This window comes from Micromonospora rubida (genome assembly GCF_009908295.1).
Taxonomy (GTDB): Bacteria; Actinomycetota; Actinomycetes; order Mycobacteriales; family Micromonosporaceae; genus Micromonospora; species Micromonospora rubida.
Genome location: NZ_JAAALO010000003.1, coordinates 623148 through 737531 on the forward strand (window position 1 = coordinate 623148; position 114384 = coordinate 737531).

Below are 114384 nucleotides of genomic sequence, written 5' to 3' on the forward strand. Positions count from 1 at the left end.
ACGACGTGCCGTTCCAGGCTGACCTGCGACTGGCCGGTCCCGCCGACGGTGATGTCGTCGTACGCCTGGAGCAGCTTGTCCTTGTCGAGGTAGAGCACCGTCATCGACAGCGGGGTGGGCTTCTCGCCCTCCAGGCCGCGCAGCCCGGCCCCGCCGGTGGACCCCTCCACCATGAGCTGGGTGGGCATCTGGCCCGGCACCTGCGGCAGCTTGGAGACCTGCCGGGCGTGGCTGTGGCCGGCGAGGACCAGCGGGCAGGTGCCCGACAGCGGCCCGGCCGACGCCGGGTCGTGCACCAGGGCGATGTTCACCGGCGTGGGCGAGTTCCGGACGGTGGTGGCGAGCTGGTCGCCGGCCCCGATCACCTGGTCGGCGACCTGCTTGGTCAGGCCGCTGCCGGCGGGCGAGGTCTCCTTGTCCGGGGTGAACCGGGGGTCGCCGATGCCGGCGATGGTCAGCCCGGCGACGGTGGTGGTCGAGTTGTTCAGCACGATCGCGTTCGGCTGCTGGGCCACCGCGGCCGCCGTCTTCCCCGAGTCGTGGTTGCCCCGGATGTACACGTACGGCTTCTTGAGCAGCCCGATCGATGCGACGTAGGACGCCTCCGGCTCGCTGCCCCAGTCGGTGAGGTCCCCGGTGTCGATCACCACGTCGATGCCGAACTGCTCGACGACGGTGCGGATGAGCTGCCAGCCGGTCGGGTTGAGGTGCATGTCGGAGACGTGCAGGATCCGGGTGGTGCCGGGTGCCGGCTCGTACACCGGCAGGGCGGACACGGTGGTGTAGAGCTGGCTGACGTTGCCGACGAGGCGTTGGAGCTGCTCGGCGTACTTGGTGTAGTCGTTGGCGATCTTCCGGGCGTCACCGACGATCGCCGGGGCGTTGACCAGCAGCCCCTCGTACCGGGGCTCCTCGATGGCCTGCGGGCGGAGGGTGGACGCGGCCAGGCCGAGGCTGCCGGTGGTGACCGCCAGGGCCAGCCCTCCGGCCCAGGCGGTGCGCCGGGTGTCCCGGAAGACCAGGGCGGCCAGCAGCAGGGTGACCAGCAGCGTCGCGCCGACGGTACGCAGGCCGAGGCGCATCACCCCGGTGCGGACGTCGGTGACGGCGGACTGGCTGGCCCGGCTGATGCTCGCCGGGTCGCCGATCAGCGCCTCGGTGCGTCGCTGGTCCAGCGCCCCCAGCCCCACGGTCAGGTGGGTCGGCCCGTCGTGGCTGTCCAGTTTGAGGGCACCCAGCGGCGGGATGTCGACGGTGGTGCCGCCCGTGAGGGCGGGCGTGAGGGTCAGCTCGGCCCGGAACGGGCCGATGTCGGTCTGCACCCGCCCGCCGGCGAAGGTGCCGATCACCACCCCGGCCAGGGCGATCGCCACGACGGCGAGCGCCACGCCCACCCGGCGGGCCAGGGCCAGGCCCCGGCCGGGCGAAGCGTCCCCGCCTCGGCGCCGGAGGGCCCAGCGCCGGCCGCGACCGGTCGCCGGGGTGTCGGCGTCCCCGGTCTTTCGCTGTTCGTGCTCCTGGCCGTCCATGTTGAGATTCTGACCTGCCCAATGAAGGATCTTGGCAAACCCTGGATTCCGCCGCGCCGCGCGGGCCGGGTGCTACGGCCGCTACGCGTCGCGGCTAGCCACGCCCCGCGCCGCCGTCGGAGAAGACCAGGCGCAGGATGCGGTCGTCCTCGGGGGCCGGCTCGCCCCGCCCGTCGTGGTTGGAGGTGGTGACCCAGATCGACCCGTCGGGCGCGACGACCGTCGCCCGCAGCCGACCGTACTTGCGGGTGAGCAGCTCCCGGGGCTGGCCGAGCATGGTGCCGGTGTCGGTCAGCTCGGCCAGCCAGAGCCGCTGCCCGCGCAGGCAGGCGGTGACCAGCAGCCGGTCGGTCGCCGCCAGGCCCGAGCAGGACGCGTCGGAGGTCTTCCACTGCACCAGCGGGTCGGTGTACCGCTTGTCGCCGGCCTTCCCCTCGACCAGGGGCCAGCCGTAGTTGCCGCCCTTGGTGATCTGGTTGATCTCGTCCCAGGTGTTCTGGCCGAACTCGACCGCGTACATCCGCTTGCCGGCGTCCCAGGCGACACCCTGCACGTTGCGGTGCCCCAGTGACCAGACCGGGGACGCCGGGTAGGGGTTGCCCGGGGCCGGCTTGCCGTCCGGGGTGATCCGCAGGATCTTGCCGCCGAGACTCTTCCGGTCCTGCGCGGACTCCCGGTTGCCGGCGTCGCCGGTGCTGGCGTACAGGTAGCCGTCCGGGCCGAAGGCGAGCCCGCCGCCGTTGTGGGTCCCGGACCGGGGGATGCCCGTCAGGACCGGCGTCGGCCGACCGCCCAGCTCCAGCTTGACGATCCGGTTGTCCCGCTCGGTGGTGTGGTAGACGAAGACCGTCCGGTCCGTCGCATAGCGGGGGGACACGGCGATGCCGAGCAGGCCGCCCTCCCCGCCGGCCGCGACGTCGGGCACGGTCTGCACGGCGGTGACGGTCAGCCCGTCCCGCCCTGACCCGGGCCCGACCTGGAGGATCCGGCCGCTGTCCCGCTCGGTGACCAGCGCGCCGCCGTCGGGCAGGAACGCGATCCCCCACGGCACCCGCAGGCCCTTGGCCAGCACGGTGGCGACCGCCTGCTGGCCGGTGCCGCCGCCGGGGGCGGAGGCGGACGGGGTGGGCAGGTTCGGCGGCTCGCCGGCCGGGTCCGGGTCCGGCTCGCCGAAGCTGCATCCGGCGGCGGCCAGCAGCAGCGCCGCGCACGACGCCGCGGCCACCGCGCGCACAGAGGTCTTCCGGGGGTACGGGCGACGGGGGCTCACCCTGCCCAGCCTAGCCGCCCGGAGGGGTCCTGCGCGGGGGCCGCGCGGTGGCCCCGCCCCACCTCCCAGGCCCCGCCCCACCTCCCAGGCCCCGCCACCGGGTGGTCCGGCCCGTCACCGCCCTCCGGGCCCCGCCATCGGGTGGTCCGGCCCGTCACCGCCCTCCGGGCCCCGCCATCGGGTGGTTCGGCCCGCACCGGCGGGGGACGGGCATCGCCGGGCGGCTATCGTCCACGGGCGTGAAGGTATGGATTCCGCACCCGGCCGGTCGCGGCCTGCTCGGTGACGTGCCGCCCGGGGTCACCGTCGAGGTGGCCGAGTCGCCGTCCCGCCTCCCGTCCGACGCGGCCGACGTGCGGTTCTGGGTGCCCCCGTTCCTGTCCGGCGGGGACGCCGCCGCCCTGCTCGGCGAGCTGCCCGACCTGCGGGTGGTGCAGCTCCTCTCCGCCGGGGCCGACGCCTGGGTCGGCCGGGTCCCGGCCGGGGTGACGCTCTGCGACGCGCGCGGGGTGCACGACTCCGGCACCGCCGAGTGGGTGGCCACCGCCGTCCTCTCCCAGCTGCGCGGCTTCCCCGCCTTCGCCGTGGCCCAGTCCCGCCGCGAGTGGGCGTACGACGAGGTCTGCCCGACCGACGAGCTGGCCGGCAAGCGGGTGCTGATCGTCGGGGCGGGCTCGATCGGGGCGGCGGTGCGCGCCCGGCTGACGCCGTTCGAGGTGACCTTCACCCTGGTCGCCCGGACGGCCCGCCCCGCCGAGGGGGTGCACGGGGTCGGCGAGCTGCCGGCGCTGCTGCCCGAGGCCGACGTGGTGGTGCTGCTGGTGCCGCTCACCGAGGCGACCCGGGGCCTGGTCGACGAGGAGTTCCTCGCCGCGATGCCCGACGGCGCGCTGCTGGTCAACGCCGCGCGCGGCCCGGTGGCCCGGACGGACGCGCTGGTCGCCGAGCTGGCCTCCGGCCGGCTGCGGGCCGCGCTGGACGTCACCGACCCCGAGCCGCTGCCCGCCGACCACCCGCTGTGGGGGCTGCCCAACGTGCTGCTCACCCCGCACGTCGCCGGCTCGGTGCGCGGCCTGCTGCCCCGGGCGTACCGGCTGGTGGGGGAGCAGGTGCGGCGGTTCGCCGCCGGCCAGCCGCTGATCAACGCGGTCTCGGACGGCTACTGACCCGTCCCCGGGCCGGTCCATGCCGCTATCCCCTGTCTCGATCAGCCGGTCTGAGTCGCGGATTCTGGTTGTCGCATCCTCGATGATCAGCGCGGTTCAACGACCTCGAGCAGAATTCTCAACAGGTCCTTCGGCGCGTCCCGCATGAGGTTGTGCCCGCTGTCCAGTGCGTGCGTCGTCCACGAAGGATCCTCACGCAGCCGAAGGTAGAAGGGGCTGAACGGGGACTCGCCGGGCCACCCTGCGGCGTACACGTAGACCCTGCGCCGGATCTTGGTGAGGTCGCTGGTCAGCTGTAGCGGCTGGAGCAGCGAGGCGAGCGGATGAGGTGTCGCCCGCGCGTCGAAGAACGGCAGCGGCCGTACCGCGTAGCCGTTGTCCACCACGTCCAGGTACCACTGCCGCTCCCTGTCGGAGACCAGGTCGAAGCAGGAGTCGCCGTTCGCCGGCACCACGGCGTCCAGGTACACCAGGGAATCCACCGCTTCGGGCATGCGGTCGGCGACAGCGGTGATCACCATTCCCCCGTAGCTGTGGCCGACCAGCACCGCATCCTGGATGTTCTCGGCCGCGAGCACGCCGATCACGTCCTGGATGTGCGTTTCGAGGTTCACTCCGGCGTGCAGCAGGTGGCTGCGTTCGCTGACCCCGGTCAAGGTCAGCGGGTGGACGCGGTGCCCTTGGGCGCGGAGCTGTTCGGTGAGCTCAGCGAAAGTCCAGCCGCCATGACACATGCCGGGGATGAGGACGAACGTTGCCACGATCCTGCTCCTTGTCGTTGTTGAACTGTGTGTCTCGTACGCGGCCGAGGTGCCGCTGGCCGCAGGGGATCTGGATGCGAAATCACGGGACCCGGACCTCAGGCGGCTGCCTCGGTGACGCCGGGTCGCGCTCCGTGGTGGTCGTGGGGGTGCGGAAACGGCCTGCGGTGGCGGCGATCCCGGCTGCCACGGCGCACAGGACCGCGGTCCACGCCACGGTGGCGTCGGTCGAGGTGTGATCGGCGACGATCCCGGCGATCCAGGGGCCGGCGGTCTGACCGACGGCGAACAGCATGGTGAAGGCCGCCAGTGTGGCGGTCCAGTCGGTGGGCGGGGTGTTGGCCCGGATGAGCGCGGTGACGGCGGCGGGTACGCCCATGAACGTCGCCCCGTAGACGATCGCGGAGGCGAGGATGACCGGCGGCGTGGGCGCCACCAGCGCCAGTGCCGCGCCACCAGCCAGGACGCCGAGCAGTGTGGCCAGGGCCCGGGTGCCGGACCAGTGGGTGGTCGGGCGGCTCCACAGGGCGGGCGCCGCGACGACGGCCAGACCCAGCGCCGTCCAGGTGAGCACCACCTGCGCGATCGGGGCGTGCCGGTCGGCGAGGTAGGCCGACAGGAAGGTGATGTAGGTGATGTAACCCGTCGCGAACAGGAGGTAGGCCAGGGCGATTCCCCACAGCGGGCGTACCCGTGCCCGTCCTGCGGTGCGGGCTGGCGCGTCCTGCTTCGTACCCGCGGCGGCCCAGCTGACCAGCGTCGCCGCCCCGGCGGCGACACCCAGGGCGACCCAGGCGAGGCGCCAGTGGTCCCCTAGCGCCGGGATCGTCGCGCCGCTGAGGACGATGCCCAACCCGGTGCCCGCGAAGTACACGGTGATGGGCACGCTGGAGGCGACGCGGGCGGCGATGCGCGATGCGATCACACCACCGGTGACGAACACCACCGCCCCCGCCGCCCCGGCCGCCGCTCGCGCCAGGACCAGGGTCAGGAAGTCATCGCCGATCGCGGTCGCGGCCAGCGCCACGGCAGTGAGTGCCATCCCCCAACGGAAGGCGGCGGTGCCCACGCGGCGTACGACGGGGGCGGTCACCAGCGCGCCGACGAGGTAGCCGACTCCGTTGGCGGTGCTCATCGCCCCGGCTTCGGCCAGACTCCAGTGCAGGTCGTCACGCATGGCCGGCAGCAGCAGCCCGTAAGCGAAGCGCGCGAGCCCGAGGGCCGCGGCGGTGCCCAGAGCCAGTCGCGCCGCCTGCCATACCCCCTGGCGCAGGACCGGTGACCTCATCGCTCCTGCGCCAGTGAGGTCGACCGGCCGCCGCGGGACGGGATCGGCCGGGCAGCCGAAGCGACCCGATCGCTCCGGGGACCGGTGACGAGAAGGTCTGGCATGGCAGCTCCAAAGATCGAACCGATCGGTACGATCTCAGATGCTAGCAGCTGGCCGAACCGATCGGTACCATCTGTGCCATGCCAGTCGCCAAGGGCTCGACGATCGATCCGGAGCGCACCCGCGCGACCATCCTCGAAGCGGCCACCCCTGTGCTGTACGAGCGTGGGCTCGACGGCATCGGGGTCGCCGAGCTATGCGCTCGGATCGGGGTGTCCAAGGAGACGCTGTACCGGCACTTCGGCACCAAGGATGCGCTGGTGGAGGCCGTGCTGGAGGTGCGTAGCGACCGGGTGGTGAGCTGGCTGGCCAGTGCCGTCGCGGCGGCCGGGGAAGAACCCGCCGACCAGCTCGGCGCGGTGTTCGACGTCCTGCAGAAGTGGTACGACGAGCCCGTCTTCCGCGGCTGCGCGATGCTGAACGCCGCCGCCCAGCACCATGTCGAGGCGGTACGTGCCATCACCGCGCGTCACCTGGGCCGCTACCTCGAACTTCTTACCGGAATCGCCAGCCGCGCCGGAGCCGCCGATCCGCATGTTCTGGGGCGGCAGTTGCTCATGCTGGTAGAGGGTGCGACCGTCGTCGCCGCACATCAGGACGCAGTCGGCGCGGGCGAGCACGCTCGCCGTGCCGCACTTACGCTGCTGTCCGCCGTCCGAACCAGCCTTGAAGCTTGACGCATCGCATCGGTTGGTCGACGACCGCTCGGTGACGGCCCGTCAGCGCCAAGTGCCAGCTACGGGGTTCGCCGGCGAAGCTAAAGGGTCTGGCCGGTGACGGCGACGAGCCGGGGCAGCTCGGTGCCGCGTACCGCGGGCAGGACCAGCCACTCGCCGTCGTCGAGCCGGACGACGGCCCGGCCCCGGGCGTCGGCGGTCAGCTCGACGATCCGTTCCCAGCCGATCCGGCGCTGCCCGGTCAGCGCCCGCAGGCGCAGCTCCCGGGCGTCCGCCTCCGTGCCGGAGCGCCAGGCCCAGACGGCGGCGGCGAGCGGGACGAGCAGCACCGGCAGGAAGTACCACCCGGCGGCGGCCAACGGCAGCGCGCTGATGAAGGCGATCACCGCCGCGACCAGGATCGCCTGGTTGGGGCGGAAGCGGACGGTCTCGGCGCTGCTCACCCCCTGATGGTCCCACCTGGGCGGGGCCGGGCCCCGGGCGGGCGGGGCGCAGGTGATCGGCGCCATGGAAGTGACCTGAATCACTCATGTTCACGGCCTGGTGGCCGTTTCCTGTGGTGACGATGGGTCGTTTCACCATGTTGGGCCGGCTAACCAGTCGCGCCCACGCCCGGACCGCCACTCCGGGCGACGCCGCCGACCGCAACCCGCACCGTCGTACCGCACCGCCCGTGCCCCCTCACGAAGGCGATCGCCGTGTCCGTCGCGTATCCCCCCGGCGCCTCCCACAGCCTCCCGCGTCCCGCCGACCTGCTGGTGCTGGCGACGGCGGCGCTGCTCGCCCTCGCCGGCCTGGCCGGCGCGATCCCGCCGCTGGCCGCGGTGGCCCTCGCCGGCGCCGCCGGCAGCGTCCTGGCCGGCGTCCGGCTGTCCCTGCTGGCCGTGCCCGCCCGGTACGCCGGGCCGCCCGGCGGCGGCCCCGACCAGGCCGGCCGCCGCGCCATCCGCTGCCGCTCGGCAGCGGGGCTGCTCGACGCGGCGGTGGCCACGGTCGGGCTGACCGTCGCGGTGCTCCCCCTCGTCGGCACCGGCCTGCGGGTGACCGTCGGCGCGGCCGGTCTCGGGGTCGCCGCCCTGCTGCACGCCGGCGGGCTGCTCCTGCTGCCCGGCCGTAGCCGGCTGCCGAACCGGGCCCGGGTCCGCCGCGTGGTCGACATCGTCAGCCTGGGCCTGAGTCTGATCTTCGCCGCCTGGGTGCTGCTGCCGCCGGGGGATACCCCGCCGGCAGCCCGGGTAGCGGTGGTGACCGGCGGGTTCGGCCTCGCGGCCATCGGCGTCGCGGTGTTGGCCGACTGGCGGCGTCGGCCGGGCTCGGCGATCTGCCTGCTCGGCGCCGGGGCGGCCCAGTTCGGCCTGCTCGCGCTGATCGTGCTGCTCGCCTACGACGCCCCGGACCGGGCCCTGCTGGCCACCGTCGGGCCGCTGGTGGTCGGGGCGCTGCTCACCGCCGACGGGGTCCGCCGGGTGGCCGCCGGAGACCCGCGCCGCCCGGGTGGCCCGACGCCCGTCTGGCCCCGGGTCAGCGCGCCGGCCGCGATCGCCGCCCTGGCCGCCGGCGGGCACCTCTACGCGCACGGCGACTTCACGCCGGGGGCGATCCTGCTCGGGCTGGCGGTGACCCCGCCGCTGGTGGTCCGGGAGTTGATGACCGCCACCGACAACCGCCGGTTCGCCGCCCGCCTCGCCGCCCAGGAGGCGTACTTCCGGGCCCTGGTCTCGGGCGGCGACGACCTGATCCTGCTGTTGGACGACGCGCTGCGGGTGTGCTGGCAGTCGCCGGCCGCGACCCGGCTGTTCGGGCTGACTGATGCCGACGTGCTCGGCCGGCCCTTCGCCGACCTGCTGCACCCCGCCGACGTCCCGCGCGCCGCGCTGCTGCTCGACGGGGTGCGCGCCGGCACCCGGCCGACGCTGCTGGCCGCCCGGATGCGCGACGGGCGCGGGGTGTGGCGGGAGACCGAGTCCACGATCAGCGACCAGCGCGAGGTGCCCGAGGTGCACGCGCTGGCGTTGTACGTGCGTGACGTCGGCGAGCGTCGCCGGCTGGAGCGCGCGGTGCACCAGCTCGCCGCGACCGACCAGCTCACCGGGCTGGCCAACCGGCGCGAGCTGCTGCGCGAGCTGGCCGCCCGGCGGGCCGGGGCGGGGGCGCTGCTGGTGGTGGACCTGCACGGCCTGGGCGCGGTCAACGACGGTCGCGGCCACGCGGTCGGCGACGTGGTCGTGGTGGAGGTGGCCCGCCGGCTGCGCGCGGCGGTCGGCCCGGACGACCTGGTGGCCCGGCTGGTCGGCGACGAGTTCGGCGTGGTCACCACCGTCGGCCCGGTGCTGGCGTACGCGCTGGGCACCCGGCTGCTGGAGGCGCTCGGCGAGCCGTACCGGGTGGCGGGCGACGAGGTCCGGTTGCAGGCCAGCATCGGCCTGGCCGAGATCCCCGGCGCGGCTGCCGACGACGTGCTGCGCCAGGCGGACCTGGCCCGACGGCGGGCCGCCCAGCTCGGCCGGGACCGGATCGAGTGGTACGACGCGTACCTGGAGGAGCAGCTCGTCCGCCGGCTCGACCTGGAGCGGGAGCTGCCCGGCGCGGTGGCGCGGGGCGAGCTGGACCTGGTCTACCAGCCGGTGCTCGGGCTGGCCGACCGGCTGCCGGTGGGCACCGAGGCGCTGCTGCGCTGGCGCAGCCCGGTGCTGGGCACCGTGCTCCCGGCCGAGCTGCTGCCCGTCGCCGAGGACCTGGACCTCGTCGGCGAGGTGGGCCGCTGGGTGCTGGACCGGGCCTGCCGCCAACTGGCCGACTGGTCAACGGGGGGCTGGCAGCTCTGGATGTCGGTGAACGTCACCCCTCGGGAGTTGGCCGCGCCGGACTTCCTCCAGCGTGCCGCGGCGGTGCTGGCCACCCACGGGCTGTCGCCGGAGCGGCTGGTGATCGAGGTGGCCGAGCCGCGCATCGGCGCGGAGCTGTCGACGACGGTGGCCCGGCTCGCCGGGCTGCGCTCGCTCGGCGTGCGCACCGCGCTGGACGACTTCCGGGCGGCGCACGCCTCGCTGGCCCAGCTCCGCCGGCTCCCCATCGACCTGCTCAAGCTGGCCCCGCACCGGGCCGGCGGGGCCGACCAACTGGTCGACGTGGTGGTCAGCCTCGGCGACCGGCTCGGCCTGGAGATCGTCGCCGCGCAGTTGGAGACGCCGGCCCAGGCGGACGCCGCCGGCCGGGCCGGCTGCCGCTACGGGCAGGGCTTCGCGCTGGCCCGCCCGGCGACGGCCGAGCGGGTGGAGGCGTACTTCGAGGAGTTCCCGTCCGCGTCCCGGTGAGGGGTCGGTGCCGGCGAGCGATGCTGAACCGGTTCACCTGACCCGGGGCGGCGCGGTGCTGCCCCGGGGCGTGAGGTGGGCGGTCTCGTCCTGGAGCTCGCCGGTCGGCTCGCCGGCGATCACCCGGAGCAGTTGCCGGGCGGCGTGCGCGCCGTACGCGGGGATGTCCCGGCCGAGGGCGGTCAGCGGCGGGTGCACGAGCTGGCACAGCGGGGAGTCGTCCCAGGCGACGATCGACAGGTCGCCCGGGACCTGAAGGCCCATCTCCTGGGCCACGGACAGCCCCGCTATCGCCATCACGTCGTTGTCGTAGATGACGGCGGTGGGCCGGTTCGGCGAGCTGAGCAGCCGCCGGGTGGCCCGGGCCCCCTCCTCGCCGGTGTAGTCCGACCAGACGGTGACCGACTCGTCGAGCCCGAGCCGCCCGCACACCTCGGTGAACGCGTCGCTGCGGATCTCGGTGTGCAGCAGCGCGGGCAGGCCGCCGACCCGGGCGATCCGGCGGTGACCCAGGGCGACCAGGTACTCCACCGTCTCGGCCAGCGCCGCGGCCTCGTCGGACCAGACGCTGGCCAGCGAGCCGGTGTGCCCGGGGCCGCCGATCACCACGGCCGGCAGTTGCAGCTCCTCCAGCGCCGGCACCCGCCGGTCGTCGGTGCGCAGGTCGCAGACGAAGACCCCGTCCACCCGGCGCTCGGCCCACCAGCGCCGGTAGACCGCGATCTCCGCGTCCTGGTCGGCGACCACCTGGAGGGTCAGCGCGTACGACCGGGCCGACAGTTCGGCCTCGACGCCGCTGATCAGCTCCATGAAGAACGGCTCGATGCCGAGGATCCGGGCCGGGCGGCACAGGGCCAGGCCGACCGCCTTGGCGGTGGCGCCGGAGAGCGCCCGCGCGGCGCTGCTCGGGCTGAACCCGATCTCGGCGGCGATGGCCAGGATGCGCTGTCGGGTCGCCTCGGAGACGCCGCGTTGCCCGTTCAGCGCGTACGAGACCGCGCCCTTGGACACCCCGGCCCGCCGCGCGACGTCGGCGATGGTCGGCCGCTTCACCGGCGTGTCTCCTCCACTTGCTGGGCCCGCCCCGGGCGGGTGTCACGGCGCCGGGTGACCGGCGGCCCTCACGCTACTGCAACCGGCCCGGCGGGTGACCGGGCCGGAGCCGCCTCGCCGCGCGACCGAACGGATTGCTTGCCCGGTTAAGGATACGGGTCGTCGGCCGGGCGCGGGTGACGCTGTCGCCGATCGGGATGCTGCGGAGCGGTCAACCACGAGTGGTCGCGCTCCCATGCGGCCGGAAGTTACGGAACGTCCCCGGGCTTAACCGTTCGTTGACACCGCGGAGACGGGATCGTACGGTGGCTTCACTTATCCGGTTCAGTCGACGTCTCTCGATGTCGGGAGCGTTCCCATCTTGCTCGGAGGATGACATGAAACGGTCCTGGACCCACTGGGCCCGCGCGGTCGCCGTGGGCGCGGTCAGCCTGGCCGTGGTGGCCGCGTGCAGCGGAAAGAGCGCCAGCGGCGGCGACGAGGCGGGTGGCGGCGCGGTCACCCTGAAGATCAACTTCTGGGGCGACTTCGGGCTCCAGGACCTGAAGACCAGGTACGAGGCCGCACACCCGAACGTCAAGATCCAGCTCAACTCGGGCGAGTACAACGCGCAGCACGAGGACCTGCAGAAGAAGCTGGTCGCCGGCTCGGGCGCGGCGGACATCGCCGCCATCGACGAGGGCTTCATGGTCCAGTTCCGCAGCCAGTCCGACAAGTTCGTCAACCTGCTGGACAAGGGCGCCGGGCAGTACGAGAGCAAGTACCTGCCGTGGAAGTGGAAGCAGTCGCTGTCCGCCGACGGCAAGACCCAGATCGGCCTCGGCACCGACGTCGGCGGCCTGGCCATGTGCTACCGCACCGACCTGTTCAAGGCCGCCGGCCTGCCCACCGAGCGGGACCAGGTCTCCGCGCTCTGGCCCACCTGGGACCGGTTCATCGAGGTCGGCCAGCAGTACACCGCCAAGACGAACAAGAAGTTCCTCGACGCCGGGACCAACCTGTTCAACCCGGTCCTCGGCCAGCAGCAGACCGGCTTCTACAGCGAGCAGGAGCAGCTCCAGATGGAGGGCGGCCCGAAGGTCGCCTTCGACTACACGGTCAAGGCCCTCCAGGCCGACATCTCGGCCAACCTGACCAGCTTCCAGGCCGACTGGGACAAGGGCTTCACCAGCGGCGCCTTCGCCGTCCTCGCCTGCCCGGCGTGGATGCTGGGCCACATCAAGGACACCGCCCCCGGCACCAAGGGCAAGTGGGACATCGCGGCGGTGCCCGGCGGCGGTGGCAACTGGGGCGGGTCGTTCCTGACCGTCCCCAAGCAGAGCAAGCACGCCGACGAGGCGTACAAGCTGCTGGAGTGGCTGGTCCAGCCGGAGCAGCAGATCGAGGTCTTCAAGAAGGTCGGCAACCTGCCGTCGCAGCCGGCCCTGTACTCCGACCCGGCCATCGCCGAGTTCAAGAACCCGTTCTTCAACGACGCGCCCGTCGGGCAGATCTTCCCGAAGATGGCGCAGGGCCTCACCCCGCAGTACCTGGGCAAGAAGAACGGCCCGACCCGCGTCGCGGTGGAGAACGTCATCAAGCGGGTGGAGAACAAGACCCTCAAGCCGGACGCCGCCTGGGCGGAGGCGGTCAAGGAGGCCGAGAAGGCCGGCAGGTCCTGACGATCCGATGACCGGCGGCGGGGCCGCCCCGCCCCGCCGCCCTGCCGCCACCGCCCGGCGTCCCGCCCCGGAGACAGTCCACCTCGGCCCAGGAGCGTCCCATGTCCTCCACCCGTGCCGCGCCCGCCCCGCCGGGCCGTCGTACCCCGCGCAAGCGCGGCGCCGACGGCTCCGGGGCCGACCAGCGGCGGCTCACCTGGCGCAACCGGCTGTACCGCTTCGACATGCGCTACATGCCGTACCTGCTGATCGCCCCGTTCTTCCTGATCTTCGGAGTCTTCGGGCTCTTTCCGCTGATCTTCAACGGGGTCGTCTCGCTGCGGAACTACCGGCTCGACGACCCGACCCTGCCGCCGTGGGCGGGCTTCGACAACTTCGCGAAGCTGCTCGGCGACGAGGACTTCTGGAACGCGCTCTACAACACCTTCGGCATCTTCCTGCTCTCCTCGGTGCCGCAGCTCCTGCTCGCCCTGGTGGTCGCCTCGCTGCTGAACCGCAAGCTGCGCGCGCAGACCTGGTGGCGGGTCGGCATCCTGCTGCCGTACGTCACCCCGCTGGTCGCCTCGACCATGGTGTTCAGCGTCTTCTTCTCCCGCGACTTCGGCATGGCCAACTGGCTGCTCGGCCTCGTGGGCCTCGGCGGCGACGCCCCGGCCGACTGGCGGGCCGACAAGTTCCACTCCTGGATCGCCATCGCCACCATGGTCAACTGGAAGTGGATCGGCTACAACGCGCTGCTCTACCTGGCCGCGATGCAGTCCATCCCGCGCGACGTCTACGAGGCGTCGGCCATCGACGGCGCCGGCCCGTGGCGGCAGCTCTGGCGGATCACCGTGCCGATGATCCAGCCGGTCGTCGTCTTCACCGTGGTGCTCTCCACCATCGGCGGGCTCCAGCTCTTCACCGAGCCGATGCTGTTCGACCTGAACGCGCAGGCGGCCACCGGCGGCCCGAACGGCGAGTGGCAGACCATCGCCCAGCTCATCTACAAGGTCGGCTGGAAGGACCTCGACCTCGGGTACGCCGCCGCGATGTCCTGGGCCCTGTTCCTGATCATCCTCGTCGTCGCCGGCATCAACACTCTGCTGACGAACCGCCTGTCCGGAGGTCGCCAATGAGCGCCGTCGACACCGTGCGCCGGGCGGCCGACGCCGGGCCGCCCGGGCGCAACCGGGCGCGGCTGACGGGCCGGGCCCCGCAGGACACCGCCGCCGGCGTCTGGACGTACCTGCTGCTGGCGACGACGATCCTGCTCTCCGCGTTCCCGCTGTACTGGATGTTCGTCATCGCCACCAGCAACGACGAGGCGCTCGCGAAGATCCCGCCGGCGGTGGTCCCGGGCGACCGGTTCATGACGAACCTGGACGAGGTCTTCTCCCTCCAGGACGTCTACTTCGCCGCCGGCCTGGTCAACAGCGCCCTCGTCTCCACGGCGGTCACCGCCTCGGTGCTGTTCTTCTGCTCGCTGGCCGGGTTCGCCTTCGCGAAGCTGCGGTTCAAAGGCAGCAGGTGGCTGATGCTCTTCGTGGTGCTCACCCTCACCGTGCCCAACCAGCTCGGCATCGTCGCCCTCTACATCGTGATGGGCAAGCTCGGCTGGAACGGCACCCTGCTCGCGGTCATCGCCCCCGGCCTGGTCACCGCGTTCGGGGTGTTCTACATGCGGCAGTTCATCCTCAACACCGTGCCCGATGAGCTGGTCGAGTCGGCCCGGATGGACGGCGCGACCACGATGCGCGTCTACTGGAACATCGTGCTGCCGGCGATCCGACCGGCGCTGGCCGTGCTCGGCCTGCTCACCTTCGTCGGCACCTGGAACGACTTCCAGTGGCCGCTGATCACGCTGAGCGGCACCGATTTTCCCACCTCGATGGTGGCCATCTCCGACCTGGCCAGCGGCAACTACGTGATCTACCGGCGGGTGCTCGCGGGGGCGTTCGTCGCCACCGTGCCCCTGCTGATCATGCTGGTCGTCGGTGGCCGCCAGATCGTCCGCGGAATCATGGAAGGTGCGGTGAAGTCGTGACCCGGCAATCGTTGTCCGAGGGGTGGGTGTTGCGGGCCGTCCCCGGCCCGCAGGTGCCGCCGGAGATCGTCGACCGGGCGGTCCCGGCGACCGTGCCCGGCTGCGTGCACACCGACCTGCTCGCCGCCGGCCTGATCCCCGACCCGTATCTGGACGACAACGAGGCGGCGCTGGCCTGGATCGGGCGCACCGACTGGGTGTACGAGAACACCTTCGACGCGCCGCCGGGCGACGCCGACCGGGTCGACCTGGCCTGCGCCGGCCTCGACACGGTCGCCACCGTCACCCTCAACGGGGTCGAGGTCGGCCGCGCCGAGAACATGCACCGTGGCCACCGGTTCGACGTCACCTCCGCGCTGCGGCCGGGGGCCAACACGCTGACCGTCCGGTTCGACTCCGCCTACCGCTACGCCGAGGCGCACCGGGACCGGCTCGGCGACCGGCCCAACGCGTACCCGGAGCCCTTCAACTTCATCCGGAAGACGGCCTGCAACTTCGGCTGGGACTGGGGGCCGACGGTGGTCACCGCCGGCATCTGGCAGGACATCGCCCTGGACGCCTGGTCCACGGCCCGGCTGGCGGCCGTCCGCCCGCTGGTCACCGTCGCCGACGGCGTCGGCCGGGTCGAGCTGCGCGTCGAGGTCGAGCGCGCCGCCGACGCCCCGGTCACCGTCCGCGCCGAGGTGGCGGGCGTCGCCGCCGAGGCCGTCGTGGCGGCCGGACAGCGCACGGCCGCGCTGGCCGTCGAGGTCCGCGACCCCGCGCTGTGGTGGCCCCGGGGGTACGGCGACCAGCCGCTGCACCCCCTCACGGTGACCCTGCACGCCGTCGACGGGCGGAAGCTGGACGCCTGGTCCCGGCGGATCGGCTTCCGCACGGTCCGCCTGGACGCCGCCCCGGACGAGCACGGCTCCGCGTTCGCCCTGCACGTCAACGACGTGCCGGTGTTCGTGCGCGGCGTCAACTGGATCCCCGACGACGCGTTCCCCAACCGGGTCACCCGGGAGCGGCTGGCCGAGCGGTTCGACCAGGCGGCCGGGGCGAACATCAACCTGCTGCGGGTCTGGGGCGGCGGCCGGTACGAGTCGGAGGACTTCTACGAGCTGGCCGACGCCGCCGGGCTGCTCGTCCAGCAGGACTTCCTGTTCGCCTGCGCGGCGTACCCGGAGGAGGAGCCGTTCCGCTCCGAGGTCGAGGCCGAGGCGCGCGAGCAGGTCACCCGGCTGGCCGCCCACCCGTCGCTGGTGCTGTGGACCGGCAACAACGAGAACATCTGGGGCTGGCACGACTGGGACTGGCAGGAGCCCCTCGCGGGCCGCACCTGGGGCCGGGGCTACTACCTCGACCTGCTGCCCCGGATCGTCGCCGAGCTGGACCCGACCCGCCCGTACTGGCCGGGCAGCCCCTGGTCGGGCGGGTCGGACGGGTCGGGCAGCGACGAGATCCACCCGAACGACCCGGCGCACGGCACCACCCACATCTGGGACGTGTGGAACACCGACGACTACACCAGATACCGCGAGTACGTCCCCCGGTTCGTCGCCGAGTTCGGCTACCAGGCGCCCCCGGCGTACGCGACCCTGCGCCGGGCGATCTCCGACGACCCCCTCGCGCCCGACTCGCCCGGCATGGCCCACCACCAGAAGGCCGCCGACGGCGACGCGAAGCTCCAGCGCGGCCTGGACGCGCACCTGCCGCCGCCGGCCGACTTCGACGAGTGGCACTACTTCACCCAGCTCAACCAGGCCCGGGCCATCCAGCTCGGGGTGGAGCACTTCCGCTCGCACCGGCCGGTCTGTATGGGCACCATCGTCTGGCAGCTCAACGACTGCTGGCCGGTGACCTCCTGGTCGGCGATCGACGGCGACGGCCGCCGCAAACCCCTGTGGTACGCGCTGCGCCGGGCGTACGCCGACCGGCTGCTCACCGTCCAGCCCCGCGACGGCGGGCTGGCCCTGGTGGCGGTCAACGAGACCGGCCGGCCGTGGCGGGCCCCCGCAACGGTCACCCGGCTCACCCTGGCCGGCGAGCCGAGGGCGAAGACGACGTACGACCTCGACGTGTCGGCGTACGGGACGGTGGAGCTGGCGCTGCCGGCGGACCTGGCCCGGCCGGAGGAGGCCCGGCGGGAGCTGCTGGTGGCCGAGGCGGGGGAGAGCGCCGAACGGGCGTTCTGGTTCTTCGCCGAGGACAGGGACATCCCCTGGCCGGCGGCCGACTACGACGCCACGGCCGAATTGTTCGACGGTGGTGTGCGGGTTCGGGTTATCGCCCGCACGATCCTGCGCGACCTGACCCTGTTCCCGGACCGGCTCGACCCGGCCACCGAGGTCGACGACGCGCTGGTCACGCTGCTGCCGGGCGAGTCGACGACGTTCACTGTCCGCTCGCCGCACCAGTTCGACGTGAACGCCCTGACTACTCGGCCCGTTCTGCGAACGGTCAATTGAAGGGAGCGGGCCGGCGCACCATCCACGATCAGGCGTGATCGTGGATGGTGCGCCAGCCCGCGCGGAGAGCGGCAAGTGGGCCTGTGGTCGACCGGGCCTTCCGCCGGCCGGGCGTTATGCCGCCTTGAACACCTCGTCAAGGTGCCATTCCAGGAACTCCCGGTGTGGCCGTTCCCGGACGGCCGCTGGTACTTCGATCTGCGTCCCAGCCCGGGAGTAGAACTGCTCTCCGTTGCCGAACTCGGCCCTGAGCCGTGGACTGACCAGGAGCCGGTGTTTCGGGTCGACCGCCAGGTACCCCTGGTCGTAGAGCGTGTGGACGTCGGACCGCAGAAGCATGCCATTGTCGATGCGATGCTCACCGCCAGCCGGCAAGGGTTTCACATGTGCGGCCTGGAGTACCGGTTGGATGCGGTCACCGGTTATCGCGCACCGCCGTCCGTACGCGTTCAGCACGACGGCCTTGAACGCCTGCTGCCCCAGCCGGTGTGGCGAGAGGCGGGGGTCGCCATACGTCGGGCCCGGCCGGTGCCACGGCTGGCTGAAGTCGACATCCACTGGAGCGCCGAGAAGGCGACCGATTAATACCTCGAAGTAACCGGCCGAGTTGCGAGCCGCGAGGTCGTACCCCTTGCCCTGAACGATGTTCGAGGCGAATTCGGGAGGTGGTTCGGATGGCCGGTCAGCGGGGAAGAAGACGGTGTCCCGGAGGAGGACGCAGCCGATCACCGGGTCGTCGGCGGCGGCTATGGGTTCCCGTCGGTACCGTCCGACGATCCGTCGCATCTCAGCAAGGCTCGGCACGCCGTTGCCGTCGCCGAAGAGACTCCACGCCTCCGAGATGCGCAGTTGGGCGAAGCCGCTGAAGAAACCCCCGCCGATCACCCTGTTGTGCGGGTGGTGCGTCTTGAAGATAAAGGGTTCGCCTGCTGACAGCGCGCGGAAGGCCCGGGAACCGGCAGGGCGCCAGAAGTTGACTTCTGTCAGGCCGGGGCGGGCGGCCAGAAAGCGATACCAGTCTCCATCGGTCACTCCGACATAGGCCTTCACGGCCACCATCCTGCACTCTGAGGGGTAGGCCGACAATCCCGAAGAAGGCCGGAGAGCCGAGGGTAAGGACGACGTATGGCTTGGACATGGGCCGCATACGGGAAGGTGGACGGACCAGCGTTCAGCGAAGCGCCGCGATGATCTGCCCCACGGCGGTGGAGGGGTTGCCCTTGGGGGGCGGGTCGAGCTGAGTCGCCCGCCGGAGGGCATCCTCGATCCGGTCGCGGAACCTGTCGAAGTTGAGCGCGGTCTTGTCCCAGTGGGGCTCGTGCTCCCGCAGCAGGTCGCGGGCCTTCTTGGCGTTTTCGACGAACCGGGTGCAGTTGTCGTAGTGGAGCAGCAGCCACACCTCGAAGCAGGGATTGGACCAGGCCAGCTTCACATCGGAGGCGACGGCCTCGACCGACGCCGGCTGGGTCGGGTACTCATCGATGTCGCAGACGGCCCACGCCTCGTCGAAGTCGTCGCGCTGTCGGCGGCGCCCGGCACCCCGCACCAGATCGACCGGCGAGCCGCGTTGCACCACGACGACGACCCGGGGACGTACCCAGGATTCCTGCTTGAGCCCGTTGAAGTAGGCCCGCTCCGTGGACTCGCCGTTGGTGGCGATCAGCACGGTCTTCCGCTGTTCCCTGGTCTCTGTTCGCCGCCGAAGGTCGGTCTCACGACCCCGCCCGGAACGTGCCGCGTCGGGCACGCGCCGGTCACCCTACCTCGGCATCCGTACCTCCGCGGGTGGCGAGCGCCTGCTCGAAGAGGTGGGTGGAGAGATCGGGTACGGCACCGTAGTTGCCGTTGAGGTAGCGCCGCTGCCGGTTCTCGCCCTCCTTGCGGGGCTTGAAGTCGGTCAGGGGATACAGCGATGAGGCGCCCTCGTCGTCCTTCTCCACGAACCAAATTTCATCACGGCGCAGGATCTCCTCCGCGTCGAGAGTGCCGAGCAGCGCGGCGTCGTGACTGGTGAAGATGAGCTGACTGCCCAGGGGGTTGGCCTTCGTGCTGCGGAACAGGCTGATCAGCTTCGCGGTGAGGATTGGATGCAGGCTGGCGTCGATCTCGTCGATCAGCATCGTGGCTCCAGTCCTGAGTACCTCGGCAGCGTGCAGACCGAGGGTGAGAAGTTGGCGGGTGCCGGTTGACTGGTCATGAAGGTCGAGCAGGGCGGTGCCGTGCGGGCCTTGGTGGGCGAATTGGATCCGGCGCGGTGGTAGCGCTGGGGACATAGCGGCATTTATTCGATCCCGCATACCTCGGCGTTGTAGGTGCCAGGAAACGTCGTCGTCGCCTCGATCGGGGGGGAGCACGACGCCGACGATGCCCACGTCGGCAGCCCGCAACAGATCGACCACGAGGTGCCGCACCTGCTCGACATCCGCTCTGCCGCCTTCAAGCAGGGCGGACAGCCCAGAGGTGGCGTCGGCTCGAGGGCTGGTCAGGTAGAACCATCGGTAGATGCCGTGCAGCGGCTGTGGATCCGTCGGATTCAATTCCGAACGGCTGTGGCCGAAGCGAGCGACCGTGCTGAGGAAAAGGGCAGTCGGCGCGGTGATCCCGGCGATCTGCCCCAGGTCGCTGCGGCGACCAGTCTCCTCGCCCCAGGTGAAGTCATCCCCGTCGCGTTCGAAGACGCGCCGCCGGCGTCCCAGCGGATAGTGGAAGAGCCACTCCTCCAGCACCCGCTCGTCGTCGATCGTGAACCCGTACGTGTGGCGTATCCCGCCGAGCCGAAGATCGACGACGTACCGCGATGGCCGCGCGACACCATCGGCATCCAGCCGGAACGGCTCTCGGGACAGCCCTTCACCGGGCTCGACGGCCCGGTCCGACCCCACGACCATCTGCCGCATGAACGCCAGCGCGCCCAGGCAGTTGGACTTGCCCGAGGCATTGGCCCCGAAGACGCCGACGACCTGGACCGCCTGTGGAGCCGATTCGCTCGCCTCGACGCCATCACCGTAGACGGGAACGAGGTTGAGCTGGTGCTCGTCTCGGAACGAGCGATGGTTGGTGAAGCGGAAACTCAGCAGCATCGACCGTTCACCCCTCAAGGACGGGCGGCTACAAGCTCATCCCTGCGAGTAAACCACGAGGAGGTGGCCCAAAGCCCACCGGAAGCAGGCAGCGCCCCCGGCGGGTTCGTCGGGGCCCTGTGCGGCTGGGGTACGTCAGCGGGGAACTGCCCGACGTCGAGGTGGCTGCCGCCGAGGCTCAGCACCGTCGCCACAGTGTGCCGCTGGTCGGCGAGGCTTGCGCTGGTCGGCCGGCGATGTCGGTCTGGCAACGACCAGCTGCGCCGAACCAGGCGGCGGGAGTCGACATGGACCGGCCGGTCATGGGCGGGGCGCCGAATTGCCGGTCGGGCCCGCGCCGACGGGTGGTAGTCGCAGACCAGCAGGTGCCGGACCTGCCGGCCACAGATCAGCAGCGACATGCGTGTGCGCCTCGTTCAGCTTGGACAGATCCACCACGCCTCCTTTGAACTTGGCGCCGTTCAGGGAAATGCCGCCCCCGGGAAATCGGGCGCCGTCGAAGGAGACCGTTCCGGCAGCGAATGCGCAACGGTCGAATGACAGCCGACAGGCTATTGTGGCGTCGGCGAAGGTGACGGTGCCGCCTCCGCTGAAGGTCGCACCAGTGAAGTCGCCGCCGTCGAAGAAAGCACCGGAGAAGTCGAAGTCGTGGCCGCGCCAACTGCGCGAGTCGTCTTCAGGCGTATGCAGGTTGTCGCGGATTATCCGAATGATCGTGAGCCGGACCTGCCGTTCCTGCCTTGGGTCCCGGAGGGCTGGCCAGGGGTCCGGTGTGATTTGCGCGGACACAGCCAGGTTCGACGACACCATCTCACCACGGGTGTCGCTACTCGATGGCGGGTTGTAGGGCTGGCGCAGGTAAGTGCAGAGAACATCGATGCATCCCTGACGAGCCTCGGGCGCGTCGTTGGCCAGGGCGGCATACGCATACACTCCGGCGACACGCACGGAAGCATCAGGTGAACCCAGCAGCTCTGCCGCCTGACAGAAGCGTTCGAGTAGCAACTTGGTGTCTTCGCGATGAGCCTCTACCTCGTTCAGGCGCTGCCGCCGATAGGCCACGGTCAACGCCACGACGGCCCCGATGCCCGCCACGATTGTCAGCACGGTCTTGATCGCTTCGAGTGCTTCCTGCGTGCTCCACACCGACGGCGCTGGCGAGGCGGCCGGTGCTGATCCCGGGTTGGTGCCAATGGTCGGCTGTCCCAGCACCTGCCACAGCAGGGCTCCTGCGGCCACAGCGACGACGAAGGTCAGGGCCAGCAACAGCGCCACCTGCAATAGGAGTGGCATTCTCGGCGTGCGGGGCCGACGACCCAGGGCCATGGCCACTTTCTGGTGCCGGCCGGCCGCTGCTGTCGCGGCGAGCACCAACAGCACCACCGGCAGCCAGAATCGGCTCGCCCAATGACCAACTGAGACAGCGAAATCCGACCACCACTGCGGTGACAGCGAGACTACGGCGGCAGTTGCCAGGGCCACGGCCAGGGCTGTTCGCCAGCGGGACCTACGCGGAAGGCCCAGTGCCGCACGACTCACCTGCAACGGCTCGCTCATAGCTTCACATCTTCTTCGATGCGCGCCAGCGACGTGGTGGCGGGCGACTGGCCGCCGGCAACCGGACGCGACGCTCCGGCATCGTCTGACCGTCGCCGCCGGCCTACTTCTCGAAGACGGCGAGGACGTTGAGCCCCGGCCCTGACTTCAGCGTGCCGACGATGCGCAGCCCGTGCTGGTTGCCGCGGCGGATCATGGAGTACGCGAAAATTCCTGTTTCGAACTTGCCGCGGCCTCGAAGGGAGAGTTGAAGGGCCCTGTCCTCGATGTGAACCCGGTAGTCCACCCAGCGAGCCAGACCGCCGTCACCTATGCCGCGTTCGAGCACGTTCATCGCTGAAATTGGATTGTAGTTGTCTGAGAACCAGCGCCAGTATTCGCGTTTCGTCTCAGGCTCCTCGGCCGCCCCATAGATCGGCGTTCTCTGGTCCCGATGCGGGCCCCCAGCTTTCCGTTGGTGCTGGTCCTCGAAAGATGGATGTCTCTCGTGGATATTGAGATCTTGCCGGCCTCGTGTTCCGGCATGACCACTGCGTCGTAGAAGGCCGACACCTGTTCACCGTCGATGAACAGCGGGGCGTCGGCAAGCCAGGAAAGCGGAATTTCCAGCCCGGAGTCTCTCGGTTGATCGTCCATCTCTCCCCGTCGGAAGTCGGTGGTCCTGTTACGTTCCACGCCTTGCCGGCCCTGCCGCACCGTCCAAGGTAGAACAATGTTCTTGCTTGGGGTACCCGTGCGACAGGTCGCCGCTACCCGACTCCAGGCCATCGGCGGCCCTGCTCGTGAGGTCGCGGGGGGCGGAATAGGCTTCAACCATGAGTGGTGTGCTCAGTCGTGGCCAAGGCGCGATGAATCCCCTGCGCCAGCTCTCACTGGACCAGCTCCGGCAGCGGACGAGCATCAAGTGGCGGGCGTACCCGGACGACGTGCTGCCGCTCTGGGTGGCGGAGATGGACGTCCCGCTGGCCGAGCCCGTCGCCCGGGCCATCACCGATGCCGTCGCACGCGGCGACACCGGCTACACCGCCGGCACGGCGTACCCGCAGGCACTTGCGGAGTTCGCCCGGCGGCGGTGGGGTTGGGACGGGCTGGCCGTGGAGCGCACCGCGCTGGTGCCCGACGTGATGCAGGGCGTCGTCGAGGTGCTGCGGGTGGTCACCGAGCCGGGGGACGCGGTGGTCGTCAACTGCCCGGTCTACCCGCCGTTCTACAACTTCGTGGCGCATGCAGGCCGCCGGATTGTGGAGGCCCCTCTCGGCGAGGACCTGCGGATCGATCTCGGCACGTTGGAGGACGCATTCCGGGAGGCGCGGGCCGGTGGGCGGCCGGCGGCGTACCTGCTGTGCAGCCCGCACAACCCGACCGGCGTCGTACACACCGCAGACGAGTTGGCCGCCGTCGCCGGCCTGGCCGAGCGGCACGGGGTGCGGGTGGTCGCCGACGAGATCCACGCCCCGGTGGTGGCCGGGGGCACGCGGTTCGTGCCGTACCTCTCGGTTCCCGGCGCGGAGAACGCCCTCTCGCTGATGTCCGCCTCCAAGGGGTGGAACCTCGCCGGCCTGCGCGGTGCGCTACTCGTCGCCGGCCCGGCCGCGGCCGGGGACCTCGCCCGCGTTCCGGTCGAGGTCAGCGCCAGCACCAGCCACCTCGGCGTGATCGCCCACACCGCCGCCTTCCGCGATGGCGGCGAGTGGCTCGACGCCCTGCTGATCGGCCTGGACGACAACCGTCGACTCCTCGCGGCGCTGCTAGCCGAGCACCTGCCAGAAATCCGTCACCACCCTGGTCAGGCCACCTATCTCGCCTGGCTCGACTGCCGTGCCCTGGGCCTCGGCGACGACCCCGCCGCCGTGTTCCTCGATCGTGGCCGGGTGGCGCTCAACTCCGGCCCGGCCTTCGGCACCGGCGGCGCCGGCCACGTCCGGCTGAACCTGGGCACCGGACCGGAGTTGATCACCGAGGCGGTACGCCGGATGGCCACCGCCGTCGCCTGAGAAGCGGCCTCGGCCGCTGCCGACCGCCGATGTTTGCGGGTGTCTCGGGTACGGAGTCAGCGGCGAGTCGCGTCGACGAACGTGCTCCAAGCGGCGGGGCAGAAGATGAGCGTCGGGCCGCCTGGGTTCTTGCTGTCGCGTACGGCGACGACGCCGGGCAGGTTGTCGGCGACCTCGACGCAGTCGCCGCCGTTGCTGCCGCTGCGGGTGCTTTTGCGCCAACGGGCGCCGGTCAGGTTGACCATGATTGACCTCCTTGATGGTTGTGTCGTAGTCGCATCAAGTCGGGCACCTTGCGGCCTCGCCGGGGCCGGGGTGTCGCTGTGCTGCGTCGTCAGCCGTGCATTGCGCTGGTGAAGACCGTCCATGCTGCGGGGGAGAAGGTCAGGACCGGCCCGTCCGGGTTCTTGCTGTCGCGTACGGCGACGACGCCGGGCAGGTTGTCAGCGACCTCGACACACTCGCCGCCGTTGCTGCCGCTGCGGGTGCTCTTGCGCCAGTGGGCGTTGCTCAGATCAACCATGGTGGACCTCCCCAATGATCTTGTTGATTAGATTCCTAGATTGTCCTTTATCGAGGGCGAGCTGATCCAGGCTTTCCCACACCTTCTCGTAGGCAGCGAACTCTTCCGGTCGGTCGAGATAGAGAGCGCCTGTCCACGACTCGCTGTAGACCACTGGTGGCTCGGGGGTGGCGCGGTTGCCCAGCGGAAAGTTGAGCATTACGAAGGACCCAGCCTCGACGCCACGGTGCAGGCCGGCGGCGAGAGGCAGGATTCGGATCGAGTTGGTCGCTATGTCCGCCAATACCAGCAGGTGGCGAAGCTGGTCCGCCATCGTTTCGGGGTCGCCGACTGTGCGCAGCAAGGCCGCCTCGGAGAGGAGCACGTCCAGCCTCGGAGGCGGAGGTAGGCGGCGTTTGAGTAGAGCTTGGCGTTGCAGCCGGACCTGTACCAGGCGCTCGCGCTCTTCGTCACTCACCTCCGTGCGGTGCTGGTATACCCCGAGCGCGTAGCCATGACGTTGTAGCAATCCCGGCACCATCGCTTCGTTGAAGAAGCGTAGGTGGCAGGCGGCGGATTCGAGGCCGACGTACAGCTCGAACCACTCTGGGATGGCATCGCCGTAGGCATGCCACCAGCCCTTCGCCCTCGTCTCGCCGGCCAGGGCGAGGAGCGCGCGGGTCAGCTCGGCCTTCGCCCGGTACAGCTCGCACATGGCCCGGACGTCCACGCTGCGCGCCGAACCGAGCCCGCTCTCGATCCGCCACACCTTCTGCCTGCTGCACTCCAGCGCCTCGGCGGCGGCGTCGAGGGTTATCCCCGCCTCGTTACGCAGGTCACGCAGCGCCCTGCCGAGCCTGCGTCGGGGCACCGTCGATCCCATGTCCTCGGCCATCGGGCCTCCTTTCCGGTTGCGTTCTGCAACATCTCGACGCCCGTCCTGAAACACCGGAATGTTGCAGACAATTGGCTGAACAGTGTGAGGGAACCTTCGTTGTGATAGCGCTTCCGACCTTACAAGATAGCTCTGACAAAGGCGATGACCGTGGAATTTCCACCTTTCATCAATTGCCAATCTGGTCAGCCGTCCGAGAGGAAGTGGGTCTGTCGTGCGCGCGTTTTCTCGTCAACCGTGTTCGGTTGGGTCGGTGAATTCGGCGGTCGATCGGTGAGCCCGTGTTGGGTGGCGCACCTGCCGTTCACCGCCGCCGATTTGCCCGCCGCCCGCCGGTTCGCCGGGGCGCTGGCCCGGTCGGTGACCTTCCTGCCCGACGTGGACGCCGGGGAGACGACTGTCTCCGCCGAGGACGCTCAGGGCGTACGACATCGGGTCTTCTGCGACCTGCCGCTGCCGGACCGTACCCGCTGCGTGCGCCGCACCGACCACGACGGGCCCTGCACGGGTCGGCGGCCCCGGTGACCGGCGCACCCACCGTCGCCTGCCCCGACTGCGACGGCGTGACCTTCCGCCTCGACCCCTGCCGCTGCACCCGCTACGGCGACCGGCTCCTGGCCGACGACGGCCCACCCGGCGACGCGGAGCCGCGCCGGGAGCCGTACCGGAAATGCGAACTGTGCCGGGGCGTCGGGACCGTCGCAGTCGCCTGCCCGGGCTGCGGCCGGCGCGGTCGCCGCCGCGCGCAGCTCGTGCTGACCGTGGCCAACCTGGACACGGGCGCGGTCGCGTCCCACCTGGTCGCGCCCGGCACCCTCGACCCCCGACCGGACCCGGCGGGTGACTGGGTGGCCGACCTGACTTCCCGGGTACGCGAGCTGGCCGCCGCGACCGGCGTCGCCGCCACCGTCGACCCGCTGACCGTACGGCTGCCGCCGGCCTGGCGGCCCGACCTGCCGGCGGACGAGCGGCACGAGTTGGAGGGTCGGGCCGTCGCCGAGGCCGCCCGGCCGGCGTGGCGGGTGCTGGTGGGCCGGTCGACCGCGCCGCCCCCGCTCGACCTGGCCGCCCGGTTGGCCCAACTCTGTGCGCTGGCCGACCTGCTCCTGCTCGACCTGGTCGTCGAGGCCCGCCGGCACGGCGATGCCGTCCGCTGGAACGTCCGGTACGAGGTTCCCGGCTCGCCCGTGCCCGCTGCACCGACGGAGCCCCGCGCGGACCTGTCGGCGGCCCTGGCCCGCACTGAGGTGGCCGATGCGCTGGCCGGGCTCGGCGAGCGCGGCCCGGCCGCCCCCGCGCGGATGCTCCGCCCCGACCTACCCCGCCCGCTGGCCGCGCCAGCCGTCGACGTTGACGAGGTCGAGCGGCGGATACGCGCCGACTGTGCCGGCCTGACCGACGGGGAGGAACCGCCCGGCGCGCAGGCCGTGTGGCGGGACGGGCACTGGTGGCACACCGGCCTGGGTCCCAGCCAACCGGTCGAGACCCTGGTCGAGCAGCCCACCGGCCAGGTGGTCCGCCGGGTCCGGGTGCCGCTGCGCCGGCTCGCGGAGCCGCCCGATCCGCCCTGGCTCGGCGAGCCGGTGCCGTGGAGGCCCTGCCCGGACTGCCGCCCGGGTGAACCGCTGCGCGCCTGCCGGTGCCGGGCCGGTGGCCGTCCGGCCGACGACGGCTGCACCGCCTGCGGCGGCCTCGGTCTGCGTCCGTCCGCGCTGGCCTGCGCCACCTGCGGCGGCACCCGCCGCCTGCACCGGGCGGCGCTGGTGACCCTGACCGACCTGAGGCACCGGGTGGTGCACCTGACCTGGCAGGCCGGTGCCCCGGAGGCCGCAACGCCGGCCGGGAACGGGCCCGGCGGCCGGCCGGTGGTGCGGCTGCCCGGCCGCTACCGGCTGGGTGCCTGGGCGACCGTGTTCGGCGTACGCCCGGAGGACCTCGCCGAGGCCGACGGCGGCCACGAAATCCCACCCGATGTGCGCGATGGCTACGTCACCCTGCCCTGGGCGGGTGCCGACCCGGTGGGGGAGCTGGTGGCCGCCGTCGGCCCCGCGCTCCCCGCCGCGCGCCTGTTGGTGATCGCCGTACGTCCCGACGCCCCGCCGCTGGCCGAGCTGCTCCGGCTCGCCCTCGGCCTCGACCTGGCGCTGGTGGTGAGCGCGCTCGACCTGCGGGGTCATCCGGCCGACCCGATGCGGGCGCACGGGCTGCTCTGGTCGGTCGACCTGCGCTCGCCGGCCGACCCGGTGCGCCCCGACGACCTGCCGTGCCGACCCAGCCTGGAGGCGGCCGTGGCGCACTGCCTGGAGTGCCTCGACGTCGCCCTCACCGAGACCGTCCCGGCCGACCCGGAGAAGTCGATTCCGGTGCCACAGTCGACGCCCCGAGCGTTACCCTCCGACCCGCTACCCGGCCTGCTTCGACTGGCCGCCCGGCATGCCGGCCGGACAGTCACCGTCCGGTTCGCCTGGTCGGGCTGCACCGTCCATTGCCACGACGAAGACGGGCCGCTTCATCTCGCCGAAGGCTCCGACCTTGGATTTTGCGGTTGAAGTGACACTTTGGGGAACATGTGTTCGAGGTGTGGGGGAGATCCGGGACATGCCATCACTGGCCAGAGGGCAGGCCCGGGATGGGATACTCCAACTCGCTGCGGATCTCCACGAACTCGCCGTCCGGAAGGCCCAGACGCCTCTCCGGACTGAGGAAGGTGACCATCCCGACGCTGATCTGATCGGCCCAGGCGCACATCGTGACGTAGTACTGGGCGTTGCGGCCGTTACCGCAGCGGGCTATGCCGCCCAAAGGGCCAGGGTCCACCGCTCGGACCTCACGTATCCGCGGAAACAATCTGAAGACCTTGTCCAGCGTTGCTTCCTCGTCCCTCACGGTGCCGGCCGTAGCGCTGACCAGTACCGCGTAGTCGCCGTCGGTTTCACCGTTGTAAACCTGCCCGGCTATCTCCTTCCGGTCGTCCACCAGCCGACCCAGTTGTTCGGCGCTCTCAATCACAGGGGACAGCAGCGGCCGATGAAAGAACCGCGAGCGATTGCCCAGCCGCATCGGCAGCTCAAGGCGTGCCCGCATACCGGACGGGCTCGCGGAGGGCTGCACCGACGCAGAGGGTGGAGGCACCGCCGCCTGTGGGCCGGACTGGGGCGAGCAGCCGAATACCGTACCTCCGACCAACACAGCCAACACCCCCCGAGCGACCCCCCAGGCGAACGTCCCCGTGATGGCCTTGCCCATGCGACTCCCTCAAGGATCAACAGTTCGGGCGGGACGATACATCAGCTGTGGCCGCCCCCGAACGAGCCGGCCGCGGTGAAGCCTCTGTACCTGCTGACCCGGTCCGGTTCGGCTGATGCACCCCGAGCAGCTCGTGTCCGTCCCCGATGCCCGCCCGGCACCGATCGTCGGCAAGGATCTACCAAGATCAGGTGGGCCGCCGCGCCGGGAGACCGATCCGGGGACGGCACCGCCAACGCCGCACCACCGAGGGGGAGCCATGATCGCGGAGCACGTGCGGGACGCGTCGGCCACAGCAGTCGTGTTCGGCTTCTTCGCGTCGAGCTGGTTCGGCTGGGCCCAGGAAGCGCCGCCCAAAAGTTGGCGTCCAGTGCTCGGCGTCGGATCGGTGCTCTCGCTGCTCACCCTCGTCGCCGGTGGAATTCTCACCTGGCGTCGCTGGTCCGAGCCGACGGCCTTCGACGCCGACACCAGCCGCACCTTCGGCCTGATCGTCGGCATCGAGTTCGGCGTCGCGGCCCTCGGTGCCGGGCTGCTCGCCCTGCGGGGCCGCCGGGAGCTGATCCCCGCCTGGGTCGCGCTCGTGGTGGGGGTGCACCTGTTCCCGGTCGCGGCACTGCTCGACTATCCGTTGATCCACGTGGTCGCCGCCCTGGTGACGGCGGCGGCGCTGGCGGCGGTTCCGGTGGCCAGGGCCCGCGCCGTGCCGGTGAGCGCGGTGGTCGGAGTCGGCGCGGGCGGGGTGCTGCTCGCCGCCGCGGTGTCGTCGCTCGTCATCGCCCTGGTCGGGTACTGAGCGTCGCTTGTGAGCAGGGCCCTGCCGGCCGCGAGGCGACGGCAGGGCCCGAGCGCCTACTCCGGCACCCGGCGGTAGGCGCCGTCGCTCGCCGAGGTGGCCATCGAGGCGTACGCGCGTAGCGCCGCCGACACCGGCCGCTGCCGGTCGATCGGCGTGTACGGCTTGTCGCGCTTCTCCTGCGCGACGCGGCGGGCCTCCAGCACGTCGTCCGGCACGTTCAGCTCGATCGACCGGGCCGGGATGTCGATGACGATCTCGTCGCCGGGCTCGACCAGGGCGATCAGGCCGCCCGAGGCCGCCTCGGGGGAGGCGTGCCCGATGGACAGCCCCGAGGTGCCGCCGGAGAACCGGCCGTCGGTGAGCAGCGCACACGATCGGCCCAGCCCTCGGCCCTTGAGGAACGAGGTGGGGTAGAGCATCTCCTGCATGCCGGGGCCGCCCCTGGGGCCCTCGTACCGGATCACCAGCACGTCGCCGGCCGCGATCTCCTTCGCCAGGATCGCCGTCACCGCGTCGTCCTGGGACTCGTACACCTTCGCCGGGCCGCGGAAGGTCAGGCACTCCTCGGGCACCCCGGCGGTCTTCACCACGCAGCCGTCCGGGGCGAGGTTGCCGTGCAGGATGGCCAGCCCGCCGTCGGCGCTGTAGGCGTGGGCGAGGTCGCGCACGCAGCCGCCCGCCGCGTCGGTGTCCAGCGTGGACCAGCGGTTGGTGGTGGAGAACGGCTCGGTGGTGCGCACCCCGCCGGGGGCGGCGTGGAACAGCTCGACCGCCTCGGGGGTGGCCGAGCCGCCCCGCACGTCCCAGTCGGCGAGCCACCGCGCGAGGCTGGGGGAGTGCACGGCGTGCACGTCCCGGTGCAGCAGGCCGGCGCGGTCCAGCTCACCGAGGATGGCCGGGATTCCGCCGGCCCGGTGCACGTCCTCCATGTGGTACTGGGGCGAGTTCGGGGCGACCTTGGCCAGGCACGGCACCCGGCGGGAGATCGCGTCGATGTCGGCGACCGAGAAGTCCATCTCGGCCTCCCGGGCGGCGGCGAGCAGGTGCAGGATCGTGTTGGTCGACCCGCCCATCGCCACGTCCATGGCGACCGCGTTCTCGAACGCGGCCCGGTCGGCGACCTGCCGGGGCAGCACCGAGGCGTCGTCGCCGTCGTACCAGCGCTTGGAGATCTCCACGATGGTCCGGCCGGCCTCGACGAAGAGCGACCGGCGCGCGGCGTGGGTGGCCAGCGTCGAGCCGTTGCCGGGCAGGGCCAGGCCGATCGCCTCGGTGAGGCAGTTCATCGAGTTCGCGGTGAACATGCCGGAGCAGGAGCCGCAGGTCGGGCAGGCCGACCGCTCGATCTCGCCGAGCTGGTCGTCGGTGACCGCGTCGTTGGAGGAGGCGACCATCGCGTCGATCAGGTCGATCTTGGAGTGCACGATCCCCTCGATCGCCGTCGTCTTGCCGGCTTCCATCGGCCCGCCGGAGACGAAGACGGTGGGGATGTTCAGCCGCAGCGCGGCCAGCAGCATGCCGGGGGTGATCTTGTCGCAGTTCGAGATGCAGACCAGGGCGTCCGCGCAGTGCGCGTTGACCATGTACTCCACCGCGTCGGCGATCAGCTCCCGGCTGGGCAGGGAGTAGAGCATCCCGCCGTGGCCCATGGCGATGCCGTCGTCGACCGCGATCGTGTTGAACTCCCGGCCCACCCCGCCGGCCTCGGCCACCGCGTCGGCGACGAGGCCGCCCATGTCCTTGAGATGCACGTGGCCGGGCACGAACTGGGTGAAACTGTTGGCGATGGCGACGATCGGCTTGCCGAAGTCGTCGTCGGTCATCCCGGTGGCCCGCCACAGGGCCCGGGCACCGGCCATCGTCCGGCCATGCGTGGAGGTCTTCGACCGCAGCTCAGGCATGCGTACCAGTCTTGCACCGTCGGCGGGACGCTCCCAGGGGGCGAGCGTCGTGTCCCAACAGTTGCGCACCCGGCCCCCATGTGAAGCGGGCATCCGGCACAGTTGAGGACGTGTACTTTCCCCCGGGCATGATCGCCGTCGCGGTGCTGAGCGGCCTCGTCGCCGCCGGCGCCACCGCACTGCTGGTCGTCCTCGCCCGCCGGGCGGGGCGAGGGCCTGGGCAGGCCGTCGCGCTGGTCGCCGCCGCCGGGGTGTTCGCGCTGTTCAGCCTGCTGATCGGGTGGGCGGTGCCGCTCGTCGGCGGCGCGCACCTGGCCGATCAGCAGGGGCTGCGCATCGGCTGGGCCACCCTGGTCTCCGTCTGCACCGCGGTGAGCGCGTTCGCCTTCGGCGCGGGCCTGCTCCGGCTGACCGGCGCGGGGGTCACCCGGGCGGCGACGGCCCGGCTGGTGCTCGACGGCCTGATCATGGCGACCGCGCTCTGGTTCGTCGGCTGGGTGCTCCTCTCCGAGCCGACCCGGCTGCTCGCCGCCGCCATCCCGGCGGCCTGCGCGCCGATCCTGCTGGCCAGCGTCAGCGTGGCGCTCACCGCCGGGCTCACCCTGATCGTGCTCATGCGGGCCGCCGCGCCCCGCCGCCGGCTGGCCCTGCTCGGCGTCGGGATCACGGCGGTCACCTGCGGCGGGTTGGGCATCGCCGGCGGGCTCTGCCAGGACGTGCCCGGCATGCTGCTGGCCGGCATGGTCCTGCTCGCGGCCGGGCTGCTGGCCGCCGCGCTGGCCGTGCACCGGGCCGTGCACCGGGCCGCCCCGCCCGGGCAGCTCGACGTCGACCTGATCCGCCGGGACGGCGCGTACGCCTTCGTCCCGATGGGCGCGATGGCCGCCTCCGCGATGTACCACCTGCTCCAGGGCGGCCGGTTCGACGCGCTGGGCATCGTCGCCGGCAGCGTCGAGGGGTTCGCGCTGGTGGCCCGGCAGTACCTCGCCCTGCACGACGTGCGCCGGTACGCGGGCCGGCTGGCCGAGCGCGAGGCGCACTTCCGGGAGCTGGCCCACACCGACCCGCTGACCGGCCTGGCCAACCGGCGGGGGCTGCTGCGCGCCCTGCAGGACAGCGCCGGCGCCGGCGTCCCGTGCGTGCTGCTCGGCCTGGACCTGGACGGCTTCAAGAACGTCAACGACATGCGCGGGCACGACGTGGGCGACGAGGTGCTGGCCGAGGTGGGCCGGCGGTTGCGCGGCAACCTGCGCCCCGGCGACCTGGCCGCCCGGCTGGGCGGCGACGAGTTCGCGGTGCTGATGCCCGGCCGCCCGCCCGACGCCGGCCGGGTCGCCGAGCGGCTGCTCGGGCTGCTCGGCAGCCCGTACGAGCAGCCGGGCGGGCCGGTCTTCCTCTCGGTCAGCATCGGGGTGGCCGGGCAGCCCGACGAGCCGGACACCGAGCTGCTGCTGCGCCACGCCGACCTGGCCCTGCGCTACGCCAAGCAGCGCGGCAAGAACCGGATCGAGCACTACGACGTCACCTACGACGAGCTGCTGCGCCGCCGCACGACGCTGGAGCACGAGCTGCGCGGCGCGATCGAGCGCGACGAGCTGCGGTTGGTGTTCCAGCCGGTGGCGTCGCTGCCGTCGGTGCGCCCGGTGGGCGCGGAGGCGCTGCTGCGCTGGCGCCACCCGGAGCTGGGCAACGTCCGCCCGGACGAGTTCATCCCGCTGGCCGAGGAGTGCGGGATGATCGCCAAGCTCGGGGCGTGGGTGCTGCACCAGGCGTGCCACCAGCTCTCCCGCTGGCTGGCCGACGGGTACGACGTGTGGGTCTCGGTGAACGTCTCCCCCCGGGAGCTGCACGCCCCCGAGTACGTGGTCCAGGTCGCCGAGGCGCTGCGCGCCCACCGCGTGCCGCCGCAGCGGCTGGTGCTGGAGGTCACCGAGCACGCCGTCGCGACCGACCTCGACGAGCTCGTCCGGCGGCTGACCGCGCTGCGGCGCACCGGCGTCCGGATCGCCCTGGACGACTTCGGCGCGGGGTACTCGTCGCTCGGGCAGCTACGCCGGCTGCCGATCGACATCCTCAAGATCGACCACAGCCTGGTCGCCGAGCACGAGCCGGTCCGCCCCGTGGGCACCGACGGCCCGGCCTTCGCCCCGATGGTCGACATCGTCATGCGGCTGGGCCACCAGCTCGGGATGGAGGTGATCGCCGAGGGGGTGACCACCCCCACAGAGCTGGCCGCGGTGGTCGCCGCCGGTTGCCGGTGGGGGCAGGGCGCGCTCTTCGGCTGGGGGGTGCCGGGCGAGCACCTGGAGGCGATGCTGGAGGCCGCCACGTCCGCTGGCGCGCGTCCCGCCCCGGTGTCGGCACCGCCCGCCGGGCACCCCGCAGCCGTGCCGGCCCCGCCCGCGGCGGCGCGTCCGCGACGGCTGCCGACGGTGCCCGCCCAGCGCCCCGGCGGGGAGGCGTCCGCGCAGCTCGGGGCGGCCGGAACCAGCGTCCCGGAGGGCGTCGCGCCGACGTCCGTGAACCAAAATGTGGGATCAGTTGACTCATCGCGTGAGATGCGTCAGGCTTGACCGCATGTCGTCGACCTCTCTTCGAGTACTTACCTGAGCGCACTCTCCGTCGTCGAGAGTGCGCTGGCCCCGTGCATCTGCACGAGGGCCGTTTTTATTGCCGTCGGACCCATCGGCGCGGGCCCCGCCCGCGTTGCACCGCCTGAAGAGCATCAGCCACTCCAGCCGAAGGCCTGAACCGCCATGACGAGACCCACGCCAGAGACCCTCGCCCACTCAGCCCGCCGGACCCGAGCCAACGCCGAGCCGGCGACCGCCGACCAGGTCGCGCCGGGCACCCACGCCGCCGCCAGCCCGGCGGCCCCGGGGGTACGGCAGCCCGCTCAGATCTCCGGCGCCGGCTCACTCGTGCGGTCCCTGGAGGCGCTCGGCGTCGACGTCGTCTTCGGCATCCCGGGTGGGGCGATCCTCCCGGCGTACGACCCGCTCTACGACTCCACCGTCCGGCACATCCTGGTCCGGCACGAGCAGGGCGCCGGGCACGCGGCCACCGGGTACGCCCAGGCCACCGGCAAGGTCGGGGTCTGCATGGCCACCTCCGGCCCGGGCGCGACGAACCTGGTCACCCCGATCGCCGACGCGTACATGGACTCGGTGGCCGTGGTGGCGATCACCGGTCAGGTGGCCCGGCCGTCGATCGGCACGGACGCCTTCCAGGAGGCCGACATCCAGGGCATCACCCTGCCGATCACCAAGCACAACTTCCTGGTGCAGACGCCGGAGGAGATCCCGCAGGTGCTCGCCGAGGCGTTCCACCTGGCCTCGACCGGCCGCCCCGGCCCGGTGCTGGTGGACATCCCGAAGGACGTCCTTCAGGCGCAGACCACCTTCTCCTGGCCGCCGACGCTGGACCTGCCCGGGTACCGGCCGACCCTGCACCCGCACGGCAAGCAGATCCGGGAGGCTGCCCGGCTGATGAACTCGGCCCGCCGGCCGGTGCTCTACGTCGGCGGCGGGGTGCTCAAGGCCGGCGCCACGGAGGGGCTGCGCCGGCTTGCCGAGCTGACCGGAATCCCGGTGGTCACCACGCTGATGGCGCTCGGGGCGTTCCCCGACTCGCACCCGCAGCACCTGGGCATGCCGGGCATGCACGGCACCGTGTCGGCGGTCTACAGCCTGCAGAAGTCGGACCTGATCGTGGCGCTGGGCGCCCGGTTCGACGACCGGGTCACCGGCAAGCTGGACTCGTTCGCCCCGGACGCGGCCGTCGTGCACGCCGACATCGACCCGGCCGAGATCGGCAAGAACCGGCACGCGGACGTGCCGATCGTCGGCGACGCCCAGCATGTGATCGACGAGCTGATCGTCGCGGTGACCACCGAGCGGTCCGCCGTCCACCCGGCCGACCTCGGCGACTGGTGGACCCAGCTCGACGATCTGCGCAAGCGGTACCCGCTGGGCTACGAGGAGCCGACCGACGGCACCCTCTCCCCGCAGTACGTGATCGAGCGGCTCGGGAAGATCGCCGGGCCGGACGCCGTCTACGTCGCAGGCGTCGGCCAGCACCAGATGTGGGCGTCGCAGTTCATCTCGTACGAGCGGCCGGGCACCTGGCTGAACTCCGGCGGCCTCGGCACCATGGGCTACTCGGTCCCGGCCGCTATGGGGGCCAAAGTGGGCAGGCCGGACACGGTGGTCTGGGCGGTGGACGGCGACGGCTGCTTCCAGATGACCAACCAGGAGCTGGCGACCTGCGCGCTGGAGGGCATCCCGGTCAAGATCGCCGTGATCAACAACGGCAACCTCGGCATGGTCCGGCAGTGGCAGACGCTGTTCTACAACGAGCGGTACTCGAACACCGAGCTGGGCACCCACAAGCACCGCATCCCGGATTTCGTCAAGCTCGCCGAGGCGCTCGGCTGCGTCGGCCTGCGCTGCGAGAGCGCGGCCGACGTGGATTCCACCATCGAGGCGGCGATGGCGATCAACGACGCACCCGTCGTGATCGACTTCGTGGTCGGCAAGGACGCGATGGTCTGGCCGATGGTGGCCGCCGGCACCAGCAACGACGAGATCATGTTCGCTCGCGGCGTCCGCCCGACCTTCGACGAGGACGATATTTAATGAACCTGCACACCCTGTCCGTGCTCGTGGAGAACAAGCCGGGCGTCCTGGCCCGGGTCTCCGGGCTGTTCTCCCGGCGCGGCTTCAACATCGACAGCCTCGCCGTCGGCGAGACCGAGAACCCGGACGTCTCCCGGATCACCATCGTGGTCAACGCCGAGTCGTCCCCCCTGGAGCAGGTCACCAAGCAGCTCAACAAGCTGGTCAACGTGCTCAAGATCGTCGAGCTGGACCCGCAGGTCTCGGTCGCCCGGGAACTGCTGCTGGTCAAGGTCCGCGCCGACCGGGCCACCCGTGGCCAGGTGCTGGAGACGGTCAACCTGTTCCGCGCCCGGGTGGTCGACGTCGCACCCGACACGCTGACGATCGAGGCCACCGGCACCCCCGACAAGCTGGACGCGCTGCTGCGCGACCTCGAATCGTTCGGGATCAAGGAGATGGTCCAGTCCGGCACGGTGGCGATCGGGCGCGGCTCGCGTTCGATCACCGCCGGCCCGGCCCTGCGGGCCGCCTGAACCCCTTACCCGCCACACCAACCGCACAAGCCACGACGGGCCGCCCGGGCCGCCGTACGAAAGGGAAGTCAATGAGCGTTGAGGTGTACTACGACGACGATGCCGACCTGGGCCTGATCCAGGCCAAGAAGGTGGCGGTGATCGGGTACGGCAGCCAGGGCCACGCCCACGCGCTGTCGCTGCGGGACTCCGGCGTCGACGTGGTGATCGGCCTGCCGGCGGGCTCGAAGAGCCGGCCCAAGGCCGAGGAGCAGGGCCTGCGGGTGCTCACCCCGGCGGAGGCTGCGGCCGAGGCCGACGTGATCATGATCCTGGCCCCGGACACCGCGCAGCGTGACCTCTACACGGAGGCCATCGCGCCGAACCTGGCCCCCGGCAAGGCCATCCTCTTTGGCCACGGCTTCAACATCCGGTACGACCTGATCAAGCCGCCGGCCGACGTGGACGTCGCGATGGTCGCCCCGAAGGGCCCGGGTCACCTGGTCCGCCGCCAGTACGTCGACGGCAAGGGCGTGCCCTGCCTGGTCGCCGTCGAGCAGGACGCCAGCGGCGACGCGTTCGCGCTGGCCCTGTCGTACGCCAAGGGCATCGGCGGCACCCGGGCCGGCGCGATCCGGACCACGTTCAAGGAGGAGACGGAGACCGACCTGTTCGGCGAGCAGGCGGTGCTCTGCGGCGGCGCGGCGGCCCTGGTGCAGACCGGGTTCGAGGTGCTCACCGAGGCCGGCTACGCCCCCGAGGTGGCCTACTTCGAGTGCCTGCACGAGCTGAAGCTCATCGTCGACCTGATGTACGAGGGCGGCATCGCCAAGATGCGCTACAGCATCTCCGACACCGCCGAGTACGGCGACCTGTCCCGGGGCCCGCGCGTCGTCGACAGCCGGACCAAGGAGGAGATGCGCAAGATCCTCTCCGAGATCCAGTCCGGCGAGTTCGCCCGCGAGTGGGTGGCCGAGGACGAGGCGGGCCGGCCGAACTTCGCCAAGTGGCGGGCCGAGGGCGCGGCGCACCCGATCGAGGAGACCGGTCAGAAGCTGCGGTCCATGATGAGCTGGGTCGACCGGCCGATCACCGAGACCGCCTGAGCCCTGCCACCAGCGGCGACCCGTCCGACGCCCACCCGGCGTCGGGCGGGTCGCCGCTGGTGTTTCCCGCCCGGTACCCCACTGACATGTCGGGTTTGTGAGGGCCCTCACCCCATGGTCCGGGGCACGCCGGCCGGCCCGCGCCCTACGATCGCGGGTAGGTGCGTAGCCGGCACCTGACGGCCATGGCACGACTCGGCGCAGGGCGCAGCGCGGCGCCCCGACGTCCCGGCCGACCGCCACACGACCTCTACGAGGACCGATGACTCCTGTCGTACTGATCGCCGAAGAACTCGCCCCCGCCGCCATCGAGGTGCTCGCCCACGACTTCGACGTCCGTCACGTCGACGGCACCGACCGCCAGGCCCTGCTCTCCGCGCTCTCCGAGGCCGACGCGGTGATCGTGCGCAGCGCCACGCAGATCGACGCCGAGGCGATCGCCGCCGCCCCGCGGCTGAAGGTGGTCGCCCGGGCCGGCGTGGGTCTGGACAACGTCGAGGTTCCGGCCGCCACCGCGCGGGGCGTCATGGTGGTCAACGCCCCCACCTCCAACATCGTCTCCGCCGCCGAGCAGGCCGTCGCGCTGCTGCTGGCCGTGGCCCGCAACACCGCCAGCGCCAGCGCCGCGCTGAAGGCCGGCGAGTGGAAGCGGTCGAAGTACACCGGCGTCGAGGTGCAGGGCAAGACCGTGGGCGTGGTCGGCCTCGGCCGGATCGGGGTGCTCTTCGCGTCCCGGATCGCCGCCTTCGGCACCCGGCTGATCGCGTACGACCCGTACATCCAGCCGGCCCGCGCGGCGCAGCTCGGGGTGCGCCTGGTCGGGCTGGAGGAGCTGCTGCGGGAGAGCGACTTCATCTCGATCCACCTGCCGAAGACCCCGGAGACCGTGGGCCTGATCGGCGAGAAGGAGCTGGCGATCGTCAAGCCGGGGGTGCGGATCGTCAACGCCGCCCGCGGTGGGCTGATCGACGAGCAGGCCCTCGCCGACGCGCTCGCCGAGGGCCGGGTCGGCGGCGCCGGCGTCGACGTGTACATCAAGGAGCCGTGCACCTCCTCGCCGCTGTTCGCCTTCGACAACGTGGTGGCCACCCCGCACCTGGGCGCCTCCACCGCCGAGGCGCAGGACAAGGCCGGCCTGGCCGTGGCCCGGAGCGTGAAGCTGGCGTTGCAGGGCGAGTTCGTGCCGGACGCGGTCAACGTGCAGGCCGGCGGCGTCGTCGCCGAGGACGTCCGCCCGCTGCTGCCGCTGGCCGAGAAGCTCGGCCGGGCGTTCACCGCCGTGGCCGGCGGGGTGGCCGCCAGCGTCACCGTCGAGGTGCGCGGGGGGGTCGTCAACCACGACGTCTCGGTGCTGAAGCTCGCGGCCACCAAGGGGCTGTTCAGCTCCGTGGTCGAGGAGCAGGTCACCTACGTCAACGCGCCGCACCTGGCCGCCGAGCGTGGTGTCGAGGTCAACCTCGCCAGCCAGGCCGACACCGCCGAGCACCCGACGCTGGTGACCGTCCGTGGCGCGCTGCCGGACGGCCGCACGGTCAGCGTCTCCGGCACGGTCGCCCACGCCGGCGCCCGGGACGTCCCCAAGCTCACCGAGGTCGACGGCTTCGACGTGGAGATCGGCGCGGAGGGCATCCTGCTCTTCCTGCGCTACGCGGACCGGCCGGGCGTGGTCGGCACCGTCGGCACCCTGCTCGGCGAGGCCGGCATCAACATCGCGGCGATGCAGGTGGCCCGCCGGGAGGCCGGCGGCGAGACGCTGATGACCCTCACGGTCGACCAGGCGCTCGGCGCGGACCTGCTCACCTCGGCGGCCGACTCGATCGGCGCGACCTCGGCCAGCGCCGCCGACCTGCGCGACGAGTAGGCCCGCCCAGGAACCGGGTGACACGACGTCCACCCAGGACGGATCGGGGGCCCGGCCGAAAGGCCGGGCCCCTCGCCGTCGACGGGTCAGCGGCGCGCGGGGGCGGGTGGCGGGTAGACCGAGCCGTCCTGGTAGTCGAACAGCATCAGGTTGCACTCGCCGGCCAGCCGCTCGATGTCGAGCAGCACCTGGTCCTCGCAGGCCGGGTTGAGGTTCATCTCGATGTGGTCGTTGGCCGCGTGCAGGGGCGCGACCTCCCACGGGGAACCCGGGCCCGCCGGCCGGTCCGGATAGCGGGCGGTCATCGCCCGGTAGAAGGCGACGACCCGCGGGTCCGGGTAGCGGTCGTCGTGCTGCCCCTGTCGGCACCGTTGCACCGCTGCCCGCACGTCCATGGGCGTGGCCCCGTCCGGGAGGGCCCACACGCTCAGATCGAAACTCACGGCGGACAGCGTGCCATCCCGGGCCGGGGAAGTCACCGCGACCCCGCCGCAGGTCAGTCGCGAAACTTCCGATCGTCCTCCGGAGACGGTCCGCTGTGGAGACTCTTGCGTCGAGTTGCGTCGATTCGCTAGCGTACTCGTGCGGTCACTGGTTGAGTTCGGCGTCGGCCCGTCTTCGGGTGGCGCGGTCGAGGTCCGCCCCGGCCCGGGTCCGCACCCCTCGATTGCGCGAGCCACGCGCACTCGTCGCTGACCGGCCCCCACGGCCGTTGCCGAGACCGTGGGGGCCGATCGCGGGTCGCCCACGGCCGGGATGCGAAAGGCCGGCCGCCGAGGGTGGCCCGGGGCCTCAGCGGTGGCGGTGCGCGAACAGCGCCCGGTAGTCCGACCCGTTGCGGAACCATTCCAGCCCCGCCGGGCCCGCGGCGTAGAGCGCGGTGGCGTAGGCGTCGGCCACCGCCAGGTCCGGCCCGATCACCGTGGCGGCGTCGAGCTGGTCGGCGGGCTCCCCGGTGTGCGGGTCGACCACGTGTCCCCGCCGCCCGGTCACCCCGGAGGTGCCCACCGCGCCGGCCGTCATCTCCAGCACGAGAGGTGCCCGGCGGGTGTCGGTCGGGTGGTGCACGGCCACCCGCCACGGGCCGCCGTGCGCCGCGTGCCCGCGTACCACCAGGTCGGCGCCGGCGAGCACGGCGTAGTCGTGGATGCCGGCGGCGCGCAGCCGGGCCGCGGCCCGCTCCACCGCCCAGCCGCCGAGCAGGCCGCCCGGGTCGAAGCCGCCGGGCACCGCCCACGCGTCGAACCAGCCGTCGGTCGCCGCCCGCATGGCGGCGCACCGGTCCACGAGGTCGGCCAGCGGCGGGTACGACTCGGGGCTGATCTCCCCCCGGCGCAGCCGGGAGACGAGGCTGTCGCGCCGGTTCGGGCCGTAGGTGAGGTCGATGGCGCGCAGCTCGGCGACGGCGTCGGCGAGCGCCTCGCTCACCCCCCGCCGGCCCAGCCAGCTCGGGGCGTTGAGCAGCAGCGAGTACTCGGCCGTGCTGGTCTGGACGGTGTGCTGCACGGCGATCCGGTCGACGGCGGTGCCACCGGCCCGGTCGAGGCGGTGGCTGCGGCTGCCCAGGCGCAGGTCGGGGCGGCGGCTGGCGAAGGCCGACTGGTCCACCCAGCGGGTGCGGGGCTGCTCGTCGACCCACCGGTGCCGAGGCTGCTCGTCGATCCGCATCACAGTCGCTCCTTCGCTGACGGCGCCCCAGCGCCGCGACGAATTTCGTCCGGGCCCCCGTGACCCGTTCGCCATAGACCCTAAGCAGCGAAGTTGACCACACCATGAATCTCACCTGGGAGCCTGCTGTGCGTCCAATTTCCCAGCATGCGGAAGCGCCGTACCGGGAGGCGGGACAGAGTCGTACGGTTGCCGAAGACGACGAGGTAGGGAGCTCACGACGTGGCACGGATCGCGGTGGTGGCCGGGGACGGGATCGGACCCGAGGTGGTTGCGCAGGCCCTCAAGGTCGTCGACGCCGTGCTCCCTGGGGTGGAGACCACCGCGTACGACCTCGGCGCGGCCCGCTACCACCGCACCGGCGAGGTGCTGCCGGACTCCGTCCTGACCGAGCTGGCCGGGCACGACGCGATCCTGCTCGGCGCGGTCGGCGACCCGACCGTCCCGCCGGGCGTGCTGGAGCGCGGCCTGCTGCTCAAGCTCCGGTTCGCCTTCGACCAGTACGTCAACCTGCGCCCGTCGCGGCTGTGGCCCGGCGTGGCCGGCCCGCTGGCCACCGTCAAGCCCGGCGAGGTCGACCTGGTCGTGGTCCGGGAGGGCACCGAGGGGCTCTACGCCGGCGCGGGCGGCTCGCTGCACCGGGACACCCCGGCCGAGGTGGCCACCGAGGAGAGCCTGAACACCCGGCACGGGGTGGAGCGGGTCATCCGCGACGCGTTCGCCCGGGCGTCCCGCCGCGAGCGGCGCAAGGTCACCCTCGTGCACAAGACCAACGTGCTGACCCACGCCGGGTCGCTGTGGGCCCGCGCCTTCGCGGCCGTGGCCGCCGAGCACCCGGACGTGGCCACGGAGTACCAGCACGTCGACGCCGCCGCGATGTTCCTGGTCACCCAGCCCCAGCGGTACGACGTGGTGGTCACCGACAACCTCTTCGGCGACATCCTCACCGACATCGCCGCCGCGGTCACCGGCGGCATCGGGCTGGCCGCCAGCGGCTGCATCAACCCCACCGGTGCGTACCCGTCGATGTTCGAGCCGGTGCACGGATCCGCGCCGGACATCGCCGGCCAGGGCGTCGCCGACCCGGTGGCCGCCGTGCTCTCCGCCGCCCTGCTGCTCGACCAGCTCGGGCACGCCGACGCCGCGGCCCGGGTGACCGCCGCCGTCGGCGCGGAGCTGGCCGGCCGCGCCCAGGGCGTACCGCTGCGCACCGCCGAGGTGGGCGACCGCCTCGCCGCGCACGCGGTGGCCTGACGGCGGGCCAGCCCCGCCCCGACGCCCCGGGAAAGGGTGTCCCACCAGCCGGAACGCCCGTCCGGGGCAGCCGTACCGCCGGCACGCGGCTACCCGCTGAACGACCGTTCGGGGTAAGTTGCTGGCACCAGTGAATCCGGCGTGCGGTCCCGTGCGCCGTCGTCTCAGGGAGGACCGCGCGATGAGCGGTGGTGACATGCTCGACTTCGAGATCCGTCCGAATCCCACGCCGGTATCCGCTGTGGACCGGGCCGCCCTGCTCGTGAACCCGGGCTTCGGCCGGGTCTTCACCGACCACATGGTCACCATCCGGTACGCGGACGGAAAGGGCTGGTACGACGCCCGGATCGAGGCGCGCGCGCCGATCCCGATGGACCCGGCCGCCGCGGTGCTGCACTACGCGCAGGAGATCTTCGAGGGCCTGAAGGTCTACCGCACCGGCGACGGCGCGGTGACCATGTTCCGTCCGGAGGCCAACGCCGCCCGGTTCGCCGACTCGGCCCGCCGGATGGCGATGCCGCAGCTGCCGCCGGAGACGTTCGTCGAGTCGCTGCGCCGACTGGTCGAGATCGACCGGGAGTGGATCCCCGAGGGCGACGGGAGCAGCCTCTACCTGCGACCGATCATGTTCGCCAGCGAGGTCTTCCTCGGCGTCCGTCCGGCCAACGAATACCTCTACGTGGTCATCGCCTCCCCGGCGGGGGCGTACTTCTCCGGCGGGGTCAAGCCGGTGACGGTGTGGGTGTCGCCGGACTACACCCGGGCGGCCCCGGGCGGCACCGGCGCGGCCAAGTGCGGCGGCAACTACGCCGCCTCGCTGGCCGCCCAGGCCGAGGCGATCGAGGCCGGCTGCGACCAGGTGGTCTTCCTCGACGCCGTGGAGCGCCGCTTCGTCGAGGAGTTGGGCGGGATGAACGTATTCTTCGTCTACGACGACGGCACCCTGGTCACCCCGCCGCTGACCGGCACCATCCTGCCGGGCATCACCCGCGACGCGATCCTCACCCTGGCCGCCGAGGCCGGCCACCGGGTCGAGGAGCGGCCGGTCAGCCTCGCCGACTGGCAGGCCGACGCGGCCAGCGGTCGGCTGCGTGAGGCCTTCGCCTGCGGCACCGCGGCCGTGGTCACGCCGATCGGCCGGGTCCGCTTCTCCGACGGCGAGTTCCTCGTCGGCGGCGGCGAGCCGGGCCGGGTGACCACCGACCTGCACCGGCGGCTGGTGGACGTCCAGCGCGGCCGGGTCGCCGACCCGCACGGCTGGGTCACCCGGGTCCTCTGAGCACCGGCTGCACCGCCCGGGGCGCCAGTCGCCCCGGGCGGCTTGCCCCACCGCGCCCGGCGCCCGTCGTCACCTCACCTCGCCGGGCCGGGGGAGCGGCCGGGACGGAGGTCAGTCCAGCAGGTGGTCGCGGAGGGCGGTGAGCTGGGCGTCGGTGACGCCCGCGTGCCGCAGGTACCCCTCGACGGAGCCGTGTCCCGCGCGCAGCTCGGTCAGGAACAGCGACATCGCCTCGGCCGGGGACGCCAGGAACGGCGCGGGGAGTTCCTCGGCCTCGGGGGTGGTGGCGGCCACCCAGGCGCTGAACCGCGCCGACGCCTCCGTGCTCAGCGCGTAGTCGGCGGCGATGTCGGCGTCGCTCACGCCGAGCGCCGAGAGGGTCAGCGCGCAGACGATGCCGGTGCGGTCCTTGCCGGCCACGCAGTGCACGACGACCGGGGCGGCGGCGCTGTCGGCGATCAGCCCGACCGCCTCGGCCAGCCCGGCGGCGCCGGTCCCGGCGAGGTCGGCGTACCGGTCGGCGAGGTAGCGGGCCAGGCTTGAGCCGGGCTCGTACTGCGACTCCGTCCACGGGGTGTGCTCCGGGTGGATGTGCCGGTAGGCGAGCCCGTCCAGCTCCGGCACCCGGCCGTCCCGGGCCACCTCGTACGGCCGGCGCAGGTCGATCACGGTGCGGACGCCGAGGGCGACGAAGGCGTCCCGGTCGGCACCGTCGATCCGGTGTGGCGAGTCCGAGCGGTAGAGCCGTCCCCAGGCGACGGTGTGCCCGTCGCCCGCCGGGTAGCCGCCGACATCGCGGAAGTTGAACATCGCGGAGAAGGGAATCCTGCGGTTTACCTCGATCGCGTCCACCCTGACACGGTAGCGGCCGGTGGGGGTCAACCCCACCGGCCGTGACGGTGAACCGAGTCCCGCCGGCCGGGCCGGCGGCCCCGCTCAGCGGGCGGTGCCCGGGGGCAGGTTGCCGTAGCTCTCGTCGTAGTAGCCGCCGAGCTTGTCCCGGTACGCCGGGTCGCTGTGGCCGTCCTCGTCGTACTCGGGTGCGGCCTTGATCTGGTCCTTGTCGCGGTCGACGTGCACCTTGCGCTCGTCGTGGTCGACGTGGTTGACCGTGCCGGCCGGCAGCATGACCTTCTTGCCGAAGATCCACGGGCCGGTGTCGACCACGAGGTAGCTGCTGCCGACCTCGTGACTCGCGCGGTCGATCTTGCCGATGCTGCCGTCGGTGGCCTCGACCTTGTAGCCGACCAGGTCGGCGTCGGCCGCCGACGCCCGGTCGCGGTAGCTCCACGGGTCGAACGCGCCGGCGGGGGCGCCGCCGGCGATCGAGCCCTGCCCGCCGTGGATCGAGGGCTCCGGCGTGCCGGGTGTGGTGTGCGGATCGAGCCTGTCCATGGGGTGCTCCTGCCTCGACTGTCGTAGTCGTCTCGGAGAGGGGGTGTTCTCGTGTCCGAAATACACCTACCCAGCCCGGTCGGCCCCTACACGCGCACTGCCGGAAACGCCGATTCCGCCGGCACCGCGGTCACGGCGTCGGCGGAATCGGGTTGGACGGCTCAGGCCAGCGCGGCCTGCGCGTCGAGGGCCACCGCGGCGGCGTGCACCACGGCGGCGATCCGCAGCCCCTCGTGCACCTGCTCGCGGGTGAAGCCGGCCCCGCGCAGCGTCTTCTCGTGCGACTCCAGGCAGACCCCGCAGCCGGTGATGGCCGAGACGGCGAGGCACCAGAGCTCGAAGTCGCCCTTCTCCACACCCGGCCGGGCGATGATCTGCATCCGCAGCCGGGCCGGCATAGACGCGTACTGGTCGTCGCCGATGAGGTGCTTGGCCCGGTAGTAGACGTTGTTCATCGCCATGATCGTGGCGGCGCCCTTGGCCGCCTCGATCGCCTCGGGGGTGAGGTGGGTGACCGCCTCGGCGGCGATCTCCCGAAGCACCACCGGGTTGCGTGCCGCGACGGCGCAGGCCAGCGCGGTACCCCAGGCCTGCTCCGGCTTCAGCGTCGAGGCGCCGACGGTGGAGCCGAGGTTGAGCTTGATGTCCTTGGCGTACTCCGGCAGGGCTGCCTTGATCGCGTCGAGGCCCATCGTCAGGCCCCGGCGCCGGCGAGCAGCTTGGTGGCGTCGAGGGTGTCGCCGCCCTTGTTCCAGTTGCATGGGCACAGCTCGTCGGTCTGCAGCGCGTCGAGCACCCGCAGCACCTCGGAGACGTTCCGGCCGACCGAGCCGGCGGTCACCATGGCGAACTGGATCTCGTTGTCCGGGTCGACGATGAAGGTGGCGCGCTGCGCCACGCCGTCCTCGCCGAGCACGCCGCAGTCGGCGGTCAGCTCGCGCTTGATGTCGCTGAGCATGGGGAAGGGCAGCTCGCGCAGGTCCGGGTGGTCCTTGCGCCAGGCGTAGTGGACGAACTCGTTGTCCACCGACACGCCGAGCACCTGGGCGTCCCGGTCGGCGAACTCGCCGTTCAGCCGGCCGAACTCGGCGATCTCCGTCGGGCAGATGAAGGTGAAGTCCTTCGGCCAGAAGAAGACCACCCGCCACTTGCCCTGGTGCGACTTGTGGTTGATCGACTCGAACGCGTTGTCGGCGTCGAGAGACACGCAGGCGGTGAGTTCGTACTCGGGAAAGCGGTCACCGACGGTGAGCACGGGGTCCTCCTTGGCGGCGGCACGAGGCCGGTATCTGGATCTGTTCCAGATACTGCCGCAGCGGTGTTTCGGCTTGATAGCGGCCGGGTGACTTGTGAACCCGATCACCGGCGGCGGGTTCTACCCGGCAGGCGGGAGCGGATGAGGTATCGCAACCCTGTGTCACCGTCCCGCCATGTGGATTGTGCCTCCCAAAACCGTGGGGCGGGTGGCAGAGTGGCGTTCGTGACCAGCAGCGTCGTCATTATCGGCACCTAGCGCGCCCGGCCTCCCCTCCGCCGAGCGCGCAGACCTCCCGCATCCGCGGGGGGTCTTTTTGTTGGTCCCGCCCCGTCCCGCCCCGTCCCGTCACACCGCCCCGCCCCAAACCGCCCCGCCGCCCCGTCCCGCCCGCGCCCGAGAGGACTCCCCATGACGTTCCAGGTCTACGACACGACGCTGCGCGACGGCGCCCAGCGAGAGGGGCTCACCTACTCGGTGGTCGACAAGCTGGCCGTCGCCCGGCTGCTCGACGAGTTCGGGGTCGGCTTCATCGAGGGGGGCTGGCCGGGCGCCGTGCCGAAGGACACCGAGTTCTTCCGCCGGGCCCGCACCGAGCTGGACCTGAAGCACGCCCAGCTCGTCGCGTTCGGGGCGACCCGCAAGGCCGGCGTCGCGGTGGCCGCCGACCCGCAGGTCCGGGCGCTGCTGGACGCGCGGACCCCGGCCGTCGCGTTGGTCGCCAAGGCCGACCTGCGGCACGTCGAGCGGGCGCTGCGCACCACCGCCGCCGAGAACCTGGCGATGATCCGGGACACCGTTACGCACCTCGTCGCCGAGGGGCGGCGGGTCTTCGTCGACGGCGAGCACTTCTTCGACGGCTACCGGCACGACCCGGCGTACGGGGCGGCGGTGGTCCAGACCGCGCTGGCCGCCGGCGCCGAGGTGATGGTGCTCTGCGACACCAACGGCGGGATGCTGCCCTCCCAGGTGACCGCCGCGATCGCCGACCTGGTCGCGCGGACCGGGGTCGATCCCGGGCGGCTCGGCATGCACGCCCAGAACGACACCGCCTGCGCGGTGGCCAACACCATCGCGGCCGTCGAGGCCGGCGTCCGTCACGTGCAGGGCACCGCCAACGGGTACGGCGAGCGCCCCGGCAACGCCGACATCTTCGCCGTCGTCGCCAACCTCCAGCTCAAGCTCGGGCTGCCGGTCCTACCGGAGGGCTGCCTGGAGCAGATGGTGCGGGTCTCCCACGCCATCGCCGAGATCGCCAACATCGCCCCCGACACCCACCAGGCGTATGCCGGGGCCGCCGCCTTCGCCCACAAGGCGGGGCTGCACGCGAGCGCGATCAAGGTGGATCCGCTGCTCTACAACCACGTGGACCCACTCGTGGTGGGCAACGACATGCGGATCCTGATCACCGAGATGGCCGGCCGGGCCAGCGTCGAGCTCAAGAGCCGCGAGCTGGGCCTGGACCTGGCCGGCCATCCGGAGACCCTGTCGAGGGTGACCAGCCGGGTGAAGGAGCTGGAGGCCGAGGGCTGGTCGTTCGAGGCCGCCGACGCCTCCTTCGAGCTGCTGGTCCGCTCCGAGCTGCCCGGCGCCGCGCCGACCCGGCCGTTCGCCCTGGAGTCGTACCGGGTGATCGTCGAGCACCGGGAGGACGGCGCGGTGGTGTCCGAGGCCACCGTCAAGATCCGGGTACGCGGCGAGCGGGTGATCGCCACCGCCGAGGGCAACGGCCCGATCAACGCCCTCGACGAGGCGCTGCGGGTCGGCCTGTGCCGGCACTACCCGGAGCTGCGCGACTTCGAGCTGGCCGACTACAAGGTGCGCATCCTGGAGGGCAGCCACGGCACCGGCGCGGTCACCCGGGTGCTGGTGGAGACCGCGGACGGGACGGGCCGGGACTGGACGACCGTCGGCGTGCACCCCAACGTGGTCGAGGCGTCCTGGCACGCCCTCGTCGACGCGCTCACCTACGGCCTGGACCGCGCCCACGTCTGAGCGGGGGCGTCGTGCCGACGCGCAGGGGCCGCCCGCTCACCCGCCCTCGGGCACCCGCAGCCCCGCCAGAACCGCGCGGTGGTCGCTGCCCGGCAGCGGGTGCACCGCCACCGACCGGACGGCGATCCGCCGGTCCACCAGCACGTGGTCGATCGTCACCGGCGGGATCAGGTCACCGTCGTAGGGGCCCCAGGTGCCGGTGAGCCCGGCGCCGGCGGCGTCGGCCGCGTCGGCGTACCCGGTCGCCAGCAGGGCGCGCAGCGGCGCGTGGTCGAGGGTGGCGTTGAAGTCCCCGGCGAGGATCGACAGCCCCGCCGCCGGGGTGGCCGCCGGCTGCGTCTCCAGGTCGGCACGCCAGGACCCGGCCTGGTCGATCGCGTACGGGGCCGCCGGGTGGGCCGACTCGATCCGCACCGGCGGCCCGCCCGGCGGCGTCACCGTGCCGTACGCCTGGCTGAAGCCCCAGCCGCCGCGGTTCTGCCGGATCCCGCCCCCGGCGATCGGGAAGCGGGCGTAGAGGCCCGAGCCGGTGGTGCCCACCTGCGGGTTGAGCTGCCGGTGGGGCAGCAGGCCGGCCAGGCCCAGCCGGTCCAGCTCGGTCGCCGCGTCCGGGGTGAACTCCTGCACGGTCAGCACGTCGACCCGGTGCGCGCGGACCAGGTCCACCACGGTGCGGGCGTCGGCCGCGCCGGCCAGCAGGTTGGCGGTGAGCAGCCGCAGCTCCGGCCCCTGCGCGGCGGGCTGCCCGCCGGGCAACGCCCGGGGCGCGACCGCCCCGATCAGCGCCACCGCGACCAGGGCCGCGACCGCCGCCGGCCAGCGGCGCCGCAGGGCGAGCGCGAGCAGCAGCGGCACGGGCGTCCAGGCCGCCACGTACGGGGTGAAGGCGACCGCCTGCACGAGCGGGCCCCGTTCCAGGCCGGTCAGCCGGACCGCCGCCCAGGCCAGCCCCGGCACCACGGCCAGCCAGCAGAGCCACCCGCGGGTCCGGACGCCCCGGTCGAATCCGGGCGGGGCCTTCTCGGACGTGTTCACGGCGACACGCTAACGCTTCCGCCGGGTGCCCGGCGTCCCGGCCCCTTTCGTGAATTGTCCAGCGCTCACGTTTCGCAATTCCCCGATCGCCTGAACAAATCTGAAACGCCGCAGCATTCTATTGACCAGGCACTTTTCTCGGTGCTAGTTTCCACCTGGTTCCAGCCCTGGCGCTCTCGGTGGTAATGGCTGCTCAGAGGTTGTCCGGTGGGCCGCTCTTCCGGCATCGTCAATATGTCGGCGGCGGCTGTGCCGACGCTTTTCCGAAGCACCGATCGGGCTCGGAAGCAATCCGACTCGTTGCCTGACGAGCCGGTCGTTTCGACACGGTCAACAAAAGGGGAACCTGTCATGGCGAGATTCATTTCCGGTAGGGCGGTCGCGGTCACGTTCGGCGTGCTGGCGCTGACGCTGGCCGGTGGCGGCTTCGCCGCCGCCCAGGCGACGACGGCGAAGCCCGTGGCCCAGACCGGGCAGCCGGGTGCCCGCCCCGTCGCGTCGGTGGGCCAGCCGACGGTGACGCCGGCCGAGGCGGCCCAGGCCAAGGCGGCGATGCGGGACGGCGTGAGCCCGTCGTTCGTGGCCGGCTCCGCCTCCTTCGCGGTGGTCAGCAGCGCCGGCGTGCTGCTCCGGGGGCACGACTCGGTCTCCGCGACCAGGTACGGCCCCGGCCAGTACCAGGTCATCTTCAACCACAGCCTGGTCCGGGGCGGGTACGTGGCCAACATCGGCGATGCCGCCAACTGCTGCGTCCCGCCGGCCGGCGAGGTCTCGGTCGCGCCGCGGCTCGGCACGCCGAACGGGGTGTTCGTGCAGACGGTCGACTCGACCGGCGCCCCGTCGGACCGGCCCTTCCACCTGGCGGTGTTCACCCCCTGATCCCGTGCCGTCCGACGACGCCGGCCCCGGTGGGCCGGCGTCGTCGCGTCCGCTACCGGACCCGGGACGTGTTTCGCGGCGGATGGCGACGGTCGCCCCGGTCAGGGGGACAAAGGGCCCCCGAGTGGCGTAATTTCCGACGTTTGCCGGACCGCCGCCCGGGAAGCAAGCACCGTGACGGACATCTCGGACACCCTGGCCAGCCTGCCCAGCCCGGTCGATCCCGATCCGACCGGCGCCGAGCTGCAACAGACGCTCTTCGAGGTCAAACGCGTGATCGTCGGGCAGGATCGGCTCGTCGAACGCCTGCTCACCGCGCTGCTCGCGAACGGCCACTGCCTGCTGGAGGGCGTCCCCGGCGTGGCCAAGACGCTCGCCGCGCACACCCTCGCCACCGTGGTCGGCGGAACCTTCTCCCGGATCCAGTTCACCCCGGACCTGGTGCCCTCCGACATCGTCGGCACCCGCATCTACCGGGCCTCGAAGGAGAGCTTCGACGTCGAACTCGGCCCGATCATGGCCAACCTGCTGCTCGCCGACGAGATCAACCGCGCTCCGGCCAAGGTGCAGTCCGCGCTGCTCGAAGCGATGGCCGAGCGGCAGGTCACCATCGGCGGGCGGAGCTGGCCCGTCCCCGACCCGTTCCTGGTGCTCGCCACCCAGAACCCGATCGAGTCCGAGGGGGTGTACCAGCTCCCCGAGGCGCAGCGCGACCGGTTCCTCCTCAAGATCGTCGTGGACTACCCGGGTGACGCCGACGAGTTGGCCATCCTCTACCGGATGAGCGCCGGCCGGCCGAGCCCGCGCCCGGTTCTCGACCCCGGCCGGCTGCGCGCGCTCCAGCGCCGGGCCGGCGACGTCTTCGTGCACCACGCCCTCGCCGAGTACGTCGTCCGGCTGATCCTGGCCACCCGCGACCCGGGCCGGTTCGGGCTGCCCGAGATCGCGCCGTTGCTGGCGTACGGGGCCAGCCCCCGGGCCACCCTGGGCCTGGTCGCCGCCGCCCGGGCCCAGGCACTGCTGCGCGGCCGGGACCACGTGCTGCCCGAGGACGTCCGGGAACTGGCGGTGGACGTCCTCGCCCACCGGCTGGTGCTCTCCTTCGACGCGGTCGCCGACGGGGTCTCCGCCGAGGCGGTGGTGCGCCGGCTGGTCGAGGCGGTGCCGCCGCCCCGGATCGCCACCCACCACACCGGGTACGCCACCGACCTGGCGGCGGCGTGAGGGGCCCCGCCGTCCCGCCCGCGCGGGGCGGGACCACGCGGTCGTCGACCGGGGCCACGCCCGCGTCGAACGGGACCCCGTCGACGTGGAGCGGGGCGACGCCGGCCGGCCCGACCCCGGCCGATCCGACTCTGGCCGACCCGACTCTGGCCGACCTCGCGCCCGCCGGGCGGCTGCGCCGGTTGGAGCTGACCGTCACCCGCCGCCTGGACGGGCTGCTGCACGGCCAGCACCGCGGGCTGCTGCCCGGCCCGGGCAGCGAGGTCGCCGGCAGCCGCGAGTACCGGCCGGGCGAGGACGAGGTGCGCCGGATGGACTGGGCCGTCACCGCCCGGACCACCGTCCCGCACGTCCGCGAGGTCGACGCCGACCGGGAGCTGACCACCTGGCTGCTGGTGGACGCCAGCCCCAGCATGGAGTACGGCACCGCCGACCTGGACAAGCGCGAGCTGGCGGTGGCCGCGGTGGCGGCGGTCGGCTTCCTCACCGCCGGCTCCGGCAACCGGCTCGGCGCCCAACTGCTGGCCCCGGACGGGCTGCGCCGGTTCCCCGCCCGCAGCGGCCGGATCCACCTGCTCGGGCTGCTCCGGGCTCTGCTGTCCGCGCCGCGCGTCGGCGGGTACGAACCGGACACCGCGCCGCTGGCGCCCCCGGACCTGACCGACGGGCTGGCGGCGGTGGGGCGGGTCGCCGCCCGCCGGGGCCTGGTCGTGGTGGTCTCCGACTTCCTCGACGGGCTGCCCGACGACCCGGCGGCCCCGCCGCCCTGGGAGGTGCCGCTGCGCCGGCTCGCCGTGCGGCACCAGGTGCTCGCCGTGCAGGTGACCGACCCGCGTGAGCTGGAGCTGCCGGACGTCGGCCTGATTACCCTGGTCGACCCGGAGACCGGCCGGCGGCGGGAGGTGTGGACCGGCGACTCCCGGCTGCGCGAGCGGTATGCCGAGGCCGCCGCCGCCCAACGCGACCAGATCAGCCAGGCGCTGCGCCGGTGCGGGGCGGGCCATCTGCCGCTACGCACCGACCGGGACTGGTGCGCCGACATCGTCCGGCACGTGCACGCCCAGCGCCGGCTCGCCCTGGCACCGGCGGCGAGCGGGGGCGCCCCGGCGCGGGGGCCGGGCGGGACACCGGGGCTGGGCGCGGCACGGGGGCTGGGCGCGGCGCGGGGAGGTGCCGCGTGAGCTGGCAGTCACCCGCCCGGCTCTGGCTGCTGCTCGGGGTCGCCGCCCTGGCCGCCGGCTACCTGCTGGCCCAGCGCCGCCGCAGCCGGTACGCCGTCCGCTTCACCAACCTGCGGCTGCTCGACCGGGTCGCCCCACACCGCCCCGCGTGGCGCCGACACCTGCCGGCCGGCCTCTTCCTGGCCATGTTGGCGCTGCTGGTGGTGGGCTTCGCCCGCCCCCACGACGAGGTGCGGGTGCCCCGGGAACGGGCCACCGTCATGGTGGCCGTGGACGTGTCCACCTCGATGCTCGCCTCCGACGTCGAACCGGACCGGCTCAGCGCGGCCAAGCACGCCGCCCGGCGGTTCGTCGACGGCCTGCCCGACGAGTTCAACGTGGGGCTCGTCGCGTTCGCCGGCAGCGCGGCGGTGCTGGTGCCGCCCGGCACCGACCGGGAGGCCCTGCACGAGGGGATCGACCGCCTCGCCGAGGGCGCCACCGGCGTGCAGGGCACCGCCATCGGGGAGGCGATCAACACCTCGCTCGGCGCGGTGAAGGGGCTGGACAGCCAGGCGGCCAAGCAGCCACCGCCGGCCCGGATCATCCTGCTCTCCGACGGGGCGAACACCTCCGGCATGGACCCGATGGAGGCCGCCGCCGAGGCGGTCGGGGCGAAGGTGCCGGTGCACACCATCTCGTTCGGCACCCCGTCCGGGTTCGTCGACCGGGGCGGCCGACCCATCCAGGTGCCGGTGGACGGGCAGACCCTCAGGGCGGTCGCCGACTCCACCGGGGGCGGCTTCCACGAGGCGACCAGCAGCGCGGAGCTGCGGGCGGTCTACGACGACATCGGCACCTCGGTCGGCTACCGCCGGGAACGGCAGGACGTCTCCGCCCGGTTCATCGGGCTCGGGCTGGTCCTGGCGATGGGGGCCGCGGCGGGGTCGATGCGGTGGTTCTCCCGGCTGCCCTGAACGCGTCAGGACCCGGCCCGTCGGCACGCCGACCCCTCCGGGTTCCCGAGACGGACATCCGCGGTGACAAGGACGTGAGGAGCGCACGCATGGCAGTGCAGACCGGACTGGGCGAGCCGCGCGGACCGTGGTTCGTCTCGCCCGAACTCGACCCGGACGGATGGGGCCGGTGGGACGTACCCGGTCCGGAGGGGGGTGGCCGGCGGCGCGGCTGGCGGGACCGGCTGCTGGCCGCGGCCGGGGTGGTGGCCCTGTCCACCCTGTCCGGCGCGGCGGCCGGCCTGTGGGTCGCCGACCAGGCCGGCGCGCCGGGCCCGGCGGCGGCGTCGGCGGCGCCCGTGCCGGCCGAGCTGGTCACCGCCGCCGAGCGGACCGTGCCGGGCGTGGTGTCGGTGCTGGTCGGGGGCGGCTCCGGCGCCGGGGCGACCGGCTCCGGGTTCGCCATCGACGACCAGCAGCACCTGATCACCAACGACCACATCCTGGCCAAGGGCGGCGGGGGAGCGATCACGGTGGAGCTGCCGGACGGCCGACGCTTCCCCGCCGAGGTCGTCGGCCGGGAGCCGGGCAGCGACCTGGCCGTGCTCCGGGTGCCCCCGGACGCCGGTTTGGCCCCGCTGCCGCTGGCCAAGCCGGGCGCCACCAGGGTCGGCGAGCCGGTGCTCGCCGTCGGTTCCCCGCTCGGGCTGGCCGGCACCGTCACCGCGGGCATCGTCAGCGCGCTCGATCGCCAGGTGCGGCTCGGCACCAACCGGCACCGGGCGGTGCAGACCGACGCGTCGATCAACCCGGGCAACTCCGGCGGCCCGCTGGTCAACGCCCGGGGCGAGGTGGTCGGGGTGAACACCGCCATCGCCACCATCGACGGCAGCGGCTCGATCGGCATCGGCTTCGCCATCCCGATCGACCAGGTGCAGCAGACCGCCGACACCATCATCGGCAAGGGCGGCTGAGCCGAGCATCCCCCGGGTCCCTCGACGCCACCACGCCCGACCACGGGCGCGGGCGGGGCGCTAGCCTCGTGGCGTGGACGACGGACTGCGGGTGACCGACCGGCTGGTGGTGCCGGGAGCCGAGCTGCGCGAACGGTTCTCCCGTTCGTCGGGCCCGGGCGGGCAGGGCGTCAACACCACCGACTCGCGGGTGGAGCTGAGCTTCGACGTGGCCGGCTCGCCGACCCTGCCGGAGCCACTACGCACCCGGGCGCTGCAACGCCTGGCCGGCCGGCTCGTCGACGGGGTGATCACCATCGCCGCGAGCGAACACCGGGCCCAGCTCGCCAACCGGGAGGCCGCCCGGGAGCGGATGGCGGCGCTGCTGCGCGAGGCGGTGGCCCCGCCGCCCCCGCCGCGTCGCCCGACCCGCCCGTCGCGGCGCGCCAAGGAGCGTCGCCTCACCGACAAGAAGCGCCAGTCCCAGCGCAAGCGCGACCGCCGGGCCGACGACGACTGACAGCCCCGGCGCAGGCCTGCGGCGTCGCGTTGATCGGCTGGGCGTTCCCGGCGTAGCCAGGGTGCCGCGTGGATCGGCGGTGACCGTCCCCGGGCGGAAATCGGAGGCGGCGCGGCGGGGCCGGCCGTAGCGTGCCGGGACGTGAGCACGCCACCGACGCCCGACTTCTCCGTCAAGCCGACCCTCACCGGAGATCGCGTGGTCCTGCGCCCGTTCGTCGACGACGACGTGGCGGCCCTCCGCGCCGCGGTGACCGACCCCGAGGTCCGCCGGCTGACCGGCAGCTCGCCCGACGAATTCGACGAGCAGCGGCTGCGCGACTGGTACGGCAGCCGCAACGCGCAGACCGACCGGCTCGACCTGGCCGTGGTCGACCGGGCCACCGGCGACTGCGTCGGCGAGGTCGTCCTCAACGACCGGGACGAGTGGAACCGCGCCTGCAACTTCCGCACCCTGTTCGCCGCGTCCGGCCGGAACCGGGGACTTGGCACCGAGGCGGTGCGGCTGGTCGTCGGGTACGGCTTCGAGCGGCTCGGCCTGCACCGGATCTCGCTGGAGGTGTTCGCCTTCAACCCCCGGGCCCGCCGGGTCTACGAGAAGGTCGGCTTCGTCGCCGAGGGGGTGCTGCGCCAGGTGCTGCGCGACGGCGACGACTGGGTGGACGCCACGGTGATGTCGATCCTCGCCCCCGAGTGGGCCACGCATCGCGGTCACCCCTGACCCGGGCCGCGCCCCGGCCGGGTCGGCGTGGAGCGACCCGGGGCCGGCGGGTGCCGGCATGCGGGAGGGCATTGAGGGGGAGCCGGCGATCTGGTGGAATGGCTCCGGGAGCAACCGGGCCGTCACCGACCGTACGACGTCACGTGACAGGAGCCCCCTCACCATGCTTCGAAGGCCAATCGTTCCGGCTCTGCTCGCCGCCCTCGCGGCCGTCTCCCTCACCCTGCTGACCGGGCTGTTCGCCGCCACGCCCACCCTTCCGGCGTCCGCCGCGCCGGCCGCCGCCGCGCCGGTACGGATCATGCCGCTCGGCGACTCGATCACCGGCTCGCCCGGTTGTTGGCGGTCCCTCCTCTGGAACCGCCTCCAGTCCACCGGCCACACGAACATCGACTTCGTCGGCACGCTCGGCCCGCAGGGCTGCGGGCAGGCGTACGACGGTGACAACGAGGGCCACGGCGGGTATCTGGTGACGAACGTCGCCAACCAGAACCTGCTGCCCGGGTGGCTCTCCGCCACCCACCCCGACATCGTGCTCATGCACTTCGCCACCAACGACGTGTGGAGCAACATCGCGCCGGCGACCATCCTGGCCGCCCACTCGAAGCTGGTGGACCAGATGCGGGCCAGCAACCCGGCGATGCGGGTGATCGTCGCGAAGATCATTCCGATGGCCCCGGCCAGCTGCGCCGAGTGCGGGCAGCGGGTGGTCGCGTTCAACGGCGCGGTCGACGGCTGGGCGGCGGGGAAGACCACCGCGCAGTCCCCGATCGTGGTCGTCGACCAGTGGACGGGCTTCAGCACCGCCACCGACACGTACGACGGGGTGCACCCCAACGCCGCCGGCGACCAGAAGATGTCGGACCGCTGGTACCCGGCGCTGGCCGCCGCGCTCTCCGGCACCACCCCCACCCCCACCCCGACCCCGACCCCGACGAGCACGCCGACGCCGACGCCCACCGTCACGCCCACGGCGGGGCCGACCTCGGGGGTCGGCTGCACGGCCGGCTACCGGATCGTCGGGCAGTGGCAGGGCGGCTTCCAGGGCGAGGTGACCGTCCGCAACACCGGGACCGCCCGGACGGTCGGCTGGACGGTCGGCTTCACCCTCCCCGGCGGCCAGCGGATCAGCCAGACGTGGAACGCCGAGCTGACCCAGCAGACCGGTGGCGCGGTCACCGCCCGCAACGTGAGCTGGAACGGGGCGCTCGCCCCGGGCGTGGAGGCCACCTTCGGCTTCCTCGGCAGCAGCACCGCCGCGCCTACCGTCCCCACCCTGAGCTGCACGGCGAGCTGAGGCCGGGAGGTTGAGCAGGGGCCCCGGCCGCGCCACGGGCGTCGGGAGGGGCCTCTCCGCTCAGCCGAGCGCGGCGAGCAGCCGGGCGCGCAGGACGGCGGCCCGCTCGGCGAACCCGCGCTGCGCGGCGGCGTACTCGGCGCGGCCCTCCGGCGTCTCCACCCGTACCGGCGGGTACCCGAGCGCGGCCAGGTCGTACGGGCTGGCCCGCATGTCCAGCGCGCGGATCTCCCGGGCCAGGGCGAAGCCGTCGGCCACCAGCTCCGAGCAGATCAGCGGGGACAGCTTGTACGCCCACTTGTAGAGGTCCATGTTGGCGTGTAGACAGCCCGGCTGCTCCAGGTCGTGCTGGCTCTCCCGGGTCGGGGCGAGCAGGTTCAGCGGCCGGGCCGGCGCGGTGAAGAACCGGTACGCGTCGAAGTGGCTGCACCGCACGCCCCGCTCCTCGACCACGGCTGCCGTCTCCGCCGGGCTGAGCCGCAGCGGCCACGCGTTGTGGCGTACCTCCTCCTGGGTCTGCCGGTAGACCATCGCCCACTCGTGCATTCCGAAGCAGCCCAGGTGCGCCGGCCGGCCGGCGGTCGCCGCGAGAAGGGCGCGGATCCAGTCCACCGAGCCGGCCCGCCGGGCGCGTACCGGATCGGTGTCGAGGGTGAGCCCGGCGGCGGTGGCCCGGTAGTCCGGGCCGAACTCGGTCGGGTCCGCGCCGCGCAGCACCACCCCCGCCCCGGGATGCCAGCGGCGGAGCTGGGCGGGGCGGTGCGAGTAGTAGGTGAAGAGGAAGTCCTCCACCGGGTGCTTCGCGCCGGTGCGGCGGCGGGCCAGGTGCGGGGCCAGCCACCCGTCGACCCGCTCCTCGTGGACGCGCCGCCGGGCCTGCCAGTCGGCCAGGTGCAGCGGTGCGGCGGGGACGAGGGCTGCGGTCACCGCCCCAGCGTACGACCGCCGCCCGCCCGCCCCCTGCGCCCACCCCGGCGGCGCCACCGGCCCCCGTCCCGGGTCAGGGCACGTCCACCCGGACCCCGGCGGAGAACACCCCGCTGCGCAGCTCGAGCTGCTTCGGTCGGGTCGGGCCGTCGACCGTGAACACCAGCGGCAGCACCAGCCGACTGCCCGCGGCGAGCGGCTGGGCGAACACGTCCCGCCCCTGGTTGGCCAGCCGGGTCGCCGCCTCGTCGGTGCTGACCCAGGTGCCGCCCGGCAGGTACGCCCGCTGCATCTGACCGTGCCAGGTCTGCTGCTGCGGGCTGACGTTGCGGACCCCGACGGTGGCCTGGCACTGCCCGCCGGCGACCGGCCTGCTCGGGCAGGCGACCCGGTAGACGGTGAACTCCAGCGCCTGCTCGCGCAGCGGCACGCCGACCACCCCCGTCGCGCTGCGCCCCACCCAGGCGCCGCTGGTCGGCTGCTTGGCCGTGTCGATCGCGGCGACCCGCCGGGTGGCGGTCAGCGTGGCCGCGAGGACCACCCCGGCCAGGACCGCCAGGGCCGCCCCCACCAGCAGCCAGACCGGGGGCCGGCGGCGGCGGGCCACGGCCGTCGGCGTGGCGGGCCGGGGGTACACGGTTCCCCGGTCGCTCGTCCCCGGAGCGGTCGCCCCGGCGGTCCCGGCCGGGGCGGTGGCCCCGGGCTGCCGGGCACCGGGGCGCACCCGTCGGCGCCGCTGCCACCACCACAGCCCGCCGAGCCCGGCCAGGAGGACCACGGCCAGCGCGGCGAGCAGCACCGGGGGTCGGCGCCACGGCGGGGCCGCGGTGACCTCGGCCGCCGGCACCGCCGCGCCGCTCCAGGTCGCGGTCGCACAGTCGTACGGCCGGTTCCCGTCGCTGGTGAAGGCGCAGGCCGGCGCGGAGAGCGGCCGGCCCGGCGCGGCGGCGGAGAGCGCCGTGTGCAGCGTGGTGGTGCTGCGGGCGGGCAGGTTGAGCTGCCAGGTCACCTCGGTGCTCGCCGCCGAGCGGGTGGCCCGCCCGCCCGGAGTGATCCAGGTCGCGGACGTCCCGGCCGGCAGCTCCTGGCGCACCGTGGTGGCCAGCGGCCGGCTCCCGGTGTTGCGGACCTGGACCTGGTAGCCCGGCGCGGGTGTGCCGGCCGGCGTGACCGCCACCGTCACCGGTGACGGCGCGCCCTGGGTCGGCACCACCACGGACGGCGAGACCAGCGGCGGCGGCGCGGGAGCCGCCGGCGTCGGCGCCGTCGCCGAGTCGGTGGGTGTCGGGGTCTCCGTCGGCGTGGCGACGGCCGCCGCCGGGCGGGCCGCCGCTGCCGGCGTGGCCACCGCCTCCGGGGCCACCGCGGGCAGTGCCGGCACGGCGGCGAGAATGCCGAGGCAGTGTACGAACACTGCGAGGGCCCTGTGGTGTCGTGTCGATGCAGGCATACGAACGAACCTCCGGTAGCCGACGCTAGGCGCGGCCCCACGTCGTGCGGGTACGAAGTGGCGAACCCGGCCCGCACCGGCGACGGACGACGTAGGGTGGCCGCCCCGGGCCCTCTGCCGACGCCCGCCCGCCGCCCGGGGGTGCACTCCCCGTGCGTAGCAGGAGGGCCTCGCCGCCCTGGCTTGCCCGTCGACGCGGCCGGACCTCGTCCCGGGGCTAGATTGGCCTGGTGCGTATCGCTCGTTTCGCTCATGCCAAGGGAATGTCGTTCGGGGCCGTCGAGGGCGAGCCGGAGGCGGGCCCGCAGGGCCTGACCATCGCCGAGATCGAGGGCCACCCGTTCGGTCAGATCCAGTTCAGCGGCGCCCGGTGGGCGCTCTCCGACGTCCGACTGCTCTCCCCGATCCTGCCCAGCAAGGTGGTCTGCGTCGGCCGCAACTACGCCGAGCACGCCGCCGAGCAGGACAGCGCGGTGCCGAAGGAGCCGCTGCTCTTCCTCAAGCCGTCCACCTCGGTGATCGGCCCGCGCGACGCCATCCGGTTGCCGATCTTCTCCAAGCGGGTCGAGCACGAGGCCGAGCTGGCCGTGGTGATCGGGGCCCCGGGGGCCCGCCGGGCCGACCGGGCTGCCGCCGCTCGGGCCATCTTCGGCTACACCTGCGCCAACGACGTGACCGCCCGGGACCTCCAGCGCTCCGACGGGCAGTGGACCCGGGCCAAGGGCTTCGACTCGTTCTGCCCCATCGGCCCCTGGATCACCACGGACCTGGACGTCACCGACCTGGAGATCCGGTGCGAGGTGGGCCGCAACCCGGAGGAGATGGAGGTGCGGCAGCTCGGCCGGACGCGGGACATGGTCTTCGACGTCCCGGCCCTGGTGTCGTACGTCTCGCACGTGATGACGCTGCTCCCCGGCGACGTGGTGCTCACCGGCACCCCGGCGGGGGTTAGCCCGCTCGTGGAGGGGGATACCGTCACCGTGCGTATCGAGGGGATCGGGGAGCTGACCAACCCGGTCGTCCCGGTCGGCTGACTCGTCGGGGCCCGAAACCGCAGCACAGCATGGGTTTCGGGCCCCCGATTTGGCCTAGCCGGGGCCGGGAGGGTAAAGTTTCTCTCCGGTGCCGCAAGGCACCGAACGGCACCGTGAGGTGCCAATGGGGTATGGGGTAATTGGCAGCCCAACTGATTCTGGTTCAGTTAGTCTAGGTTCGAGTCCTGGTACCCCAGCAATCGGTGTTCGCGAGAGCGCCGGTCGCTGGATCCCACTGGAGAGCAATCCGGTCGCCCGCAAGGGGCCGGAAGAATTCTCTGGTAGAGTTCGGCGGCACCGCCCGGCAGGGCGGTGCAGGAGAAGGTTCTGGCCCCGTCGTCTAGTGGCCCAGGACGCCGCCCTCTCAAGGCGGTAGCGCCGGTTCGAATCCGGTCGGGGCTACAGTTCCGTTCAGCCCGTCTCACTTCGGTGAGGCGGGCTGTTTCGCATTCACGGGACCGGTATTGACCCGTGCGGCCGTAAGGTAGCCGTCGCCGGGCGATGCGGTGGCGACGCTGCGCTCGGCCCCGCCGCCCACCCCCTGCGCGCCGGCGAGGGACCCGCCGCTAGACTACAGCGGCGCCGGCCGGCAGGCCGGTGATGTAGGAAAAGTCTTGGCCCCGTCGTCTAGTGGCCCAGGACGCCGCCCTCTCAAGGCGGTAGCGCCGGTTCGAATCCGGTCGGGGCTACAACTCCACTCGGCCCGTCTCACCTCGGTGAGACGGGCCGTTTCCATCCACCCCCACCCGCCCGCTCCGGCGATCGAGGGGCGTCGGCCTCAGCTCGGATCAAGACGTGAACCCCTTGATCACCGGGGTGAGGCGGGCGGGGGAGGGGGTCAGAGGCCGGAGAGGCGTTGGCCGGCTCTGACCACGGCCATGGCGTGGCGTTCTCCGGGGCGACGGCCGAGGCGCTCGATCGGGCCGGAGATGCTGACCGAGGCGATCACCCGGCCCGTGCGGTCGCGGATCGGGGCCGAGACGCTCGCCACGCCGGCCTCGCGCTCGGCGACGCTCTGCGCCCAGCCCCGCCGGCGCACCTCGGCCAGTGTGCGGCCGGTGAACTTCGACCGGGGCAGCAGCGGCATCACCGCCTCCGGCGGCTCCCAGGCCAGCAGGATCTGCGCCGCCGAGCCTGCGGTCATCGGCAGCACCGAGCCCACCGGCACGGTGTCCCGCAGGCCGCTGGCCCGCTCGGCGGCGGCCACGCAGATCCGCTCGTCCGCGCGGCGCAGGTAGAGCTGGGCGCTCTCCCCGGTGGCGTCGCGCAGCGCGGCCAGCAGCGGCTCCGCCGCTGTCAGTAGCACGTCCGGCGCGGCGTTGGCGAGCTCACCGAGTCGAGGGCCAGGGCGCCAGCGGCCCTGGGTGTCCCGGACCAGCATCCGGTGGATCTCCAGCGCCTGCGCCAGCCGGTGCGCGGTGGCCCGGGGCAGCTTGGTGCGTTCAACGAGTTCGGCCAGGCTGGCGCCGTCGACGCAGGCGGCCAGGATGACCACCGCCTTGTCGAGAACGCCGACACCGCTCATACTGTGTCCCACAAGCCGAAACTTACCTCCCAGAATTTAGGATGTCCAGATGGTGGGAGTCACTCAACCGAGGACCCTGGCCGAGAAGGTCTGGGACGCACACGTCGTCCGGTCCGCCGAGGGCGAACCGGACCTGCTCTACATCGACCTGCACCTGCTGCACGAGGTCACCAGCCCGCAGGCCTTCGACGGGCTGCGGCTCGCCGGCCGCCGCGTGCGCCGCACCGACCTCACGCTCGCGACCGAGGACCACAACACCCCGACGGGGTACGCGGACCCGGCGTTCCAGCAGCGGCGCGGCGACCTGCTCACGATCGCGGACCCCACCTCCCGCACGCAGATCGAGACGCTGCGCCGCAACTGCGCCGAGTTCGGCGTCCGGCTGCACCCGCTCGGTGACGCCAACCAGGGCATCGTGCACGTCATCGGCCCGCAGCTCGGCGTCACCCAGCCCGGCATGACGATCGTCTGTGGCGATTCACACACCGCCACCCACGGGGCGTTCGGCGCCCTCGCGTTCGGCATCGGCACCAGCGAGGTCGAGCACGTGCTGGCCACCCAGACGCTGCCGCAGGCTCGCCCGAAGACGATGACCGTGAACGTCACCGGCCAGCTCGGCCCCGGCGTCACCGCCAAGGACCTGGTGCTCGCCCTGATCACCCAGGTCGGCACCGGCGGCGGGCGCGGGCACATCGTGGAGTACCGGGGCGAGGCGATCCGCGCGCTGTCCATGGAGGGGCGGATGACCGTCGCCAACATGTCCATCGAGTGGGGCGCCAAGGCCGGCATGATCGCGCCGGACGAGACCACCTTCGCGTACCTCAAGGGGCGGCCGAACGCGCCGCAGGGGGCCGACTGGGACGCGGCGGTCGACCACTGGCGGACGCTGCCCACCGACGAGGGGGCGACCTTCGACGCCGAGGTGACCCTCGACGCGAGCCGGATCACCCCGTTCGTCACCTGGGGCACCAACCCCGGTCAGGGCGCCCCGCTGGGCGCGGCCGTGCCGGACCCGGAGGAGTTCGACACCGACTCCGAGCGGGCCGCCGCCCGCCGGGCCCTGGAGTACATGGACCTCGTGCCCGGCACCCCGCTGCGCGACCTCTCCGTCGACGTGGTCTTCGTCGGCTCCTGCACCAACGGCCGGCTGGAGGACCTCCGCGCCGCGGCCGACGTGCTGCGCGGGCAGAAGGTCGCCGACGGCGTACGGATGCTCGTGGTCCCCGGCTCCGCAGCCGTCCGGGAGGCCGCCGAGGCCGAAGGGCTGGACAGGGTGTTCACCGACGCCGGGGCCGAGTGGCGGTTCGCCGGCTGCTCGATGTGCCTGGGCATGAACCCGGACACGCTCTCCCCGGGGGAGCGTTCCGCCTCGACCTCCAACCGCAACTTCGAGGGGCGCCAGGGCCGGGGTGGCCGCACCCACCTGGTGTCGCCGCCGGTCGCCGCCGCCACCGCCGTGGTCGGCCGGCTGGCCGCCCCCGCCGACCTGTAGAAGGGCAGCCGCGACAGATGGACAAGTTCACCACGCACACCGGCACCGCCGTGCCGCTGCGCCGTTCCAATGTGGACACCGATCAGATCATCCCCGCCGTGTACCTCAAGCGGGTGACCCGGACCGGATTCGCCGACGGGCTCTTCAGCGCGTGGCGGGAGGACCCGACATTCGTCTTTAACGATCCTACGCATTCAGGTGCGTCGATTCTCGTGGCGGGCCCCGAGTTCGGCACGGGGTCGTCTCGGGAGCACGCCGTCTGGGCGCTGCGGGACTGGGGGTTCCGGGCGGTGATCTCGCCCCGGTTCGGCGACATCTTCCGCGGCAACGCCCTCAAGGAGGGTCTGCTGCCGGTCGAGTTGGAATTGAAAGCCGTCGAGGAGTTGTGGCGCCTCGTCGAGTCCGACCCCACCGTCGCCGTCACCGTCGACCTGACCTCCCGCGAGGTCCGGGCGGGGGACGCCGCCTGGTCGTTCCCCCTCGACGACTTCAGCCGCTGGCGGCTGCTGGAGGGGTTGGATGACATTGGACTCACGCTCCGCCACGAGGCCGACATCACCTCGTACGAGCGCGGCCGACGGCCGTTCCTGCCCGCCGTGGCATAGCCGTACGCCCGATCCAGCATCGCTTTCCGCCCCCACCGGCCCGCCCGGTGGGGGCGAATCCGTTACGACACAAGGCCTTTTTTCGACCGAATGTTTGTGTCCAGGCAGCACAGGGCATACCGTGCGCGCAGAATGGCTCGCGTCGAGTCAGTTGCACAATTGGGAGGAAGTCGTGAACAAGGCCGAGCTCATCGAGGCGCTCGCCGTTCGCCTGGGGGACCGGAAGACGGCGACGGCCGCGCTCGACGCGGTCCTCGCTGAGGTCCAGGCGGCGGTCACCAAGGGCGAGAAGGTGGCGATCACCGGATTCGGAGCGTTCGAGAAGCGCGTCCGGGGAGCCCGAACAGCGCGCAACCCGCGAACCGGCGAGGCGGTGAAGGTCAAGAAGACATCCGTGCCGACCTTCCGGCCCGGCGCCGGGTTCAAGGAGATGGTGGCCAGCGGCAAGGTGCCGAAGGCCACGGCGGCGGCGAAGAAGACCGCCACGGCCGCCACCAAGAACACCTCCGCCAAGGCGACCGGGGCCAAGGCGACGACCGCGAAGGCCACGACGGCCAAGGCGGCGGGCGCCAAGGCCACCGGTGCGAAGGCGACCGGTGCGAAGGCCACGACGGCCAAGGCGGCGGGTACGAAGGCCGCCGGCACCAAGGCCACCGCCGCGACGAAGAAGGCGGCCCCGGCCAAGGCGACCAAGACGACGGCGTCCAAGGCCGCCACCAAGAAGGCCGCCCCCGCGAAGAAGACCGCGGCGGCGACCAAGTCGACCGCGGCGAAGAAGACCACCGCGGCGGCGACCAAGAGCGCGGCGGCCAAGAAGGCGCCGGCGAAGAAGTCCCCGGCCAAGAAGGCGGCAACCAAGCGCTGACCGGCCGAACCGTCGGAAGGGGCGCCCACCGGACCGGTGGGCGCCCCTTCCACTTGTCCGGGTACGGGTTCCGGTTGTCCTGGTACGGGTTCTGCCCGTTGACCGACGGCGTGCGGCGCGCGCAGAATCGCCGGACCCCCACCGGTCGGCGAAAGGCAGCCCGTGCGCTACCGCCACCTCCACACCGTCACGCTCGCCCTGGGCATCGTCGTTCTGATCGACGTGCTGCGGGTCTTCCTCCCGTCGGTCATCACCATCTTCGGGCAGGCCGCCACCACCCCCGCCGAACTGCTGGGAGCGTTCGCGCTCGGCTGGTTCGTGCTCGCCCTGGCCTTTCCCGCGCTGCTGCGCCGGCTGGGCGCCCGCCCGGTCACCCTGGTCGCCGCCGTGGCGCTGGCCGGCCTCCGGCTCGCCCTCACCGCCGCCCCGGGCGGCCGGGCGCAGCTCTGGCTGGCCACCGCAGGACTGGTGGCCGGGCTGCTCTGGCTGGCCGGCACCGCGGCCGGCACCGACCGGCCGGTGCCGGGGCTGGCGTTGGGGCTGGCCCTCGGCGCGGTCGTGCACGCGGGGCTCGGCACGTACGACCTGGTCTGGCGGGGTGGCTGGGTCGGGTGGGCCGGCAGCGTCGTCCTCGTGGGACTCTTCCTGGCCGGGACGGCCCGTCCCACGCCGCCGGGGCAACCGGGGGGCGATGCCCGCGCGTGGCTGCTCGCCGGCCCGGCGCTGCTGCTGACCGGGATGGTGGCGCTCTCCCCGGCGCTGGCGGCGACGGGGTCCTCCTACCGGCGAGGACCCGGCGACGGCCTCGCCCGCTCGGCAGCGGCCGGCGACGTCTCCGCCCTGTTCAGTTACGCCGTCGCCTTCTTCCTGTTCGCCGCGTTGGCCAGGGCACCACGCGGGTACGCCCGGCTGCTCGGCCCGCTCGCGCTGGTGCTCGGGGCGGTGCTGTTCGCCGCCGGGGAGCCGGGCTGGCTGGGGCCGGCGGTCCTGCTGACCGCCGCCGGCGTCGGCGGGTGCCTCAGCCTCGCCGGGGCCGGGGCCGCAGCCCCGATCGCCCCCGCCGCCCCCCCCGCCGCCCCCGCCGCCGCCCCCGCCCCCGCCGCCCCCGCCGCCCCCGTCGCCTCGGCCACCGCCGTCTCGGCCACCGCCGTCTCGGCCACCGCCGTCTCGGCCACCGCCGTCTCGGCCTCCGCCGGGGCCCCGGGCCGGCCCGGGCGGTCGCCGCTCGCGGTGGTGCTGGGCATGTTGCTCTTCGCCGTCGCCGCCGTCGGCTACTACGCCGCGTACGACCTCGGCTATTCGAACGCGGCGGTGCCGGTCGTCGTGGCCGGCCTCGTCGCGGTCGTGGCGCTCGCCCCGGCCGCCCGGGGCGGGCCGGCCGCGCCGCCCAGGGTGGTCGCCCGGGGCGGGACGGCCGCGCCGCCCAGGGTGGTCGCCCGGGGCGGGACGGCCGCGCCGCCCGGGCCGGCCTCCTGGGCGTGGGCGGGAGGCGTCGCCGCGGTCTTCGGCGTGGTCACCCTCCTCACGACGAACCTGCTGGCCGCCGAGGTCGCCCCGGGCCGGCCCGGCAGCCCGCCCGCCGACGTGCGGGTGGTGGCGTACAACGTGCGGATGGGGTTCGGGATGGACGGACGGTTCGACCCGGACGGGCTGGCCCGGGTGGTCGCCGCCGAGCGGCCCGACGTGGTGCTGCTGAGCGAGGTGGACCGGGGCTGGCTGCTCAACGGCGGCCACGACACCCTCACCCTGCTCGCGGCGCGGCTCCGCATGCCGTACGTCTTCGCGCCCGCCGCCGACCCGGTGTGGGGCGACGCGGTGCTCAGCCGGTTCCCGGTGGAGTCGGCCCGCAGCGAGCGGCTGGCGGCCCTCGGCGCGCCCACCGGCGCCCAGGCGCTCGGCGTCACCCTCGACCTCGGCGGCGACGCGGGCCTCGCGGTGGTCGCCACCCACCTGCAACCGCCGCCGGGCCGGGAGCCGGTGGCGCAGGCCCGCGCGGTGGCGCGGTTCGCCCTGGGGTACGCCGACGGTCGGCCGCTCGTCGTCGCCGGTGACCTGAACACCGAGCCGGGCGCCTTGGCGTACGCGGAGTTCACCCGCGCCGGGCTGGTGGATGCGCTCGCCGTGGCCCGACCCCTGTTCACCAGCCCGGCCGACGACCCGCACGAGCAGATCGACCACGTCCTGGTCTCGCCGGGCGTGGTGGCCGGTGGACCCGTGGCGCCGCGCAGCACCGCCAGCGACCACCTGCCGGTGGCGGTCACCCTAACCCTGCCGCCCACCGCCGCCGGCTGAGAACGCCGCCGGCCGCGCCCTTGCGTCAGAAGCCGCCGGCTGACGCCCGAGCCGAACGCCGCCGGCCGCGCCCTTGCGTCAGAGGCCGCCGGCTGACGCCATCACAGGGGGTCGGCGGCGAGGAGGCGGTCGGCGGCGAACGCGAGCAGCCAGCCGCCGGCCTTCGGGGTGGTGAAGTCGTCGGCGCGGCCGGTGAGGCGTTCCAGCGCCCCGGGGATCACCTTGCCCTGGGTGCACACTCCGGCCATGGCCCCCTCGGCGGCCAACTCGGTGAGGCAGGCCGCGGCGGCCAGCGCCCGCTCGTCCGGGTCCTGGCCGGGCTGCGGCTCGTCCAGGTCACCGGCCACCTCGATCGGCAGGTCGAGGAGGGCCGCCGCCGGGTCCAGGGTCTGCACGCAGCGGCGGGCCGAGGCCGACAACAGCCGGGCCGGGCGGACCAGGGCCACCAGGGGCGCCAGGGCGTGCGCCTGCGCCCAGCCGGTGCCGTCGAGCGGTCGGCAGGCGTCCGGGCCCGACCAGGTGCCGCGCCTGCCGGCGTGGGCGTGCCGGACCAGCGCCACCGTCGCGGTGACCGGCGGCAGGGCGGCGAACGCGGCCAGCACCTCGGCGTCGTGCGGGTAGCTGACCAGGCGCGTCGCCTCCGCGGCGGGGAGCCAGCGGATCCCGTCGACCTCGGTGTCGGGCTGGAAGCCCCCGTCGGCGACCGCCAGCATCGACCAGTAGTCGACCGCCTTCGGCCGGCCCTCGCTGCGGTACCGCATGGTGGGCAGCCGGACCTGCGGCACCGCCCGCACGTCGGCCTCCTCGGCGACCTCCCGGACGGCGGCGGACAGCGGGTGCTCGCCCGCCTCCAGCTTGCCCTTGGGCAACGACCAGTCGCCGTACCGGGGGCGGTGCACGAGGCAGACCAGCACGTCGTCCCCGTCCGGGCGCCAGACGACCCCGCCCGCCGCCCGGATCATCCGTTCCCCCTCCGACATTCGCCCAGCCTAGGCTCAACCCGGGGTGCCGCCGACACGGCGCAGCAGCAGGTCCTGCAGATGGGTCAGCGGCGCGTCCGGCGTTCCCGTCCGCCGGGTCCAGGACCCGTTCCCGGCCAGCTCGAACGCCTCCACGTCGGGGCTGAACGCCGCAGCCAGCACGTGGTCCAGCTCGGCCCGGGCCACCGGATCGCTCACCTGCACCAGCGCCTCCACCCGGCGGTCCAGGTTGCGGTGCATCAGGTCGGCCGAACCCATCCAGAACTCGGCCGCCCCGTTGTTGCCGAACCGGAAGATCCGGGAGTGCTCCAGGAACCGGCCGAGGATCGACCGGACCCGGATGTTCTCCGACAGCCCCGGCACCCCCGGGCGCAGCGTGCACATGCCCCGGATCAGCAGGTCCACGTGCACCCCGGCCCGGGACGCCCGGTAGAGCGCGTCGGTGACCTTCTCGTCGACCAGCGAGTTCACCTTGAACTGCACCAGCCCCGGCATGCCGAGCCGGACGTGGGTGATCTCCCGCTCGATCCGCTCGATCAGCCCCCGCCGGATCCCCTGCGGGGCCACCAACAGCCGCCGGTACGCGGTCTGCCGGCTGTAGCCGGTGAGCACGTTGAACAGGTCGGTGAGGTCGGCGCCGATCTCCGGGTCGGCGGTCAGCATGCCGAAGTCCTCGTACAGCCGGGCGGTCTTCGGGTGGTAGTTCCCGGTGCCGATGTGGCAGTAGCGGCGGATCTGGTTGCCCTCCTGGCGCACCACCAGGGCGGTCTTGCAGTGCGTCTTGAGGCCGACCAGGCCGTACACCACGTGGCAGCCGGCGCGCTCCAGCGTGCGCGCCCAGCCGATGTTGGCCACCTCGTCGAACCGGGCCTTCAGCTCCACCAGCACCACCACCTGCTTGCCGGCGGCGGCCGCGTCGACCAGCGCGTCGACGATCGGGGAGTCTCCGCTGGTGCGGTAGAGGGTCTGCTTGATGGCCAGCACGTCCGGGTCGGCCGCCGCCTGCTCGACGAAGCGCTGCACGCTCGTCGCGAACGAGTGGTACGGGTGGTGCACCAGCACGTCCCCGTCCCGCAGGGTGGCGAAGACGCTGCGCGGCACCTCGCCCTCGGTGAGCCGGGGGTGGGTGGCCGGCACGAACGGCGGGTCCTTCAGGTCGGGGCGGTCGGCGTCGCCGTAGAGCTGCCACAGGGCGGAAAGGTCGAGCAGGCCGCGGACCCGCAGCACGTCGTGGCCGTCCATGTCCAGCTCGCGGACCAGCAGCTCCAGCATGTGGTCGGAGATGGAGGCGGCCACCTCCAGCCGTACCGGCGGGCCGAACCGGCGGCGGGCCAGTTCCCGCTCCAGGGCCTGGAGCAGGTCCTCGTCGCGGTCCTCGTCGACCTCCACCTCGGCGTTGCGGGTGACCCGGAACAGGTGGCACTCGACCACCTGCATGCCGGAGAAGAGCTGCCCCAGGTGCACCGAGATCAGCTCCTCGACCGGGATCACCCGGACCCCGGGGGAGTCCCGGTCGACCCGGACGAACCGGGGCACGTTGTTCGGCACCTTGACCCGGGCGAACAGCTCCGAGCCGCCGTCGGGGTCGCGAACCGCGACGGCCAGGTTCAGCGACCGCCCGGAGATGTACGGGAACGGGTGCGCGGGGTCGACCGCGAGCGGGGTGAGCACCGGGAAGATGTGCTCGCTGAAGTAGGTGCGCAGCCGCTCCCGTTCGGGCGCGCCGAGGTCCGACCAGAACAGGATGCGGATGCCCTCGGCGGCGAGCTTCGGCAGCACGTCGTCGACGGAGCAGGCGGCGTGCCGGCCGACCAGGTCGGCGGTCCGCTCGGTGATCAGCTCAAGCTGGGTGCGCAGCGGCAACCGGTCCCCGCCGCGTACCGGCAGCCCCGCCGACAGCCGGCGCTTCAGCCCGGCCACCCGGACCATGTAGAACTCGTCGAGGTTGCTGGCGAAGATGGACAGGAACTTCGCCCGTTCCAGCAGCGGGGTGCCCGGGTCCTCGGCCAGGGCCAGCACCCGGGCGTTGAAGTCGAGCCAGGACAGCTCCCGGTTGAGGAACCGGTCCTCGGGCAGCGGCTCCGGCGGCGTCGGCTCGTCGGGGCCAGGGTCGGAGTCGGGCGCGGGCGCGGGCCGTACCGCCGCCGGCTGCTCGCTGGGCGCGTCGAGCACCTCCTCCAACCCGGCGGAGGCCGCCCCGGCGGAGGGGCCGGACGCGGTCAGCTCGTCCTCGGCGGTCTCCCGGGGGCGGAAGCGGCCGTCGACGCCGCGCTGGCGGGACCCGTTGCGGGCGGGCGCGGGGTCGACGGGTTCCCGCCCACCGGTGGGGCGGTCGTCGACGGGTGGGTGGTCGTCGGTGGACGGGCCGGTGGGAAGCTCGCGAGGGGTGCTCACCCGCTCATAATGTCCCGGAACGGGTTAACGCAAAATGAACTTCGGCGGGTAGCTCAGGGCATCGTCGGCAGCGTCACCCGGATGATCTCCCCGGCGGCGTCGGTCTCGATCCGGACCCGCTGGCCCAGCCGGAGCAGCCGCAGCCCGGAGGCGTCGAACGCCCGGGCCGGGAAGGCCAGCTCGGTGCCGTCGTCGAGGAGTAGCGCGCCGCTGCGGGTCGCCGCGTCGTAGGTGGCCACCGTGCCCTGCATGGCAGCACCGTACACCCCGCGCCGGGCCGGTCGGGTCAGCCCGGGTGGGCGGCCGACCGGTCGACGCCGGCCAGGGCGGCGGTGCGCGGGCCGAGCCCCAGCCGGGCGGCGGCGGCCAGGTCGGCGGCCGTGTCGACGTCCCGGCGCAGGGTCGGCCAGTCGCCGGTCAGCGGCACCGCGCCGCCCGCCAGGTGAGCCGCCGCCGAGCCGACCCCGAACCGGGGGCCCAGCGGCACGCCGGGCGGCGCGGCGAGCAGCACGGTGCCGCTCCCCGGGGCGTCGGCCACGAACCGGCGTACCCCGGCAAGTCCGGCGGTGGCCGCAGTCAGCGCGGCGGCCAGCTCGGCCGGGCGCAGCGCCGGCAGGTCCGCGGTGAGCCCGGCCACCCATGCCCCGCCGCCGGCGGTCGCGACCGCGGCGCCATGCCGGAAGGCGGCGTTCAGGCCGGCCCCCGGGGCGTCCGGCACGGCCCGCGCGCCCGCCGCGCCGGCCATCGCCGCCACCAGCGGGTCGTCGGTGACCACCACCACGGCGGCCACCGCCGGGCACGCCCGCACCGCGGCGACCGTGTCGGCCGCCAGGGCCAGCGCCAGCTCCTCATGGGGTACGCCGGGCAGCGCCCCGCGCAGCCGGCTCTTCGCCGCGCCGAGGCGCTTCACCGGCACCACCACAGTCCAGGTCCGCTGCCGCACGGCACAATCCTGCCAGCCGGGCGGCGGTACCCTCACTGGCCGTACCCGGGGCGAGCAGGCATGATTTCGCTGCGGGCAGCGCGGGCGGGCGCGGCGCGGCGCGGGTCGGGGCTACGAGGAGGCAGGGTGACACGGCGCAGGCTGGGGTTCTGGCAACGGTTCGCCGTGCTGCTGGTGAAGCCCGTGATGGTGGTCTGGACCCGGCGCACCTGGCGGGGCATGGAGCAGCTGCGCCGCCCCGGCGGGATCATCATCGTGCCGAACCACATGTCACACGCCGACCCGCTGGTCTCCGCGCACTTCATCTACGACGCGGGGCGCTGGCCGCGGTTCCTCGGCAAGGCCAGCGTCTTCCGGGTGCCGGTGGCGGGCTGGATCCTGCACCGCTGCCGGCAGATCCCGGTGGAGCGGGGCACGGCGGACGCCGTCAAGTCGCTGGACACCCTGATCGCCGCGCTCTCCGAGGGGAGCGCGGTGGTGATCTACCCGGAGGGGACCATCACCCGCGAGCCGGAGCTGTGGCCGATGAAGGGCAAGACCGGCGCCGCCCGCCTGGCGCTGGCCACCGGCGCCCCGGTGGTCCCCGTCGCCATGTGGGGCCCGGAGAAGCTCTTCGACCCACGGACCAACCGGTTCAGCCTGCGGCCCCGCATCCCGGTGACCGTGGTCGCCGGTCCGCCGGTCGACCTGAGCCGGTGGGCCGGCTCGACCCCAACCAAGGCCACCCTGGAAGAGATGACCGAGGCCATCATGCTGCGCCTGCGCGACCAACTCGCCGAGATCCGCGGCGGTACGCCGCCACCGCTCTGGGAACGGCCGGCCAGGCCCGCCGTCCCCCGCTCCCTGCCGGGCGAGGGGGGTGCGGCGTGACCGGCCACGTGGCCGTGCTGGGGGCCGGGTCGTGGGGGACGGCATTCGCCAAGATCCTCGCCGACGCCGGCCGGGACGTGACGATCTGGGCCCGGCGTCCGCCGGTGGCCGAGGCGATCCGGTCACGTCGGCACAACCCGGAGTACCTGCCGGACCTGCGCCTGCCGGAGCGGGTCACCGGCACGGCCGACGCCGCCGAGGCGATCACCGGCGCGGAGATCGTGGTGCTGGCCGTGCCGTCGCAGACGCTGCGCGGCAACCTCGCCGACTGGACCGGCCACCTGCACCCGGACTCGACGCTGGTGTCGCTGATGAAGGGCATCGAGCTGGGCACCACCAGACGGATGAGCGAGGTGATCGTGGAGACCGCCGGGGTCACCCCGGACCGGGTGGTGGTGGTCTCCGGCCCGAACCTCGCCCCCGAGATCGCCGCCGAGCAACCCGCCGGCACCGTGGTCGCCGGCACCGACGACGCCCGTGCCCAGCTCGTCCAGTCGTCCATCCGGACGCCGTACTTCCGGCCGTACACCAACGACGACGTGATCGGCTGCGAGCTGGGCGGGGCCGTGAAGAACGTGATCGCCCTCGCGTACGGCATCGCCACCGCGATGGGTTTCGGCGACAACACCCGGGCGATGCTGATGACCCGGGGGCTGGCCGAGACCGCCCGCCTCGGGGTGGCGCTCGGCGCGGACCCGATCACCTTCGCCGGGCTGGCCGGGATGGGCGACCTCGTGGCGTCCTGCTCGTCGCCGCTGGCCCGCAACCGGACCTTCGGCGAGCACCTGGGCCGGGGGGAGACCCTGGAGCAGGCCCAGGCGGCCACCCGGCAGACCGCCGAGGGCGTGAAGAGCTGCCTGGCCATCCGGGACCTGGCCCGCTCGCACGGGGTGGAGATGCCGATCACCGAGCAGATCGAGCGGATCTGCCACGAGGGGATGGACCCCCGGCTGGCCGTGGACCTGCTGATGAGCCGTACCGCCAAGCCCGAGTCGTACGAGTGAGGCCCGCATGAGCGCACCGACCAGCGACGGCGACGGCACCCGCTGCGTGCGGGCCGGCCTACCCGAGCCGACCCCGGGGCAGCCGTTCCTGCCCGGGCCGGTCCTCGCCGCGACGTACCACCTCGACCCGTGGCAGGGGCCGGCGGCCACCCCGAACGGGTACGGCCGGCCGGACAATCCGACCCGCCGGCTGCTGGAGGCGGCCATCGGCGAGCTGGAGGGCGGCGACGTCCGGGTCTTCGCCAGCGGGCAGGCGGCCGTCACCGGCCTGCTGCTGGCGCTGCTCCGCCCCGGCGACACCGTGCTGCTCCCCGCCGACGGGTACTACCCGATGCGGACGTTCGCCACCGACACCCTGGCCGGGATCGGCGTGCGGGTGCTGTTCGCGCCGACCGCCGGGCCGTACCCGTCGTTCGACGGGGTCCGGCTGGTGCTGCTGGAGACCCCGGCCAACCCCGGCCTGGACGTCGCCGACATCGCCGCGCTGGCCCGGGACGCGCACGCCGCCGGTGCCCTCGTCGCGGTCGACAACACCACCGCCACGCCGCTCTGCCAGCGCCCACTGGATCTCGGCGCGGACCTGGTGGTCGCCTCCGGCACCAAGGCCCTGACCGGGCACTCCGACCTGCTGCTCGGCTACGTGGCGACCCGTACGCCGGAGCTGCTCGACCCGGTCGCCGCCTGGCGCACCGTCACGGGCGCGGTGCCCGGGGCGTTCGACGCGTGGCTGGCGCACCGCTCGCTGGCCACCCTCGACCTGCGGCTGGCCCGGCAGTCCGCCAACGCCGGGGCGCTGGCCCGGCTGCTCGCCGGCCGCCCCGACGTGACGGGCGTGCGCTGGCCGGGCCTGCCCGAGGACCCCGCGTACCCGGTGGCGGCGGCGCAGATGCGCCGGGTGCCCGGGGTGCTCGCGTTCGACCTGGGCGACGCCGAGCGGGTCGGCCGGTTCGTCGACGCGGCCCGGCTGGTGGCCGCGGCCACCTCGTTCGGCGGCCTGCACACGACGGCGGACCGCCGGGCGCAGTGGGGCGACGACACCGCCCCCGGCTTCGTCCGGCTCTCCTGCGGGGTGGAGGACACCGCCGACCTGCTCGCCGACGTCACCGCCGCCCTGGACGCCTGAGCGGAAGGCCCTCGCCAACGCCTGCGGCAGGGGGCCCTTCTCACCTCCGCGCGGGCGGAGCGCGACGGGCCGGCGGCCGGTTGGCCGTGGGTCGGCGGGCCGGTGGGCTATCGTGAGCAAGCCCACATCGGGCCCCCGACCGGAGGAGGTGAGTCCGATCCCCCAGCGAGAAGGACCGGCGCTCCGCCCCGGGTCCGTGCCGCCGCGACGGTAGGCCGCCCACGGGAGCGCCGACGAGCGTTCCCCGGAGGCTTCACATGACATCCATCCAGTTCCACCCCGACCGTCCCGCCCTCGTTTCCCGGCTGCGCGCCGCCGGCTGCGTCTTCGCCGAGGACGAGGCGGAACTGCTCATCGCCGCCGCCGTCTCGGCCGAGCGGCTCACCGACCTGGTCGACCAGCGGGCCGCCGGCCTGCCGCTGGAGCACCTGCTCGGCTGGGCCGAGTTCTGCGGCCTGCGGGTCGGCGTCGACCCCGGAGTCTTCGTCCCGAGGACGCGTACGGCGCTGCTGGTCTCGGCCGCGGCGGCGGTCACCCGACCGGGCGCGGCGGTGCTCGACCTGTGCTGCGGGTCCGGCGCCGCCGCGCTGGTCCTCGCCAGCCGGCTCGCCCCCCGCTGGCTGGCCGCCGCCGACCTGGACCCGGCCGCCGTGGCCTGCGCCCGGCGCAACCTCGCCCATCTCGGTGTGCCGGTCTACCAGGGCGACCTGTTCGAGCCGGTGCCGGTGCGGTGGCGGGGCAAGCTCGACCTGGTCGTGGCCAACGCCCCGTACGTGCCGACGGACGCGGTGGCGCTGATGCCGCCCGAGGCGCGGCTGCACGAGGCCCCGGTGGCGCTCGACGGCGGGTCCGACGGGCTAACCGTGCTGCGCCGGGTGGCCGAGGCGGCGGCGGACTGGCTCGCCCCGGGCGGGCACCTGGCCGTGGAGGTGAGCGTCGGTCAGGTCGACACGCTGTGCGCGACGCTGACCGGTCTGGGCCTGGTGCCGGCCGTGGTGCACGACGACGACCTCGACGCCACCGTGGTGACGGCCCGCCGCCCCGGCTGACCCGGCCCTTCGGCGACGGCCCGTCGGTGCCGACCCCGACGGGCCGGGGCGTTTGCGGTCGCCGGGGCGCGGGGACAGGACGCGGGGGTGGGGTGGTGGCCCACCCGCCGGCCGGCGGTGCGGACCGGGCGGCGGGTGGACCACGACGAGGGGCCGGGCGGGTGCCGGCCGGGGTGGGCCGCGCCGGACGGCCGGGGCGGGACCCCCCGGCCGGCCGGCGCGGCGGTCAGGGGCGGGGCGGGGACGCGGCGAAGGCGGTCCAGGCTGCCGGCGGGAAGGTCAGCGCCGGGCCGGCCGGGTCCTTGGAGTCGCGGACCGCGATCGCGCCGGGCACGACCGCCATCTCCACGCAGGCACCCTCGTCGCCGCTGCGGCTGCTCTTGCGCCATCGCGCCGCAGCCAGTGCCGCGCTCGTCGTCGGGGTCATGGTCCTACCGTCCTTTCAGCATGCGGAAGAGCTGATCCCGGCTGGCCGCAGGGCTGAGCGCGACCGTCCGTAGATGCTCCATGATCTTGGTGCAGGTGCGCAGGTCACCGGGCCGGTCCAGGACCATCTGCCCGGCCACCGTCTCCACCGACGCGATGATCGGATCCGCCGGGTCGGGAAACTCCAGAATGTGCAGCGAGCCCCGGGTGCCCCGGTGGTAGCCCGCGACCAGCGGGATCACCTGGACGGTGATGTTGGGCAGCTCGGACGTCTTGAGCAGATGGCGCAGTTGCTCCTCCAGCACGCTCCCACCGCCCACCGGCCGCAGCAGCGCGCCCTCGTCGATGATCGCGTCGAGGATCGGTGGATTCTCGTCGGTGAGCCGCTGCTGGCGGTCGAGTCGCAGGTGGACCCGCTGTTCCACCTGGCCGTCGCTGAGGGTGTGCGGGCCGCCCCGCATCACCGCCCGGATGTAGTCGGCCGTCTGCAACAGGCCGGGCACCACGGACGGCTCGAAGTTGGCGATGCCGGTCGCCTCCGCCTCCAGCGCGATGAAGTCGATGGTCCGCCGGTCCAGCAGGTACGAGTAGGACACCCACCAGCCCGGCTTGCGGGCGTCCTTGGCGAGCTGGACGGCTGCGGCGAGCTCGTCGGCGCCCACGCCGTAGAGGGTGAGCAGGGCGCGCACCGTGGCCGGGCTGATCAACGTCTGGGCGTTCTCGTACCGGGACAGGGTGCTCCGGGTGCTGTTGATCTCGTCGGCGGCGGCTTCGAGGGTGAGGCCGGCGGCCTCTCGGTGGGTGCGCAGCGCGATGCCGAGCCGTCGGGCCCTGGCGGTCTTCGGTGCCATGCCATTGATGGTGACACACATCTTCGGGAACGTGTACATGAGAGAACGCCGATGAGAGTTGCATTCACGCCTATCCACGTGTCAATGTGTGACCAGTTCCTCACCGCCGGTTGTCGTGGCGACGGTGGTGGTGAGTGACCGGAGGGGATGGGGCGCGTGGCGATCGGGTTTTCTCCCCCGTACCCGATCGCCGCGTGCCGCCACCCGGGACGCACCGGAAGGGAGTCGCATGACGGTGACCGCCTCCTGGCCCAGGGTGTCGCGGTGCCGCTGGTGCGCGCACCCGGTGCTCCGCGACAACGACGACGCGTGGATCCACGCGAGCCTGGCCTACGTCTGCCGGGACCGCTCGGGCGGCCTGGCGGCGACCACGGCGGAGCCGGAGCAGGCGTCCGCCCGGGCGGGTCGGGGCGGGACTGGAGGGCGGCCATGACCCGGTTCTTGGTGGTGCTGACCGACGTTCGGCCCGTCGACAGGCCCGTCCGGGACGAGCGACGCGCGCCGGAGCGGCGTCGTCAGGTGGTCGGCGCGAGCAGCCGGGAGGCGGCCGACCGGATCGCTGGCGCGTTCACGGCGCTGGGCATGGTGCGGGCCGGCCGGCAGCGGGTGAAGGTGATCGCGGTCGGCCGCCGTTACGGCCTCTGACCGCCGGTCGACCGCCGGCCGCCCCGACTGCCGGAGCTGCTGAGATTACGCTGCGTATAGGCTATGTTGACCGGTTGCGGTGTATTGCCGCTCTCCCCGGGTATCGGCATCCGTGTCTCGCCACCCACAGTAAGGTCAACCGGGCGAGCGCCATCAGCCTCGCAGTCGCGGACGAAAGGGTGACCGAGTGACCACCCCAGGCAAGACCCGTGTGGCCCTCGTCTTCGGCGGCCGAAGCCCCGAACACGGCATCTCCTGCGTCAGCGCCGGCAGCGTGCTCGGCGCGCTCGACCCCGACGAGTTCGAGGTGGTCCCCGTGGGCATCACCCGGGCCGGCAAGTGGGTGCTGACCAGCGGTGACCCTCGCGACCTGGCGATCAGCGCCCGGCTGCTGCCGGAGATCACCGCCGAGGCCGGCGTCGACATCGTGCTGCGCGCCGACCCGACGGGCAACGGGCTGATGGTGCTCGACCCGACCCAGGGCCCCCGGGCGCTCGCCGACGTCGACGTGGTCTTCCCCGTGCTGCACGGCGCCTACGGCGAGGACGGCACCATCCAGGGCATGCTGGAGATGGCCGGCATCCCGTACGTCGGGGCGAACGTCTTCGCCTCCGCCGCCGCCATGGACAAGGAGTTCACCAAGAAGCTCTGCGCCGCCGAGGGCATCCCGGTGGGGCCGTACGCCGTGTTGCGCAACGGGGTGACCCTCGCCGAGGAGGACAAGCAGCGGCTCGGCCTGCCGGTCTTCGTGAAGCCGTCCCGGGCCGGTTCGTCGTTCGGCATCACCAAGGTCGACGACTGGGCCGACCTGGAGGCCGCCGTCGCCGTCGCCCGGGAGATCGACCCGAAGGTGCTGGTCGAGGGGGCGATCGTCGGCCGGGAGATCGAGTGCGGCGTGCTGGAGGACGAGGCCGGCGGCGGGGCCGAGGCGTCCCTGCTGGCCGAGGTGCGCGCCGGCGGCGAGCACGACTGGTACGACTTCGAGGCGAAGTACCTCTCCGAGCCCGAGTACGACCTCCCGGCGCCCCTGCCCGAGCACGTCACCCGCCAGGTCCAGGAGTACGCCGTCCGCGCGTTCGCCGCGCTGGACTGCGCCGGGCTGGCCCGGGTCGACTTCTTCGTCACCCCCGAGCTGGACGTCTACCTCAACGAGATCAACACCATGCCGGGGTTCACCCCGACGTCGATGTTCCCGCTGATGTGGGCCGCCTCCGGGCTGGAGTACCCGAAGCTGGTCAACCGCCTGATCCGCACCGCCCAGCGGCGCGGCGTGGGCCTGCACTGAACCCCGCACCCGGCCCGCTGCGCCGGGCGGGCCCGGCCCGCGCTCAGCCCGTGCAGCCGGCCGGGGCGGTGCCCCCGGAAGGCACCGAGGCGACCACCACGTCGGAGATCGGGCTCACCCACTGCAGGGCCGGCCCGTGCGCGTGGGGGACGGTGACCCGCACGGCGGTCTCCCGGTCGAGGGTGGTGAGCACGGTCGCGTCCGGCCCCTCGACCGCGTACCAGCAGACCTTGTTGACCACCCAGACGTCGTCGGTGGACCCGGGGGCGGGCTCGTCGCCGCCGCAGGCGACGGTGAGCGCCGGGTCGCCGTACGCGGCGTTCTGCTCAGGGCCGGCGGTGACCGGCCGCTGGCCCAGGCCCCGCACGGTCGACGGGAGCTGCGACGTCAGGGCGCGGCACACGATCTCGGGCCGGTCGGGCAGCCTCGGGGCGGCCATCTCGACCGGCGCGGTGGACTGCGGCCGGGCGCTGGTCGCCGACGGGGCCGGCTCGGCGGCCGGGGTGTCCGGGGCGAGCTTGGCGAGGGTGAACCCGGCGACGGCCACGGTCACCGGGACAGCGATCAGCGTGGCCCACAGCGCCGCGCTCCGATTGGGCCGGTCCCGGCGCGGCGGACCCTGGGTCAGCCCGTCAGCCCCGTCGGTCCTGCCGGCACTGTCGGTGTTGTCGACCCTGTCGGTCTTGCCGGCACCGTCGGTCTTGTCGGAGGAGTAAGTGATCTCGTCCACTTACAGGCGCACCACCGAACACGTGAGGGTGCGGGTGATGCCGGGCACCATCTGCACGTTGCTGACGATGAGTTTGCCCAGCTCGTCGACCGTGTTCGCCTCGGTGAGCACGACCACATCGTACGGGCCGGTGACGGCGTCGACGCGTACCACGCCGGCAAGGTCCGCGATCAGATCGGCCACGTCACGCGCCCGGCCGACCTCGGTCTGGATGAGGATGTACGCCTGTACCACGACTCGACCTCCGTCCGTCGCCGCCCGAGGGCGGCCCGAAGGGTGAAACTACCTTACGGACCAGGTCTGATCCCTATCGGTGGCCAAGGAGAAGCGGTGAGCGAGCGCGACAGGCGCGACGGCGGGTGGGCTGCGGAACGGTTCCGGGCCCACGGCGGGTACGGGCGCGACGGGGGACGGGCATGAGCGTGGCCGGGATCGGCGAGTTCGGGTTGATCGACCGGGTCACCGCCCGGCTGCCCCAGGGGGCGGCCTGTCTGCTGGGGCCCGGCGACGACGCGGCGGTGCTGGTCGCGCCGGACGCCCGCGTCGTGGCGTCCACCGACGTGCTGGTCGAGGGGCGGCACTTCCGGCGGGACTGGTCCAGCGCCCGGGACGTGGGGCACCGGGCGGCGGCGGCCAACCTGGCCGACATCGCGGCGATGGGCGGCACCCCGACCGCCCTGCTGGTGGCGTTGTGCATGCCGGCGGACCTGGACCCGGCCTGGGCCGAGGAGCTGGCCGACGGGCTGGCCGCCGAGGCGGCCACGGTGGGGGCGAGCGTGGTCGGCGGGGACATGTCCGCCAGCCCGACGCTGACGATCGCGGTCACCGCCCTCGGTGACCTGGGCGGGCTGGCCCCGGTGGTCCGCTCGGGCGCCCGAGCGGGGGACGTGCTGGCCCTGGCCGGCCGTAGTGGGTACGCCGCCGCCGGGTACACCGTGCTGTCCCGGGGCTTCCGCACCCCGAAGCTGCTGGTCGAGGCGTACCGGCGGCCCGAGGTGCCGTACCCGGCCGGCCCGCACGCCGCCCGGCTCGGCGCCACCGCCATGATCGACGTGTCGGACGGGCTGCTGGCCGACCTCGGACACGTGGCCCGGGCCAGCGGGGTCGGCATCGACGTGCGCCGGGACGCCTTCGAGGTGCCCCGGCAGATGAGCGACGCCGCCCAGGCGCTCGGGGTCGACCCGTACTCGTGGATCCTCGGTGGTGGCGACGACCACGCGCTGGCCGCGACCTTCCCCCCGGCGGTGGCGCTGCCCGCGCCGTGGCGGCCGGTCGGCCGGGTGGTCGAGGGCGGGGGCGTGACCGTCGACGGCGCACCGTACGCCGGGCCGACCGGCTGGGACCACTTTCGGTAACGGCTGGTCAGGGACGTACCCTTCACCGGTGAGTGAGATCGAGATCCGCGCGGCCCGCTTCGACTCGCCGGAGTCGCAGCGACTCGTCCGGGCCGCCCTGGCGGACCTGGGCCAGCGGTACGGGGGCAGCGGGGACGATACCCCGGTCGACGCCGTCGAGTTCGAGCCGCCGGGCGGGGCGTTCCTGGTCGCGTACCTGGCCGGGGAGCCGGTGGGGTGCGGCGGCTGGCGCAGCCACGGCGACGCCGGGGACACCGCGGAGCTGAAGCGGATGTACACCAGCCCCGTGGCGCGCGGACGGGGTGTGGCGCGGGCGGTGCTCGTGGCCGTCGAGCTGTCGGCGCGCGAGCAGGGGCGCAAGCGGCTCATCCTGGAGTGCGGGGACAAGCAGCCCGAGGCGATCGCCATGTACACCTCGGCCGGGTACGAGCTCATCCCGAACTTCGGGTACTACCAGGACGCCCCGGGCTGTATCTCCTTCGGCCGTACCCTCTGATCGTCCCCCACCCCCGCCGGGCTCCGTCCCGACGGCGGACACGAAAAGCCGGCGGGCCATCGGGCCCGCCGGCTTTCGGCGAAAGGTGGGTCGGCGCTACCGCGTCAGGCGCGGGTGACCTTGCCGGCCTTGATGCAGGAGGTGCAGACCTGCAACTTCTTGGTGTTGCCGCCACCGGCCGGGGTGCGCACCGACTGGATGTTCGGGTTCCAGCGGCGGTTGGTCCGCCGGTGCGAGTGGGACACGTTGTGGCCGAAGCCCGGTCCCTTGCCACAGACGTCGCACACGCTAGCCACGGGATACTCCTGGGTGTTTTTTGGAACGTTCATGAGGTCGCCGCCAGACGCTGCCCGGGCAACCTGGTCAGGCTACCCGATGCCCCCGTGCCTGGCCAACCGGCCCCTGTCGAGCGGACACGCCGGGACAGGACGGTCGGCCCGGGCGCGTGTCGGTGCGCGCCAGTAGGCTTCTCGCCGTGCTGGACACCCTCGACGCCGCCGCGGTGCGCCGCTGGTGCGCGGGCGGGTTGGCCGCGCTCCGCCGGCACCAGAGTGAGATCGACGACCTCAACGTCTACCCGGTCCCCGACGGTGACACCGGCACCAACCTCGTGCTCACCCTCACCTCGGCCCAGCAGGCCCTGGCGATGGACCTGGCCACCGTCGGCGACGGCGGGTCCACCCCGCACGGGCACGCGCTGCGGCTGATGGCGCGTGGCGCGCTGCTCGGCGCCAGGGGCAACTCCGGGGTGATCCTGTCGCAGCTGCTGCGCGGCTTCGCCGAGGCCCTGGCCGCCGTGCCGGCGGTGCGGGGCCGCCAGCTGGCCGCCGCGCTGCGCGACGCCACCGCGGCGGCGTACGCCGCCGTCGCCCGCCCGGTCGAGGGCACCCTGCTCAGCGTGGTCGCGGCGGCGGCCAAGGCGGCCGAGTCGGCGGACAGCGACGACCTGCGCACCGTCGCCGGGGAGGCGGCCGGAGCAGCGGCCCAGGCCCTGGCGCGCACCCCCGAGCAGTTGCCGGCCCTGGCCCGCGCCGGAGTGGTCGACGCAGGTGGTCGTGGCCTGTGTCTGCTGCTCGACGCGCTGGTCGAGGTGATCACGGGAGAGAGCCCGGCCCGGCCGGCGCTCGCCCCGCGCGAGGCCCGCCCGCCGGCCACCGCCGCCCGGGAGACCGGCTCGGCGGAGTACGCGTACGAGGTGCAGTTCCTGCTCGACGCCGGGCCCGAGGCGGTCACCCGGCTGCGGGAGACCCTGGCCGGGCTCGGCGACTCGCTGGTGGTGGTCGGCGACGGGGCCACCGATGCGGCGTCGACCACCTGGAACGTGCACGTGCACGTCAACGACGTGGGCGCGGCCGTGGAGGCGGGGGTGGAGGCAGGCCGGCCGCACCGGATCTCGGTGACCCGCTTCGCGGACCAGGTGGCCACGCCGATCCCGGCCCGGGACGGCCGGGCGGCCGTGGTGGTCGCCTCCGGCGTCGGCATGGCGGAACTGTTCGAGGGGGAGGGGGCGACGGTGGTGCCGGGCAACCCGTCCATCGGTGAGCTGCTCGACGCCATCCGGGCCACGGCGGCGGCCCGGGTGGTGGTGCTGCCCAACGACCCGAACACCCAGGCCGTGGCGAGCGCCGCCGCGCGGGAGGCACACGCGCTGGGGGTGAAGGTCAGCGTGGTGCCGACCCGGTCGCCGGTGCAGGCGCTGGCTGCCCTCGCCGTGCGCGACCCGGAGCGCCGCTTCGCCGACGACGTGATCGCGATGGCCGAGGCCGCGGGCGCGTGCCGGTACGCCGAGGTCTGCTGGGCCAGCCGGGAGGCGCTGACGGTCGCCGGCCCGTGCCGCACCGGCGACGTGCTCGCCCTGGTCGAGGGGGAGGTGCACCTGATCGGCGTCGACCTGGCCGACACCTGCGCCGCCGTGGTCGACCGGATGCTCGGCGGCGGCGGCGAGCTGGTCACCCTGCTCTCCGGCGCGGACGCCCCCGACGGGCTGGCCGAGGCCGTCCGCGAGCACGTCGCCCGGCGCTGGCCGTTCGTGGAGGTCCAGACGTACCCGGGCGGCCAACCGCACTATCCGCTCCTGGTGGGGGTCGAATGACGACGTCCGAGCCGGCCACGGTCGACACGCCGCTGAAGAAGCTGGTCGGGGACAAGACGGCCAAGGCCCTGGCCGCGCACCTCGACCTGCACACCGCCGGCGATCTGGTCTACCACTTCCCCCGCCGGTACGACGAGCGCGGCGAGCACACCGACATCCGCTCGCTGGACGTCGGCGAGCAGGTCACCGTGCTGGCCCAGGTGCAGAGGACCGCCGTGCGGCCGATGCGCCAGCGCCGGGGCAACCTGCTGGAGGTGACCGTCGGGGACGACTCCGGCGGCGTGCTCACCCTGACCTTCTTCGGCAACCAGGCGTGGCGGGAGCGGGAGCTGCGCCCCGGCCGGTGGGGGCTGTTCGCCGGCAAGGTCACCGAGTTCCGGGGCAAGCGGCAGCTCAACGGCCCGGAGTACGTCATGCTCGGCGACGGTGACGACGGCGAGGCTGCGGTCGGCGAGGAGGTCGAGGAGTTCGCCGGGGCGCTGATCCCGGTGTATCCGGCCGCGGCGGCGGTGCCGACCTGGGTGATCGCCCGCTGCGTGCGGGTGGTGCTGGACACCCTCACCCCGCCGGAGGACCCGCAGCCCGCCACCGTCCGGGCCGACCGCAAACTCGTCGGGCTCGGCACCGCGCTGCGCGAGATCCACCGGCCGTCCAGCAAGGAGAACCTGTACCGGGCCCGCCGCCGGCTCAAGTGGGACGAGGCGTTCGCCGTGCAGCTCACCCTCGTGCAGCGCAAGCTCCGGGCCGCCGCCCGGCCGGCGAAGGCCCGGCCGCCGCGCGCCGGTGGGCTGCTCGACGCGTTCGACGCCCGGCTGCCGTACGAGCTGACCCCCGGCCAGCGAACGGTCGGTGCGGAGATCGCCGCCGACCTGACCGTCCCGCACCCGATGCACCGGCTGCTCCAGGGCGAGGTCGGCTCCGGCAAGACGGTGGTGGCGCTGCGGGCGATGCTCCAGGTGGTCGACGCCGGCGGGCAGGCCGCGCTGCTCGCCCCGACCGAGGTGCTCGCCGCCCAGCACCACCGGGGGATGCTCGACCTGCTCGGCCCGCTCGCCCGGGCCGGTGAGCTGGGCGCCGCCGACGACGCCACCCGGGTCGAGCTGGTCACCGGCTCGCTCGGCGCGGCGGCCCGCCGGCAGGCCCTCGCCGAGGTGGCCGGGGGCCGCGCCGGGATCGTGCTCGGCACCCACGCCCTGCTGTACGAGGGGGTGGACTTCGCCGACCTGGGCCTCGTGGTGGTCGACGAGCAGCACCGGTTCGGCGTGGAGCAGCGCGACGCGTTGCGCTCCAAGGCCGACCAGCCGCCGCACGTGCTGGTGATGACGGCCACCCCGATCCCGCGCACGGTGGCGATGACCGTCTACGGCGACCTGGAGACGTCCACCCTGTCCCAGCTCCCGCAGGGGCGCTCGCCGATCGCCTCGCACGTGGTGCCGGTCGCCGAGAAGCCGGCCTTCCTAGACCGGGCCTGGCGCCGGCTCCGCGAGGAGGTCACCGCCGGCCACCAGGCGTACGTGGTCTGCCCCAGGATCGGGGAGGGCCCGCAGAGCGAGGAGGAGCCGCCCCGGGAGGACGACAACGGGCGGCGCCCCCCGCTAGCGGTGACCGAGGTCGCCCCGCTGCTCGCCGAGGGGCCGCTGCACGGGCTGCGGATCGGGGTTCTGCACGGGAAGCTGCCCGCCGACGAGAAGGACGCCGTGATGCGTTCCTTCGCCGCCGGCGACCTGGACGTGCTGGTCGCCACCACGGTCGTCGAGGTCGGCGTCGACGTGCCCAACGCCACCGTGATGATCGTGCTGGACGCCGACCGGTTCGGCGTCTCCCAGCTGCACCAGCTGCGCGGCCGGGTTGGGCGGGGCTCGGCGGCCGGGCTCTGCCTGCTGGTCAGCGAGGCGGCCGAGGGCTCCTCGGCCCGGGAGCGCCTCGACGCGGTGGCGTCCACCACGGACGGTTTCAAGCTCGCCGAGCTGGACCTGGAGCAGCGCCGCGAGGGCGACGTGCTCGGGGCCACCCAGTCCGGCCGGCGCTCGCACCTGCGGCTGCTGTCGCTGTTGCGCGACGCCGACCTGATCCGGGAGGCCCGCGCCGAGGCGATCGCCCTGGTCGAGGAGGACCCGGAGCTGGAACGCCACCCGGCGCTGGCCGCCTCGGTGGCCGCCCTGGTCGACTCCGAACGAGCGGAGTACCTGGAGAAGGGCTGATCCCGCCCCGGGCGGCCCCACCGGAGGCGTGGCCGCGCCTAGGCTCGGCTGCGCCTAGGCTCGGCTGATGTCGACCCCATCTCTCCTGCGTGGCATGGCGCTGCTGGCGCAGGGCGACCGGCGCGCCGTCGAGCAGGCCACCGGCCTCGCCGACGACGCCACCGGTCAGCCCTGCTCCGCCCGGACCCGGTTCCAGATCGCCTCGATCAGCAAGAACATGGCCGCCGCGGCCGTCCTGCTCCTCGCCGAGCGGGGAAGGCTCGACGTGCACGATCCCGTCGACCGGTGGGTGCCGAACTGCCCGCCGGCCTGGCGGCCCATCACCCTGCACCATCTGCTCACCCACACCTCGGGCCTCGGGCACTGGGAGGAGTACCCGCTGCTCGACCTGGCCGGCGCGATCGACCCCGACGAGCTGCTGGCCAGGTTCCGGGCGCTCCCGCCGCTGTTCGCCCCCGGTGCGGGCTGGCACTACAGCAGCCCGGGTTACGTCCTGCTCGCCCGCGCCGTCGAGCGGGCCGCCGACCGGCCGTACCGGGACTTCCTGGCGGAGGAGGTCTTCGCGCCGCTGGGCATGACCGGCAGCTTCGCCGGCTCCGGTGCGGGACGCGCCGACGTGGCGACGGGCCACTCCGGCGGCCGTCCGGTGCCCTCCTGGGACCTGGACACGGTGAGCATGGGCGCAGGTGACGTCTGGTGCACCGCCGGCGACCTACTGGCCTGGCTCGACGGGCTGCGGGACGCCCGACTACTCACCCCCGCCTCGGTCGCGCGGATGACCACCGCGCACGCGCAGGTCGGCTCCGGGCCGCAGGCGTACGGGTACGGCTGCTTCGTCGGCCCCGTGGCGGGGGAGCGGTCGGTCGGCCACTCCGGGCACAACCTCGGCTTCAAGGCGTTCGTCGCCTGGCTGCCGGACTCCGACCGCCGGCTGGTCGTGCTGACCAACGACGACGAGGACCCGGTCGCCCCAACCCTGATCGACCGTCTCCTCGCCACCAACTGACCACCCCCGCCGCGCCCCCCGTCGCGCCCCCCCGTGGGCCCTCTTTCACGGAATGAGTGGCCTCCGGCGAGCACGACACCACTCATTCCGTGAAAGAGCGCGACTCTGCGGGGTGGGGGGTGGGGTGGGTGGGATCGGGTGTGACGAGGGCGCGTCGGCCAGGTGGTCGACGCGCCCTCGGGTGGGTGCGGTTCGGGCGAACCCGATCAGCTCGGCGAACCCGATCAGCTCAGCGGATCAGGTCGGCTCGGGTGGGTCAGGAGGTGAAGCGGATCCGTCGACGCCGGGCGACGACGAAGAGCACCGCGCCGGCCGCCAGCAGGGCCACCGCGCCCGCGGCGATGCCGCCGGCCGCCGCGCCGGTCACCGGCAGGCCACCGTCCTGGTCGCCGCCACCGGTGCCGCCCTCGTCGCAGCCGGAGACCGGGGCGGTCCACTTGATCGGCTCGGCGGACTCCAGGTCGCCGGTGACGGCGACGGTCAGGCCCTTGGAGGCCGGGAAGCGCACGGACTTGTTGGTGCCCGGCTCGATGGTGACGGTCTGCGGCTTGCCGGTGCTCGGGGTGAAGGTCGAGGTCAGGCTGACGCCGTTCTTCGGGTTCTGGACCAGCAGGACCAGCTCGTCGCAGGTGGACTCGTAGGAGGTCTCCGGCTCGCCGACCTCGGGCTCCTGGCACTCCGCCGGGGGCTGCTGGGTGCCGGTCCAGAGGCTCTTCTCGTTCGCGGTGACGGTGATCTGGCCGTCCACCGTGGCGGCGTCCAGCTCGACCTTCTCGATGCTGCGCAGGGGGACCGTGACGGCCTTGTTGTAGCCCTTGTCGGTGGTGATCACGAAGTTCGCCGCGGCGTTGCCGTTGCGGTTGATCAGGTTGAACGTGACCTTGCCCTCGCAGTCGGACTCGACGACCACCTCGGGGGCGGCCTCACAGGTGCCGCCGCCGCCGTTGTACCAGGCCTGCGGGCCCTCCGACCGGGAGCCGATCCCCTTGGGGCTGCCGACCTTGCGGTTGCCGTAGAGGTCGTTCTTCGTCAGCGGGTCAATGATCTTGTCGCCGAAGACGAAGTCGACCTGGGTGTAGCAGGTGGGGACCTCGACCTTGAACTTCAGCGTCGACCGGGTGCCCACCTCGTCCTTGGCGACCGAGGTGAACTTGTCCACCGACTTGCTGAGCACGTACTGCGGGAACTCGACCTTCGTCGACGGGGCGACGTACGAGACCAGCGCGAAGGACTGCTCCTCGCCCTCGCAGAGCGGGCCGTTGACCAGCGTGATGCTGGCCTCGCCGCGCTTGCCGCGGAAGGTGTGCGTGTACCGCGCGTCGGCGGCGCTGACGCAGCTCGGCCCCTCGGGGGCAGGTGTGGCCGGCGTCCCGCTGGCGGACGGCGTCGGCGCGGACGTGGTCGGCGACGTCGACGGCTGCGGGGACGGGCTGGCGGCCAGCGTCGGAGACGACGCCGCGAACGCCGTGGCGAGGCCGGCCAGGGCGGCGGCGGCCACGAGGATCGGCCGCCGCGGCGACAGCTTGGGACGGATCACGCGTACTCCCGGGGTGAAGAAGCGTCAGGGGCGCGGCGCGGGGCAACGGTGGTCAGCGGTCGCGGCCGGGGTGCGGCGCGCTCGCGACGAGGCCTCCCGGCACCGGTGGGCCGGCTGGACGCGGCCGGCACCCGGCAGACCCTAGCGAGAACGGACCGGCCGGCACAGCGCACGGAAACCTCCGAAAATGATGTTATAGATTTGAGATCATTGATGTACGTTCGGTGATCGCGGCGCGACGCCGGCGGCACGCGCCGTGGCGCCCCGCGGGGTCGCGTAGCGTCGGGTCATGAGCAGGAGCAGGCGGTGACCCGGATCGTGGCCGGGACGCTCGGCGGCCGGCGGATCGCCGCGCCGCCCGGCGCCGGCACCCGACCCACCTCCGACCGGGTGCGGGAGGCGCTGTTCAGCGCGGTGCAGGCCGACGTCGACCTGGCCGGTGCGCGCTTCGCCGACCTGTACGCCGGGTCCGGAGCGGTCGGGCTGGAGGCGCTGTCCCGGGGCGCGGCGCACGTGCTGCTGGTCGAGTCCGATCCCCGGGCCGCCCGCGTGGTCCGGGAGAACATCGCCGCGCTGCGGGCCGCCCCGGCCGCCCGGCTGGTCAGCGGCCGGGTCGCCACGGTGCTGGCGGCCGGGCCGGACGGCGGGCCGTACGACGTGGTGTTCGCCGACCCGCCGTACGCCGTGCCCGACGCCGAGGTCACCGAACTGCTGGCCGCGCTGGTCAACGGCTGCTGGCTGGCGGCGGACGCCCTGGTGGTGGTGGAGCGGTCCAGCCGGACCGGCCCGGTCGCCTGGGTGCAGGGCATCACCGGGGAGCGCAGCCGCCGATACGGGGAAACCACCCTTTGGTACGGTCGCCGCTCATGAGACGTGCGGTGTGCCCCGGCTCGTTCGACCCGGTCACCAATGGACACCTCGACATCATCGGGCGGGCCGCCCGACTCTTCGACGAGGTGATCGTCGGCGTGCTGGTGAACCAGTCGAAGAGCGGCCTGTTCACCGTCGAGGAGCGGATCGACATGCTCCGGGAGGTGACGTCCTCGTACGACAACGTGCGGGTCGCGTCCTTCCGTGGCCTACTGGTCGACTTCTGCCGGGCGCAGCAGGCCAGCGTCCTGATCAAGGGCCTGCGGGCGGTCAGCGACTTCGACTACGAGCTCCAGATGGCCCAGATGAACATGGGCCTGGCCGGGGTGGAGACGTTGTTCATGCCGACCAACCCGCTCTACTCCTTCCTCTCCTCCAGCCTCGTCAAGGACGTGGCCAAGTGGGGCGGCGACATCTCCTCCCACGTCCCGGACCTGGTCCGCGACGCCCTCCGGTCCCGGCTCACCCCGCACCCCTGACCCGTACGTCCGATCTCGCGCGACGACCACCGGATCGCCCCGTTGCGGGCGATTCGTCGGGCCCGCCCGTGCCCGATCTGCCCTGCGGGGCGCGACACGACGCGCGCCGGGCGGGGCGGACCGGCGGGCGGTGGCCCTGGCGCGACATGATGGGTCGAGCGGGAACCCGGCCGTAGCCCGCATCATGTAGGTCGGCCGACGAACGACAGGAGTGAGGTACCGGTGGACCCGCTCGATCGCATCGACGAACTGATCGCCATGGTGGAGCAGGCCCGCTCCGTCCCGATGTCCCGGAACAACTGCATGGTCGACCGGGGCGAGATGATCGCCTTCCTCGACGAGATGCGCGCGGAGTTCCCCGCCGACCTGCGCCGGGCCGCCGTCCTGTTGGAGGAGCGGGACAAGATCATGGACGCCGGCAAGCGCGAGGCCGACCGGATCATCAGCGAGGGTGAGGCGGAACACGCCCGCCTGGTGTCGGTGAACGAGATCACCGTCTCCTCCGAGCACGAGGGGGCCCGGATCATCGGCGAGGCCCGGGCCGAGGCGCAACGGCTGCGCGACGAGGTCGACGACTACGTCGACACCGCGCTGGCGAACTTCGAGCAGTTCCTCACCCGGGCGCTCGCCTCGATAGAGCGCGGCCGGGACAAGATGCACGCGCTGCGGGAGATCGGCACCTTCGGTGGGGACGAGGCGGATCGCCCGCTACCCTTCTGAACGGCACCTCAGCAGCCGACAAGGCGGGTCGGGCGTCGCCCCCGGTTCAACGGTCCGGCGGTCGCCCAGGTAACCTTTTTTGTCGGCCTCTCACCGGCCGGAGTCTGACTATGCCCAAACACTCGTCTTCATCACTCAACCCCAAGGCGCCGCTGGTCCTCGACACGAGGGAACTGCCGCGTCGCCCTGGCGCGTTGCGTACGGTCAAGCGGGTCGTCCCGGCACCGGCGGACCTCGGCGGGGAGTTGATCGGCGTGCCGGAGGGCACCGACCTCGACCTCGACCTGAGGCTGCAGTCGGTGTCCGAGGGCGTGCTCGTCTCGGGGACCGTCAGCGGTTCCGTCCGGGGCGAGTGTGGCCGGTGCCTGCGCGAGATCAACGACTCGGTGGCCGTGACCGTCCAGGAGCTGTACGCGTACGAGGACAGCACCACGGACGAGACGACCGACGAGGACGAGGTGGGCCGGATGCAGGACGATCTGATCGACCTGGAGCCGGCGCTGCGGGACGCGGTGGTGCTCGCGCTGCCGACCAACCCGCTCTGCCGGGAGGACTGCCCAGGATTGTGCCCCGAGTGCGGGGTGCAGCGGGACGATCTGCCGGCCGACCACAGTCACCAGCAGATCGACCCGCGTTGGGCGGGCCTGTCGCAACTGACCCGTACAGAGGAGTAAGAACCGTGGCCGTCCCGAAGCGCAAGATGTCGCGCAGCAACACCCGGTCCCGCCGGGCGAACTGGAAGGCGGCCGTGGTCGCGACCGTGGCCTGCCCGCAGTGCAAGTCGGCGAAGCTGCCGCACACCGCCTGCTCCGTCTGCGGCACGTACAACGGCCGCCAGGTCATCGAGGTCTGACCTGGACGCCGAGTGACGCCCCCGACCCCAGGTCGGGTGGCGCGCGCATCCTGGCGATCGCCCGGTGCCCCGGCTCCCGCCGTCGCCGGCCGGCCCGTTCCGGCCGGCGTTCTGGTGGAGCCGGGCACCGCGCGGATCGCCGTTGACCTCCTCGGCGGGGACGATGCTCCCGCCGTCGTGGTTGACGGCGCTCTGCGGGCCATGCGCGCCGACCCAGACCTGCACCTCCTGCTCGTCGGCCCCGCCGAGGTCGCCGACGGGCTGATCGGTGCCCTCGACCCGATGCAGCGCACCAGGGTCACGGTCCGGCCGGTGCGGGCCGCCGTCGGCATGGCCGACCACCCCGTCGCCGCCCGCGCCGACAGCACCGTGCGGGCGGCGGTCACCGCCGTCCGCGACGGGACCGCCGACGCGGTGGTCTCCGCCGGTGCCACCGGTGCCACCGTCACCGCCGCCGCCCTGGGCCTCGGCCGCTGGCCACACGTGCGACGGCCGGCGCTGGTGGCCACCCTGCCGGCCGTCGCCGGCCCGGTGGTGCTGCTCGACGTCGGTGGCTCCCTGGAACCCGGCCCCGCCACGCTGGTCCGGCACGCCGTGCTCGGTGCGGCCTATGCGGCCGTCGCGCACGGGGTGGCCGAGCCCCGGGTCGGGCTGCTGTCCGTGGGGACCGAGGCCGGCAAGGGGGACCGGCTGCGACGCACCGCCGATCCGATGCTCGTCGCCGTGTCCCTGCCCCACGGAGCGCGCTACGTCGGCCTCGTCGAGGGGTACGACATCGCCTCCGGCGCGCGCGCCGACGTGGTGGTGACCGACGGCTTCACCGGCAACGTGCTACTCAAGGCGATCGAGGGCGCGTACGCGATGGCCGGCGGACCGCCCGCCAGCGGCGGCGTCCCCCGGGCGGCGGCCCTGCTGGGGGTGGCCGGGACGGTGGTCGTCTGCCACGGCGCGGCCCGCGAGGACGACGTCGCCTCCGGCATCGCCCTCGCCGCCCACCTGTGGCGTCGGCGGGCCACCGAAACGGTCGCCGCGCTGCTCGATCGCGCTCCGCAAACCCCCGCCCAGCCCGGTGACCACGCCGATCGCACCACCGATACCGAGGTGAGCCTGTGACCGCCCGTCCCGTCCCGGCCCGACCAGCCGCGCGCTCCGCGCCGACCCCGGAGGGCCTGCCGTGCGCGGCCCGCCCGGTCGCGAACGAAGAGGTAACCGCATCATGACCAACGACAAGCGGCGGCGGGCCCCCGTCGGCCACCTGGAGTCCGCCTTCGGGGTCTCGCTGAGCCCGGAACTGCTGGAGCGGGCCCTGACCCACCGCTCGTACGCGTACGAGAACGGCGGCCTGCCCACCAACGAGCGGCTGGAGTTCCTCGGCGACTCGGTGCTCGGCGTGGTGATCACCACCGCGCTCTTCCACAACCATCCCGACCTGCCCGAGGGGCAACTCGCGAAGCTGCGGGCGAGCGTGGTGAACATGCGCGCGCTCGCCGACGTGGCGCGCGGGCTGGGCCCGGACGGGCTGGGCGCGTACCTGCTGCTGGGCAAGGGCGAGGAGAGCACCGGCGGCCGGGACAAGGCGAGCATCCTCGCCGACACCCTGGAGGCCCTGCTCGGCGCGATCTACCTCCAGTACGGCCTCGACACCGCCGCCCTTGCGATCCACCGGCTGTTCGACCCGCTGATGGCCGAGTCGGCCGGGCGGGGCGCCGCGCTTGACTGGAAGACCAGCCTGCAGGAGCTGACCGCCGCGCTGGGGCTGGGCGTCCCGGAGTACCGGATCGAGGGCACCGGCCCCGACCACCTCAAGACGTTCACCGCGTGGGTGGTGGTCGCCGGCAACCGCTACGGCGGGGCGGAGGGGCGCAGCAAGAAGGAGGCCGAGCAGCGGGCCGCCGAGTCCGCCTGGCGGGAGCTGACCGCCCAGGCCGAGCGAGACCAGGCCGAGCGAGACCAGGCCGAGCGAGACGCAGCCGAGCGCGCGGCGGCCGGACAGCCGTTGCCCGGAGAGTCCGGGGAGCCCGGGAAGCCCGGGGAGCCCTGGACGCCGGCGACGGTGGGGGCGCGCGCCCCCGGCGGGGCGAACGGGGCCACAGCGGACCCGGCCGGTGGCAGCGCGCCGGACGCCCGGGCGGCCGACGAGGCGGGCCGTGCCTGAGCTGCCCGAGGTCGAGACCGTCCGGCAGGGCCTGGCCCAATGGGTCACCGGCCGGCGGATCACCGCCGTCGAGGTGCGCCACCCCCGGGCGGTCCGCCGCCACCTGGCCGGCCCGGCGCACTTCGCCGACGTGCTGGCCGAGCGGACGGTGTGCGACGTGCGGCGGCGCGGCAAGTACCTGTGGCTGCCGCTGGACAGCGGTGACGCCATCCTCGGTCACCTCGGCATGTCCGGCCAGCTGCTGCTCCAGCCGGCCACGGCGGCCGACGAACTGCACCTGCGAATCCGGTTCCGGTTCGCCGACGACGGCCCCGAGCTGCGCTTCGTCGACCAGCGCACGTTCGGCGGGCTGTCGGTCTCCGAGGGCGGGGCGGAACTGCCGGGGGAGATCGCGCACATCGCCCGGGACCCGATGGACCCGGAGTTCTCCGACGCCGCCTTCGTCACCGCACTGCGCCGCCGCCGCACCGAGGTGAAGCGGGCGCTGCTCGACCAGACCCTGATCTCCGGGGTCGGAAACATCTACGCCGACGAGGCGCTGTGGCGGGCCCGGCTGCACGGCGCCCGGCCGACCGACGCGCTGACCGGGCCGACCACGCTGCGGCTGCTCGGCCACGTCCGCGACGTCCTCGGCGAGGCGATCACCGAGGGCGGCACCAGCTTCGACGCCCTGTACGTCAACGTCAACGGCGAGAGCGGCTACTTCGACCGCGCCCTCAACGCGTACGGCCGGGAGGGCGAGCCGTGCCGGCGGTGCGGAAGGCCGATGCGCCGCGAGGCGTTCATGAACCGCTCCTCGTACAGCTGTCCCCGCTGCCAGCCCCGGCCCCGGGGGGCGCTCCGGGGCTGACCCGGGGCACCCCGACCGGGGTGCGTCCCGTCAACGTGACGGCAGGATTGACCGCCCGGCCCGCGGGGCATCTGGGCCGTCATGGACGCACAGCGCATGCCGGTGGACGGCCCCCGGGCCGATGCCCCGGACGAACCCGAATCCCCGCGGAGCCGGCCATGAGCGCCGACGTGCGGGCCGGCACCGTACGGACCAACGTGCCGGCCCGGCTCGACCGGCTCCCGTGGTCCCGCTGGCACTGGATGATCGTCATCGGCCTCGGCACGGTGTGGATCCTCGACGGCCTAGAGGTCACCATCCCGCGCTGGGCGCGCTGCTGACCGTGCCGCTGCTCAACGGCCTGCCCACCGGCGTCGGCTGGCGGGTGGCGTTCGGCCTCGGCGCGGTGCTGGGGGTGGCGGTCCTGCTGGTCCGCCGGCACGTGCCCGAGAGCCCACGATGGTTGTTCATCCACGGCCGGAGCGAGGAGGCCGAGCGGCTGGTCGACTCCGTCGAGCAGGAGGTGGAGCGGGAGACCGGCCGGGAACTCGACGCCGCCGACAGCTACATCGAGATCCGCCAGCGCCGCAGCACCGGCTTCCTGACCATCGCGAAGACCCTCTTCGCCCGGTACCCGAAGCGCGCCGTCCTCGGCTTCTCGCTCTTCGTCGGGCAGGCGTTCCTCTACAACGCCATCACCTTCGGCTTCGCCCAGATCCTGGAGACCTTCTTCGAGGTGCCGCCGGGCAACAGCGGCTACTACTTCGCGGTGATCGCGGTCGGCAACCTGCTCGGCCCGCTGCTGCTGCTGGGGCGGCTCTTCGACACGGTCGGCCGGGTGCCGATGATCGCCGGGTCGTACATCGTCTCCGGCCTGCTGCTGCTCGGCACCGCCGCCGGCGGCATCACCGGCCCACTGCTGTTCTCGAAGCTGGTCGGCAGCGGCCAGGTCGGCGACACCGTGCTCGCCTTCGTGATCGGCGCCTCCGTGATGATCGTCGGCGGCATCGTCGAGCTGCTCCTCGGCGTCAGGGCCGAGGGGAAGTCGCTGGAGGAGCTGGCGATGCCCCTGAGCGCCGAGGAGGCCGGCGTGCCCCGGCAGCGCGGGTCGGACGACGCCGCGACCCCGGCCGCCACCGGCTGACGCGGCACACGCTGGCCCGGGCGGTCAGGGAGCGGCCGGGCACGGTGCCCGCCACACGTCGAGCCGGCGGTCCTTGCGCATCGAGGCGAAGCCGTACCCGACCGTGGCCACGCAGAACCCGGCGGGGTCGCCGGTGTACTCGACGTGGAACACCGGCTTTCCGGCCTCGGCGAACGGCAGCAGCTTGGCGCACCGGCGCAGCCGGACGCACTCCTCGTCGACCGCGAAGTCGAAGTCCGGCGCCAGCGCGGCCACCTGCGGCACGTCGCCCAGCAGGCCGGGGGAGAGGCTCAGCGTGCGGGCCAGCGCGGCGACCCGCCGGTTGAACAGCAACTGGTCGTCGAAGTCCAGGGGGAGGCCGGGCCGGTGGGCGTACCCGTCGGCGTCGGCCAGCGCCACCGCGCCGAAGCCCTTGCCCCGGCAGAGCCGGAACCGGTCGGCGAGGATCGGCTCCAGCACGTCCCACCGCCGGACGTCCACCCAGCGGGTGTCCGGCCGGGGGCCTGCCACGCCGCGCACCGCCGCCGGGTACCGGTCGGCGTCCGGATCCGTCCCGGCGTACGAGCCGACGGCGACCTGACAGACCAGCCGGCGGTCCCGGGCGCGCAGCGCCGCGGTCTCGGTGGCGGTGGTACGCACCGGGTCGAGCAGGAAGACGTCCGCGTCGACGGTGGTGTCGAGCGGCCCGGTGAGCTGCCACTGCCAGCGCCAGTGCCGGGCCGAGTCGGCCGGCCACGGGGTGGGCGAGCCCGGTGGGAGCAGGTCCGCCCGGCAGCCGTACGCCGCCGTGAGCAGCGCCACCGCGACGAGTGACCGCAGCAGCCGGCGCGGCCCACACCCCACGCCGGGCGAGCGCAGCCGGATCCGCATCGGCAGCTCCCGGGTAGCTCGCGGCCCCCGGCCGCCCGGTCGGGCCTGCCGCCCCCACGTACCGCCTCGGCGGGCCTCACCCGGTGAAACGAGCGGGGCCCCTGCGACGACTCGCCCGGGCCGCAGGGGTCACGCTCGCCGCCTCAGCGCGGGGTGCCGAAGTCCTGCGTCCAGTACGGCCCGTTGCTGGTGGCCACGCCGACGCCGATCTCCGTGAACGAGCAGTTCAGGATGTTGGCCCGGTGCCCGGAGCTGTTCATCCAGGCGCTCATCACCGCGGCCGGGGTCTGCTGGTTCCAGGCGACGTTCTCGCCGTACGCGCGCCACGCGTACCCGACCCGGTCGAGCCGCTTGCCGACGTTGCTGCCGTCGCTGCCGTCGTGCGACATCTTCCGGTGGTCGGCCTGGTCCTGGCTGTGCGCCTGGGCGGCCGTTGTCAGCTTGCTGTTGATCTTCAGCGCCCCGCAGCCGGCTTTGGCCCGTTCGGCGTTGACGAGGTCGACGACCTGCCGGGCCTGGCTGCTGACGCCCGTCCCGGCGACGCTGCGGGACGTCGTCGCCGGGGTGCTGCGCTGGTTGCTCCGCGACGCGGCGGTGGACCGGCTGGGCTCCGGCGTCGGCTTGGCGGTCCGACTTGGCGTGGCCGACGGGCGGGCGGTGGTGGGTGAGGCGCTCGGCGAGGAGGCGGACGTCGCGTCGGGGCCGGCCGGCGCGGCGGCGACCGGGCTGTCGGCGGCGGCCGGTTCGGTCCGTGGGCCGTCCCCGCCGGGCAGGGCCAGGGCGCCGACGCCGAGGCTGACGACCAGGGTGGCCGCCGCGGCGGCCCCGCCGATCAGCAGCGGTCGCGGGAACCGGCGGGCCGGCCGGTGCCGCCCCTCGCCCTCGGCCGGGGCGTCCCCGGCCTGGCCTCCCCGGTACGCCGTGAGGCCCGCCCCGGGTCCGCCGGCCGCCGACGCGGCGGGCCCGACGACCGGCACGACCCGGGTGCGCTCCGCGTCCCCCGGCCCACCGACGGGACGGTCGTGCCACTGCCCGGTCGGCTGGTCGTGCCACTGCCCGGTCGGTTGGTCATGCGACTGCCGCCCGGTCGGCCGGTCGTGCCACTGCCCGGTCGGTTGGTTGTGCCACGGCTCGGCGCCGGGCTGCCACGGCTCGCCCTCCGGCCGCTGCGGCTCGCTCGCGGGCTGCCACCGGCCGGTGGGCTCCTCCCGCCAGGGCTCGTCGCCCGGCCGCCCCGGCTGAGCGGTGGGCTGCCGCGCCCACGGCCGGTCGGTCGGCTCCGCGCTGCGCGGATCGGCGGCCCACCGGTCACCCGGCTGGTCCGGCTCGTCCCCGAACAGGTACGCCGACCGAGGCTCGGGCCGGTCGGTCAGCCAGGCGGGCTTGTCGGCCGGGGGTCCCTGGCGCCGGCGGGCGCCCTCCGGGTCGTTCGGGTCGTTCGAGCCATACACGCCTGTCGCCTCCACGGGTCGGTTGCGGGCTGAACCTACGGGTGCGGTGCGAGCTGCGGCAACGTGGCTAAGGAAGAGTTAAGCGAATCCCACTCGCACGGATGGCCACTTCCGGTGATCCGAGGCGTACAGTTAACGCGTCCGGACAGAGCGTGTCCGTGCCTGGTGGCAGCCCCCGACAAGTGGACCGGCAGACGTGGAGATGATCTACGGCCTGCGGGAACTTGACGAATGGCGGTTGTCGGCTCAATATGTAGGTGTCGCCAGTCGCGCCCCGGTCATGCCCAGAATCGCTGGGAATGGCAGCCGCGAACGAGTGGGCGCGCGTTGGCCGGCCTTTCCGGCAGCGCATATCAAGGAGTCAGTATGGCGAAGGCCCTCTATGGCCACGTAGGTGCAGCGCCCGATCGGCGTCTGCTCGACGAGGTCACCCGACTGCGGTCCAGGGTTCAGGCACTGGAGTTCGAGATCACGCGCCTGCGTGCCGAGAATGATCGGCTCGCGGCGGCTGCGGCGGAGGCGGATGATCTGCTCCGTCTGGCCGAGCCGGCGCTGACCTGATCTTCGGTTGTCGGACAACTGAATCGCACCACGCAAAATCGCGCGCCGACACTTATGTGCCGGCGCGCAGCCATGTCCGGGGCCATTTCCCGACGCCATTTCCTGATCTTGAATAATTGATCAAGGGTCGGTCCGGCGATCCGTACCGCTGACGCCCCGCGTCGGTCGCGCCGAGCCGGCGGCGGACGGACGCCCGGGGCGGGTCGCGTGCGCGGCCCCCGGCGACGCCGGGTTAGTCTGCGGGTTCACCAGGTCCGCGCAGCCCACGACGGTCGGCGACCACCGGACGAGGATCGAGAAGGTGTATCTCAAGAGCCTGACGGTGAAGGGGTTCAAGTCCTTCGCCTCCACGACGACGCTGAAGCTGGAGCCCGGGATCACCTGCGTGGTGGGCCCGAACGGCTCCGGCAAGTCCAACGTCGTCGACGCCATCGCCTGGGTGCTCGGCGAGCAGGGGGCCAAGGCGCTGCGCGGCGGCAAGATGGAGGACGTCATCTTCGCCGGCACCGCCGGGCGGGCGCCGCTGGGCCGGGCCGAGGTCACCCTCACCATCGACAACACCGACGGCGCGCTGCCGATCGAGTACACCGAGGTCTCCATCACCCGCCGGATGTTCCGCTCCGGCGAGAGCGAGTACGAGATCAACGGCGACTCCTGCCGCCTGCTCGACATCCAGGAGCTGCTGTCGGACTCCGGCATCGGCCGGGAGATGCACATCATCGTGGGGCAGGGCCGGCTCGACGGGATGCTGCACGCCAAGCCGGAGGACCGGCGGGCGTTCATCGAGGAGGCGGCCGGCGTCCTCAAGCACCGCAAGCGCAAGGAGAAGGCGCTGCGGAAGCTCGACGCGATGCAGACCAACCTCAACCGGCTCACCGACCTCACCGCCGAGCTGCGTCGCCAGCTCAAGCCGCTGGGCCGGCAGGCCGAGGTGGCCCGGCGGGCCGCCGCGATCCAGGCCAGCCTGCGCGACGCCCGGCTTCGCCTGCTCGCCGACGACCTGGCCACCCTGCGCGCCACCCTGAACAAGGAGATCGCCGACGAGAGCGCCCTGCGCGAGCGGCGCGAGCAGGTCGAGGCGGAGCACGTCGAGGTGCAGGGCCGGCTCGGTGAGCTGGAGGCGGCGCTGGCCGAGGACGCCCCGCTGCTGGCCGCCGCCCAGGACACCTGGTACAAGCTCTCCGCGCTGTCCGAGCGGTTCCGCTCCATCGAGCAGCTCGCCCGGGAGCGGCTGCGTCACCTCAGCGCCACCGGCGACGACGAGCGCCCCGGCCGCGACCCCGACCAGTTGGAGGCCGAGGCCGAGCGGGTCCACGAGCAGGAGGAGGAGCTGCGGGCGGCGCTCACCGACGACCAGATTCGGCTCGCCGAGGCCGTCGAGCACCGGCAGGAGCTGGAACGGCAGCTCGCCGCCGCCGAGCGGGAACTGGTCGCGGCGGCCAAGGCCATCGCCGACCGGCGGGAGGGGCTGGCCCGGCTCACCGGGCAGGTGAACTCGGCACGAGCCCGCACCACGAGCGCCGGTGAGGAGATCGACCGGCTCGCCGCCGCGCACACCGACGCCCTGGCCCGCGCCGAGCAGGCGCAGGCCGACCTCGACGCGGTGGCCGAACAGTCCACCGAGGCCGACCGGGACAACGCCGACCTCGACGCCCGGCACGCCGAGGCGGTCGTGGTGCAGGAGAAGGCGCAGGCCGCCGTCCGGTCGCTCGCCGACGCCGAGCGGGCCGCCGAGAAGGACGCCGCGACGCAGAAGGCCCGCGAGGAGGCGCTCGCCATCGGGCTGCGCCGCAAGGACGGCGCGGGTGCGCTGCTCGCCCGCGCCGACGAGGTGCCCGGCCTGCTCGGCAGCCTGGCCGGGCTGCTCACCATCGCCCCCGGCCACTCCGCGGCGGTCGCCGCCGCGCTCGGCGGGCTCGCCGACGCGGTCGCCGTCAGCGGCGTCGACGAGGCCGTCGAGGCGATGCGGCTGCTGAAGATCGCCGACGCCGGCCGGGCCGGCCTGCTGGTCGGCAGCCCCGCCGGGCCGGGCATGACCGGGCCGGCCGACACGCTGCGCCCGAAGCTGCCCGAACACGCCCGCTGGGCCCCCGACCTGGTTGAATGCTCCGCCGAGCTGCGCCCGGCCGTGCATCGGGCGCTGCGCGACGTGGTGCTGGTCGACGACCTAGCCGCCGCGTCCGAGCTGGTCGCCGGCAACCCCGAGCTGCGCGCGGTCACCGGGGACGGCGACGTGGTCGGGGCGTACGCGGCGGCCGGCGGGTCGGCCAAGGCGCCCAGCTTCATCGAGGTGCAGGCCGCCGTGGAGGAGGCCCGGACCAACCGGACGGCCGCCGAGCGGGCCGCCGCCGAGCTGCGCGACCAGCTCGGCGAGGCGCGCGCCGAGGTGGCCGCCGCGAAGGAGATGGTGCAGCACGCCGCCGCCGCGAAGCGGGAGGCCGAGAGCCACCGCAACGCCGCCGCCCGCAGGCTCGCCGAACTGGGTGCCGCCGCCCGGTCGGCGAAGGCGGAGACCGACCGGCTCGGCGACTCCCGGTCCCGCGCCGAGGCAGCCCGGGAACGCGACCTGACCGCCCTGGCCGAGCTGGCGGAACGGCTCCGGCTGGCCGAGGCCACCCCGCTCGACGCCGAGCCGTCCAGCGAGGATCGCGACCAACTCGCCGCGATGGTGCCACAAGCCCGGCAGAACGAGATGGAGGTCCGACTCGCGGTGCGTACCGCCGAGGAGCGGGTCTCCTCGATCGCCGGCCGGGCCGACTCGCTGCGCCGGCAGGCCACCGCCGAGCGGGCCGCGCGGGAGCGCGCGGCGGCCCGGCGGGCCGCCCGGGCCCGGGGCGCGGACATCGCCCGCGCCGTGGCCGGCGGCGCCCGCGAGGCGCTGGCCCGGCTGGCCACCACGATCGCGCGGGCCGAGGAGCACCGGGACGCCGTGGCGCGCGAACGCGCCACCCGGGAGGCCGAGTTGTCCGAGGTACGCGGCGCGGCCAAGCGCCTCGGCGCGGAGCTGGAGCGGCTGACCAGCCAGGTGCACCGGGACGAGGTGGCCCGCGCCGAGCAGCGGCTGCGCATCGAGCAGTTGGAGGCGAAGGCCGCCGAGGACTTCGGCCTGGACGTGGAGACCCTGGTTGCCGAGTACGGCCCGCACCAGCCCGTGCCGCCGACGCAGGCGGACGTGGCGGCGGCCGAGCGGGACGGGCTGCAGTTGCCCGAGCCGGTCTCCTACGAGCGCCCGGTGCAGGAGAAGCGGGCCGCCAAGGCGGAGCGGGAGCTGGCCCTGCTCGGCAAGGTGAACCCGCTCGCGCTGGAGGAGTTCGCCGCGCTGGAGGAACGCTTCAAGTTCCTCACCGAGCAGTTGGAGGACCTCAAGGCCACCCGCCGGGACCTGCTCACCGTGGTCAAGGACGTCGACAACCGGATCCTGGAGGTCTTCGCCAGCGCGTTCGCCGACACCGCCCGGGAGTTCGAGCAGGTCTTCACGGTGCTCTTCCCCGGTGGCGAGGGCCGGCTGATCCTCACCGAACCCGACGACCTGCTCATCACCGGCGTGGAGGTGGAGGCCCGTCCGCCGGGTAAGAAGATCAAGCGGCTCTCCCTGCTCTCCGGCGGCGAGCGGTCGCTGACCGCGGTGGCCATGCTGGTGGCGATCTTCCGGGCCCGGCCCAGCCCGTTCTACATCATGGACGAGGTGGAGGCGGCCCTCGACGACGTCAACCTGGGCAGGTTGATCACGTTGCTGGCACAGTTGCGGGAGAAGAGTCAGCTGATTGTCATCACCCACCAGAAGCGGACGATGGAGATCGCCGACGCCCTGTACGGCGTGACCATGCGCAACGGGGTGACCCAGGTGATCAGCCAACGGCTCAACCGGGCCGACGGGGACGACGAGCGGCGTGGCCGCGGCGAGGAGAACGAGTAGTGGGTCGGGAACGGGCGACGGCGCTCCTGATGGATTTCGACGGCGTCCTGCGGCGGTGGGACCCGACGGTGGCTGCCGGGGTGGAGCGGGAGTACGGGCTGTCCGAGGGCGTGCTCACCGAGATCGCCATGCACTGGGGGCGGCTCCAGCCGGTGCTGACCGGCAGGGTCAGCCACGCCGACTGGATGACCAGCGTCTCCGACGCGCTGACCGACTCGGTGGGCGACCCCGAGCGGGCCCGAGCCGCCGTCGAGCAGTGGCAGCGCTATCGGGGCGAGGTGGACTCCGAGGTGCTCGACTTCGTCCGCGAGGCGCGGGCCGGAGGGATCCGGGTCGGGCTCGGCACGAACGCCACCGACCTGCTCGACGCCGACCTCGCCGCGCTCGGCCTGGTCGGCGAGCTCGACGTGGTGGTCAACTCCTCGGAGATCGGGGTGAGTAAGCCGGCGAAGGAGTACTTCCAGGCCGCCTGCGACGCGCTGGAGACCCCGCCGGCCCGGGTGCTCTTCGTCGACGACGAGGACCGGGCGATCCGGGGCGCCCGCGTCGCCGGGCTGTCGGCGCTGCGCTGGAGCGGCCCGGCTGACCTGCGCTACCTGCGGGCCGCGCTGGCGTACTGAAGGCGCGAGGCGGCGGCCGGGTCGGTCACTCGCCGGTGACGCCGTCGATGCGTTCGCGGATCAGGTCGGCGTGGCCGTTGTGCCGGGCGTACTCCTCGATCAGGTGCACGTAGACCCAGCGCAGGTTGAACGTCCGGCGCTTCGGGCCGACCTCGGTGAAGGTCTCGTCGAGGGATCGGCCGGCGGTGGCGGCGCGGGCCAGCGCCACCTCCCGGTGGTAGGTGGCGAAGTCGGCCTCGGCGTCGGCGGCGCTGACGTCGAGGTCGGCGTCCGGGTTCTCCGGCGTGCAGTAGGGGTGGTCGATCCGCTCGCCGGCGAAGTCCTCCCGGAACCACGAGGCCTCCACCTCGGCCAGGTGCCGGACCAGGCCGAGCAGGGTGAGCCCCGAGGGCTCGACGCTCGGCGTCCGTAGCTGCTCGGCGGTCAGCCCGGCGCACTTGAGCAGCAGGGTCTGCCGGTGGTAATCCAGCCAGCCCTCCAGCATGGTGCGCTCGTCGCCGACGTAGGGCTCGGGGGTCCGGGTGATCTCCGGTGCTCTCCAGGTCATCGGGTCATTCTGACCGGTCCCTCCGACAGCCGGCGATCGGATTAGGGCCTGTGTCGAAGTCATCGGCGCAGCCGCCTTGGTGGCGACGATGTGCACGGTCGCGTCGGGGTGCAGGGCGGCCTGTCGTGGCGTGATCGTCTGCTGATTTGTGAGACGACACGCCGGGCGGGTTCTCCAAAATCAGCAGACGATCGTGAAGTCCCACCCCAGGGGCGGGGCGGGAGCGCCGCCGCTGACATCGTCGCCGACTGGCGGGCAACCCCGCAGCGCCCCCTTTGCTCTGCTGCCCCCGGCGCAACGCTCGCGGAGCGTGACGATTCTGCCGACCCCTCGTGCCGCTACCCGACCCGAAGCGACTGCGTGACGCTGGTGTTGGTGTTGGTGTTGCACGGCAGGCGCTGGTGTTGCGGTGGCGGCAGCAGAGCAAAGGGGGCGAGGTGGCACTACCCGCCCGGCGCCCCCGCCGCTCGGACGGCCGGCCCGCTGTCCTGTCCCACCTCACCCGCCCACCCACATCGACCAGGGCCGACAACATGATCAGGGTTTTCGCCGCGATCCATCGATCAAGACCGCGGCTATCGCACTCACCCCATGCGGTACAGGGCCCTAGCCGGGGGAGGCGGCAGCGCCCCTCCGGTCAGGGAACGACGACGACGGGCCAGCGGCCGGTGCGGACCAGGCGGGTGGCGACGGACCCGACCAGCCGGTGGCCGGCCTGCTCGGAGGAGCCGACCACCACCAGGTCCGCCCGGGTCTCGTCGGCCGCCGCGCACAGTTCGGCGTACGCGTCCCCGCGCCGGCACAGGAACGTGACCGGCAGGCCCAGCTCCTCGGCGTCGCGGCGGCACTCCTCGCGCAGCTCGGCGGCCAGCTCGTCGTGGGTCTGCTGGACGGATTCGGCCACCAGTCCCGGCATCATGGCCGTGTAGGGGGCCGGTGTGCTGACGAAGACCACGACCAGCCCCGCGCCCTGCCGACGGGCCAGCCCTGCCGCGTACGAGGTGGCCCGCAGCGAGGTCCGGGTGCCGTCGACGCCGACCAGTACCACGCGGGGCCCGTCCGTGCCGCGCTCGAAGGGCAGCGGACGGGCCGCCGGGCCGTAGTCCTCCCGGTCGAGAGGTGCTCCCACGCTCATGCCGTCTCCTCAGCTCCGGCCGCCGCTGCGGACCGCTGCCGTGTCGACCTTGCCGGCCACCGCCGCCGTGTCGACCTTGCCGGCCGCCGCCGGCTGCCGCTCGGCCCCGTCTGCGACCGCCGACTCGCGCTCGGCCTCATCGGCCGTCGGCCCGTTGTCCCGCCGCAGCGGGACCTCCTTGATGAAGCTCACCGCGATCAGCGCGATCAGCGCGAGCGGTGCGGCGGCCAGGAAGACGTCGCCGGCGCCGTGGCCGTACGCGCTCTCCACGACCGTGCGGATCGGGGCGGGCAGGGCGTGCACGTCGGGCAGGCCGCTGCCGCCCGAGGCGGAGGCCGGAAGGCCGAGGCCGGCGAGCCCGTCGGCGATGAAGCCCGATACCCGGTGGCCCAGGACCGCGCCGAGGGCGGAGACGCCCACCGCGCCGCCGAGGCTGCGGAAGAAGGCCACCACCGAGCTGGCCGCGCCGAGGTCGCGCGTGCCGACGGTGTTCTGCACGGCGAGCACCAGGTTCTGCATGGTCATGCCCAGCCCGACGCCGACGATGGCCATGTAGCAGCTGAGCACCCAGAAATTGGTGTCGTAGCGGAGCGTGCCCATGAGGGCGAAGCCGATGGTGAGCAGCGTCGTGCCGGCGACCAGGTACCGCTTCCAGCGCCCGGTCTTCGTGATGACCCGGCCGGTCACCGTGGACGAGACCAGCAGGCCGAGGATCATCGGCAGGGTCATCAGGCCGGACATGGTCGGGCTCTGGCCGCGGCTGATCTGGAAGTACTGGCTGAGGAAGACCGACGCGCCGAACATGCCGACGCCGACCGCGATGCTGGCGACGGTGGCCAGGGTGATGGTGCGGTGGCGGAACAGCCGCGGCGGGATGACCGGCTCGGCGGCGCGGGTCTCGACCCGGATCGCCAGCGCGCCGATCAGCAGCGCCCCGACCACCATCACGGCGCTCTGCCAGGACAGCCAGTCGTATTTGTCGCCGGCGAGGGAGACCCAGATCAGCAGCAGCGACACGGCGGCGGTGATCAGGGTGGCGCCCCACCAGTCGATCTTCACCTGGCGACGGACCACGGGCAGGTGCAGGGTCTTCTGGAGCACGACGAGGGCGGCGAGGGCGAACGGCACGCCGACGTAGAAGCACCAGCGCCAGCCGAGCCAGGAGGTGTCGACGATCACGCCGCCGATCAGCGGGCCGCCGATGGTGCCGACGGCCATCACCGCGCCGAGGTAGCCGCTGTAGCGGCCCCGCTCGCGGGGCGAGATCATCGAAGCCATGATCACCTGGGCCAGCGCGGTGAGGCCGCCGGCGCCGACGCCCTGGAGCACCCGGCAGGCGATCAGCCACTCGGTCGACTGGGACAACCCGGCCAGCACCGAGCCCAGCACGTAGATCACCAGGGAGAGCTGGACCAGGGCCTTCTTGCTGATCAGGTCGGAGAGCTTGCCCCACAGCGGGATGGTTGCGGTGGTCGCCAGAAGCATCGAGGTGACCACCCACGTGTACGCGGACTGGCCGCCGCGCAGCTCGGTGATGATCCGCGGCAGCGCGTTCGAGACGACCGTGGAGGAGAGGATCGCGACGAACATGCCCAGCAGCAGTCCGGAGAGGGCCTCCAGGATCTGCCGGTGGGACATGGCGACGCCGGTCGCCCGGCTGGGCGCTGCCGTTGAGGACATCGTGGCTGCCTCCGGTGGGAGAGAAGTGGTTGCCTGGAGCAACCATGTGATTTGGTTGCCTGAAGCAACAACCAGCCCAGAGGGGGATCCATTCCCGGCGGCACCGGTCGCGGATCAGTCGAGGGCGTCGTTGAAACGCCGCAGGAGCTGGGCGAAGTCCTCCACGTCCCGCCTCTCCCAGCGCTCCAGAATGCGCCGGAATTCCGCCAGCCGGGACGACCGGGCGGCGTCGAACCGGCGCTGCCCCTCCGCAGTCAGGCTGAGCGGGGACGCCCGCCGGTCGCCCGGGTCCGACTCCCGGCGCACCAGCCCCAGCGCCTCCAGGCTGTTGATCTGCCGGCTCAGCGTCCCCTTGCCGACCCCCAGCCGGGCGGCCAGGTCGGTCAGCCGGATGGACTCGCACCGGCGCAGCCAGAGCAGCAGCCCGTACGCGTTCGGATCCAGGTCGGGGTGCACCTCCTTGGCGACCTCCCAGGAGAGCGTCCGCCCACGGCGCAGCAGCGCGGTCAGTTCGTGCTCCACGGCCCGCAGGGTCTCCGGCTGATGCTCGTCCACGGTGCCAGGGTACGGCGTACGGTGACCCGCCTCACGCTGGGCGATGGTGAGCGTTCGTACGTCGGGGGCCGGCTGCCGACGTGCGTGGAGTGTCCCGATCGTGCCCGGGTGTCGGGGTCATCCGCCACGGGCTTGCTCAATCCGCCGAGCCTCCCCCGCAGCGGCCCGCGACAGCTCGATCGCGAGTCTCGCTGACGGGGGAGGCACTGTCCCGCCCGCAACCGGCCGGGCCGCTCGGAGCGATCTCCCGAGGTGCTTCGTCAGCGCCTGCCGACGATGGTCACCTGGGCGGAGCCGTCGGGCGTGCCGGTGATGCTGACGTTGCTGCCGGCTGCCGTGGTGGGTGTGCCGACGCCGGTCAGTGGCTGGAGCCCGGCCCAGGTGCCGTTGGGGCTGCGGGTCTGGTGGTAGATGCCGTTGTCGGCGCCGACCATGAGCATCTGGGCGGAGCCGTCGGGCATTGCGGTGATGGCGACGTCCTTGCCGGCTGCGGGGGATGACGTGTTGTAGCCGCTGACGGGTTGGAATCCGGTCCAGGTGCCGTTGGGGTTGCGGGTCTGGTGGTAGATGCCGTTGTCGGCGCCGACGATGAGGATCTGGGCGGATCCGTCGGGCATTCCGGCGATGCTGACGCGGCTGCCGGCTGCGGTGGTGGGTGTGCCCATGCCGGTCAGGGGTTGAAGTCCGGTCCAGGTGCCGTTGGGGTTGCGGGTCTGGTGGTAGATGCCGTTGTCGGCGCCGACCATGAGCATCTGGGCGGAGCCGTCGGGCATTGCGGTGATGGCGACGTCCTTGCCGGCTGCGGGGGATGACGTGTTGTAGCCGCTGACGGGTTGGAATCCGGTCCAGGTGCCGTTGGGGTTGCGGGTCTGGTGGTAGATGCCGCTGTTCGCGCCGACGATGAGGACCTGGGCGGATCCGTCGGGCATTCCGGCGATGCTGACGCGGCTGCCGGCTGCGGTGGTGGGTGTGCCCATGCCGGTCAGTGGCTGGAGTCCGGTCCAGACGCCGTTGGCCCTGCGGATCTCGTGGTAGATGCCGCTGTCGGTGCCGACGATGAGGACGTGGGCGGAGCCGTCCGGCATCCCGGCGATCGCCATGTCGCGTGCCTCGCCGGGGGCTGTCGTCCCGTAGCCAGCCAACGGCTGGAACCCCGTCCACGACCCGTTCGGGTAACGCGCCTGGTGGAACATCGGGCCGTTGTTCGGGTTGGGGGCCGGACCGCCGGCCATGGCGGCTGCGACGTCGCGGCGCATCGCGTCGAGGTCGATGAAGGAGGGGTCGATCTTTCCGGTTGTGCTGGTCTCGCGGTGGCCCCGGGCGTAGCTGGCGTCGCGGCCCAGCGTGCGGAGCACCGCGGCGGTGGCGGCGACGGACGCGGCGTACTGGGCTGCGGTCATCGACTGGTTGACGCCGTTGTAGTCGATCTCCCACCCGATCAGCAGCGTGTTGCCGCTGCCCACGGGGATGGGCCCGCTGCCCCGGCTGTTGCCGGCGTGGTTGGCGCGGTTGGCGGAGATCAGGTGGAACACGCCGTTGTAGTCCACCAGCGCATGACACAGGGGACCGGGCAGGTCGGATCGGCCGCTGATGCAGACGCCCAGAGCCGGTGCCGGTCTGCTCGGGCTGGATGTGGCGGCGGTGTGATGCCACAGCACCCCGATCGGGGCGAAAGAGCCGCTGACACCCCGCGAGCGCCAGTCTCCTTCCTCGACGACCGCGACGCCGGCCGCTCGCAGGACATCGGCAAGCCAGGGAATCCCCATGCAATTCTTCCTTCCACCCGACGGGTGACCGTGCCCTCGCACGGCAAGGGCAGAGCGTGTCCTGACGGAACACGGGAAGATCATCGCTGTTGAATGTCTCGTTTCGGCATCAACCATGCAGTCGCCGCGAGTATGGGCAGGCTGACCACGCCACGGAGCGGAACGGGGCAAAGTCGCGACTCGATGCCTCACGTCGCCGCTCGGCCGCCGAAACCCCAGGCGGTACGGCGGAAGGTCAGTCGCCGGACGTGAGGCGCTGCCGCATCACCTCACGCAGGTGGCCCGCGCTGGTGGTGCCCTCGATGGTCACCTCGGCCGTCCGCCCCGCGTGTACCAACGTGGCGACCGCGTTGCCGAAGTACGGCCCGGCCAGCCGCTTCCACCGAAACGGCGGGCGGCGGACCCCGGCGGTGCGGGCGAGGGCCCGGGTGGCCCCGGTCGGCCCGGACAGCCAGCCCAGCTTCATCAGCGGGCGCACCCCGGCGGGCACCTGGTTGTGGATGGGCGAGCAGGTGAGCTGGTGCACCGGGGTGACCACGTCCGGGTCGTCGAACCGCGCCCGCGCCACGTACGAGTGGTGCACGTCGCCGGAGAGCACGCTGATCGACGCCGGTGGCGCGTACGCCGGCCCGGCCCCGACCCGCTCGCCGGGCTCGCCGGGGGTGCCGCTGCCGATGCGGGCGAAGAGGGCGCCGAGCGCGTCGAACGAGCGGCGGAACGCGGCCCAGTGCTCCAGGTCCAGCGCCCGGCGCAGCTTCTCCGACAGCCGGGCGACCCGGCGCTGTCGGGAGTCGGCGAGCTTCTCGTTCCACGCCTCCACGTGGTGGATGCCCGGCGGCAGCAGCCAGGGCAGGGACGCGCCGACCACGAGGTGGTCGTAGACGCCGTGGGCCCGGTCGAGGAACCACGACCACTCGCCCGGGGGCAGCATCGCCCGCTGGCCGGGCTCCAGCACCCGGCTGCACCGGTTGTCCAGCATGACCAGTCGGGTCCGGCCCAGGTCCAGCGCGTAGCTCCACTGGTACTGCACGGCCCGCCACCGCTCGGTGTCGTGGGCGAGGTCGGCCTCGGTGTCGACCCGCTGCCCGAACTCGCGCAGCACGCCGGTGGCGTCCTCCGCCGCGCTGACCCTGGCGAAGACCGGGTCGGCGGCGATCTCGTCGGGCGAGAGGTTGCCCAGGTGCTGGTAGACCCAGTACGAGGCGAGGCCGCTGCTGATCCGCTCCGCCCACCAGGGCTGGTCGCGCATGTCGGCCCGCCACTCGGCCGAGGTGTTCCAGTCGTCGATGACCTCGTGGTCGTCGAAGATCATCACGCTCGGGACCGTGGAGAACAGCCAGCGGATCTCCGGGTCCCGCCACGACTCCAGGTAGAGCTTCGTGTACTCGTCGAAGCTGACCACCTGGTCGCGTGGCGCGCCCTTGGGCCGCCGACGGCGCCGCTTCAGCAGCCGCCGGACCGTGGGGGAGGTCACGTCGGCATAGACCTGGTCGCCGAGCAGCACCAGCAGGTCGGGCTGGGCGGCGGCCTGGTCCGGGTCGGCCATCAACCGCCGGGCGTACGCGTCGAGCGCGTCCGGGGGCAGCTTTCGGGCGGTCGAGTGCTGGGTGGTCTCCCGGCAGGAGCCGAACACCAACTGCACCGGCTGGTCCAGGTCGTCGACGGCACGGGTACGGATCACGCACGGCGGGAAGCCGTCGCGCGGCTCCGGCCAGGCCACCTCGTCGTCGACCAGCACCTCGTACGCCGTCGTGCTGTCCGGGGTGAGCCCTGTCACCACGACGAGCGCGTAGTGGTGGTCGTACGCCGAGAAGGTGGCCGCGGAGCCCTCGGCGCCGTCGGCCGTGCGGACCCGGACCGTCGCGGGCGCACTGGTTTCCACCCAGATCGTGGCCCGCGTGCCGACGACCCGGCGCAGCAACGGGCCGATGAGCAGGCGGGGAGCCGGCATGAATGACCTCCAGGGTGAGCCGATCTCGTCATTTCTACCCGGTCGGCGGCTGCGCCAGCCACGGCTGGGCGAGCGTACTCGCAGCTCGCACGCCGGCCAGGTGCGGTGGCTGGGACGCCGCTGCCGGCATCTGACAGGATTTCGGCATGAAGGAATACCTCCTCATCGCGCTCGCCCTGCTCGGCGTGCTGATCCTCGGCGGCCTCGGGCTGGTGGTGCCACGGCTGCGTCGGCGCCCCGAACCGCCGCTGCCTGAGACGGAGGTGGACACCCGGGCCGAGGAGGACCTCGCCGGGCCGCCCGTCGAGGCATCCGAGTCCGACCTCTCCACCGGGATTTTGGTCGAGCCGCCGCCCGTGGTGGAGGCGCCCGCGCCCACCGTCGAGGTGCCCGAGCCGACCGCCGGCCGACTGGTCCGGCTGCGCTCCCGGCTGTCCCGCTCGCAGAACGCCTTCGGCAAGGGCCTGCTCGGGCTGCTCTCCCGCGACCACCTCGACGAGGACGCCTGGGAGGAGATCGAGGACAGCCTGATCACCGCCGACGTCGGGATCGACGCCACCCGGGACATCGTCGACCGGCTCCGGGAGCGGACCAGGGTGCTCGGCACCCGGTCCGCCACCGAGCTGCGCGCCCTGCTCGCCGCCGAACTGGTCAACGCCCTCGACCCGAGCCTGGACCGGTCGCTGCTGACCGCCCCGAAGGACGGCGTCCCGGCGGTGCTGCTGGTGGTCGGGGTCAACGGCGCCGGCAAGACCACCACCTGCGGCAAGATCGCCCGGGTGCTGGTCGCCGACGGCCGTACCGTGCTGCTCGGCGCGGCCGACACCTTCCGCGCCGCCGCCGCCGACCAGCTGGAGACCTGGGGTGGCCGGGTCGGCGCGGAGACCGTCCGCGGGCCGGAGGCCGCCGACCCGGCCAGCGTGGCCTTCGACGCGGTCAAGCGGGGCATCGACACCGGCGTGGACACCGTGCTGATCGACACCGCCGGCCGGCTCCAGAACAAGATCGGCCTGATGGACGAGCTGGGCAAGGTCAAGCGCGTCGTCGAGAAGCACGGCCCGATCGACGAGACCCTGCTCATCCTCGACGCCACCACCGGCCAGAACGGCCTTGAGCAGGCCCGGGTCTTCACCGAGGTGGTCAACGTGACCGGTGTGGTGCTGACCAAGCTCGACGGCACCGCCAAGGGCGGCATCGTGATCGCCGTACAGCGCAAGCTCGGCATTCCGGTCAAGCTGGTCGGCCTCGGCGAGGGCAAGGACGACCTGGCCCCGTTCGACCCGGCGCAGTTCGTCGACGCGCTGCTCGGCACCGAGCCGCTCGCCCGGGACGCGTAACCTCGCAGTGACCAGTGACGATCGCGCCCACGCCGGATGGCGCGAGGACCGCCACCCGGCGCCGGGCCTCGGGAGACCGTACGTGACTTCGCAGGAGATCCCGCTGCACGGCGGGAACGTGAGCACCGTGGTCCGGGTGGGCGACACCGTCCGGCGCAACGCCGGGCCGTGGACCCCGTCCGTGCACGCCCTGCTGCGCCACCTGGAGTACGTCGGGTTCACCGGCGCCCCCCGGGCGCTCGGGATGGACGAGCGCAACCGCGAGGTGCTGTCGTACCTGGAGGGGGAGTGCGGGGAGTACCCGCTGGCCCCGCACTGGGTCACCGACGAGGCGTTGGTGACGGTCGCCACCATGCTGCGGATGTTCCACGACGCCCAGTACGGCTTCGCCCCGCCGCCCGGCGCGGTGTGGCGCTCCTTCGGGCCGCCGCCGCCGGACACCGAGGTGATCTGCCACCACGACGCCGCCCCGCACAACGTCATCTGGCGGCCGGACGGCACCCTCGGGCTGATCGACTTCGACCTCGCCTCGCCGGGCGCGCGGATCTACGACGTGGCGTACGCGGCCTGGACCTGGGTGCCGATCTTCTCCGACCGGGACTCGATCACGCTGGGCTGGAATCGCCCGGACCGGCCGCGCCGGCTGCGGCTGTTCGCCGACGCGTACGGGCTGATCCCGCGCGACCGGCACCGGCTGATCCGGACCATCCGCAAGCGCGTCGTCGACCACGTCGAGGGCATCCGCCGGATGGCCGCCGCAGGCGAGCCGGCGTTCGTCCGGATCGTGCACAAGGGTCACCTCCGGCGCCCCATGCGCGACCTGCGCCTGCTCGACTACGAACGCCACGCCCTGGAGTACGCCCTCCGCTAACCTCACCCGCCCCGCACCCGCGCGCCCCGCACCCGCGCGCCCCGCACCCGCGCGCCCCGCACCCGCGCGCCGCGCGCCCGCGCGCCCCGCACCCGCGCGCCCGCGCGCCCTGCGCCCGCACTTTCACGGAAAGAGTGGTCATTCCGACGGGGATGGCCACTCTTTCCGTGAAAGTGCGGGGAGGACGAGGCGGGGCGGGGCCTGGCGGTACTTCGACGGCTCGACCGCGTCGAACGGGCAAAGTCGAAGGGCGACCCGTGGCAGGTGTCGATGATGTCGGCAGGGCGTGCATCCCCGGGGGGCTGCCAAGCCGGAGACCCTCACGACTTTGCCGGAGCCGTGGGGGGAGGGGAGATGGGAGGGGTGGGCTGGTGGCGGTGAGGAGTTCTTCACACGTATGAAACACAGCGTCACGGGTTGGAAATCGACGGGTGACGGTGAAGGAAACAGGAGGCGACCAAGCTTCCGCGCATCCGGCGTACGGGCGACGCTGCCCCGGAAGCCGCGAAGGAGGGAACTTCACCTTTAGGAGGCCAGCGTGCCTGAAGCACCGACGATCGACGGCGCCAACACCGTTTGGCTGCTGGTTTCGACCGCGCTCGTGCTGCTCATGACGCCCGGGCTCGCGCTGTTCTACGGCGGGCTCAACCGGGCCAAGGGCGTGCTCAACATGATGATGATGAGCTTCTCCGCCATCGGGCTCATCTCTGTTCTGTGGTGGTTCTACGGCTTCAGCGTCGCCTTCGGGGCCGACGTGAACGGATTCTGGGGCGACCCGGGCGCGTACCTCGGCACCAAGACCTTCCTGGCCGAGACGGACCTGTGGGGCGCCACCGCGGAGAACCCCAGCGGCATCGGGGTCCCGCTGTACGTGTTCATGGCGTTCCAGATGGTCTTCGCGGTGATCACCGTCGCGCTGATCAGCGGCGCCATCTCCGACCGGGCCAGGTTCGGCGGCTGGCTGCTGTTCGCCTTCGGCTGGGCGACGCTGGTCTACTTCCCGGTCGCGCACTGGGTGTGGGGCGGCGGCATCATCGGCGGCGACATCCATGCGCTGGACTTCGCCGGTGGCACCGCGGTACACATCAACGCCGGCGCGGCGGCCCTGGCCGTGGCGCTGGTGCTCGGCAAGCGGCTGGGCTGGCCCCGCGAGGGCATGAAGCCGCACAACATCCCGCTGGTCGCGCTCGGCGCCGGCCTGCTCTGGTTCGGCTGGTTCGGGTTCAACGCCGGCTCGGAGTTGACCGTCGACTCGGTCGCCGGGCTCGCGTTCATCAACACCCAGCTCGCCACCGCCGCGGCGGTGCTCGGCTGGCTCGCGGTGGAGTGGATCAAGGACAAGAGGCCGACCATGGTCGGGGCGTCCTCCGGCGCCGTCGCCGGCCTGGTCGCGATCACCCCGGCCTGTGGCTTCATCGCACCCTGGGCCGCGGTCCTGCTCGGCATCGTCGCCGGCGTGGTCTGCGCGCTCGCCATCAGCCTGAAGTACAAGCTCGGCTACGACGACTCCCTCGACGTGGTCGGCGTGCACTTCGTCGGCGGCTGGATCGGGTCGCTGTGGCTCGGCCTGTTCGCCACCAACTCGGTCAACGCCGCGATCAGCGACGTGGTCGGCGCCTCCGACGGCCTGTTCTACGGCGGCGGCGTCACGCAGCTCGGCCGCCAGGCGATCGCCGGCCTGATCGTGACCGTCTGGTCGTTCGCGGTCGCCTGGGTGCTCGCCTTCGCGATCGAGAAGACCATCGGCTTCCGGGTCAAGCCCGAGGCCGAGGTCGAGGGCATCGACATCGCCGAGCACGCCGAGAGCGGCTACGACCTCTCCCCGGCCGGCGGCAGCGGCAGCGGCGGCGCGTTCGCGCTCGCCGGGATCGGGTCGCCGGGCGGTACCGCCGGCACCAAGCCGGCGTCGGAGGAACCCGCCGAGCCGGTCAGCGAGAA

Annotated in this window: 103 protein-coding genes, 3 tRNA genes and 1 pseudogene (2 of these 107 running past the window's edge); 63 read left to right on the forward strand and 44 right to left on the reverse strand. The window is 73.2% G+C overall.

Annotation, left to right across the window (positions count from 1 at the left end):
- Window positions 1–1529, reverse strand: the 5' portion of a protein-coding gene (locus tag GVV04_RS12470) for a metallophosphoesterase (RefSeq protein ID WP_161687702.1). 55 nt of this gene lie to the left of the window's left edge; the window shows 1529 of its 1584 coding nt (coding positions 1–1529); its start codon is at window positions 1527–1529; its stop codon lies off the left edge, out of view.
- Between the two features lie 94 nt (window positions 1530–1623).
- The gene (locus tag GVV04_RS12475) at window positions 1624–2799 is read right to left on the reverse strand and encodes a PQQ-dependent sugar dehydrogenase (RefSeq protein WP_161687704.1); all 1176 of its coding nucleotides are present in this window, start codon (window positions 2797–2799) and stop codon (window positions 1624–1626) included.
- Window positions 2800–3038: 239 nt separating this feature from the next.
- Between GVV04_RS12475 and GVV04_RS12480 the strand changes: the two genes are divergently transcribed.
- The gene (locus tag GVV04_RS12480) at window positions 3039–3965 is read left to right on the forward strand and encodes a 2-hydroxyacid dehydrogenase (protein WP_161687706.1); all 927 of its coding nucleotides are present in this window, start codon (window positions 3039–3041) and stop codon (window positions 3963–3965) included.
- Window positions 3966–4051: 86 nt separating this feature from the next.
- Here GVV04_RS12480 and GVV04_RS12485 read toward each other — a convergent pair whose 3' ends face one another.
- Both GVV04_RS12485 and GVV04_RS12490 read right to left on the reverse strand, forming a co-directional pair.
- On the reverse strand, window positions 4052–4726 hold the full coding sequence (locus tag GVV04_RS12485; RefSeq protein WP_161687708.1) for an alpha/beta fold hydrolase: 675 nt from the start codon (window positions 4724–4726) through the stop codon (window positions 4052–4054).
- 82 nt (window positions 4727–4808) lie between these two features.
- Window positions 4809–6014 (reverse strand): YbfB/YjiJ family MFS transporter, encoded by a 1206-nt coding sequence (locus GVV04_RS12490; protein ID WP_161687710.1) that lies wholly within the window; start codon window positions 6012–6014, stop codon window positions 4809–4811.
- Window positions 6015–6196: 182 nt separating this feature from the next.
- Here GVV04_RS12490 and GVV04_RS12495 point away from each other — a divergent pair, with 182 nt between their 5' ends.
- Window positions 6197–6793, forward strand: a complete 597-nt coding sequence (locus GVV04_RS12495; protein ID WP_161687711.1) for a TetR/AcrR family transcriptional regulator — start codon at window positions 6197–6199, stop codon at window positions 6791–6793.
- 80 nt (window positions 6794–6873) lie between these two features.
- On the opposite strand, the gene GVV04_RS12500 is transcribed toward GVV04_RS12495, so the two are convergent.
- A complete protein-coding gene (locus tag GVV04_RS12500) occupies window positions 6874–7236 on the reverse strand; it encodes a PH domain-containing protein (protein ID WP_161687713.1) in 363 nt (120 codons plus the stop codon).
- Window positions 7237–7491: 255 nt separating this feature from the next.
- On the opposite strand from GVV04_RS12500, the gene GVV04_RS12505 reads away from it, so the two are divergent.
- Entirely contained in the window at window positions 7492–10107 is a 2616-nt protein-coding gene (locus tag GVV04_RS12505; protein ID WP_407938786.1) for a putative bifunctional diguanylate cyclase/phosphodiesterase, read from the forward strand.
- Between the two features lie 33 nt (window positions 10108–10140).
- Here the strand turns inward: GVV04_RS12505 and GVV04_RS12510 are convergent, their stop codons facing one another.
- Window positions 10141–11160, reverse strand: coding sequence for a LacI family DNA-binding transcriptional regulator (locus tag GVV04_RS12510; protein WP_161687715.1), 1020 nt, complete (start codon window positions 11158–11160; stop codon window positions 10141–10143).
- 377 nt (window positions 11161–11537) lie between these two features.
- On the opposite strand from GVV04_RS12510, the gene GVV04_RS12515 reads away from it, so the two are divergent.
- The 4 genes from GVV04_RS12515 to GVV04_RS12530 all read left to right on the forward strand — a co-directional run bounded on the left by GVV04_RS12515 (window position 11538) and on the right by GVV04_RS12530 (window position 17297).
- A complete protein-coding gene (locus tag GVV04_RS12515) occupies window positions 11538–12821 on the forward strand; it encodes an ABC transporter substrate-binding protein (protein WP_161687717.1) in 1284 nt (427 codons plus the stop codon).
- A gap of 101 nt (window positions 12822–12922) precedes the next feature.
- Window positions 12923–13939: a carbohydrate ABC transporter permease gene (locus tag GVV04_RS12520; protein WP_161687719.1), complete on the forward strand. Its 1017-nt coding sequence runs from the start codon at window positions 12923–12925 to the stop codon at window positions 13937–13939.
- Window positions 13936–14847, forward strand: coding sequence for a carbohydrate ABC transporter permease (locus GVV04_RS12525; RefSeq protein WP_161687721.1), 912 nt, complete (start codon window positions 13936–13938; stop codon window positions 14845–14847). The genes GVV04_RS12520 and GVV04_RS12525 overlap by 4 nt, the downstream gene beginning before the upstream one ends.
- The gene (locus GVV04_RS12530) at window positions 14844–17297 is read left to right on the forward strand and encodes a glycoside hydrolase family 2 protein (protein WP_161687723.1); all 2454 of its coding nucleotides are present in this window, start codon (window positions 14844–14846) and stop codon (window positions 17295–17297) included. Before GVV04_RS12525 ends, GVV04_RS12530 begins: the two co-directional genes overlap by 4 nt.
- 114 nt (window positions 17298–17411) lie before the next feature.
- On the opposite strand, the gene GVV04_RS12535 is transcribed toward GVV04_RS12530, so the two are convergent.
- From GVV04_RS12535 to GVV04_RS12555, 5 genes are all read right to left on the reverse strand, one after another.
- Complete coding sequence (locus GVV04_RS12535; RefSeq protein ID WP_328822337.1) at window positions 17412–18347, reverse strand: HNH endonuclease; 936 nt, start codon at window positions 18345–18347, stop codon at window positions 17412–17414.
- Between the two features lie 121 nt (window positions 18348–18468).
- Window positions 18469–18963, reverse strand: a complete 495-nt coding sequence (locus GVV04_RS12540) for an RloB family protein (RefSeq protein WP_161687727.1) — start codon at window positions 18961–18963, stop codon at window positions 18469–18471.
- Window positions 18964–19051: 88 nt separating this feature from the next.
- Window positions 19052–20377, reverse strand: coding sequence for an AAA family ATPase (locus tag GVV04_RS12545; RefSeq protein WP_161687729.1), 1326 nt, complete (start codon window positions 20375–20377; stop codon window positions 19052–19054).
- Window positions 20378–20677: 300 nt separating this feature from the next.
- Window positions 20678–21934, reverse strand: coding sequence for a pentapeptide repeat-containing protein (locus GVV04_RS12550; RefSeq protein ID WP_161687731.1), 1257 nt, complete (start codon window positions 21932–21934; stop codon window positions 20678–20680).
- Between the two features lie 103 nt (window positions 21935–22037).
- Window positions 22038–22268, reverse strand: a complete 231-nt coding sequence (locus tag GVV04_RS12555; RefSeq protein WP_161687733.1) for a hypothetical protein — start codon at window positions 22266–22268, stop codon at window positions 22038–22040.
- Between the two features lie 481 nt (window positions 22269–22749).
- Between GVV04_RS12555 and GVV04_RS12560 the strand changes: the two genes are divergently transcribed.
- Window positions 22750–23928, forward strand: coding sequence for a MalY/PatB family protein (locus GVV04_RS12560; protein ID WP_161687734.1), 1179 nt, complete (start codon window positions 22750–22752; stop codon window positions 23926–23928).
- Window positions 23929–23984: 56 nt separating this feature from the next.
- Here the strand turns inward: GVV04_RS12560 and GVV04_RS12565 are convergent, their stop codons facing one another.
- The 3 genes from GVV04_RS12565 to GVV04_RS12575 form a co-directional block, all read right to left on the reverse strand.
- Window positions 23985–24173, reverse strand: a complete 189-nt coding sequence (locus GVV04_RS12565) for a DUF397 domain-containing protein (RefSeq protein WP_161687736.1) — start codon at window positions 24171–24173, stop codon at window positions 23985–23987.
- A gap of 89 nt (window positions 24174–24262) precedes the next feature.
- A complete protein-coding gene (locus tag GVV04_RS12570; protein WP_161687738.1) occupies window positions 24263–24451 on the reverse strand; it encodes a DUF397 domain-containing protein in 189 nt (62 codons plus the stop codon).
- Window positions 24444–25325, reverse strand: a complete 882-nt coding sequence (locus GVV04_RS12575; protein ID WP_161687740.1) for a helix-turn-helix domain-containing protein — start codon at window positions 25323–25325, stop codon at window positions 24444–24446. Before GVV04_RS12575 ends, GVV04_RS12570 begins: the two co-directional genes overlap by 8 nt.
- A gap of 273 nt (window positions 25326–25598) precedes the next feature.
- Between GVV04_RS12575 and GVV04_RS12580 the strand changes: the two genes are divergently transcribed.
- Both GVV04_RS12580 and GVV04_RS33940 read left to right on the forward strand, forming a co-directional pair.
- Window positions 25599–25850 carry a hypothetical protein gene (locus GVV04_RS12580; RefSeq protein ID WP_161687742.1) on the forward strand — a complete coding sequence of 84 codons (252 nt, stop codon included), beginning with the start codon at window positions 25599–25601 and terminating at the stop codon, window positions 25848–25850.
- A complete protein-coding gene (locus GVV04_RS33940; protein ID WP_161687744.1) occupies window positions 25847–27874 on the forward strand; it encodes a hypothetical protein in 2028 nt (675 codons plus the stop codon). The genes GVV04_RS12580 and GVV04_RS33940 overlap by 4 nt, the downstream gene beginning before the upstream one ends.
- 55 nt (window positions 27875–27929) lie before the next feature.
- Here GVV04_RS33940 and GVV04_RS12590 read toward each other — a convergent pair whose 3' ends face one another.
- Complete coding sequence (locus tag GVV04_RS12590; RefSeq protein ID WP_161687746.1) at window positions 27930–28436, reverse strand: hypothetical protein; 507 nt, start codon at window positions 28434–28436, stop codon at window positions 27930–27932.
- A 394-nt stretch (window positions 28437–28830) separates the two neighbouring features.
- Between GVV04_RS12590 and GVV04_RS12595 the strand changes: the two genes are divergently transcribed.
- A complete protein-coding gene (locus tag GVV04_RS12595) occupies window positions 28831–29367 on the forward strand; it encodes a DUF4175 domain-containing protein (protein WP_161687748.1) in 537 nt (178 codons plus the stop codon).
- Window positions 29368–29423: 56 nt separating this feature from the next.
- Here GVV04_RS12595 and ilvD read toward each other — a convergent pair whose 3' ends face one another.
- Window positions 29424–31271 (reverse strand): dihydroxy-acid dehydratase, encoded by a 1848-nt coding sequence (gene ilvD, locus GVV04_RS12600; protein WP_161687749.1) that lies wholly within the window; start codon window positions 31269–31271, stop codon window positions 29424–29426.
- A 110-nt stretch (window positions 31272–31381) separates the two neighbouring features.
- On the opposite strand from ilvD, the gene GVV04_RS12605 reads away from it, so the two are divergent.
- The 5 genes from GVV04_RS12605 to serA all read left to right on the forward strand — a co-directional run bounded on the left by GVV04_RS12605 (window position 31382) and on the right by serA (window position 39369).
- Window positions 31382–33844: a putative bifunctional diguanylate cyclase/phosphodiesterase gene (locus tag GVV04_RS12605; RefSeq protein WP_161687751.1), complete on the forward strand. Its 2463-nt coding sequence runs from the start codon at window positions 31382–31384 to the stop codon at window positions 33842–33844.
- Window positions 33845–34027: 183 nt separating this feature from the next.
- The gene (locus GVV04_RS12610; RefSeq protein ID WP_161687753.1) at window positions 34028–35908 is read left to right on the forward strand and encodes an acetolactate synthase large subunit; all 1881 of its coding nucleotides are present in this window, start codon (window positions 34028–34030) and stop codon (window positions 35906–35908) included.
- A complete protein-coding gene (gene ilvN, locus GVV04_RS12615; protein ID WP_161687755.1) occupies window positions 35908–36423 on the forward strand; it encodes an acetolactate synthase small subunit in 516 nt (171 codons plus the stop codon). The genes GVV04_RS12610 and ilvN overlap by 1 nt, the downstream gene beginning before the upstream one ends.
- 71 nt (window positions 36424–36494) lie before the next feature.
- Complete coding sequence (gene ilvC, locus GVV04_RS12620; RefSeq protein ID WP_161687757.1) at window positions 36495–37508, forward strand: ketol-acid reductoisomerase; 1014 nt, start codon at window positions 36495–36497, stop codon at window positions 37506–37508.
- 262 nt (window positions 37509–37770) lie between these two features.
- Entirely contained in the window at window positions 37771–39369 is a 1599-nt protein-coding gene (gene serA, locus GVV04_RS12625) for a phosphoglycerate dehydrogenase (protein ID WP_161687759.1), read from the forward strand.
- 86 nt (window positions 39370–39455) lie between these two features.
- Here serA and GVV04_RS12630 read toward each other — a convergent pair whose 3' ends face one another.
- Both GVV04_RS12630 and GVV04_RS12635 read right to left on the reverse strand, forming a co-directional pair.
- A complete protein-coding gene (locus tag GVV04_RS12630) occupies window positions 39456–39812 on the reverse strand; it encodes a hypothetical protein (RefSeq protein WP_328822339.1) in 357 nt (118 codons plus the stop codon).
- A 349-nt stretch (window positions 39813–40161) separates the two neighbouring features.
- A complete protein-coding gene (locus GVV04_RS12635; protein ID WP_161687763.1) occupies window positions 40162–41037 on the reverse strand; it encodes an FAD:protein FMN transferase in 876 nt (291 codons plus the stop codon).
- A 222-nt stretch (window positions 41038–41259) separates the two neighbouring features.
- On the opposite strand from GVV04_RS12635, the gene GVV04_RS12640 reads away from it, so the two are divergent.
- Together GVV04_RS12640 and GVV04_RS12645 are read left to right on the forward strand one after the other, a co-directional pair.
- Window positions 41260–42291, forward strand: a complete 1032-nt coding sequence (locus GVV04_RS12640; RefSeq protein ID WP_161687765.1) for a 3-isopropylmalate dehydrogenase — start codon at window positions 41260–41262, stop codon at window positions 42289–42291.
- A 181-nt stretch (window positions 42292–42472) separates the two neighbouring features.
- Entirely contained in the window at window positions 42473–43570 is a 1098-nt protein-coding gene (locus tag GVV04_RS12645) for a branched-chain amino acid aminotransferase (RefSeq protein WP_161687767.1), read from the forward strand.
- A gap of 111 nt (window positions 43571–43681) precedes the next feature.
- On the opposite strand, the gene GVV04_RS12650 is transcribed toward GVV04_RS12645, so the two are convergent.
- From GVV04_RS12650 to GVV04_RS12665, 4 genes are all read right to left on the reverse strand, one after another.
- On the reverse strand, window positions 43682–44452 hold the full coding sequence (locus tag GVV04_RS12650) for a tyrosine-protein phosphatase (RefSeq protein ID WP_161688390.1): 771 nt from the start codon (window positions 44450–44452) through the stop codon (window positions 43682–43684).
- Between the two features lie 54 nt (window positions 44453–44506).
- On the reverse strand, window positions 44507–44965 hold the full coding sequence (locus tag GVV04_RS12655; protein WP_161687769.1) for a PRC-barrel domain-containing protein: 459 nt from the start codon (window positions 44963–44965) through the stop codon (window positions 44507–44509).
- Between the two features lie 161 nt (window positions 44966–45126).
- Window positions 45127–45657 carry a carboxymuconolactone decarboxylase family protein gene (locus GVV04_RS12660; RefSeq protein ID WP_161687771.1) on the reverse strand — a complete coding sequence of 177 codons (531 nt, stop codon included), beginning with the start codon at window positions 45655–45657 and terminating at the stop codon, window positions 45127–45129.
- A gap of 2 nt (window positions 45658–45659) precedes the next feature.
- A complete protein-coding gene (locus tag GVV04_RS12665; protein WP_161687773.1) occupies window positions 45660–46220 on the reverse strand; it encodes a peroxiredoxin in 561 nt (186 codons plus the stop codon).
- Window positions 46221–46631: 411 nt separating this feature from the next.
- Here GVV04_RS12665 and cimA point away from each other — a divergent pair, with 411 nt between their 5' ends.
- On the forward strand, window positions 46632–48215 hold the full coding sequence (cimA, locus tag GVV04_RS12670; RefSeq protein ID WP_161687775.1) for a citramalate synthase: 1584 nt from the start codon (window positions 46632–46634) through the stop codon (window positions 48213–48215).
- A gap of 36 nt (window positions 48216–48251) precedes the next feature.
- Here cimA and GVV04_RS12675 read toward each other — a convergent pair whose 3' ends face one another.
- Window positions 48252–49181, reverse strand: a complete 930-nt coding sequence (locus tag GVV04_RS12675; protein ID WP_201753456.1) for an endonuclease/exonuclease/phosphatase family protein — start codon at window positions 49179–49181, stop codon at window positions 48252–48254.
- A 420-nt stretch (window positions 49182–49601) separates the two neighbouring features.
- Here GVV04_RS12675 and GVV04_RS12680 point away from each other — a divergent pair, with 420 nt between their 5' ends.
- From GVV04_RS12680 to GVV04_RS12715, 8 genes are all read left to right on the forward strand, one after another.
- Window positions 49602–50129 carry a hypothetical protein gene (locus tag GVV04_RS12680; RefSeq protein WP_161687779.1) on the forward strand — a complete coding sequence of 176 codons (528 nt, stop codon included), beginning with the start codon at window positions 49602–49604 and terminating at the stop codon, window positions 50127–50129.
- A gap of 174 nt (window positions 50130–50303) precedes the next feature.
- Window positions 50304–51353, forward strand: a complete 1050-nt coding sequence (locus GVV04_RS12685) for an AAA family ATPase (protein ID WP_161687780.1) — start codon at window positions 50304–50306, stop codon at window positions 51351–51353.
- 131 nt (window positions 51354–51484) lie between these two features.
- Window positions 51485–52534, forward strand: a complete 1050-nt coding sequence (locus GVV04_RS12690) for a DUF58 domain-containing protein (protein WP_161688392.1) — start codon at window positions 51485–51487, stop codon at window positions 52532–52534.
- Window positions 52531–53490: a VWA domain-containing protein gene (locus GVV04_RS12695; protein ID WP_161687782.1), complete on the forward strand. Its 960-nt coding sequence runs from the start codon at window positions 52531–52533 to the stop codon at window positions 53488–53490. Before GVV04_RS12690 ends, GVV04_RS12695 begins: the two co-directional genes overlap by 4 nt.
- Before the next feature lie 89 nt (window positions 53491–53579).
- Entirely contained in the window at window positions 53580–54443 is an 864-nt protein-coding gene (locus GVV04_RS12700) for a S1C family serine protease (RefSeq protein ID WP_161687784.1), read from the forward strand.
- A 73-nt stretch (window positions 54444–54516) separates the two neighbouring features.
- Window positions 54517–54942, forward strand: coding sequence for an alternative ribosome rescue aminoacyl-tRNA hydrolase ArfB (gene arfB, locus GVV04_RS12705; RefSeq protein ID WP_161687786.1), 426 nt, complete (start codon window positions 54517–54519; stop codon window positions 54940–54942).
- Window positions 54943–55083: 141 nt separating this feature from the next.
- A complete protein-coding gene (locus tag GVV04_RS12710; RefSeq protein WP_161687788.1) occupies window positions 55084–55662 on the forward strand; it encodes a GNAT family N-acetyltransferase in 579 nt (192 codons plus the stop codon).
- Between the two features lie 163 nt (window positions 55663–55825).
- Window positions 55826–56959 (forward strand): cellulose binding domain-containing protein, encoded by a 1134-nt coding sequence (locus GVV04_RS12715; RefSeq protein ID WP_161687790.1) that lies wholly within the window; start codon window positions 55826–55828, stop codon window positions 56957–56959.
- Window positions 56960–57019: 60 nt separating this feature from the next.
- Here the strand turns inward: GVV04_RS12715 and GVV04_RS12720 are convergent, their stop codons facing one another.
- Window positions 57020–57886 carry a 3-methyladenine DNA glycosylase gene (locus GVV04_RS12720; protein WP_161687791.1) on the reverse strand — a complete coding sequence of 289 codons (867 nt, stop codon included), beginning with the start codon at window positions 57884–57886 and terminating at the stop codon, window positions 57020–57022.
- Window positions 57887–57959: 73 nt separating this feature from the next.
- Entirely contained in the window at window positions 57960–59336 is a 1377-nt protein-coding gene (locus GVV04_RS12725) for a hypothetical protein (RefSeq protein ID WP_161687793.1), read from the reverse strand.
- 230 nt (window positions 59337–59566) lie between these two features.
- On the opposite strand from GVV04_RS12725, the gene GVV04_RS12730 reads away from it, so the two are divergent.
- The 4 genes from GVV04_RS12730 to GVV04_RS12745 all read left to right on the forward strand — a co-directional run bounded on the left by GVV04_RS12730 (window position 59567) and on the right by GVV04_RS12745 (window position 61059).
- Complete coding sequence (locus GVV04_RS12730; RefSeq protein ID WP_161687795.1) at window positions 59567–60370, forward strand: fumarylacetoacetate hydrolase family protein; 804 nt, start codon at window positions 59567–59569, stop codon at window positions 60368–60370.
- Between the two features lie 125 nt (window positions 60371–60495).
- A tRNA-Gln gene (locus GVV04_RS12735) sits at window positions 60496–60567 on the forward strand.
- Between the two features lie 132 nt (window positions 60568–60699).
- A tRNA-Glu gene (locus tag GVV04_RS12740) sits at window positions 60700–60772 on the forward strand.
- Window positions 60773–60986: 214 nt separating this feature from the next.
- Window positions 60987–61059: transfer RNA gene (locus tag GVV04_RS12745), tRNA-Glu, on the forward strand.
- Window positions 61060–61208: 149 nt separating this feature from the next.
- Here GVV04_RS12745 and GVV04_RS12750 read toward each other — a convergent pair.
- A complete protein-coding gene (locus tag GVV04_RS12750; protein ID WP_007456408.1) occupies window positions 61209–61895 on the reverse strand; it encodes an IclR family transcriptional regulator in 687 nt (228 codons plus the stop codon).
- A 49-nt stretch (window positions 61896–61944) separates the two neighbouring features.
- Here GVV04_RS12750 and leuC point away from each other — a divergent pair, with 49 nt between their 5' ends.
- The 4 genes from leuC to GVV04_RS12770 all read left to right on the forward strand — a co-directional run bounded on the left by leuC (window position 61945) and on the right by GVV04_RS12770 (window position 67149).
- Entirely contained in the window at window positions 61945–63387 is a 1443-nt protein-coding gene (gene leuC, locus GVV04_RS12755) for a 3-isopropylmalate dehydratase large subunit (protein ID WP_161687797.1), read from the forward strand.
- A 17-nt stretch (window positions 63388–63404) separates the two neighbouring features.
- Window positions 63405–63992 (forward strand): 3-isopropylmalate dehydratase small subunit, encoded by a 588-nt coding sequence (gene leuD, locus GVV04_RS12760; protein ID WP_161687799.1) that lies wholly within the window; start codon window positions 63405–63407, stop codon window positions 63990–63992.
- Between the two features lie 172 nt (window positions 63993–64164).
- Window positions 64165–64857: an HU family DNA-binding protein gene (locus tag GVV04_RS12765; protein WP_328822341.1), complete on the forward strand. Its 693-nt coding sequence runs from the start codon at window positions 64165–64167 to the stop codon at window positions 64855–64857.
- 162 nt (window positions 64858–65019) lie between these two features.
- A complete protein-coding gene (locus GVV04_RS12770; protein ID WP_161687803.1) occupies window positions 65020–67149 on the forward strand; it encodes an endonuclease/exonuclease/phosphatase family protein in 2130 nt (709 codons plus the stop codon).
- A 101-nt stretch (window positions 67150–67250) separates the two neighbouring features.
- Here the strand turns inward: GVV04_RS12770 and GVV04_RS12775 are convergent, their stop codons facing one another.
- The 4 genes from GVV04_RS12775 to cofC all read right to left on the reverse strand — a co-directional run bounded on the left by GVV04_RS12775 (window position 67251) and on the right by cofC (window position 71466).
- On the reverse strand, window positions 67251–68129 hold the full coding sequence (locus GVV04_RS12775; RefSeq protein ID WP_161687805.1) for an NUDIX hydrolase: 879 nt from the start codon (window positions 68127–68129) through the stop codon (window positions 67251–67253).
- 15 nt (window positions 68130–68144) lie between these two features.
- Window positions 68145–70352 carry an RNA degradosome polyphosphate kinase gene (locus GVV04_RS12780; protein ID WP_407938798.1) on the reverse strand — a complete coding sequence of 736 codons (2208 nt, stop codon included), beginning with the start codon at window positions 70350–70352 and terminating at the stop codon, window positions 68145–68147.
- A gap of 224 nt (window positions 70353–70576) precedes the next feature.
- The gene (locus GVV04_RS12785) at window positions 70577–70774 is read right to left on the reverse strand and encodes a cold-shock protein (protein WP_161687807.1); all 198 of its coding nucleotides are present in this window, start codon (window positions 70772–70774) and stop codon (window positions 70577–70579) included.
- Window positions 70775–70809: 35 nt separating this feature from the next.
- The gene (gene cofC / locus GVV04_RS12790) at window positions 70810–71466 is read right to left on the reverse strand and encodes a 2-phospho-L-lactate guanylyltransferase (RefSeq protein ID WP_328822343.1); all 657 of its coding nucleotides are present in this window, start codon (window positions 71464–71466) and stop codon (window positions 70810–70812) included.
- A 126-nt stretch (window positions 71467–71592) separates the two neighbouring features.
- Here cofC and GVV04_RS12795 point away from each other — a divergent pair, with 126 nt between their 5' ends.
- From GVV04_RS12795 to GVV04_RS12810, 4 genes are all read left to right on the forward strand, one after another.
- Complete coding sequence (locus GVV04_RS12795; RefSeq protein ID WP_161687811.1) at window positions 71593–72336, forward strand: lysophospholipid acyltransferase family protein; 744 nt, start codon at window positions 71593–71595, stop codon at window positions 72334–72336.
- Complete coding sequence (locus tag GVV04_RS12800) at window positions 72333–73340, forward strand: NAD(P)H-dependent glycerol-3-phosphate dehydrogenase (RefSeq protein ID WP_161687813.1); 1008 nt, start codon at window positions 72333–72335, stop codon at window positions 73338–73340. The genes GVV04_RS12795 and GVV04_RS12800 overlap by 4 nt, the downstream gene beginning before the upstream one ends.
- Window positions 73341–73347: 7 nt before the next feature.
- Window positions 73348–74463 carry a cystathionine gamma-lyase gene (locus GVV04_RS12805; RefSeq protein ID WP_161687815.1) on the forward strand — a complete coding sequence of 372 codons (1116 nt, stop codon included), beginning with the start codon at window positions 73348–73350 and terminating at the stop codon, window positions 74461–74463.
- Between the two features lie 257 nt (window positions 74464–74720).
- Window positions 74721–75512, forward strand: a complete 792-nt coding sequence (locus tag GVV04_RS12810) for a putative protein N(5)-glutamine methyltransferase (RefSeq protein ID WP_161687817.1) — start codon at window positions 74721–74723, stop codon at window positions 75510–75512.
- A gap of 226 nt (window positions 75513–75738) precedes the next feature.
- On the opposite strand, the gene GVV04_RS12815 is transcribed toward GVV04_RS12810, so the two are convergent.
- Window positions 75739–75939 (reverse strand): DUF397 domain-containing protein, encoded by a 201-nt coding sequence (locus GVV04_RS12815; protein WP_161687819.1) that lies wholly within the window; start codon window positions 75937–75939, stop codon window positions 75739–75741.
- A 4-nt stretch (window positions 75940–75943) separates the two neighbouring features.
- The gene (locus tag GVV04_RS12820) at window positions 75944–76789 is read right to left on the reverse strand and encodes a helix-turn-helix domain-containing protein (RefSeq protein ID WP_161687821.1); all 846 of its coding nucleotides are present in this window, start codon (window positions 76787–76789) and stop codon (window positions 75944–75946) included.
- Window positions 76790–77018: 229 nt separating this feature from the next.
- Here GVV04_RS12820 and GVV04_RS12825 point away from each other — a divergent pair, with 229 nt between their 5' ends.
- The 3 genes from GVV04_RS12825 to GVV04_RS12835 all read left to right on the forward strand — a co-directional run bounded on the left by GVV04_RS12825 (window position 77019) and on the right by GVV04_RS12835 (window position 78719).
- On the forward strand, window positions 77019–77222 hold the full coding sequence (locus GVV04_RS12825) for a hypothetical protein (protein WP_161687823.1): 204 nt from the start codon (window positions 77019–77021) through the stop codon (window positions 77220–77222).
- Complete coding sequence (locus GVV04_RS12830; protein WP_161687825.1) at window positions 77219–77434, forward strand: hypothetical protein; 216 nt, start codon at window positions 77219–77221, stop codon at window positions 77432–77434. The genes GVV04_RS12825 and GVV04_RS12830 overlap by 4 nt, the downstream gene beginning before the upstream one ends.
- Before the next feature lie 187 nt (window positions 77435–77621).
- Window positions 77622–78719, forward strand: coding sequence for a D-alanine--D-alanine ligase family protein (locus GVV04_RS12835; protein ID WP_161687826.1), 1098 nt, complete (start codon window positions 77622–77624; stop codon window positions 78717–78719).
- A 43-nt stretch (window positions 78720–78762) separates the two neighbouring features.
- Here GVV04_RS12835 and GVV04_RS12840 read toward each other — a convergent pair whose 3' ends face one another.
- Entirely contained in the window at window positions 78763–79449 is a 687-nt protein-coding gene (locus GVV04_RS12840; RefSeq protein ID WP_407938787.1) for a DUF3515 family protein, read from the reverse strand.
- Entirely contained in the window at window positions 79450–79683 is a 234-nt protein-coding gene (locus GVV04_RS12845) for an Lrp/AsnC ligand binding domain-containing protein (protein ID WP_161687828.1), read from the reverse strand.
- 182 nt (window positions 79684–79865) lie between these two features.
- Here GVV04_RS12845 and GVV04_RS12850 point away from each other — a divergent pair, with 182 nt between their 5' ends.
- Entirely contained in the window at window positions 79866–80804 is a 939-nt protein-coding gene (locus GVV04_RS12850) for a thiamine-phosphate kinase (RefSeq protein WP_161687830.1), read from the forward strand.
- 28 nt (window positions 80805–80832) lie between these two features.
- Entirely contained in the window at window positions 80833–81300 is a 468-nt protein-coding gene (locus GVV04_RS12855; protein ID WP_161687832.1) for a GNAT family N-acetyltransferase, read from the forward strand.
- A 104-nt stretch (window positions 81301–81404) separates the two neighbouring features.
- On the opposite strand, the gene rpmB is transcribed toward GVV04_RS12855, so the two are convergent.
- Window positions 81405–81596 carry a 50S ribosomal protein L28 gene (gene rpmB / locus GVV04_RS12860; protein ID WP_007456456.1) on the reverse strand — a complete coding sequence of 64 codons (192 nt, stop codon included), beginning with the start codon at window positions 81594–81596 and terminating at the stop codon, window positions 81405–81407.
- Between the two features lie 179 nt (window positions 81597–81775).
- Between rpmB and GVV04_RS12865 the strand changes: the two genes are divergently transcribed.
- The 3 genes from GVV04_RS12865 to GVV04_RS12875 all read left to right on the forward strand — a co-directional run bounded on the left by GVV04_RS12865 (window position 81776) and on the right by GVV04_RS12875 (window position 86599).
- Window positions 81776–83392: a DAK2 domain-containing protein gene (locus tag GVV04_RS12865; RefSeq protein ID WP_161687834.1), complete on the forward strand. Its 1617-nt coding sequence runs from the start codon at window positions 81776–81778 to the stop codon at window positions 83390–83392.
- Window positions 83389–85593: an ATP-dependent DNA helicase RecG gene (recG, locus tag GVV04_RS12870; protein WP_161687836.1), complete on the forward strand. Its 2205-nt coding sequence runs from the start codon at window positions 83389–83391 to the stop codon at window positions 85591–85593. Before GVV04_RS12865 ends, recG begins: the two co-directional genes overlap by 4 nt.
- 67 nt (window positions 85594–85660) lie before the next feature.
- On the forward strand, window positions 85661–86599 hold the full coding sequence (locus GVV04_RS12875) for a serine hydrolase domain-containing protein (protein WP_161687838.1): 939 nt from the start codon (window positions 85661–85663) through the stop codon (window positions 86597–86599).
- Window positions 86600–86855: 256 nt separating this feature from the next.
- Here GVV04_RS12875 and GVV04_RS12880 read toward each other — a convergent pair whose 3' ends face one another.
- Window positions 86856–88136, reverse strand: a complete 1281-nt coding sequence (locus GVV04_RS12880; RefSeq protein WP_161687839.1) for a cell wall anchor protein — start codon at window positions 88134–88136, stop codon at window positions 86856–86858.
- A gap of 306 nt (window positions 88137–88442) precedes the next feature.
- On the opposite strand from GVV04_RS12880, the gene rsmD reads away from it, so the two are divergent.
- From rsmD to GVV04_RS12925, 10 genes and pseudogenes are all read left to right on the forward strand, one after another.
- The gene (gene rsmD, locus GVV04_RS12885; protein WP_161687841.1) at window positions 88443–89006 is read left to right on the forward strand and encodes a 16S rRNA (guanine(966)-N(2))-methyltransferase RsmD; all 564 of its coding nucleotides are present in this window, start codon (window positions 88443–88445) and stop codon (window positions 89004–89006) included.
- Window positions 89003–89485: a pantetheine-phosphate adenylyltransferase gene (gene coaD / locus GVV04_RS12890; RefSeq protein ID WP_161687843.1), complete on the forward strand. Its 483-nt coding sequence runs from the start codon at window positions 89003–89005 to the stop codon at window positions 89483–89485. Before rsmD ends, coaD begins: the two co-directional genes overlap by 4 nt.
- 222 nt (window positions 89486–89707) lie before the next feature.
- Window positions 89708–90205 (forward strand): hypothetical protein, encoded by a 498-nt coding sequence (locus tag GVV04_RS12895; RefSeq protein ID WP_161687845.1) that lies wholly within the window; start codon window positions 89708–89710, stop codon window positions 90203–90205.
- Between the two features lie 110 nt (window positions 90206–90315).
- A complete protein-coding gene (locus GVV04_RS12900) occupies window positions 90316–90879 on the forward strand; it encodes a YceD family protein (RefSeq protein WP_161687847.1) in 564 nt (187 codons plus the stop codon).
- A gap of 5 nt (window positions 90880–90884) precedes the next feature.
- Window positions 90885–91058 carry a 50S ribosomal protein L32 gene (gene rpmF / locus GVV04_RS12905; protein WP_161687848.1) on the forward strand — a complete coding sequence of 58 codons (174 nt, stop codon included), beginning with the start codon at window positions 90885–90887 and terminating at the stop codon, window positions 91056–91058.
- Between the two features lie 114 nt (window positions 91059–91172).
- Complete coding sequence (locus tag GVV04_RS12910; RefSeq protein WP_161687851.1) at window positions 91173–92171, forward strand: phosphate acyltransferase PlsX; 999 nt, start codon at window positions 91173–91175, stop codon at window positions 92169–92171.
- 103 nt (window positions 92172–92274) lie between these two features.
- Window positions 92275–93000, forward strand: a pseudogene (rnc, locus tag GVV04_RS12915) (ribonuclease III); the annotation flags it as partial.
- A gap of 205 nt (window positions 93001–93205) precedes the next feature.
- Window positions 93206–94063: a bifunctional DNA-formamidopyrimidine glycosylase/DNA-(apurinic or apyrimidinic site) lyase gene (gene mutM / locus GVV04_RS12920; protein ID WP_161687856.1), complete on the forward strand. Its 858-nt coding sequence runs from the start codon at window positions 93206–93208 to the stop codon at window positions 94061–94063.
- A gap of 158 nt (window positions 94064–94221) precedes the next feature.
- On the forward strand, window positions 94222–94383 hold the full coding sequence (locus tag GVV04_RS33055) for a hypothetical protein (protein ID WP_235965977.1): 162 nt from the start codon (window positions 94222–94224) through the stop codon (window positions 94381–94383).
- A 2-nt stretch (window positions 94384–94385) separates the two neighbouring features.
- A complete protein-coding gene (locus GVV04_RS12925; protein ID WP_328822345.1) occupies window positions 94386–95186 on the forward strand; it encodes an MFS transporter in 801 nt (266 codons plus the stop codon).
- A 24-nt stretch (window positions 95187–95210) separates the two neighbouring features.
- Here GVV04_RS12925 and GVV04_RS12930 read toward each other — a convergent pair whose 3' ends face one another.
- Both GVV04_RS12930 and GVV04_RS12935 read right to left on the reverse strand, forming a co-directional pair.
- Window positions 95211–96056, reverse strand: a complete 846-nt coding sequence (locus GVV04_RS12930) for an endo alpha-1,4 polygalactosaminidase (RefSeq protein ID WP_161687859.1) — start codon at window positions 96054–96056, stop codon at window positions 95211–95213.
- Window positions 96057–96199: 143 nt separating this feature from the next.
- The gene (locus GVV04_RS12935; protein WP_161687862.1) at window positions 96200–97522 is read right to left on the reverse strand and encodes a CAP domain-containing protein; all 1323 of its coding nucleotides are present in this window, start codon (window positions 97520–97522) and stop codon (window positions 96200–96202) included.
- A 351-nt stretch (window positions 97523–97873) separates the two neighbouring features.
- On the opposite strand from GVV04_RS12935, the gene GVV04_RS12940 reads away from it, so the two are divergent.
- The 3 genes from GVV04_RS12940 (at window position 97874) to GVV04_RS12950 (ending at window position 102604) form a co-directional block, all read left to right on the forward strand.
- Complete coding sequence (locus tag GVV04_RS12940) at window positions 97874–98068, forward strand: hypothetical protein (RefSeq protein ID WP_036374707.1); 195 nt, start codon at window positions 97874–97876, stop codon at window positions 98066–98068.
- Window positions 98069–98369: 301 nt separating this feature from the next.
- Window positions 98370–101984 carry a chromosome segregation protein SMC gene (gene smc, locus GVV04_RS12945; protein ID WP_161687865.1) on the forward strand — a complete coding sequence of 1205 codons (3615 nt, stop codon included), beginning with the start codon at window positions 98370–98372 and terminating at the stop codon, window positions 101982–101984.
- Window positions 101984–102604 carry an HAD family hydrolase gene (locus tag GVV04_RS12950; protein WP_161687867.1) on the forward strand — a complete coding sequence of 207 codons (621 nt, stop codon included), beginning with the start codon at window positions 101984–101986 and terminating at the stop codon, window positions 102602–102604. The genes smc and GVV04_RS12950 overlap by 1 nt, the downstream gene beginning before the upstream one ends.
- Before the next feature lie 25 nt (window positions 102605–102629).
- Here GVV04_RS12950 and GVV04_RS12955 read toward each other — a convergent pair whose 3' ends face one another.
- The 6 genes from GVV04_RS12955 to GVV04_RS12980 all read right to left on the reverse strand — a co-directional run bounded on the left by GVV04_RS12955 (window position 102630) and on the right by GVV04_RS12980 (window position 110238).
- Window positions 102630–103151, reverse strand: a complete 522-nt coding sequence (locus tag GVV04_RS12955) for a DinB family protein (RefSeq protein ID WP_161687869.1) — start codon at window positions 103149–103151, stop codon at window positions 102630–102632.
- A 637-nt stretch (window positions 103152–103788) separates the two neighbouring features.
- The gene (locus tag GVV04_RS12960; protein WP_161687873.1) at window positions 103789–104286 is read right to left on the reverse strand and encodes a universal stress protein; all 498 of its coding nucleotides are present in this window, start codon (window positions 104284–104286) and stop codon (window positions 103789–103791) included.
- 9 nt (window positions 104287–104295) lie between these two features.
- Window positions 104296–105966 (reverse strand): MDR family MFS transporter, encoded by a 1671-nt coding sequence (locus GVV04_RS12965; RefSeq protein WP_161687875.1) that lies wholly within the window; start codon window positions 105964–105966, stop codon window positions 104296–104298.
- 114 nt (window positions 105967–106080) lie between these two features.
- On the reverse strand, window positions 106081–106521 hold the full coding sequence (locus GVV04_RS12970) for a MarR family winged helix-turn-helix transcriptional regulator (RefSeq protein ID WP_161687878.1): 441 nt from the start codon (window positions 106519–106521) through the stop codon (window positions 106081–106083).
- Between the two features lie 260 nt (window positions 106522–106781).
- Window positions 106782–108404, reverse strand: a complete 1623-nt coding sequence (locus GVV04_RS33060) for an N-acetylmuramoyl-L-alanine amidase (RefSeq protein ID WP_328822348.1) — start codon at window positions 108402–108404, stop codon at window positions 106782–106784.
- 118 nt (window positions 108405–108522) lie between these two features.
- A complete protein-coding gene (locus tag GVV04_RS12980; protein ID WP_161687881.1) occupies window positions 108523–110238 on the reverse strand; it encodes an alkaline phosphatase D family protein in 1716 nt (571 codons plus the stop codon).
- A gap of 146 nt (window positions 110239–110384) precedes the next feature.
- On the opposite strand from GVV04_RS12980, the gene ftsY reads away from it, so the two are divergent.
- From ftsY to GVV04_RS12995, 3 genes are all read left to right on the forward strand, one after another.
- On the forward strand, window positions 110385–111575 hold the full coding sequence (gene ftsY, locus GVV04_RS12985) for a signal recognition particle-docking protein FtsY (protein ID WP_161687883.1): 1191 nt from the start codon (window positions 110385–110387) through the stop codon (window positions 111573–111575).
- Window positions 111576–111582: 7 nt separating this feature from the next.
- Window positions 111583–112446 carry an aminoglycoside phosphotransferase family protein gene (locus tag GVV04_RS12990; protein ID WP_328822349.1) on the forward strand — a complete coding sequence of 288 codons (864 nt, stop codon included), beginning with the start codon at window positions 111583–111585 and terminating at the stop codon, window positions 112444–112446.
- 538 nt (window positions 112447–112984) lie between these two features.
- Window positions 112985–114384, forward strand: the 5' portion of a protein-coding gene (locus tag GVV04_RS12995; protein ID WP_161687889.1) for an ammonium transporter. It continues 13 nt past the right edge of the window; the window shows 1400 of its 1413 coding nt (coding positions 1–1400); its start codon is at window positions 112985–112987; its stop codon lies off the right edge, out of view.

Coding starts and splice junctions, on each gene's coding strand:
- GVV04_RS12820 (WP_161687821.1), bottom strand. CDS start 76,789: ATGGCACCGAAGACCGCCAGGGCCCGACGGCTCGGCATCGCGCTGCGC.
- GVV04_RS12805 (WP_161687815.1), top strand. CDS start 73,348: ATGAGCGCACCGACCAGCGACGGCGACGGCACCCGCTGCGTGCGGGCC.
- GVV04_RS12875 (WP_161687838.1), top strand. CDS start 85,661: ATGTCGACCCCATCTCTCCTGCGTGGCATGGCGCTGCTGGCGCAGGGC.
- GVV04_RS12555 (WP_161687733.1), bottom strand. CDS start 22,268: ATGAACGTGCTCGAACGCGGCATAGGTGACGGCGGTCTGGCTCGCTGG.
- ilvD (WP_161687749.1), bottom strand. CDS start 31,271: ATGCCTGAGCTGCGGTCGAAGACCTCCACGCATGGCCGGACGATGGCC.
- GVV04_RS12520 (WP_161687719.1), top strand. CDS start 12,923: ATGTCCTCCACCCGTGCCGCGCCCGCCCCGCCGGGCCGTCGTACCCCG.
- GVV04_RS12940 (WP_036374707.1), top strand. CDS start 97,874: ATGGCGAAGGCCCTCTATGGCCACGTAGGTGCAGCGCCCGATCGGCGT.
- GVV04_RS12810 (WP_161687817.1), top strand. CDS start 74,721: ATGACATCCATCCAGTTCCACCCCGACCGTCCCGCCCTCGTTTCCCGG.
- GVV04_RS12960 (WP_161687873.1), bottom strand. CDS start 104,286: ATGAGCGTGGGAGCACCTCTCGACCGGGAGGACTACGGCCCGGCGGCC.
- leuD (WP_161687799.1), top strand. CDS start 63,405: ATGGACAAGTTCACCACGCACACCGGCACCGCCGTGCCGCTGCGCCGT.
- GVV04_RS12595 (WP_161687748.1), top strand. CDS start 28,831: ATGATCGCGGAGCACGTGCGGGACGCGTCGGCCACAGCAGTCGTGTTC.
- GVV04_RS12645 (WP_161687767.1), top strand. CDS start 42,473: ATGAGCGGTGGTGACATGCTCGACTTCGAGATCCGTCCGAATCCCACG.
- GVV04_RS12550 (WP_161687731.1), bottom strand. CDS start 21,934: ATGAGCGAGCCGTTGCAGGTGAGTCGTGCGGCACTGGGCCTTCCGCGT.
- leuC (WP_161687797.1), top strand. CDS start 61,945: ATGGTGGGAGTCACTCAACCGAGGACCCTGGCCGAGAAGGTCTGGGAC.
- GVV04_RS12565 (WP_161687736.1), bottom strand. CDS start 24,173: ATGGTCAACCTGACCGGCGCCCGTTGGCGCAAAAGCACCCGCAGCGGC.
- GVV04_RS12900 (WP_161687847.1), top strand. CDS start 90,316: ATGCCCAAACACTCGTCTTCATCACTCAACCCCAAGGCGCCGCTGGTC.
- ftsY (WP_161687883.1), top strand. CDS start 110,385: ATGAAGGAATACCTCCTCATCGCGCTCGCCCTGCTCGGCGTGCTGATC.
- GVV04_RS12775 (WP_161687805.1), bottom strand. CDS start 68,129: ATGTCGGAGGGGGAACGGATGATCCGGGCGGCGGGCGGGGTCGTCTGG.
- GVV04_RS12495 (WP_161687711.1), top strand. CDS start 6,197: ATGCCAGTCGCCAAGGGCTCGACGATCGATCCGGAGCGCACCCGCGCG.
- GVV04_RS12560 (WP_161687734.1), top strand. CDS start 22,750: ATGAGTGGTGTGCTCAGTCGTGGCCAAGGCGCGATGAATCCCCTGCGC.
- ilvN (WP_161687755.1), top strand. CDS start 35,908: ATGAACCTGCACACCCTGTCCGTGCTCGTGGAGAACAAGCCGGGCGTC.
- GVV04_RS12965 (WP_161687875.1), bottom strand. CDS start 105,966: ATGTCCTCAACGGCAGCGCCCAGCCGGGCGACCGGCGTCGCCATGTCC.
- GVV04_RS12785 (WP_161687807.1), bottom strand. CDS start 70,774: ATGCAGGGCACGGTGGCCACCTACGACGCGGCGACCCGCAGCGGCGCG.
- coaD (WP_161687843.1), top strand. CDS start 89,003: ATGAGACGTGCGGTGTGCCCCGGCTCGTTCGACCCGGTCACCAATGGA.
- GVV04_RS12570 (WP_161687738.1), bottom strand. CDS start 24,451: ATGGTTGATCTGAGCAACGCCCACTGGCGCAAGAGCACCCGCAGCGGC.
- GVV04_RS12680 (WP_161687779.1), top strand. CDS start 49,602: ATGGCGAGATTCATTTCCGGTAGGGCGGTCGCGGTCACGTTCGGCGTG.
- GVV04_RS12660 (WP_161687771.1), bottom strand. CDS start 45,657: ATGGGCCTCGACGCGATCAAGGCAGCCCTGCCGGAGTACGCCAAGGAC.
- GVV04_RS12750 (WP_007456408.1), bottom strand. CDS start 61,895: ATGAGCGGTGTCGGCGTTCTCGACAAGGCGGTGGTCATCCTGGCCGCC.
- cimA (WP_161687775.1), top strand. CDS start 46,632: ATGACGTTCCAGGTCTACGACACGACGCTGCGCGACGGCGCCCAGCGA.
- ilvC (WP_161687757.1), top strand. CDS start 36,495: ATGAGCGTTGAGGTGTACTACGACGACGATGCCGACCTGGGCCTGATC.
- GVV04_RS12850 (WP_161687830.1), top strand. CDS start 79,866: ATGAGCGTGGCCGGGATCGGCGAGTTCGGGTTGATCGACCGGGTCACC.
- serA (WP_161687759.1), top strand. CDS start 37,771: ATGACTCCTGTCGTACTGATCGCCGAAGAACTCGCCCCCGCCGCCATC.
- GVV04_RS12980 (WP_161687881.1), bottom strand. CDS start 110,238: ATGCCGGCTCCCCGCCTGCTCATCGGCCCGTTGCTGCGCCGGGTCGTC.
- GVV04_RS12490 (WP_161687710.1), bottom strand. CDS start 6,014: ATGAGGTCACCGGTCCTGCGCCAGGGGGTATGGCAGGCGGCGCGACTG.
- GVV04_RS33060 (WP_328822348.1), bottom strand. CDS start 108,404: ATGGTTGATGCCGAAACGAGACATTCAACAGCGATGATCTTCCCGTGT.
- GVV04_RS12655 (WP_161687769.1), bottom strand. CDS start 44,965: ATGGACAGGCTCGATCCGCACACCACACCCGGCACGCCGGAGCCCTCG.
- GVV04_RS12610 (WP_161687753.1), top strand. CDS start 34,028: ATGACGAGACCCACGCCAGAGACCCTCGCCCACTCAGCCCGCCGGACC.
- GVV04_RS12700 (WP_161687784.1), top strand. CDS start 53,580: ATGGCAGTGCAGACCGGACTGGGCGAGCCGCGCGGACCGTGGTTCGTC.
- GVV04_RS12830 (WP_161687825.1), top strand. CDS start 77,219: ATGACCCGGTTCTTGGTGGTGCTGACCGACGTTCGGCCCGTCGACAGG.
- GVV04_RS12635 (WP_161687763.1), bottom strand. CDS start 41,037: ATGCGGATCGACGAGCAGCCTCGGCACCGGTGGGTCGACGAGCAGCCC.
- GVV04_RS12575 (WP_161687740.1), bottom strand. CDS start 25,325: ATGGCCGAGGACATGGGATCGACGGTGCCCCGACGCAGGCTCGGCAGG.
- GVV04_RS12725 (WP_161687793.1), bottom strand. CDS start 59,336: ATGCCTGCATCGACACGACACCACAGGGCCCTCGCAGTGTTCGTACAC.
- GVV04_RS12930 (WP_161687859.1), bottom strand. CDS start 96,056: ATGCGGATCCGGCTGCGCTCGCCCGGCGTGGGGTGTGGGCCGCGCCGG.
- GVV04_RS12715 (WP_161687790.1), top strand. CDS start 55,826: ATGCTTCGAAGGCCAATCGTTCCGGCTCTGCTCGCCGCCCTCGCGGCC.
- recG (WP_161687836.1), top strand. CDS start 83,389: ATGACGACGTCCGAGCCGGCCACGGTCGACACGCCGCTGAAGAAGCTG.
- GVV04_RS12825 (WP_161687823.1), top strand. CDS start 77,019: ATGACGGTGACCGCCTCCTGGCCCAGGGTGTCGCGGTGCCGCTGGTGC.
- GVV04_RS12525 (WP_161687721.1), top strand. CDS start 13,936: ATGAGCGCCGTCGACACCGTGCGCCGGGCGGCCGACGCCGGGCCGCCC.
- GVV04_RS12545 (WP_161687729.1), bottom strand. CDS start 20,377: ATGCTGCTGAGTTTCCGCTTCACCAACCATCGCTCGTTCCGAGACGAG.
- GVV04_RS33055 (WP_235965977.1), top strand. CDS start 94,222: ATGAGCGCCGACGTGCGGGCCGGCACCGTACGGACCAACGTGCCGGCC.
- GVV04_RS12955 (WP_161687869.1), bottom strand. CDS start 103,151: ATGACCTGGAGAGCACCGGAGATCACCCGGACCCCCGAGCCCTACGTC.
- GVV04_RS12515 (WP_161687717.1), top strand. CDS start 11,538: ATGAAACGGTCCTGGACCCACTGGGCCCGCGCGGTCGCCGTGGGCGCG.
- GVV04_RS12815 (WP_161687819.1), bottom strand. CDS start 75,939: ATGACCCCGACGACGAGCGCGGCACTGGCTGCGGCGCGATGGCGCAAG.